The following is an 84,437-nucleotide window of genomic DNA, read 5'->3' as shown; positions in this document are numbered from 1 at the left end:
GGCTCATCCCTCCTCGCCAAAGGCCACGATAGGAGGTGCCGTCGGACGGAGGCAACCGGCAGGGCGGAGTCCGCCTGCAGACCTGTGTCCCGTTTGGCCGCGCTTGTGTAGGAAATGCCCGCGCCTGTGTCCCGAATGCCCGCGCTTCGTCCTCTAGCCATCGGATGGCGCCGCTCCGCGGGCGTCGGGTGGACCGGAACCGTGCGAATCGCGCGACGATTCGGCGAAACGCGAGCAAACGGGACAGAGACTCGGGGTCGCGGATTCCCGCCATGGCGCCACGAAGCGCGAGCAAATGGGACAGCCCCGGCGCCGGATGACTCCCAAACGCGAGCATTGGGGACACCGCAAATCCCGTGATGCGGCCAGCCGAACCGCGAAGCGCGGGCAAATGGGACATATCCGGCCGGCGAGGCTGGCCGGCGGCCGTCTTCCACGAAACAGTCCGCAGTCCGGACCGCAGACCATGGCCTCAAACCGCGGGCAAGTGGGACAGCCCGTGGCGGCGCGGACAGCGCCGGTCGCCGGCAAAGCGCGGGCAAACGGGATCGAATCCGATTCGCAGGCCAAGCGCGACCAAAGGGGACATATCCGCGACCAAGGACGACACAGGCGCGGGCCGATGGGACACAACCGCGGGCGAAGGGGACACAACCGAATCGGTCCCTTTTGCCCGCGATTCGACGGCTGCCGCAGCCGGCGGAATCCTTCGCGCAAGTTCGCCGGCCCCATCCATGCCGGCCCCAAAGCCTCGCGGAGTTTTCCCCATGCCCACACCAACGCTTTCCGCATCAGCGGCAAATCCCCCCGACACCAGACGGTGGGGACGGATTCCCGCCTGGTGGCTGGACCATCCCGGCCTGGACGCCGACGGCTTCGCGGTCCTGGCGGCGCTCGCCACCTTTGCCGACGAGGACGGCCTGTGCTGGCCGTCGCAATCGACGCTGGCCGCCAAGCTGAAGCGCTCGCGCCCCACCATCAACCGCATCATCCAGGGCCTGAGCGACATCGGGCTGGTCGGCGTCGAGCACCGCCGCGGCCGCGACGGCGCCCGCCTGTCCTGCCTCTACCGCCTGCGCTTCACCCCGGTCGATGCCGCCCTGGAGTCCGACGTGGGATCCGACCGGGAGTCCGTCTCCGCTCGCCCTGTCCAGCCTGCCGACAGGGATGACTCGGACATGCACAGCCCCTGTCCGCCGGCGAGTCAGGAACAGGTCCATTCCAAACAGATTCCAGACTCGCTCGCTTCGGGCGGGCACGGTCAGGCGCAGACGGTTCCGGAGGACTGGATGCCGACTGCCGACGACCTTGCCTGGGCCAAGGCCCGTCACGCCGAAATCGACCTCGGCCGCCATGTCGAGGGGTTCATCCTGCGCTGCCGGGCCCATGGCTACCGCTACCGCGACGTCTCCTCCGCCTGGCGGGCCTGGCTGGCGCAGGATGCCGCGGCGGGGAAGGCCCCGGTCGTCCGCAACCGACCGTCTGCGGCAGTGAGCGCCCCAACCACCCGTCCGTCCGCTGCCGCCGAACAGCGGCTGGGCGCCTGGGCCGCCGCCGCCGCGGAACTGCGCCAGCGCACAGCCACCCCCTCCTGGTCGTAAAAGGGGAGACCGATGACCACCCCCAAGAGAAGCACCACCGCCACCATCACCGCCCTGCCGCGCTCCCCATCCTCGACGGTCCCATCCTCGCTGGCCACCGCCTTCGATCCGGCACTGCCGGCGCCCAATCGGCAGGCCTGCCTGACCGCCGCGCTGCCGCCCGTGCTTCGGCAGCGTCTGGCCCAGGGCCGGACCGACCGCCGCCCGCGCTTCGGCGACGATGGCTTCGACGGCATGATCGAGCTTTGGTCGCCGCCGGACGGCATCACCGCCGCCGAGGCTGCGCTCGCCCGCCGGAGCCTCGAGGAGTTGTACGCCACCGTGCTGGCCCCGGCCGACAGCGACCATCTGCTCGGCCGCGTGCTGACACTGCTCAGCCATTTCCCGGCCAAGGGGCTGTCGCCCGAGGTGGAGCGGATGATGGCGCTCGACTGGGCCGAGGATCTGGGCGAATACCCGGCCTGGGTCATCGATGCCGCCGCCCGCAACTGGCGCCGCACCCGGAAATGGCGTCCGTCCATCGCCGAGATGCGGGCTCTGTGCCAGGAGCTGTGCGCACCCGAACGGGCACTGGCCGACCGGCTGGGCGCGCTCGCCGCGGCCGCCCCGCGGGATGCCAGCGGCACGGGCCTGCAGGCGGTCGCTACCGGGGCGCTGCGCCGGATGGGCGGGATGGGGTGAGCCCGCCGGTCCCTGCGGTGAATGGCCCCGGTGGACGGTGCTTGCCGGCGGTCCATATCAAGTGGCCCGTCCGCTTCACGTTGCCGACCGATGCCCGACAGCTCTCCGATTACGTCCTCCTCCGCCCCCCGCTTCGGCTGGTGCTGCCAGTATGTGCCGCCCGATGGCGACGCGGGACTTGCCAAGCGCATGAATCCCGGCACCGTCACCATCGCGACGCTGAGCAAGCTGGGTCCGGCCCGTGCCGAGGAAAAGCTGACGGAGGTGCTGCGCCGCAACCTGCTGGCCCTGCATCTGCAGCTGGACGAGGTCGCCCGGCATCCGGCCTACCGCCGCCTGCTGCGCGTCAACAGCGGGCTGCTGCCGGCCTACACGCACGAGATCGGACGGCCGCTCTACTGCCAGCCCGGCGTCCAGGCACTGGTGCGGAGCGGGCTGGAGCATGCCGGCCGCAAGGCGATGGAGGCGGGAATCCGCATCGGGCTGCATCCGGACCAGTATTGCGTGCTGAACAGCGCCAACCCGTCCACCCTCGACAATTCGGTGGCGGAGCTGGAATACCATGCCGACATCCTGCGGATGATGGGGCTGGCCGGCGGCTGGCACCCGCGGGGCGCGCATGTCAACATCCATGGCGGCGGGCGCGGGGAGGGGATCGCCGGTTTCCGCCGCGGCCTTGCCCTGCTGTCGGAGGATGCCCGCAACCTGCTGACCGTCGAGAACGACGAGATGTCCTTCGGCCTGGACGACCTGCTGCCGCTGGCCGACGCCGTGCCGATCGTTCTCGACCTCCACCATCATTGGGTCCGCACGCAAGGGGAGTATCTGCGTCCCGACGATCCGCGCATCGCCGTTGTCATCGGCTCCTGGCGTGGGGTGCGTCCCGTCGCCCATATCAGCGTGTCGCGCGAGGATCTGCTGGCGGACTGGCCGGCGGACAGCCTGCCGGATTATGCCGCGCTGGCGGCGCGCGGGCTGACGACGAAGGATCTGCGGGCCCATTCGCAACGCATGTGGAACCGTGCCGTCAACCGGCTGGTGGCCGACCATCTCTCCTGGGCCGATTTCGAGGTGGAGGCGAAGGCCAAGAACCTCGCGGTCGACGATCTGGAACTGGACGCCCTCGGCAGCGGGGCCGTGGCCGCCTCGCCCAATCGACAGCCTTGACCGACGGTTGTACTCAACTACTCTGTTGGCGGAGACGGATGACAGCCGATTGATTTCATGTGAGGGTTTTGACGTGGCCGACGACATCCGGGATGAAAACCTGGACGCGCTTTCGCAGTTGCAGGCGATGCTGGACACCGTGCCCGATGGGATCGTCATCATCGACGACCGGGGCCGGATCAAGACCTTCAACCCTGCTTGCGAGCGCCTGTTCGGCTGGACCGCCGCCGAGGTGATCGGCCGCAACGTCAAGATGCTGATGCCGCCGCCCTATCGGGAAGAGCATGACGGCTATCTGGAACGCTACCACCGGACGGGGGAGCGGCGGATCATCGGCATCGGGCGCGAGGTGACCGGCCTGCGCAAGGACGGCTCCCGCTTCCCCATGGATCTGTCGATCGGTGAGGCGAGCCAGGACGGCGCCCCCGTCTATATCGGCATCATCCGCGACCTGACCGCGGCCAAGCAGGCGGAGGCGGCGCTGAGGGAGCGCGAGGCCCGCCTGACCTCCATCCTGGAAACGGTGCCGGAAGCCATCATCGTCATCGACGAGAAGGGGCTGATCGAATCCTTCAGCCCGGCGGCCGAACGGCTGTTCGGCTATGCGGCGGCGGAGGTGATCGGCCGCAACATCAGCATGCTGATGCCCTCGCCCTACCGCGAGCAGCATGACGGCTATCTGGAGCGCTACGGGCGGACCGGGGAGCGCCGCATCATCGGCATCGGCCGCATCGTCTCCGGCCAGCGGCGCGACGGGTCGGTCTTCCCGATGGAACTGGCGGTGGGCGAGGTGCTGCTGGCCGGCCAGCGCCGCTTCACCGGTTTCGTCCGCGACCTGACCGAACGCCAAGCCACCGAACGGCGCCTGCAGGAGCTCCAGTCGGAACTGCTGCATGTGAGCCGGGTCAGCGCCATGGGCCAAATGGCCTCGACGCTGGCGCACGAGCTGAACCAGCCGCTGACCGCGGTCATCAACTACGCCAAGGCGGCCAAGCGGCTGATGGAACGGCCGGAAACGGTGGCCAAGGCGATGGACATGGTCGACAAGGCGAGCGCCCAGGCGACCCGCGCCGGCCAGATCATCCGCCACCTGCGCAGCTTCATCGAAAAGGGCAAGACCCACCGCTCCGTCGAGCCGCTCAACAAGGTGGTGGAGGAGGCGAGCGCGCTCGCACTCGTCGGCGCCAAGGAGCGGGAGCTTCATGTGCGCTTCGACTTCGACGCCGCCGACCCGCTCGTCCTCATCGACAAGGTCCAGGTCCAGCAGGTGATCCTCAACCTCGTCCGCAATGCGATCGAGGCGATGGCGCAGGGAACCCCGGCAGGAGCGCAGCGGGTGCTGACCGTCCACACCGGCTCGGAACCGGGCGAGCCCGCCTTCCGCCGCGTCGCCGTCAGCGACAGCGGTCCCGGCGTGCCGGAGACGGTGCGTGCCCAGCTGTTCCAGCCCTTCGTCACCACCAAGAGCAGCGGCATGGGGCTGGGCCTGTCGATCTGCCGCTCCATCATCGAGGCCCATGGCGGGCGCCTGTGGCTAGAGCCGATGGCGACGCCGCCCGCATCGGGCGCCAGCTTCGCCTTCACCGTTCCACTGTCCGCATCGGATTCCGGTGGGGATGCCGGCCCGGATGCTGTCCCGGAGGCCGGCGATGCCCGCTGACGCCATGCCCACTGCGGACTCCGACCTCACCGTCTTCATCCTCGACGACGACGACGCCATCCGCGATTCCCTGGAAGTCCTGCTGGAGTGCGCCGGATTCCGGGTGGAAAGCTTCTCCACCCCGCTGGGATTCCTGGAGTCCGGCGCGCCGGCGCGCCCCGGCTGCCTTCTGGTCGATGTGCGGATGCCGCAGATGAGCGGCCTGGACGTGCAGGAACGGCTGACCCGCGGCGGCCACGCCATGCCGGTGGTGGTGATGACCGGCCATGGCGACGTTCCGCTCGCCGTGCGCGCCATGAAGGCGGGAGCGGTCGATTTCGTCGAGAAGCCGTTCGAGGAGGAGGCGCTGCTCGCCGCCGTGCGTTCCGCCCTTGCCCTTGCCCGCGCGTCGGAAAGCCGGACCGCGGATGCCGCATCGCCGGCCGCGGTCGCGGAACAGCCGGCACCGCCGCCCGCCGTTTCGGCCTCGCCGGAGGTTCTGGACCGCCTTGCCGCCCTGACACCGCGGGAAATGGACGTGCTGCGCTGGCTGGTGGCCGGCAAGTCGAACAAGATCATCGCCTTCGAACTGTCGATCAGCCCGCGCACCGTGGAAATCCACCGCGCACGCGTGATGGAGAAGATGCGGGCCGACAGCCTGCCGACCCTGGTGCGGATGGCGATCGCCGCCGGCGTGGTCCCCGGCGGCGCGTGATCTGCATCAAAAGCGCACCGCATACGCAATGGTCCGTATATCGGCGCCCTCCACAGCCTTTTATCTTCCATGACGCGCCGCACCGTCGGCGTCGTCTTGTCTGCATGGAAGTTCGGAGGCTGTCATGGATCACCTGGGCAACAAGCCGGGCAACGGACCGGGCGGAATGCCGGGTGCCGGAATCGTCCACATCGTCGACGACGATGAGCCGGTCCGCGACTCCCTGAAGGCCCTGCTTGAAGCCTTCTCCTTCGACGTGCGGGACTTCTCGTCATGCCGGGAATTCCTCGACACAATCGACGGCAATCCGCAGGGCTGCCTGGTTCTCGACCTGCACATGCCGGTGATGAGCGGGCTGGAGTTCCTGGAGCGCCATGGCGGCGATCTGCACGGCATGCCGGTGATCATGGTGTCCGGGCGCGGCGATCCCGCGACCTTCGCCCGTGCCAAGGAAGCCGGCGTGGTGGCCGTGCTGGAGAAGCCGTTCGACGAGGACCAATTGATCGACATGCTGAACGGCCTGCTGCCTTCGGCCGCCGCCGCCTGATCCCGTACGGTCCGCTACGTAGGTACACTTACGTACGCAAACTTCCTTAGGTACATCACCGAACTGCACAGGACGGCAGCGGATCGATAGCTTCGGGCCATCAGATGCACCCCGGAACGAACCGGAGCGCACCGCACCGAAAAGGTCGAGGCCACCATGTCCACGCACGCCGCCATTGCCGCCCACGCCAACCGCGCCGTTCCTGGTTATCTGGTCTCCGCCCTGGCGATTTCCCCCGCCTCCGGCATGGGCGCCGCCATCCAGCCGCGCAACCCCGCCGACCCGCTCGCCAGCCTGGGCCACTCCAAGGTCTACGAGCGCGAGACCACGGTGTTCAGCGAAGGCGATGCGGCCGGCTCGGTGTTCCGGGTGATGAGCGGCATGGTCCGCCTCTACAAGATGCTCCCCGACGGCCGGCGCCAGATCATCGGCTTCCTGCAGGCCGGCGACATGATGGGGCTGGCCTTCGCCGCCCAGTATCTCTACACCGCCGAAACCGTCACGGCGACCACGATCCAGCGCATTCCGCGGCTGGAACTGGACGCCCTGATGGACGCGCAGCCGGCCTTCGCCCGCAAGCTTCTGTCGGCGACCACCTCGGAACTGATCGCGGCGCAGGACCAGATGGTGCTGCTGGGCCGCAAGTCGGCCGCCGAGAAGGTCGCCACCTTCCTGCTGCGCCTCAGCGACCGCAAGGGTGGCGAGCAGACCATCGACCTGCCGATGGGCCGCAGCGACATCGCCGACCATCTGGGCCTGACCACCGAGACCGTGTCGCGCACCCTGACCAAGCTGAAGTCGACCCGCCTGATCCGCATCCTCGTCGGCGGCAAGCTGGACCTGCTGGACCGCGACGCCCTGGCCGACCTCGCCGGCGGCTTCTGACCCCTACCGCCTGATCTTCAAAAGTTTCGAAGAACCGGCCGTGCACCGGGCGCCCCAGATGTTCGCTGGGCGTCCGGGATCGCAGCGGTGTGCCTGAACGGTGCATCCCACGGCCTTTCCGCACCCATCACCGCGACGGCGTCACGGCGTTCTTCGCGGACAGCAAGTGGATGATGACCATGACCGTCACGACCCTCTCCGACCTGAACGCCCTGATTTCCCGCGTGAAGGCGGCGCAAGCGCGCTTTGCCGAGTATCCGCAGGAGAAGGTTGACCTGATCTTCCGCAGTGCGGCCCTGGCCGCCGCCGACGCCCGCATCCCGCTCGCCAAGATGGCGGTGGCGGAGACCGGCATGGGCGTGATGGAGGACAAGGTCATCAAGAACCACTTCGCCGCCGAGTACATCTACAACAAGTACAAGGACGACAAGACCTGCGGCGTCCTCTCCGAAGACCATGACGCCGGCATCCTCACCATCGCCGAGCCGGTCGGCCTGATCTGCGGCATCGTCCCCACCACAAACCCGACCTCCACCGCCATCTTCAAGGCGCTGATCGCGCTGAAGACCCGCAACGGACTGGTCCTCTCCCCCCATCCCCGCGCCCGCAAATCGACCTGCGAAGCCGCCCGCCTGGTGCTCGCCGCCGCGGTCGAGGCTGGCGCCCCCGACGACATCATCGGCTGGATCGACGAGCCCTCGCTGGAGCTCTCCAACGCCGTCATGCACCATCCCGACATCAACCTGATCCTCGCCACCGGCGGGCCGGGCATGGTCAAGGCGGCCTACTCGTCGGGCAAGCCCGCCATCGGCGTCGGCGCCGGCAACACCCCGGCGGTCATCGACGAGTTCGCCGACATCAAGCGCGCGGTGGCCTCCATCCTGATGTCCAAGACCTTCGACAACGGCGTGGTCTGCGCGTCCGAACAGTCGGCGGTGGTGGTCGATGCCGTCTATGATGCCGTGCGCGACCGCTTCGCCCACCATGGCGGCTACATCCTGTCGGCCCGCGAGGCCGACGCCGTGCGCAAGGTTCTGCTGGTCGACGGCCATCTGAACGCCGACATCGTCGGCCAGCCCGCCCACGCCATCGCCGCCATGGCCGGCCTCACCGTGCCGCACGCCACCAAGGTGTTGATCGCCGAGGTCACCGACGTCGACGAGGCCGAGCCCTTCGCCCACGAGAAGCTCTCCCCCACCCTGGCGCTCTACCGCGCCAAGGACTTCCGGGAGGCCTGCGACAAGGCCGCCGCGCTGGTGGCGCTGGGCGGCATCGGCCACACCTCCGCCCTCTACACCGACCAGGACCAGCAGGCCGAGCGCATCCGCCATTTCGGCGACAAGATGAAGACCGCCCGCATCCTGATCAACACGCCGTCGTCCCATGGCGGCATCGGCGACCTCTACAACTTCCGCCTTGCCCCGTCGCTGACGCTGGGCTGCGGGTCGTGGGGCGGCAACTCGATCTCCGAGAATGTCGGGCCGCAGCACCTGATCAACAAGAAGACGGTGGCGAAGAGGGCGGAGAACATGCTGTGGCACAAGCTGCCCAAGTCGATCTACTTCCGCCGCGGCTGCCTGCCGTTTGCGCTTGAGGAGCTGCGCGGCAAGAAGCGCTGCCTGATCGTCACCGACCGCTTCCTGTTCGAGAACGGCCATGTCGCCGAGAGCGTCCGCGTTCTGAAGTCGCTGGGTCTGGAGGTGGAGACCTTCTTCGAGGTCAGCGCCGACCCGACGCTTGCGGTGGTGCGCAAGGGCGTGGCCCTGGCGAACGCCTTCCAGCCCGACGTGATCCTGGCGCTGGGCGGCGGCTCGCCGATGGACGCGGCCAAGATCATCTGGGTGATGTACGAGGCGCCGGAGGTTGCCTTCGAGGATCTGGCCCTGCGCTTCATGGACATCCGCAAGCGCATCTACACCTTCCCCAAGCTCGGCGTGAAGGCGCAGCTGGTGGCGGTGCCGACCACCTCGGGCACCGGATCGGAGGTCACGCCGTTTGCGGTGGTGACCGACGAGCGCACGGGCACGAAGTACCCGATCGCCGACTATGAGCTGACGCCGACGCTGGCGATCATCGACGCCAACCTCGTCATGGACATGCCCAAGGGCCTGACCGCGGCGGGCGGCATCGACGCGGTGACCCACGCGCTGGAGGCCTATGTCTCGGTGGTGGCGAACGAGTATTCGGACGGTCAGGCCCTGCAGGCGCTGAAGCTTCTGAAGGAGAACCTGCCGTCCGCCTACCGCAACGGGTCGAAGGACCCCAAGGCGCGGGAGCTGGTTCACAACGCGGCGACGCTGGCCGGCATCGCCTTTGCCAACGCCTTCCTCGGCGTCTGCCATTCGATGGCGCACAAGCTGGGGGCGGAGTTCCACCTGCCGCACGGCATCGCCAACGCCCTGCTGATCGCCAACGTGATCCGCTACAACGCGGCGGACATCCCGACCAAGCAGACGGCGTTCAGCCAGTATGACCGGCCCAAGGGCGTGGCGCGCTATGCGCAGATCGCCCGGCATCTGGAACTGGGTGGCAGCCGCGACCATGAGCGGGTGGAGAAGCTGATCGGCTGGGTCGAGGAGATGAAGCAGGCCTTGGAGATCCCGGCCTCGATCCAGGCGGCGGGGGTGCCGGAGGCGGCGTTCCTGGCGCGGGTCGATGCGATCGCCGAAGCGGCCTTCGACGACCAGTGCACCGGCGCCAACCCGCGCTATCCGCTGGTCGCCGAGATCAAGCAGCTGCTGCTCGACAGCTACTACGGTCGCGCCTATGCCGAGCCGGAGAGCGACCGGAGCCCGGCGATGCTGAGCGTGGTCGGCCAGACGAAGACGGCTGCCGAGTAAACCGCAAACGCAATCCTACGTAACCGTGGGGGCCATCGGGCCGGGGTGACAACCCCGCGCCCGGTGGCCCCCGACTGCGTTCCGGCCCGGAGTCCGGCAAGTTGCCGGACGCAACAGGTTGCCGCCCCGGCCCGTTGATGGAGGAAGGACTATGTCCAACTCCATCGAGCAGGAGCCGCCATGACCAAGCGCTATTTCCCGCCGAGCCACGAGATCAACGAAGGGGCCGACATTCCCGGTGCGGCAGGGAAGGGCGGCACTCCGGGCGCGTCCGCCCGGCGGACCACCGTGCCTGATGCCGACGACGGATTGAGCGGCGGAAGCGACGAAGGCAACACCGGCGCCGGCCATGCCGGCGGCGATGTCGAAAGCGGCGGCGTCACCCGCACGCCTGACAAGCCGGCGAAGCGGCGCCGGTAGCCGGCAGCTCAGACGCCTTCGCCCTGCTGCCCCTGCTGGGTCAGGGTGGCGATGAAGCGCTGGGTGCGCTCGCGCTCCGGGTGGGTGAACAGCTTGCGCGAGGGGCCGGTCTCCACCACCTCGCCGCCGTCGAGGAACACCACCTCATGGGCGATGCGCGAGGCGAGGCGCAGGTCGTGGGTCGCCATCACCATGGTGGTGCCCTCCGCCGCCAGCGTGCCCAGCACCTCCACCACCTCGCCCGACAGTTCGGGGTCCAGCGCGGAGGTCGGCTCGTCGCACAGCAGAACGCGCGGCGACGGGGCCAGCGCGCGGGCGATGGCGACGCGCTGCTGCTGGCCGCCCGACAGGGTCGCCGGCCACGCATCGGCCTTGTGGGCCATGCCGACCTTCTGCAGCAGGGCCATCGCGCGCTCCCGCGCCTTTTCCGCCGGCCATTTCAGCACGGTCACCAGCCCTTCCATCACATTCTCCACCGCCGTGCGGTGGGGAAAGAGCTGGAAGTTCTGGAACACCATGCCGGTCTGGCCGCGCAGCCGCTGGATGTCCTTCCAAGCCGGCTTGCCGCCGGGCTGGAATGCCAACTCCTCCTCGCCGATGCGCACGGTTCCGGAGGTCGGGATTTCCAGCAGGTTGATGCAGCGCAGAAGCGTGCTCTTGCCGCCGCCGGACGGGCCGATCAGGGCGGTGACACGCCCTTCCGCCACCGTCACGGACACGCCCTTCAGCACGGTCAGGTCGCCGAAGCGCTTTTCGATGTTCGACAGCCGGATCACGACTTGGCCTCCAGGAAACCGCCATACTGGCCGAACCGGCGTTCCAGCCGGACCTGCAGCGCAGACAGGATGGAGCTCAGCGCCAGATAGATCAGCGCCGCTTCCACATACAGGATCAGCGGTTCGTAGCTGGTGGCGACGATGCGCTGGGCGGCCTGGAACAGCTCCGGCACCGTGATGGCGGCGGCGAGCGAGGTGTCCTTGACCAGCGAGATGAAGGTGTTGGACAGGGGCGGCACCGCGACGCGGGCGGCCTGCGGCAGGATGGTGCGGCGCATCGCCTGCGACCAGTTCATGCCGATGGAATAGGCGGCCTCCCACTGCCCCTTCGGCACCGATCCGATGACGGCGCGGATGATCTCCGAGGTGTAGGCGCCGACATTCAGCGTGAAGCCGATCAGCGCCGCCGGGAAGGCGTCCAGAACGATGCCGACGCTGGGCAGGCCGTAGAAGATCAGGAACAGCTGCACCAGCAGCGGCGTGCCGCGGATGATCCAGACATAGAAGCGGACGATGGCGGCGAGCGGCGCCGGCCCGAACAGACGGACCACCGCCGCCACCAGCCCGACCGTCAGGCCCAGCGCGAAGGAGGCCAGCGTCAGCGGCACGGTGAAGACCAGTGCCGCCCACAGCAGCGACGGAAGCGAGTCCGCCATCAGGGTAAGCCAGTGCAGCAAGGGGGAAGGTGCCTCTCGTGGTGAAGGAACGACAATGCCCCCGGCCCGGATGGGGCAGGGGGCATTGGGAACGGTTTACCGCTCGATCCGGCGGTTACTTGGAAACGTCGGCGCCGAAATACTTCTGCGAGATCGTACCGTAGGTGCCGTCGGCCTTCATGGCGGCCAAAGCCTCGTTGATGGCGGCGACCAGTTTCGCCTCGCCCTTGCGGACGATGATGCCGGACTGGTCGGCATTGTCCTGGGTCGCGGCGATCTTCACGTTCGCGTTCGGCTTCTGCTTCTTGAAGTCCAGGAAGGACAGGCTGTCGTTGACCGTCGCGTCGGCCCGGCCGTTCAGGACCAGCTGGATCGACTGGTCGAAGCCGTCGGTGCCAACCAGCTGCGCGCCCGACGCCTCGGCCAGCTTGCCGAAGTTGCTGGTCAGCGACTGCGCCGATTTCTTGCCCTTCAGGTCGTTGAAGCTCTTGATGGCGTCATTGTCGCCCCGCACGATCAGCACCGCGCGGCTGGTGATGTAGGGATCGGAAAAGTCGTATTTGGCCTTGCGCGCCTCGGTGATGCCGACCTGATTGATCACGGCGTCGTAGCGGCGGGCGTCGAGGCCGGCGATCAGGCCGTCCCACTTGCCTTCCAGGAACTCCGCCTTCACGCCGATGCGCTTGGCGACCTCGCGCCCGATCTCGACGTCGAAGCCGACGAGCGCGCCGGAGGCGTCGTGATAGGTGAAGGGGGCATAGGTGCCCTCGGTCCCGATCTTCATCACGCCGTCCGCCTTGATGCGGTCGAGGTCGCTCTGGGCCTGGGCGGCGGAGACGGCGGCGACCTGCAGAAGGCCGGCGACGAGAAGCGATTTCAGCCAATTCATCGGTTGATGCCCGGTGTTTGGGGATTGGATCTTGGGTTGGTCCGCCACCTTGGGCGCATTTTTGCGCTGGACGGTTACCGTCACGCTACAGGAAAGAATATTCCCTAACAAGGGAATCCAATACCTATTTAGCACATATCAACTGTGCTTTGTGTGTACCGCAAACGGATCGGGCTGGAAAATCACGGACCTGTCCGGCTTTCACCGCCATCGGCGTAAACACCTCGGAACCGGAATTAATGCGGGTTAATGAACCCCGCCTTGTCATTGATAATGACTATCATAATCATCTGGGGAACGTCACCGGCGCGGCGCCGCGCCAGCCCTCTCCAGGATTTTCACCGATGCCCGACACCTCCCTGCCTTCCATTGAGGCGCCCACCGTCACCGACACCGCGACCGGCCATCTGCGGCTGGAGGTGGACTGGCCGGCGGTGCTGCCGCGCCTGGACGTCCTCGGTCCGGTCCGGGTTGTCACCGCCAACCACGCCATCACCCATGGGAAGGTCGGCCGCTTCGGCAATGTGTCCGGCAACGGCCACGCCATCATCGTGCTGAACCGCGAGGTCGATCTGCGGATCTTCCCCCGTCACTGGTGCCGGACCGCTTACGATCCGGCCGCCGGCGCCATCCTGATCCGCAATGCTGCCGGGCAACCGGTCCATGCCATCCATCGCACGGCCGATACCGATGCCGCGGCCTGGGACGCCTTCCTGGACGAGAACCGGGCGGATGGCGACTTGGCCGACGAGGTCGAAAGCGGCGAACCGCCGGTCCAGACGGTCGCCACCGTCCCGGCCGACATCGACGTCGCCGGCCTGCGTGCCGCCTGGGCGGCGATGGCCGATGTCCATGAATTCCACGGGATGCTGAAGCGGTTCGGCGTGGCCCGCCTCGACGCCATGCGTCTGGCCGGCGGCGAGTTCGCCCGCGAAATTCCGCTGACGGCGGTGACCGGACTTCTGGAATCCGCCCGCGACGGCCGGATGGAGATCATGATCTTCGTCGGCAATGCCGGCTGCATCCAGATCCACACCGGTCCGATCTCGACGCTGCGAACGGACGGGACCGTGCTGGGCATCGACGATCCCGGCTTCCGCCTGCACTGCGACACGGCGCGCCTGTCCAGCGCCTGGGTGGTGTTCAAGCCGACCGACAAGGGCGGCATCACCACCGTCGAACTCTACAACGCGGAAGGGGAGAACTGCGCGATCCTCTGCGGCCAGCGCGACGAGGACAAGCCGGAACGGATGGAATGGCGCACGCTGGCCCGGTCGATGCCCGACCTGCCCGGCGTCGCCTGAGGTGTGGGAGCCCATGATGATGCGCGCATTCTCCCGCCGACTGCCGGGCCGCCGCCTTTTCGCCGTCCTCGCCATTGGCTTTGCCGCCGGCTTGACGGCGCCGGCCGCCGGGGCGGCAGAGGGGACGGCGAAGATGCGCCTCGTCACCATCGGGGCGCCGGTGACCGAGTTGGCCTTCGCGCTGGGGGCCGGCGATGCGGTGGTCGGGCGCGACACGGTCAGCCGCCAGCCGGCCGCGGCGGCGGCGAAGCCCGATGTCGGCTACATGCGCACCCTGTCGGCGGAGGGGCTGATGTCGCTCGCCCCCACCCATGTGCTGGCCGTCGAGGGGGCCGGGCCGCAGACCGCCTTCGACCAGCTTCGCGCCATGGGCGTTACGGTGGAGATGGTGCCGGAGGTCTCCAACCCGGCCGGGCTGACCGCCAAGATCGCCGCCGTTGCCCGCGCCCTGGGCCGGGAGGAGGAGGGCAGGCGTCTCGCCGCCGATGTGGCCCGCCGGCTGTCCGCCCTGTCGGCCGAGGCACAGCAGGCCGCCGGTTCCGGCAAGGCGGGAGCCCGCATCCTCTGTCTGGTCGGCGGCGGTCCTGGCGGCATGATGGCGGCCGGGCGCGGCACCGTGCCGGATGCCCTGATCGCGCTTTCCGGCGGACGCAACGCCATCGACAGCGACCGCGACTTCCCGCCGCTGTCGGCCGAATCCGCCCTGGCCGCCGAGCCGCAGATCCTGCTGGTCAGCCGCGCGCTGGTGGAGCGGTCCGGCGGGCTCGGCGCCCTGCTCTCCCTGCCGCAACTGGCGATGACCCCGGCGGCGCGCGACCGCCGCGTCGTCCAGATCGACGGCGCGCTTCTGGTCGGGCTGGGTCCGCGTACGCCGGAAGCGGTCGAGGCGCTGCTGCGCGCGCAAACCGGGAAGGCAGGGCCATGAGCGGCAGCGCCAGCCTGTCCATCGCCGGTGCGCCGGCCGCCCGCCGGCCTCGCCTCGGTCCCGCCCTGGGGCTGCTGGGCGTTGCGCTCGCGCTTGCGGTCCTGATCGCCCTGTCGACCGGCAGCATCCCGCTGCCGCTGAACCGGGTGCTGTCGCATCTGGCGCAGGTGGTCGGGTTGCCGGGCGAAGCGCTGGGCACCCGCGATGCCGCAGTCCTCTATACCCTGCGCCTGCCGCGCATCGTTCTGGCGGCGGCGGTCGGCGTGACGCTGGGCGTCGCCGGGGCCTCGCTCCAGGCGATCTTCCGCAACCCGCTGGCAGATCCCGGGCTGGTCGGCGTGTCGAGCGGGGCGGCGTTCGCCGGGTCGGTCACCATGATGCTGGGGGTTGCCGGGCTGGGGCTGTCGCGCAGCGGCCTGTCGCTGTCCACCCTGCTGCCGGCGACGGCCTTCCTGGGTGCGCTGGCCGCGACGATCCTGATCCTGGCGCTGGCGCGGCGCGACGGGCGCTGCTCCGCCACCGACATGCTGCTGGCCGGCATCGCCGTCAACGCGCTGGGCGCCGCCGGCATCGGACTGTGCAGCTATCTCGGCGACGATCAGGCGCTGCGGCAGATGACCTTCTGGATGATGGGCGGCTTCGGCGGCGCCGCCTGGACCCACATCGGCCCGGCGCTGGTGCTGATGCTGGCGGCGACCGCCGGACTGCTCGCCAACGCCCGGCGGCTCGACCTCTATGCGCTGGGCGAGCGAGACGCCTTCCTTCTCGGCCTGGAGCCGCACCGCTTCGCCGTCCGCACCGTTCTGCTGGTGGCGCTGGGGGTTGGGGCGGCGGTCGCCGTCTCCGGCCTGATCGGCTTCGTAGGATTGGTGGTGCCGCACATGGTCCGGCTGTGGCTGGGGCCGGCGCACCGCAGGCTCCTGCCGGCGACGGCCCTGGCGGCGGCGACCCTGCTGATCCTGGCCGATACCGCCGCCCGCAGCATCGCCGCCCCGGCCGACGTGCCGGTCGGGCTGCTGCTGGGCGCCGTCGGCGCGCCCGTCTTCCTGTGGCTGCTGCGCGCCCGCGGCGGACGCTCGTTCGGTTGAGGAGCTTTCATCTTGCTGCAAGCCGAGCATGTTTCCTTCGCCGTGGGCGGCCGCCGGCTGGTCGACGGCGTGACCGTCCATCTGGTCCCCGGCCGGCTGCTGGCGATCCTCGGTCCCAACGGCGCCGGCAAATCGACCCTGCTGGCCCTGCTGTCGGGCGAGCGCCGCCCGACCGGCGGTGCCGTGCGACTCGACGGGCGCGACCTGCGCAGCCTGCCGGCGCGGCTGCTTGCCCGACGCCGGGCACTGGTCGGCCAGCATCCCTCCGCCGGCTTCGCCTTTTCGGTGGATGAGGCGATCATGCTGGCGGTCGAAACCGCGCCCTGCAGCGCGGCGGACCGGCGGCGGCTGATCGCCGAAAGCCTGCGGGCCGCCGATGCCGAGGGCTTGCGCGACCGCCTGCTGCCCCAGCTGTCGGGCGGTGAAAGCCAGCGCGTCGCCTTCGCACGCGCGCTCGCCCAGCTTGCGGCCGGAGCGCTCCACCGCGACGGACCGGACGGATCCCCCTGCCTGCTGCTGGACGAGCCGACCGCCAGCCTGGATCCGGCGCACCAGCATCACCTGCTGCGGGCGGCGCGAACCTGGATGGAGCGGACCGGCGGCGCCTGCGCCGTGGTGCTGCACGACATAACGCTGGCCGCCCGCTATTGCGACGACGCGCTGGTGCTGGCGGACGGGCGCGAGGCCTGGAGCGGTCCGATGCCCGCCCTGCCGGTACCGGTTCTGGAACGGGTCTTCGCCACCCGCTTCGTCCGGATGCCGGCGCCGGACGGGCAGGGGGCCGTCTTCGCCACCACTGGCCAGCCGCCCTCCAACCAGCCGTTAGGAGGATCGCGCATGGATTTTTCTGCTGACAAAAGCCCCTCTCCCCCTGTGGGAGAGGGGTTGGGGTGAGGGGTAGCAAGCCAGATTTCCACCGACCTTCGGTCGGCCGCCCCCTCAACCCAACCCGCGGGTCGGCAAAACGCCGTTGGCGTTTGGCCGATCCCGCCCCGCAAGGGGAGAAGGGCTTCTCACCCTGGCCCAGTCGCTGTACAAGGCTGGACGGCGTAAACGCGACTGATTATTAATATCACTTCTTGTGAAGGGAGGAGGCGTTGCGCGTTCTGGTCGTCGAGGACGATGCGGCCGTCAGCTATTGGATCGGGGCCAAGCTCAATGGCTCCGGCCACTCCTGCCGCTTCTCCGGCGACGGCGAGGAGGCGCTGCGCCTGCTTGCGGAAGAGGCGTTCGACGTCGTGGTGCTCGACCGCATGCTGCCGAAGCTCGACGGCATGGAGGTGCTGAAGCGGCTGAACGGCATGCGGCATCCGCCGGTGCTGGTGCTGTCGGCGTTGGACGAGACCTCCGACCGGGTCGCCGGGCTGCGCGCCGGGGCCGACGATTACCTGGGCAAGCCCTTCGACTTCGCGGAATTGCTGGTGCGGCTGGAGCATCTGTCCCGCCGCCACGGGCAGGCGATGGCCGCTCCCGGCGACCTGCTGACGGTCGGCGATCTGGTGATGGACGTTGCCCAGCGGCGGGTGACGCGGCGGGGTGTGCCGATCGAGCTGACCGACAAGGAATTCCGCCTGCTGCACATCCTGATGAGCAATCCAGGCCAGACGGTGACCCGGACCATGCTGCTGGAAAAGGCCTGGGGCTACGGCTTCAACCCGCCGACCAATCTGGTGGAGGTGCATGTCTTCAAGCTGCGCAGCAAGATCGACAAGGATTTCGATCCACCGCTTCTGCGCACGGTGCGGGCGATCGGCTATGCGCTTGGTTGAGCGGCTTCCCGCCCGCATCCGCCCGCTGCTCGACACCCGCAGCTTCCGCCAGACCATGACCATCGGTGCCGTCTTCGTCGTCGTCACCTCCGGCGCGGTGCTGTGGAGCCGCAGCCTGCTGACCGATCTGGTCAAGGACCATGTGGTCGAGCTGCTGGAACGCGACACCGCGACCCAGCGCCAGCTCGGCCGCTTCGGCGACGCCCTCGATCTGGCCGCCGACCTGCGCCGCCGCGCCCAATTCGAAACGGAGACGGCGCGCAAGCGGCTGGTGCTGGATGCATCGGGACGGCTGCTCTACGGCGACGACGCGACGGCGGCGCGGCTGCTGGACGTGCTGTCCTGCGACCCGGCCCGTCTCGCCTCCTGCCCGACGGGGCTGGTTGAACGACGGGGCAAGGACGCCACCGACGGGTGGAAGATGCAGGCGATGGTGGTGGCGCTGCCCGACGGCGGACGCTTCATCAACGCCTACGACATCCAGCCGATGCTGAGCCAGATGCGGGCGGTGCCGCTGGCGGCCGGGGTCGGTGTGCTGCTGTTCCTGCTGACCAGCCTGACCTTCGGCGTCTATTTCAGTTCCGGCACGCTGCGCCGGGTCGGCGCGATGAGCGAGGCGCTCGCCGCCTATGCCGGGGGCGACCGCAACCGCCGGATCGACGTCGGCCGGACCGACGACGAGTTCGCCGGCCTCGGCCGCGAGATCAACCGCACGCTCGACCGTGTCAACCGGCTGGTGGAGGAGGTGTCTAGTGTGTCCAGCAGCATTGCGCACGAGCTGCGCACGCCGCTGACCCACCTGCACAACCGGCTGGCGGGCATCGCCGAGGACTGTGCCGACCCCGAAATCCGTCGCGCGCTGGAGGATGGCATCGAGGAGACCCGGCGCATCCAGCAGCTGTTCCGCGCCATCATGCGTCTGGGGGAGATCGAGACCGCCCGCTGCAGCCTGAGCATGGAGCCGCTGGAGGCGGTGCCGCTGCTGGAGGAGATCCGCGAATCCTATCTGCCGCTGGCGGAGGAGGCGGGGGTCGCGCTGTCCGTCTCGGCCGAGCCGGGGCTGCGCATCCGCGGCGATCGCAGCCTGCTGTTCCAGGCCGTCGCCAACCTCGTCGACAACGCCCTGAAATATGCGCCTCAAGGCCGGGAGATCCGGCTGTCGGCCGGCATTCGCGACGGCTGGGAGGAGATGTGCGTCGCCGACCGCGGGCCGGGCCTTGTCCCTGGCCAGCGGGCGCTGGCGGTCCAGCGTTTCTTCCGGCTCAACCCGCAGGATGGGGTGCCGGGCTATGGGCTCGGCCTGTCCATCGTCGGCGCCATCGCCACGCTGCATGGCGGCGGGCTGCTGCTGGACGACAACGCGCCGGGGCTCCGCGTCACCATCCGGCTGGGCCGCCATGCCCAGATGGAGTGATCGGATGGAGTGACGAGACCGGCCACATTAAGCGGCGTTAAGGGAAGCACGGTTGAGCTTAAACGCGACTGCGAATTATTCTCATAAATGTCACCGGACAGTCGCTTGTCCCCTCCCGTCCTGCCCATTCGGATCCCGCCATGACCGCACAGAACACCCCCGCCGCCAGCCGGGATGCCGCCTTGGACTCCCTGCGCGCCCGGCTTCTTGCCGAACCCGGCGGGGTGCTGGAGGCGGTGGCGGCGGAGACCGGCGTCAGCCTGCGCGACGTCGTCGACTGCCTGCCGGCGGCCATGCGCAGCTTCGTCCCCGGTTCGGCGGCGGAGGCGGCGATGACCGACATCGCCGGCTGGGGACCGATCACCTTCCTGGTGCACAGCGCCGATCTGGTCCTGGAATGCAAGGGACCGCTGCCGCGCGGCCAGTTCGGGCGCGGCTTCTACAATCTGGCCGGCGGCAGCCCGATCGGCGGCCATATCCGGCTGGACCGCTGTGCCGATCTCGCCTTCGTCCGCCGTCCCTTCATGGGCAGCGGCGACAGCTGCGCCGTGATCTTCTTCAACGGCGACGGCGAGGCGATGTTCAAGATCTTCGTCGGCCGCGACGAGAAGCGCCAGCTTCTGGCCGATCAGGTGGACCGCTTCCTGGTCTTGCGCGACCGGCTCTGCTCGCCGTTTGAGGGTTGAACCGTTCCGCATCCGATCAGACCATGGGCCTCCCTCGGTCGTCCTCCCCGCGAAGGCGCTACGGCGTGCACATATCTCGCATCGGCGAAGAAAAGGCTGCATCCGGTGGCGAGTGGCCCTTCTCCCCTTGCGGGGCGGGATCGGCCAAACGCCAACGGCGTTTTGCCGACCCGCGGGTTGGGATGAGGGGTGCGGCTGGCCGAAGGCCAGGGAAATTTCTTTTGCGCCCCCTCACCCCAACCCCTCTCCCGCGAGGGGAGAGGGGCATTCTTCGATGCCAAGCTGCACGCTTTTCCGCAGGTGCGAGATCTGTGCATCCCGTAGCGCGAAGGCGGGGATCCAGGGTTTCCTGTGCAAGGGCGGGCAACAAGTCTGGATTGCCGCCTTCGCGGGAATGACGGCCGAAAAAGCAACGTTGCCCGTTCTGCGCTCAATGAATGCGAATAATAATCAATAGCAAGTCTGACGTCACCGTGCCGGCCGGGTCCGGCGTGACCCCAAAAAAGAGCGAGGAGAGACAGAGATGACCGGAACCCCGAGCATTCCGCAGCGGATTGCAGGGACTGGACGGCTGCGCCGGGCGCTGTGGCTGTCGGTATCGGCGCTGACCCTGGCCGGCGCCGGCGCGGCGCTCGCCCAAACGGCGGTCCAGACGGCAACGCAGACGGCGGCCGCCCCGCAGGCGGGCCAGCCGGCGACCGTGCTCGATGCCGTGACCGTCTATGGCGAGCGCGGGGAACGGCGGCTGGACGAGGCGACCTCCACCATCTCCGTGATCGGTGAGGAGCAGATCGAGACGCGCGGCCTGCACCGCCTGCAGGATCTGACGCGCTACGAGCCTGGGGTGACGGTCAGCAACTCGCCGGCCCGCGCCGGGGCCGGCGGCTTCGCCATCCGCGGCATCACCGACAACCGCGTGCTGATGCTGATCGACGGCACCCGCCTGCCTGAAACGCCCAAATCCGCCGGTCCGTCCGCCGGCTACAGCCGCGACGCGGTGGACCTCGATTCCCTCAAGCAGGTGGAGATCGTGCGCGGTCCGTCCTCCGCGCTTTACGGGTCGGACGCGCTGGGCGGCGTCGTCGGCTACGTCACCAAGGATCCGGCCGATTACCTCTATCCCGGCAAGGACTTCTACGCCTCGCTGAAGGGGGCCTACGACAGCGTCGACAGCTCCTTCTCCGAAACCGGCACCGCGGCGATGCGTGCGGGCGAGTTCTCGCTCCTCGGCCTCTTCACCCGCCGCGACGGCGAGGAGTACAAGTCCAAGGACAAGAGCTTCCGCAACCCGCAGGACTATCAGGTCAACAATGGCCTGGCCAAGCTGGTGTGGGAGCGCGGCCCCGACAAGGTGACGCTGACCGGCGAGTATTTCCACCGCGATACCGACACCACCCTGCGCAACGACGTCGGCGCCGCCGCCAGCTACATCTTCTCGATGGCCCCGCCGCGGACCACCCGCGGCACCGTCGCCAATTCGGTCAGCGACGACGAGGCGACGCGCTGGCGCATCGGGCTGGAGCATTCCCACGACGCCCCCATCGGCTTCATCGACCATCTCGACTGGCGGCTCTACGCCACCGGCTACGACCATCAGGAAAACCGCACCCGCACCGCCGGCGTCGCCACCTCCACCAACACGCTGTTCCCGGCCCGCTCCACCCTGCGCGAAGAGACCAACAACGAATCCGAACAGCGCATCTTCGGCGGCGCGGTCAACATGCGCACCGACACCAGCTGGTTCGGGCTGCCCAACCGCCTTTCCTACGGCTTCAGCGTCGATCACATCCGCACCGAGCGCATGCGCGACGTGACGCTGACAAACACGGCGACAGGCGCCACCGCCAAGAGCTACAACGGCGACACCTATCCCAGCCGCACCTTCCCCAACACCAGCACGCTGATGCTGGGCGGCTATCTGCAGGACGAGATCACCATCGACCGGCTGCGTCTGGTGCCGGCGCTGCGCCTCGACTATTACCGGATGAACCCGGAGTTGGACGCCGCCTATCTCGCCTCCAACCCGTCCTCCACCCCGTCGAAGCTGGACAAGCTGGCGCTGTCGCCGAAATTCGGCGTCACCTACGACCTGACCCGCGAATATTCGCTGTTCGGCCAGTATGCCCACGGCTTCCGGGCGCCGCCCTATGACGACGCCAACCTCGGCTTCTCCAACCCGGCCTTCGGCTACGAGGTTCTGCCCAACGCCAGCCTGAAGCCGGAAACCAGCAATGGGGTCGAGGCGGGCTTCCGCGCCAAATACGCCGACGGCTCCAGCTTCCAGGTCTCCAGCTACTACAACCGCTACAGCAACTTCATCGCCCAGCGTGCGGTCGGCCGCAGCAGCGCCGGCCTGCTGCGCTACCAGTCGCAGAACATCTCGAAGGTCGAGATCTTCGGCGTCGAGGGCAAGGGCGAATGGCGCTTCCGGCCGGGCTGGTCGCTGTTCGGCGCGGCGGCCTTCGCCCGCGGCTTCGATCTCGACGCCAAGACCGCGATCGACGAGGTGGCGCCGCTGACCGTGAACGCCGGCCTGTCCTACACCGCGCCGGACAATTTCTGGGGCGCGGAGGTCGTCACCACCCACGCCTTCGCCAAGAAGGCGGACGACGTCAGCAGCTCCACCTACCTGAAGGCGCCGGCCTACACCACCGTCGACCTGTCGGCCTATCTGAACCCGACCGAGCACCTGTCGCTCGGCGCCTCCGTCAAGAACCTGTTCAACCAGGAATACTACAACTACATCAACGTGGTGAGCGTGGCGGAGACCTCCACCGATCGCCGCCGCTACCTGGAGGCCGGACGCTCCTTCCTCGTCCACGCCACCGCCAAATGGTGATCTGACCCAGAGGCAGGCGAACGGCCGGCGCGCTTCCTTCGTCGCTGCTGGCCCAAGCGGGGCTACACCATGGTTCAGCAGGTCATTTCACGGATCATCGCGTAGGGTCGCTCGGAAGGAACCTTCCATGGAGCGTCCCGGATGACCGATGCCGCCACGCCGACCCGGGGATCGGACCAGCAGCCGTCCCCACCCCCGCCTCCACCACCGGCCGCACCGCCGCCGGTGGCCTGGAGCCCGTGGGTGGTGCGGCTGTCGGTACTGGGGCTGGCCGTTCTGCTGGTGGTGGTCTTCGCCACGCGCTGGGACCGCTGGGTCGGATCGGCGGTCAGCCAGTCCACCAACGACGCCTACCTCCAGTCCGACATCACGCCGCTGTCGGCCCAGGTGTCGGGCATCGTCCGCGAGATGCCGGTGGGCGACTTCCAGCGGGTGCGGATCGGCGATCCGGTGGCGGTCATCGTCGACGACGATTACCGCGCACGGGTGGAGCAGGCGGAGGCGGCGCTGGCCGCCGCCGACGCCGCCATCGCCCAGTTCGACATCCAGAAGCGGACCCAGCGCGCCCTGGTCGATCAGGCCGAGGCCAACGTCCATGGGCTGGAGGCCGATGCATGGCGGGCGCGGCTGGAGGAATCGCGCCAGCATTCCCTGACCGAACAGGGGCTGGCCGGTACGCTGCAGGCGCTGCAGCAGGCCCAGGCGACATCCCGCCGCGCCCAGGCGGCACTCGAGGCGGGCCAAGCACTGGTCGACCAGCAGAAGGCGGCGCTCGACGGCATCGACGTGCAGGTCCGTCAGGCCCAGGCCACCCGGCTGCAGCGGCAGGCCGACCTCGATCTCGCCCGCATCACGCTGGACCGCACGACGATCCGCGCGCCGGCCGACGGCATGGTCGGCCAGCGGCAGGTCCGTCCCGGCCAGTATGTCGCGCAGGGCAGCCAGATCATCACCCTGGTGCCGCTGCCATCGGTCTGGGTGATCGCCAACTACAAGGAAACCCAGATGACCCGCATCCGGCCCGGCCAAACGGCGACGGTGCGGGTCGACAGCTTCCCCGACACGCCGCTGACCGGCCGGGTGGCCGGCGAATCCCCGGCCAGCGGCAGCCAGTTCGCCCTGTTGCCGCCCGACAACGCCACCGGCAACTTCACCAAGATCGTCCAGCGCATCCCGGTGAAGATCGTGCTGGACGATCCCAACCCGCTGCGCAACCGGCTGCGGCCGGGCATGTCGGTGGTGGTGACCATCGATACCGAGGGCGACACGGAAGGCAGCGCCGAAGGGGATCCCGCGAAATGAGCGCCGACCTCGCCGGAGCACGGCCGCCGGGCCGCTTTCCGCTGCCGTTCCTGCGGCGGGAGGCGGCGCCGGCCATCACCCACCATCCCGTCATCGGGCTGCTGGGCGTGTTGCTGGGCGCGCTGATCTCCACCCTGACCGCGCGCGTCACCGCCTTCGGGCTTGCCGACATCCGTGGAGCCATCGGCGCCGGCTTCGACGAAGGGTCGTGGATCCCCACAGCCTACACGGTGGCGCAGATGCTGGTGGCGCCGGCCGCCGCGTTCCTGGGGGTGGTGTTCGGACCGCGGCGGGTTCTGCTGGTCTCCTCCGTCACCTACGGGCTGGCGACGCTGGCCCTGCCGCTGACCGGCACGCTGACCGGAGTGCTGACCTTCCAGGTGCTGGCCGGCCTGTCGTCGGGCACCTTCATCCCGCTGACCATCGGCTTCATCGTCCGCAACCTGCCGCCGCGCTATCTGGTCTACGGCATCGCCGTCTACGCGATGAACGTGGAACTGTCGCTGAACTTCTCCGCCTCCATCGAAGGCTGGGTGATCGAGAACCTCGACTGGCGCTGGCTGTTCTGGGACACGGCGTTGCTGGCGCCGCTGATGGCGCTCTGCGTCCATTTCGGCATGCCGGCCGAACCGGTGCGCCGCGACCTGCTGAAGGACGGCGACTGGTGGGGCATCGCCTATGCCAGCCTCGGCTTCGCCCTGCTCTATGCCGGGCTGGACCAGGGCAACCGGCTGGACTGGTTCAATTCCGGCCTGATCACCGGGCTGTTCCTGGGCGGCGGACTGCTGGTCGTCGCCTTCATCGTGCAGGAGCTGACCTGTCCCAAGCCCTGGATCACCTTCAGCGCGCTGTTCCGCGGCAACATCCCGCTTCTGTGCCTGCTGCTGGTGCTGCTGCGGCTGGTGATGCTGTCGACCGCCTTCCTCGTCCCGCAATTCCTGATCACGGTGAACAATTACCGGGCGCTGGAGGTGGGGGACACGCTGCTGCTGATCGCGCTGCCGCAATTCCTGCTGGCGCCGCTGGTCGGCACGTTGCTGCGCCACGCCGATCCGCGCGTGGTGATGGCGGCCGGCTTCGCCGCAGTCGGCCTCGCCTGCTGGCTGGCCTCGCACCTGACTGCCGACTGGATCGGCGCCGATTTCCTGCCGTCGCAGATGCTGCAGGCCTTCGGCCAATCCTTTGCCATGACCTCGCTGATCTATTTCAACATCAAGAATCTGAATCCGGCTTACATCCTGGCGCTGGGCGCGCTGCTGCAGACGTCGCGCCTGCTCGGCGGCGAACTGGGCGCGGCCTTCATGCAGACCTTCGTCCGCATGCGCGAGCAGTTCCACAGCTTCCGCCTCGTCTCCGACGTGGTGGCGGGGGATCCCGACACCGTCCGCCGTGTGGCGGGCACCGCCGCCGGCATCGCCGCGCGTTCCGCCGGAAACGAGGAGGCGACGCACCGTGCCCTCTCGCTGCTGTCGTCGGCGGTGCGCAAGCAGGCCTATGTGCTGGCGTACATCGACGGCTTCATCGTGATCGGCTGGTTCATCGTCGGCGGGCTGCTGCTGATCGCGCTGCTGCGCCCAACACCCAAACAGTGACGCCCCGCGCGTCGGGCACGGGGCGTCACATATCCGCTCGGAAAGCGGAGGATCAGACGGCGGCGGTGACCACCACTTCGATCTTGATCTCCGGCGCGCCGAGGTCGGCGACGCCGATGGTGGCGCGGGCGGGAAGGTCGTTGCCGTCCAGCCAGGACAGCCAGGCGTCGTTCATCTCGTTCTTCAGGCTCATGTCGGTGATGAACAGCTGGGCGGACAGCAGCTTGGTCTTGTCGCTGCCGGCCATCGCCAGAACCTGGTCGAGCTTGCCGCAGATCTGCGTGACCTGGCCGCCCATGCCGACGTTGACGTCGTCGGCGATGATGCCGCCGAGATAGGCCGTGCCGTTGTTGACGACGACGCGGTGCATGATCTTGGTCTTCTCGATGCGCTTGATCACTGGAAACTGCTCCTTGGCTTGAAAAGAACTCAGGGGGTGATGGAGAAATCGACGTAGCGGGCGGCTATGCGCGCCAGCGTGCCGTCCTGCACGACCGCGCGGATCGCCTCGTCGAAGGACTGCTTCAGGCTCTCGTCCTCCTTGCGCAGGCCGACGCCGATGCCGGGGCCGAAAACCTCGGCGTCGATCACCGGCTGGCCGACCAGTTTGACCGACTTGCCGCCGTCGCCCTTGACCCAGTCCGACGCGGTGGCGCCGGTGGTGATGGCGGCGTCGATGCGCCCGGCCTTCAGGTCGGCCAGCAGGTTGGACGCGGTGTCGTAGGTCTTCAGCGTCGCCTCGCTGCCGAGATGCTTCTCGACATAGCGGGAATGGGTGGTGGAGACCTGGGCGCCGATGGTCTTTCCGCGCAGGCTGGCGGGCGAACCGTCGATGGCGGACTTGGCCGGCGCCACGAAATAGGCCGGCACCACCATGTAGGGGGTGGAGAAGCCGATCGCCTTCGCCCGTTCCGGCGTGATGTTCATCGTCGCCATGATGGCGTCGTACTTCTTCGCCAGCAGCCCCGGAATGATGCCGTCCCATTCCTGCGCCACGACGGTGCAGGGCCGCTTCATCCGCTCGCACAGCGCGTTGGCGAGGTCGACCTCCAGCCCCGCCACCTTGCCGTCGGGCTGGGTGAAGTTGAAGGGCGGGTAGGCGCCCTCGGTCGCGATGCGGATCTCCTGCGCCGCGGCGATGCCGCCGGACGCAAGCAACAAAAGGGCGGCAACGCCCGAGGTGAGGCGCTTCATGGCAGGCTCCGACAGGTGGAAAGGGATCAGCGCGCCGCGACGACGACGATCTCGACCAGGATCGACGGGTCGGCCAGCTTGGCCTCCACCGTCGCGCGGGCCGGCGGGTTGGCCTTGTCGACCCAGGCGTCCCAGGCGGCGTTCATCTCCGGGAAGGTGGCGATGTCGGCGAGATAGACCGTGGCGGTCAGGATGCCGCTCTTGGACGTGCCGGCTTCGGCCAGCAGGGCGTCGATCTGGCGCAGCACGTCGCGGGTCTGCGCCTCCACCGTGGTAGAGCCGTCATCGACGATCTGGCCGGCGAGATAGACGGTGTCCTTGTGGATCACCATGTCGCAGAGGCGCGGGGTCGGGTGGAAGCGCTGGATCGTCACGGGATGATGCTCCAAGGGTCAGGCGGCGAAGCGGCCGATGCGGAAGGGGGCGATGGGCAGGTCGGTGGACCCGGCCGTGATGAGATCGGCGGTGATGCGCCCGACAATGGGGCCGAGCTGGAAGCCGTGCGCCGAGAAGCCGAAGGAATGGTAGAGGTCCGGTTCGGTGCCGCTGGGGCCGATCACCGGGATCTGGTCCGGCATCCGCGCCTCGATCCCCGCCCAGGAACGGACGATGGTGGCGCCGCGCATGGACGGGAACAGGTCCCACACCGTGCGGGCGTTCACCGAGACCTGCGAGAAGTCCAGCTCCGTCCGGTTCTCGTCGCGCACCGCCCGGCCCAGCAGGCCGCCGCCGATCAGCACGGTGCCGTTGGGGAACTGCTTGAAGGACAGGGTGCGGCCGGTGGCGCCGACCACCGGCTTGATGAATGGGGCGACGCGGGCGGTGATCATCAGCATGGGCGCGATGACCTCCAACGGCACCGGCTCCCCCACCTGCGCGGCGATCCGATCGGCCCAGGCGCCGGCGGCGTTGACCACGATCGGCGCCTCGAAGCGGTTGCCGTCGGCGGTCTCGACCGTCCACAGGCCCCCCTGGCGGGCCAGCCGGGTCACCGCCCCGCCCTCCTGGAATCGGGCGCCCAGCGCGATGGCCTTGCGGCGGAAGGCGAAGGTGGTGCGGAAAGGGATGGCGGCGCCGTCACCGCGCGACACCAGGGCGCCGACGCAATGATCGGCGATGGCCGGCACCAGCGACCGCAGTTCCTCCTGTCCGACCACCTCCTCGTGGGTGAAGCCCAGCGCGTTGAGTTCGGCGACGCGGGCGCGCGCCGTCTCAAGCTCCGCCTCGGTCTCCGCCACCTTGATCTGGCCGTGGCTTTCGAAGCCGCAATCGTCGTCCACCAGATCCCGGATGCCGTGCCACAGCGCCATCGAGGCGACGGACAGCGGCACCTCCGCGACATGGCGGCCGAGCTGGCGCACGCCGCCCGCATTGACGCCGGAGGCGTGGCGGGCGACATGGTCCTTCTCCAAGACCAGCACGCGCACGCCGCGCATCGACAGGTGCAGCGCGGCGGAGCAGCCGTGCAGGCCGCCGCCGATGACGATGACGTCCGGACGGGGGGAGGCGGTGGCGGTCATTGCACAGCTCCGCCTCAGTGCTTGAAGACGGCGTCGATGTCGGCGTCGGTCTTCGGCAGGGCGGCCAACTCGGCCAGCGTGATCGGCTTCACCGGCGGGCGCAGGCGGTAATAGCCGACCTCCGCCGGGGAGACGCCGCGCTCTGCCGCGATGACCTCGGTCACCGTCGGGCCGCAGAGCCGGCCCTGGCACGGACCCATGCCGCAGCGCAGGAAGCTCTTGGCCTGATTGGGGCCGGAACAGCCCAACCGCACCGCCTCGCGCACCGCACCGGCGGTGATCTCCTCGCAGCGGCAGACGATGGTGTCGTCGGCCGGCACGCGGAAGGCTTCCGCCGGGGTGTAGAGCGTGTCGAGGAAGGCGCGGCCGGTCAACGCGCGGTCCAGCGCGGCGCGGAAGGGGGCGGCGGACTGGTCGCGCTGCTCCCGTCCGATGCGGCCCAGCCGGTGCAGCGCGTCGAGCGCGGTCAGACGGCCCGCTTCTTCCGCCGCGCGGGCGCCGCCGATGCCGGCGCCGTCGCCGGCCAGCGACACGCCTTCGACCGAGGTCGCGCCCCACTCGTCGGTGGTCGGGCGCCAGCAGCGCTGTTGCTCGTCCCAGCGCTGGGCGCAGCCGGTGGCGTTGGCAAGGTTCAGGTTGGGGATAACGCCGTGATGCAGCAGGAGCGTGTCGGCGGGCAGCCGGTGTTCGGTGCCGTTGCGGGTGTAGACGACGCTCTTCAGCACGCCTTCACCGGCAAGGCCACCCTCGGCGCGCAGAGCCGTGACATTGCCGATGACGGTCAGCTTGCGCCGCACCTCCAGCATCAGCTTCATGCCCTTGCCGAGATAGGGCGAGCGCAGGAAGCCCGGCAGCAGCGGCAGGGCGGCGCGCCAGTTCTCCTTCGGCGTGGTGTCTAGGATGGCGTCGACCCGCGCGCCGGCCTGCAGATACTGCCAGGCGAGCAGCCACAGCAGCGGGCCGCTGCCCGCCATCACCGTGGCGCCCGACGGCACGAGGCCGGAGGTCTTCAGCAGAACCTGCGCCGCACCGGCACCCAGAACGCCGGGCAGGGTCCATCCGGGGATCGGGAAGGGCCGCTCAAGCGCACCGGTCGCCAGGATGACGTAACGCACGGTCAGCAGCGACGCCGCGCCGTTGCGCGACAGGCCGATCTGGATGCGGCGCTGCCCGTCCGGTCCATCCTCGCGCGGGCGGGCGACGCTCCACACCGTGCTGCCCGGCCAGTGGGCGGCGCCGCTGTCGCGCAGCGGACCCAGCAGTTCGGCGCCATGCCAATAGTCGGGGCCGAGCACCTTGCGGTCGCGCACCGGCGTTTCGGTGACGGCGCGGTAGATCTGGCCGCCGGGCTCCGCCTGCTCGTCGAGCAGGACGACCGACGCGCCCTTGGACGCTGCGAGTGCCGCGGCTGCGAGGCCGGCCGGACCGGCGCCGACGACCGCGATGTCGAAGTCAAATGCGCTCATCGCTCCACCTCGCGCTTGCCGTTCTGGGTTTCCACCGCCATGCCCGGCGCCACGCGCACCTGACAGCCCTGGCGGTTCCCGGTCCCGTCGATGGTGACGAGGCAGTCGAAGCAGACGCCCATCATGCAGTAGGGACCGCGCGCCGCACCGCTGACCGGCGTGTTGCGGCAGGCGGTGACGCCGTTGGCCAGCAGGGCGGCGGCGACGCTGTCGCCGGCCCGCGCGCTGGCCGGACGGCCGTCGATGGTGAAGGAAACCTTCTCAGCCGCGGTCTCGATCTCAGGCAGCCTGCGGAACATGGAACCTCCGGGCGCTGAAGGGCGCAAAACGGTCGCCGAGGCCGCCGGCCGCGATCAGCGGCGCCAGCGTCAGCGCATGGTTGGCGGCAAGGGTCACGCCGCTGTGGCAGGTGGCGACGAAGGCGCCGGGGGCCGTCTTCGACTCCTCGTAGATCGGGAAGCCGTCCGGTGTCAGCACGCGCAGCGCCGCCCAGCTCCGCACCACGTTCAGCTTGCCCAGCAGCGGGAAGAAGCGGATGGCGCGCTGGGCGATCGCCGACGACACGCCCGGCTGCAGCGTGGTGTCGAAGCCGGTCTCCTCGAAGCTGTCGCCGATCATCACCCCACCCTCGTCGGTCTGGCGGACATAGACGGTGGGATGATGCAGGAAGGGCGCGGTCTTTTCGGTGACGATGACATGGCCGCGCTGCGGGCGGACGGGGGCCGACAGCCCGACCATCGGTGCCAGCCGCGCACTGTCATGACCGGCGGCCAGCACGATCTTGCCGGCGCGGACTTCACCCCCGGCGGTGCTCATGCGGAAGCCGCCGTCGCGATGCTCGATCCGCTCGACCCGGTGGTTGGGCCGGTAATCGACGCCCAGCATGCCGATGCCCTTGTGCAGGGTGCGCAGCAGCCGCAGCGAGTTGCAGTGGCCGTCCAGCGGGCAATAGGTGCCGCCGACCACGTCCGGCCCGATGAAGGGCAGCTCCTTGCGCAGCGTCTCGCGGTCCATCACCTCGTAGGGGTACGGGATCATGTCGGGCTGGTTGTGCAGCCGCATCATGGTGTTGGCGCGGGCCTGCAGCTCCTCTTCCGACAGCATCGGCATGAAGCCGCCGGGGCGCCGGTAGGCGACGTCCAGCCCGGTCTGCTCGCGCAGCAGGTCGGCGAAACCGCTCCAGTCGTCGGAGGACTGCTTGGTCCAGCCGGCATATTCCGCCATGCCCAGGCCCTTGCCCTGCACCCAGACCAGGGCGAAGTTGCCACGCGACGGACGGACGGCGATGTCGCCCTCGTCCAGCATCGCGACCTTCTGCCCCGACCGCGCGAGGCCCCAGGCCAGCGCCGATCCGACCAGCCCGCCACCGATCACGGCGACGTCGTACTCTCCGCCCCGACTGGGCTGCGTCATCGTCTCCACTCCCGCCGGCGCCGACACCGTGCGCACCGGCCGCCGCCGTTATCGTGATGCGCGCATCTGCCGGTCCGGCTCCCGCATGCGGTGCCGAATACTTCGCGATGCATCGCGTAATCTTCCGCAAAGCCCGGACCGTGCCGGCTTTGCGCATGGATGGCTTGCGAACTGCAGGGTTTTCACGGGCTGAGCGCCGCGGGATGCTTCCCGGCGACGCATGGCCGCTCCTTGATCCTTGCGACAGCATCGGCAGCCAACTTATAACTGTCAAATCAGATTGAAGGGGTGTTTCATGACCGAATGTTATGTACCCGCCACGGGAGCGGGCCGGGCGCCATGATCAATCCGCGCCAGATCGAAGCCTTCCGCGCCGTGATGCTGACCGGCGGCATCACAGCGGCGGCGGAGCTGCTGAACATCTCGCAGCCCGCGGTCAGCCGCCTGATCAGCGACCTGCAATATGCGCTGAAGCTGACTCTGTTCGAACGGCGCGGTCCCCGCATCGCTCCCACCAGCGAGGCCATCTCGCTGTATCAGGTGGTCGACCGTGCCTTCGTCGGGCTGGAACTGATCGAGCAGACTGCGCGCGACTTGACCGCGCGGCGCAGCGGGGCGTTGCGGGTGGCGGCGATGCCGGCGCTGGGCGTCGGCTTCCTGCCGCGCTACGTCGCGCGCTTCCTCAGCGAACGGCCGCGGGTGGACATCGCGCTGCGCGGCAGCACCTCGCCCATCATCCTGGACTGGGTGGCGACGGGCCAGTGCGAGCTTGGGTTCGCACACACCCCCATCGATCATGCGGCGGTGCTGACCGAGAAGATTCACGGGATTCCCGCCGTCGCCATCCTGCCGCCCGGCCATCCCTTGGCCGACAAGGACGTCCTGACGCCGAAGGACTTCGAGGGGGAGAGTTTCATCTCCACCAGCCCGCCGGCCTTGCTGCGCTCCCGCATCGACACCGTGTTCGCCGACCATGACGTGTCGCGGGCGATGCGGGTGGAAACCCAGCTGACGATGAACGCCTGCGCCATGGTGGCGGCCGGTTACGGCGTGTCGATCGTCGATCCCTTCACCGCCCAGGATTATGTCCCGCACGGGCTGGTCGTCCGCCCGTTCGAACCGAGCATCGGCTTCGACATCGCCATCCTGAGATCCGCCCAGGTGCCGCTGTCGATGATCGCGGAGGATTTCCTTGCCGGCTTCATGGAGGAGGCGACCCGCTTCCGTGACGGCTTCCTCGGATCGGGCGGCGGTACCGAAGCCGGCCCTCAACTGGTTCGGAACACGGAATTATAACATTACCGGATGAATGATGGCGGTTATTCGATTTGACGGTTATGTGACCACACCAGCACCCTTGGTCCGCGTCCTGACCGCGACCTTTCCGAAAAACAGCCCGCAGACAACGGCGGCGGCAAGGTGAGGAACGGTAAAACGGCGATCCGGGTCCGTGTCGCGATGCGGTCCGAAGATCAGGCCCGGATGAACCCCCGAGAACAGCGGACAGCGACCGTAAACAGGGACCAAGGCTCAAGAGGAGAATGACGATGCGCTCCGTGATGTGCGGGTTGATGGCGACGGCGGCCCTGTGGTGCGGCATGGCCGCGGTCCAGACGGCCCAGGCCCAAACGGCGGCCCAGGACAAGACGCTCTTTGTCGCCGCCTATGGCGGGTCCTTCGAGCAGACCATGCGCAAGGACATCATCCCGGCCTTCGAGAAGGCGATGGGCGTGAAGGTCGAGTATGTCGCCGGCAACTCCACCGACAACCTCGCCAAGCTGCAGGCCCAGAAGGGCAACCAGCAGATCGACGTCGTCATCCTCGACGACGGCCCGATGTATCAGGCGGTGGCGCTGAACTTCTGCGCCGACCTGGAGAAGGCGCCGGTCTACGACCAGCTCTACGACCTGGCGAAGATGCCGTCGGGCAAGGCGATCAACTTCGGCGCCGTCGGCACCGGCATCCTCTACAACAAGGCCTATTTCGACGAGAACAAGATCCCGGCTCCGACCTCGTGGAAGGACATCGAGGACCCGCGCTACAAGAAGAAGCTGGTCGTTCCGCCGATCAACAACAGCTACGGCCTGCACGCGCTGGTGATGATGGCCCGCCTGAACGGCGGCGGCGAGACCAACATCGAGCCGGGCTTCAAGGAATTCAAGGACAAGATCAACCCGAACGTGCTCGCCTACGAGCCGTCGCCGGGCAAGATGACCGAGCTGTTCCAGAGCAACCAGGCCGTCATCGCCGTCTGGGGTTCGGGCCGGGCCAAGGCGCTGGCCGACACCGGCTTCCCCGCCACCTTCGTCTATCCGAAGGAAGGCGGCATCGTTCTCGGCTCCGCCGCCTGTCAAGTCGCCGGCAGCAAGAATGCGGCCGAGGCGCAGAAGTTCATCCAGCACATGCTGGGCGTCGAGGCGCAGACCGCGCTGGCCGTCAGCGCCGGCTTCGGCCCGGTGAACAAGACGGTGGAACTGCCCGCCGACAAGCAGGCCGGCATCCCCTATGGCCCGGAACAGGTCGGCAAGCTGCTGGTGGTGGACTGGGACACCATCAACAAGAACCGCGAGCAGTGGAACAAGCGCTGGACCCGCGAGATCGAGCGCTGAGGATGTGAGAAGCAGCGCCCTTCTCCCCCTGCGGGAGAAGGGTTGGGGTGAGGGGGCGCAAACTCACGGTTTCACCGGCCTTCGGCCGGCTCCACCCCTCATCCCAACCCGCGGGTCGGCAAAACGCCGTTGGCGTTTGGCCGATCCCGCCCCGCAGGGGGAGAAGGGCCATCACGCCCACGACGATTGCAGCCATTCGCAAGCGCTATGGTGTGGATGCTTCAGGGGCGAAGGGAGAGGGAGACGACGGCATGACTTATCTGGTACTCGACCAACTGACCAAGCGCTTCGCCAACTGGACGGCGGTCGACCGCGTCTCGCTGACCGTCGAGAAGGGCGAGTTGATTTCGCTGCTGGGGCCGTCGGGCTGCGGCAAGACCACCACCCTGCAGATGATCGCCGGCTTCCTCGACGCCGACGGTGGGCGGGTGATGCTGGACGGCCAGGACCTGCTGGCGAAGAAGCCGAACGAGCGCGGGCTGGGCATCGTCTTCCAGAGCTATGCCCTGTTCCCGCACATGACCGCCGCGGAAAACGTCGCTTTCGGACTGGAGATGCGCAAGATCAACCGCGCCGACCGTGACCGCATGGTGGCCGAGGCGCTGAAGCTGGTCGGGCTGGAGCAGTACGGCGACCGCCACCCCCGCCGCATGTCCGGCGGCCAGCAGCAGCGCGTGGCGCTCGCCCGCGCGCTGGTGATCAAGCCGAGCCTCCTGCTTCTCGACGAGCCGCTGTCCAATCTCGACGCCAAGATGCGCGAGGAGATGCAGATCGAGCTGCGCCGCATCCAGCGCACCGTCGGCACCACCATGATCCTCGTCACCCACGACCAGTCGGAGGCGATGGCCCTGTCCGACCGTGTCGTGGTGATGAACAAGGGGCGCGTCCAGCAGGTCGCCTCCCCGCAGGAGGCCTACGACCGCCCGGCCAACGCCTTCGTCGCCAACTTCCTCGGCCGCACCAACCTGTTGCCGGGCATGGTCGGCGGCGGTTCGGCGGGAAGCACCGTCATCACCGTGGCGGATTCGGTCTGGCCGGTGTCGCAGCCGGTGCCCGTGGGACCGGGCGCGCTGGCCGTCCGGCCGGAGAAGATCGGCTTCGTCGATGCCGGGGGCTTGAGCGGCACCGTGCTGGCCCGCGTCTTCCAGGGCACGCAGTGGCTGTTCGAGATCGAGACCGCCGCCGGCCGCGTGATGGTGATCCGCCAGCATGACGGCTCCCCCCTGCCGGCGGAGCGCGAGCGGGTGATGATCGGATGGCGTCCGCAGGACATGGCGGTGATGCCGGCCGATCCGGAGGCGGACCTGTCCGCCCGGGAGGCGGCATGAGCATGGCGGCCTCCATCGATTCCCAAGTCCAGGCGTCCGCTGCGAACCCGGCCACTCCCCAGGGCGCCCACGCACCTCCGCCGCGCCGTCGGCGCCGCTGGCCCTGGGCGCCCTATCTGCTGAGCGCCCCCGGCCTTGCCCTGTTCGCGGTGCTGCTGCTGGTGCCGCTGGTGATGACCTTCCTGCTGTCGCTGAACAGCTTCAGCTTCTACGGCGGCATCGAGAATGTCTGGCAGCTCGGCAACTATGCCGACATCATCGCCGACAGCTATTTCCACGAGGTCTTCCTGCGCACCTTCCGCATCGCCGCGGTGGTGACGATCCTCTGCGCGGTGTTCGGCGCGCCGGAGGCCTACATCCTGCGCCGCATGAAATCGCCCTGGCGCGGGCTTTGCCTGCTGATCGTGCTGGGACCGCTGCTGATCTCGGTGGTGTCGCGCACGCTGGGCTGGGCGCTGCTGTTCGGCTCCACCGGGCTGGTCAACCAGGGGCTGATGGCGCTGGGGCTGATCGCGACGCCGATCGAGTTCATGTACACGGAAACCGGTGTCATCATCGCGCTGACCCATGTGCTGGTGCCCTTCATGGTGCTGTCGGTCTGGGCCTCTCTCCAGCGGCTCGACCCGCAGGTGGAGAATGCGGCGCTGTCGCTGGGCGCCGGGCCGCTGACGGTGATGCGCCGGGTGGTGCTGCCGCAGATCGTGCCGGGCATCCTGTCGGGCTCCATCATCGTCTTCGCGCTGGCGGCCAGTGCCTTTGCCACCCCGGCGATCATCGGCGGGCGGCGGCTGAAGGTGGCGGCGACTCTCGCCTATGACGAGTTCCTGAACACGCTGAACTGGCCGTTGGGCGCCACGGTGGCGGTGCTGCTGCTGATCGCCAACGTCGTCATCATCGTCGGCTGCAACCGGCTGGTCGAACGTCGCTACAAACAGGTGTTCGAATGAACCGCAACGGCCCGATCGCGCTGATCTTCCACGTCCTGTTCCTGGGCTTCCTGCTGGCGCCGATCCTGATCGTCTGCGCCGTCGCCTTCACCTCGCAGGGCTACCTGTCGCTGCCGACCGAGGGGCTGTCGCTGCGCTGGTTCCGCGCCATCGGCGACAATCCGGAATTCATCCGCGCCTTCAAGGACAGCCTGCTGCTGGGGGCGGTGTCGTCGACCCTGGCGATCCTGGTGGCGGTTCCGGCCGCACTCGCCATCGCGCGCTACCAGTTCTTCGGGCGCGAGGCGATCCAGGCGCTGTTCCTGTCGCCGCTGATGGTGCCGCACATCGTGCTCGGCATCGCCTTCCTGCGCTTCTTCACCATGATCGGGCTGGGCGGCACCTTCGTCGGGCTGGTGCTGAGCCACGTCATCATCATCCTGCCCTTCGCGCTGCGCCTGATCCTGGCGGCGTCCACCGGCATGGACCGGGCGGTGGAGAACGCGGCATCCTCGCTCGGCGCCTCCTCCTGGACCTGCTTCCGCCGGGTGACGCTGCCGCTGATCCTGCCGGGTGTCGCCAGCGGCTGGGTGCTGGCCTTCATCAACAGCTTCGACGAGGTGACGATGACCGTCTTCATCGCCTCGCCGGAGACGACGACCTTGCCGGTGCGCCTGTTCCTCTACATCCAGGACAACATCGACCCGCTGGTCGCCGCGGTGTCGGCGGTGCTGATCTTCCTGACGGTCGCCGCCATGCTGGTGCTCGACCGCGTCTATGGGCTGGAACGGCTGCTGGTCGGCAAGGGCCGCGACTGAGCCGCCCGCGGCGGAGCACCGGCATTCGTCAAACGGATGATCGTGCAGAACACGACGCCCGCGGCGAGGCTGGTGTGGCCGCTGAGCATGACGAGGCCGAGCCCCCAGCCCTGCCAGTTCACCAGCACCCCCAGTGCCAGCAGCAGGGTGCTGGTTCCCGGGACGCGCAAGGCGCGCGTCACGGCGGGTTCCAGCCGGCGTCCGAACAGGTCGTGTTGCTGGCGCTCCATCGCCAGGGCCAGCGACCCGAAGCCGGCAAGGCACAGCGCGAAAGACAGCAGGTGCATCATCATCGTCCCTCCTCAACTGCGCCGCCGATGACGCCACCCCGTTCCTTCGCGGGGGCGGCGCGCAGTTTCGGCCGGTGGCGGGCGGTGCGCAGCGCCAGCACCACGTGGAGTGCGGCCAGCGCCCAGCACATCAGATCCGTGCCGATGAACACCCAATCGCCCTGACCCAGGCTGTGCCACAGCGGCCGGTCGGTCGTGACGGCGTTCAGCACCGGCAGCAGCGCCAGCAGCGCCGCCGCCGCCCACAATTGCTCGATCCAGGCCGCCTTGGCCGGACGCAGCACGGCATGGACCAGCGTCAGCGCCCAGATCGCGAAGAACAGGTGGATCTCCCAGGCCGCGCGCTCCGCCATGCCCGCCGGCAGCAGGCGGTTGCCCCACAGATAGGCCGTCATGGCGACCGACAGCCCGGCGATGCTGGCGATGTTCAGCCGCTCCACGATGCGGAAGCCGATGTGGGGCCGTTCGGGATCGGCCAGCTTCTGCCGGCGCTTCACCGTCCACATCACCAGCCCGGTGCCGACCATCGCCGTGCCCATCAGGCTGACGAGGAAATAGAGCCAGCGTGTCACGCCGTCGCTGAACCGTCCCAGATGCAGGGCATAGAGCACGCCGCGCGTCTCCGCTGCCGCGCCGACGCTCTCGTGGGTTTCCAGCAGCCTGCCGGTCGTGCCCTCGAACAGCATGTATTGCGGGCTCATGGAGACGCGGCCGGACTCGCCGCGCGCCACCGCCACGCGGGCGGTGGAATCGCCGGGATTGGTGGCGGTGACGCGGCCGACATTGTCATGGCCCCAGCGCTCCTGTGCATGGCGCACCATCTCCGCGACGGAGGCGAGCGGCACCGCCTGCCCGCTGGGCTTGCCCGGCTGGATGAAGGCGTTCAGCTCCGCGGTCATCTGCTGGCGCTCGGCCTGCGTCCTGATCGCCATCTGCTCGCCCCAGGGCATGTAGAGCGCCATCAGCGTGACCAGCCCGGTGTAGGTGATCATGAAGTGGAAGGGCAGGCCGAACACCGACAGCGCATTGTGCGCGTCGAGCCACGACCGCTGTCCCTTGCCGCCGCGGAAGGTGAAGAAATCGACGAAGATCTTCTTGTGGGTGATGACGCCGCTGACGATGGCGACCAGCATGAACATGGCCGCCGCCCCGGCGATCCAGCGCCCCCAAAGCGCCGGCATGTAGTGGAACTGGAAATGGAAGCGGTAGAAGAAGTCGCCGCCCAGCGTGTCGCGCGCGGTGACCTTGCCCCCGGTGGCGGGATCGAAATTCGCCTCCCCGAAGGCGCGCCGGCCCCCCTCCGCTCCCGCTCCGCCCGGCGCCGTGCGCCAGAAGGCGTAGACGCTGTTGGTGCGCGCGTCCGGCAGGCGCATGCTCCATTGCGGGCTGCCGGGCACGCTGGCGACCAGTTCGTCGGCGATGCGCTGGGCCACCAGGGCCGGGTCGGGCAGTTCCGCCTGATGCGCCAGTTCCGGCCGCATCCATTGCGACAGCTCGTCCTTGAAGTAGGACACCGTCCCGGTCAGGAACATGGCGTACAGGATCCAGCCCATCAGCAGGCCGGCCCAGATGTGCAGGTCCGACATGCTCTGGCGGATGCCGCGGCCGGCGGGACGCCGTGCCTTGTCCCGCATTACGTTGTCCGTCTTCACGGCCCTACTCCCCCTCACCAGACCGACCACGCCGCCGCTGCCAGCGGCACCGCCGCCGCCAGCAGGCCGGCCCAGGCCCGCAGCGCATTGCGCGCCGCAAAGACCCAGACCACCGCGCCCGCATAGATGGCGAAGCTCGCCAGCATGCCGGTGAGCACGGCCTGCGGCTTGCTCATCGGCAGGGCCAGCGCCGCCACGCTGCCGAGCGCCGCCAGCGCATAGCCGCCGAACAATGCGGCGACGATGCGCGAGGCGACCGGCGCCGCGCGGCGGACGCGGTCGATCAGCGGGGTCATTGGTGCGGCGCTGCCGCCGGACCGGCGGGAAGCGGCGCCAGACCGTCGCCATGGACGTAGGTCACCGTGGTGGCGTAGCTCACGGCGTCATAGCGCTCAGTGCCGCTGGCGCCCGGACGCTCGCCGGGGGTGGGGTCGGTGAGGCTGACCTCCGCCACATAGGTGCCCTTCCACGGCAGGTCGAAGCTGACGAGCCCCTGCTCGTCGGTATAGGCCTCCTTGGCCCAGCCGGACTGGGTCACCAGCGACACCTTGGTCTTCGCCTTGGGCTGGTCCTTGAAGAACAGCTTGAAGCTGCCGGGCTGGCCGGCGGGCACCAGGTCCAGGGCCAGCTTCGGCTTCTGTTCCTTGAAGCCGGTGATCAGGCGCGCTGACGGGTGGTACCAGTTGGCGGTCTCCTTCCCGTTCTCCTTGCCGGGATAGAGCGGATAGAGCGGGTCGTCGGCGACGATGCTCTCGCCCTCGCCGGCCTTGAAGGGCAGGGTGAAGCCGGTGGCGGTCTTGGCCGCTTCCGACGCCCGTTCCCCCTTGGCGGAGACCAGCGTGCCGGCCGGCTTGACGAACTTGTCGAGCAGGCCGGGCGACGCCTCGCGCAGGTTCTCGCCGAACTCGCCGAAGCGGATCACCGCGTTCTGGCCCTCGGGCTGTTCGATCCAGATCTGGTGGGCGTTGGCGGGCACCGCGAGCCCCAGCAGGGCGACGATGGCGATGGACAGTCTGTTCATGGCTAATCCAACTAGATCGGGGAGAGGGAGGTCAGAAATCGGCGGAGGCGGACAGCAGCACCGTGCGCGGCGCCCCGACGGTCACGTAGGTGCCGGTGGTCAGCCAGTAGTCCTTGTCGAACAGGTTCTCGACATTGGCGCGGAAGGTGACCGGCGTGCCGACGATGGTGGTGGCATAGCGCGCGCCGATGTCGAAGCGGGTCCAGCCGTCGAAGCGCAGGGTGTTGGCGTCGGTCAGGTAGGAGCCGGAGGTGTAGATCACCCGCCCGTTGAGGGCGAGGCCCTGGACCCACGGGGTTTCCCAATCCAGCCCGGCCGAGAACGTCTTGTCCGGCACGCCGGCGGCGTCGTTGCCCTGCACCGCGGCGTTGGCGGTGCGCGTCAGCTGCGGATCCATGAAGGAGGCGCTGGCCATGCCGCGCAGGCCGGGCAGGATCTCGCCATAGGCAGACAGCTCCAGGCCGCGGTTGCGCTGCTCGCCGTCATAGGCAAGCTCGTTGGCGGCATTGCGGATCGAGTTCGGCCGGGTCAGCTGGAACACCGCCGCCGTGGTGGTGATCGAACCCCAATCGACCTTGACCCCGGCCTCGTACTGCTTGGACTTGAAGGGGGCCAGCACCGCACCGGTGTTGGCATAGCCGGCGCCGACCACCGTGCCGCGCGTCAGGCCCTCGGCATAGTTGGCGTAGAGCGAGACATTGGACAGCGGCTTGACCACCAGGCCGGCCAGCGGGGAGGTCGCGCTGGCATCGTAGGTGCCGGTCTGCAGGCCGGTCGCGGTGCTGAAGCTGTCGACATGCACCTTCTGCCGGCGGGCGCCCAGCGTCAGCATCACCCGGTCGTCCAGCACCGACAGGGTGTCGGCCACGGCGAAGCTGGTCAGCGTGGTTTCCGCCGACTTGCGCGCCGAGGTGCGCGCAGCGGTGACGGCCGGCAGCGGCACCGGGTTGTAGATGTTGGACAGGGCGGAGCCGGCCGACTGGATGTAGGCGTTGCCCTCGTCGCGCTTGAAGCCGCTGTAGCCGACATTCAGCGAGTGATGGACCGGGCCGGTCTCGAAGCGCCAGCGGACGCCCGCGGTGCCGCTGACCGTGCGGGAATAGGAATCGTAATAGGCGTTGCGGACCGTGAAGTTGCCCAGCGCGTTCACCGCGGTGGTCGTGCCCGGGAAGGTCTGGTCGTTCTCGCCCTTGCGGTAACCGATGCCGGCATAGGCGGTCAGGCTGTCGGTCACGTCCACCTCGATGTTCGAGGCGACGGTGACGTCCTTCTGCACCAGGGTCGTGCCGGGGAACCAGTTGCTGCGCGCGTCGGGCGGGGAGGGGATGGCGGTGGTGGTGGGAAGGATGCTGATCTGCGGACGGAAATTGTCGGTGTCGTCGCGCTGGGTGATGGCATCCATCGACCAGCGCAGCCGCTCGCCGCGGTAATCGACCGCCAGGGCGCCCAGGCCGGAACGCAGGTTGCCGCCGTCGACCGACGCCTCGCCGTTGCGCATCAGGCCGTTGAAGCGGACGCCCCATTCCTTGTTCTCGCCGAAGCGGCGGCCGACATCCAGATGCGCGGCGAGATTGGCGTCGCTGGTGTAGGTGGTGGTGACGCGGGTGAGCGGCTCGTCGCCGGCGCGCTTGGCCAGGATGTTGATGCCGCCGCCGGTACTGCCGTTGGGGGCGATGCCGTTGACCAGGGCGCCGGGACCCTTCAGCAGCTCGATCCGCTCGATGATCTGTGCCGGCACGCGGTTGGACGACACCAGCCCGAACATGCCGTTGAAGCCGACATCGCCGGCTCCCACCGCATAGCCGCGGATCTGGAAGGTGTCGTCGAAGCCGTTGCTGCCGGTGGTGAGCCGAACGGAAGCGTCGTTGATCAGCGTGTCGGCCGCGGTGCGCGCCTGCTGGTTCTCGATCAGCTCCGACGTGTAGTTGACCGTGCTGAAGGGCGTGTCCATGACGTCGCGGCTGCCCAGCAGGCCGACCGATCCGCCCCGCGCCACCTGCCCGCCGGCATAGGGCTGCGCCAATCCGCCGGGCATCATCCCGTTGGCGGTCACCTGCAGGGCCGGCAGGGTCGTGCTGTCAGGGGATGCCGTCGGGGTGGCGGCTTGGTTGGTCGCCGGGGCAGCCGCACTCTGCGCGACCAGGGCATAACCCGATCCCGCGCGGGCGATCCCATAGCCGCTGCCCGCCAGCAGCCGGCGGAAGCCGTCTTCCACCGTGGTTGCGCCCTTCAGGCCGGGCGAGCTCTTGCCCCGGATCGCCGCAGGGTCCGCCTGGACCGTGACGCCCGCCTGCGCGGCGAAGCGGCTCAGCGCCTCGCCCAGCGGGCCGGCGGGAATGTCGGCGTTGACGGTGGCCGCCGTCGCCTGGGCATGGGCCGCGGGCGCGAGGAACGCACCGCCCGCCAGGACCGCAGCGGCCAGCCCGGCCGCGACGGCGGCGGGACGCAGGCCGGATTTGCGGGTATCAGGCGCGGCTGAACGGTCGCCACACGGATGGGCGGTGTGGCGGACGGCGGCCTTGCCGCGAACTCGTTTCATGCTGTCGGCTCCCCTGCCAAACGATGCCTTCCGCACGACATCGGCGGCCGGCGCGGTTCCCCCCAGGCCGGTCGGACGACGGTGCTAAATTAGCGAATGCGTGTTACTCGCATCGATAATGCGAATCGTTCGCACTATAAGCACCGATTCTTGCTGGGCGCAACAGATGTCTGGCTTCGTTGGATTTTTTCCGCAAATGCCGTGGGCGGAACCAGTGGAACTCGAAAAACGAGCGCCGCCGGTCCGAAGTCCGGCGGCGCTCGTCTCAATCGGCGAACAGGTGGGGGGCGTGTCAGGCCGGCGTTTCGCGGTGGATCTTGAACGGCGACCAGGACTGGCTGACCGGCATGATCTCCACGCTGTTGATGTTGACGTGGGGCGGCAGCGACACCACCCAGCGCACCGTCTCGGCGATGTCCTCCGGCTGCAGCGGGTTGGCGCCGGCATAGAGCGCATCATAGGCCGCCTTGTCGCCGCCGGTGCGCACCAGGGTGAATTCGCTCTCCGACAGGCCCGGCTCGATGGAGGTGACGCGCACGCCCTGCGCCGACAGGTCGCAGCGCAGGCCGAGCGAGAACTGCTTCACGAAGGCCTTGGTGCCGCCATAGACGTTGCCGCCGGGATAGGGCCAGCTGGAGGCGACGGAGGCGAGGTTGACGATCAGCCCGCGCTGCGCGATCAACCGGTCCAGCAGCAGCCGGGTGATGGTGACCAGCCCGGTGACGTTGGTGTCGATCATCGTGCGCCACTGCTCCAGGTCGCAGTCCTGCGCGGCCCCGGTGCCCAGCGCTAGCCCGGCATTGTTGACTAGGACGGAGATGTCGGCGAACTCCGCCGGCAGGGATTCCAGGGCGGTGCGCGTCGCCGCCTCGTCCCGGATGTCGAAGCACAGCGGATGCACGACCGCCGGTCCGCCCAGCGCCTCGACCAGGGCGTCCAGCCGGTCCTGCCGCCGGCCGGTGGCGACGATCCGCCAGCCTTCCGCCACCAGCCGCCGGGCGATGGCATCGCCGAATCCCGACGTGGCGCCGGTGACCATCGCCGTCTTCGGGTTGGTGGCGGTGTTCGGGGCGATGTTCGACATTGTGCGATCTTTCCTCATGACGTTGGAGGCTTCTGGCCGAAGCGCCACAGTATCATAGCTCCGGGAAGATCTCCCTCTCCCCCCGGGGAGAGGAAACTGTCCGCAACTCCGCGACCGTCCGGCAGCCCAGCAGGGCCATGGTGCGGTCGAGTTCGTCTTGCAGGATCGCCAGCGCGTGTTGCGCCCCCGCCTGTCCGCCGGCCGCCAGCCCGAACAGGGGCGCCCGGCCGAGCAGCACTGCCGCGGCGCCGGCCGCCAGCAGTTTCGCGGCGTCGCTGCCGCGCCGCACGCCGCTGTCGGCCAGCACCGTCATCCGGTCGCCGACCGCGTCCATGATCCGCGGAAGAACCGCAAGCGGCGAAGGCGCGCAATCGAGGTTGCGCCCGCCATGGTTCGACACCACGACCGCCTCGACCCCGGACTCGGCCGCGCGCAGCGCATCTCCCGGCGCCAGCAGGCCCTTGAGGATGATCCGCCCCGGCCAGCGGCGGCGCAGCTCCGCCACATCGTCCCAGCTGACCCGGTCGCACAGCCGGATCGGATCGTGGGCCGTGGCGTCGGTGATGCGGGTGCGGAACTGCGGCGGGTAATGGGCGTATCCCGGCCAGCCGCCATCGGCCAGCAGGCGCAGCAGCACGCCGCCCGCCCAGGCCGGGTGGCGCGCCACGTCCAGGGCGCCGCGCAGGGACGGCGTGACCGGCACGGTGAAGCCGTTGTGTCGGTTATACTCGCGTTTCGGCGAAACAGCGGTGTCCACCGTCAGGATCAGCGTGTCCACGCCGCAGGCGGCGACCCGGTCCAGCAGGGCATGGGTCAGGCTGCGGTCGCGCCAGACATAAAGCTGGAACCACAGCTCCGCCCCGGCCTCGGCGATGGCCTCAATGCTGGTGATCGACTGGGTGGAGACGCAGAAGGGGATGCCGGCCGCGCGGGCCGCCCGCGCCAGCAGCACCTCCCCGTCGTAACGGACCAGACCGGCGGCGGCGGTGGGCGCGATGACGAAGGGCAGGGCGCGCTCGCGGCCGAACAACGTCACGCCGCTGTGGCGCTCGCCGCAATCGACCAGCACCCGCGGCGTCAGTTCGGCCTGCTCGAAGCTGTCGCGCAGCCGGCGCAGGGCCGCTTCATCCTCGGTGCCGCGGTCGATGTATTCGAACAGGCCGCGCGGCAGGAAGCGGCGGGCGCGCTGGCGCAACTCGTCGATGTTCAGGCATGCCTTATGGGCCGCCATGGGATCACCGCCTCCCGCGGGGTGGCGCGCTATCGGGAATAGCTGCCGAATTTGTGGACGGAGATGGAGGCTGCGGCCACCTGCACATGCCGGGCGAGTTCCTGTTCGACCTGCTCCGGCGTCCAGCGCGTGGCGGGGACGGAGATGCTGAGGCCGGCCACCGCGCGGCCATGCTCGTCGGTGATGGCGGCGCCGACGGAGATGTCGCCCATCACCGTCTCGTTGACCAGCAGTGCATAGCCCTTCTCCCCCGCCTCGCGCACGCGGGCGCGCAGCCGGTCGGGATCGCAGACGGTGAAGGGGGTCAGCGGGCGCAGGTCGGTGCGGGCCAGGATCTCCTCCCGCTCCTCCTCCGACAAACGCGACAGGATGGCGGTGCCGGACGCCGTGTAGTAGGCGGGCAGGCGGCTGCCGACCATGAACTCGATGTTGACCAGATGCTTGCCGGGGAAGCGGGCGACGAAGACGATCTCGGCGCCGTCCAGCTCCTGCAGGTTGGTGGTCTCGCCGACGCTTCGGCTGATGTCGAGAAGATAGGGAAAGGCCTTCTCGATCAGCTCGTTGGCGCGCAGGTAGTTGTAGGAGAACTGCAGCAGCTTCGGCGTCAGCGCATAGTTGCGCGTGCCGTGGACGCGGCGCAGATAGCCCAGAACCTCCAGCGTGTAGACCAGCCGCTGCGCGGCGCTGCGGTCCAGGTTGGCGGCCTTGGCGATCTCCGACAGCGGCATCTGCCGGTGCGGCCCGTCGAAGGCGTGCAGGATCTGGAAGGTCTTCTCGGTCGAGCCGACGAACAGCGAGGACTCGCGCGGGTCGGCCTTCCTGCCGTCCGGCGCCGAGGCCGGTTCCGCAGCCGCCGCAGCCGGGCCGGTTTCCGTCACGGCTCCTTCCGCCTTCGGTGTCCGTCCTGCTGTCCGCGTCATCGGCAATCCCCCAAGGCAGTCTTCATCCGGCCGGGCCGTCGCCCGGCGCCTCCGCGCCAACGCATAGCATCCGGCGAACCGAATGCCACGCGTCGTGCGATGCAACCCATCATACCGGCTGGGCGGCCGGCATTCCCTCGTAAGTGACGAGCAGGCGCGACAGCTCGCGCCGCAGCGACCGCTTCAGCGGTTCCGCCGGTTCACGCAGCGGCGCCAGCATCGCCGGGGCGTCGACGCCGATCAGGTCCATCACCGCCTTCATCGGGCCGGGATTGGTCTCGGCGAAGGCCATGTTCATCATCGGGATCAGCGTGCGGTGGATCTCCAGCGCCTTGTCCAGCTTGCCGGTGGAGGCGAGGTCGTGGATCAGCCGCCACGCCCGCGGCAGCAGGTTGGCCGTCACCACGATGCCGCCCTTGGCTCCCGCCGCGACCTGCAGCGGGAACAGCGTGTCCTCGCCGCTCAGCACCGCGAAGGATGGATCGACCCCCGCCACCGTGCGCAGGAAATGGTACATGTCGGTGTTGCAGGCCTTCATGCCGACGATCCGCTCGTGCCGCGACAGCTCGTGCAGGATCTCCGGATCGATGGCGATGCGGGTGCGGTAGGGGATCTCGTAGATCAGGATCGGCACCGGCGATTCGTCGGCATAGCGCAGGAAATAGTCGCGGATGCCGGCCTGGGTCGGGTTGGTGTAGTAGGGCGTCAGCACCAGCAGCCCGTCCACGCCCGCCGCGGCGAAATCGCGGCCGGCGGACAGTGCGTCGTAATAGCCGGTGTCGAGCACGCCGGCGATCACCGGGCCGCGCTTCTCGCCTGCGCCCGCCATCGCCTCCACCGACAGCTCGGCGAAGCGGATGCGCTGGTCTTTCGCCAGCGCGCCGTATTCGCCGGTGCCGCCGAGCGGGACCAGCCCGTCGATCCCCTGGCGGAACAGCCAGGAGAACAGCGCCTTGGAGGCCGCCACGTCGATGGTGCCGTCGGCTGTCACCGGCGTCGGGGTGGCGGGCAGAATGCCGCGAAGCTTCGTGGCGTCAAGCATGTCTTGTCCTTGGAAGAAGCGGGTGGTGAAAGGCGGTTGCGGAGCCGGTCTCAGCTGGCGAGGCTGCGCCGGCGCAGCCGGTCGGCGACGTAGATCAGGGTGGCGACGAACAGCAGCAGCCCGGTCGACACCGCCGCGATGACGGGGGAGACCTGCAGCGTCACCTCGTCCCAGAACTGCTTGGGCAGCGTGGCGCTCAGCCCGCCCGAGGAGAACAGCGAGATGGTCAGCTCGTCGAAGGAGGTGGCGAAGGCGAACAGGAAGGAGGACAGCATGCCCGCCCCCAGGATCGGGAAGGTGACGTGCCGCAGCGCCGCCAGCGGACGGGCGCCCAGGCTCTGCGCCGCAAGGTCGAGGCGGGTGTCGTAGTTGCGCAGCACCGCCATCATCGTCATGACCACATAGGGCACGGCGACCACCGTGTGGCCGATGACCAGCCCCAGCACGGTGCCGACCAGACCCATCTGGGCAAAGACATAGAACATGCCGACGGCGATGATCATGCGTGGCACGACGATGGGCGACAGGATGAAGGCCAGCATGGCGCCCTTGCCCCGCATCTGGCCGCGCACCATCAGGAAGGCGGCGGGAACGCCGATCGCCATCGACAGCAGGCCGGTGCCGAAGGCCACCACGATGGAGCGCCACAGCGCCTGCATCCAGATCGGCGAGTCCAGCAGCTGCTGATACCATTGCAGCGTGAAGCCCGACGGCGGCCAGGCGAGACCGCCCTTGCCGAAGGACAGCGGGATCATCAGGAAGGCGGGCAGGCTGATCAGCGCCAGCAGCAGCCAGACGAAAACGGTCAGCGCCAGCGGACGCTCGGCGCGGCCGCGGATGGGGTGGCGGCGCGGCAGCAGCCCGATCAGCGCATCGCTGGCCGAGCCGAGAGCGGCCAGCACGCGCCCGCCAAGCCGCCGCATGGCGGTGTCGCGGTTGCGCACCACGGCGCTCTCACCGGTCAGCGACGCGAAGCCGAAGACGCGGTCGTACAGCACGAAGACCACCAGCACGACGGTCAGAAGCAGGACCGAAATGGCGCCGGCCAAGCCCCAGTTCAGCGTCTGCTGCACCTGATCGATGATCAGCTGGGTGATCATCGTCTCCTTCCGGCCGCCCAGCAGGGCGGGCACGATGAAGAAGCCGATGGCCGACACGAAGACCATGATCGCCGATGCGGCCACGCCCGGCAGCGACAGCGGGAAATAGACGGTCCAGAAGGCGGTGCCGGGGCGGGCGCCCAGCGTGCCGGCGGCGCGCGGCAGGGTGCGGTCGATGTTCTCCATCACCGCCAGCATGGTCATCACCGCCAGCGGCAGCATGGCGTGCACCATGCCGACCAGCACGGCGCCGAAGCCGTAGAGCAGGTCGGCCGGGGTGTCGATGATGCCCAGCGACATCAGCGTGCTGTTGATCACGCCGTTGCGGCCGAGGATGACCACCCAGGCGAAGGCGCGCACCAGGAAGCTGGTCCAGAAGGACAGCAGCACCCAGAAGATCAGGCGGCTCTTCGCCGGCCCCTTGGCGATGGAGATCAGGTAGGCGATGGGATAGGCGGCGACCACGGAGACCAGCGTCGTCGCCAGCGAGATCTTCAGCGTGATCCACAGGACGGTGACGTAGAGGCTGGAGGCGAACAGCTGCGCATAGGGCGCCAGCGTGAAGCCCTGCCCGTTGTAGACGCTGAGCGCCAGCAGCTGCCCGACCGGGAAGACCAGGAAGGCGACGAGCAGCAGGACGAGCGGGGCGCCCATCAGCACCGGCTTGCGCCAGGCGGGAGGGGGCGAATGGCGTTTGGCGCCTGCGGCGTGGGTCATGGTCATGGACTGTCCGCTCATCTCACGCCGTCCCGGCCGCACGAGCGGCATCGGCGATCACGTCGGCGATCACCACGGCGTCGCGGCCGCTCCAGGACAGCGTCAGCACGTCGTCGATGCGCACCGCGTCGGCCTCGTTGCGGGTGGGGAAGGCGGCGACCAGCGGCGGCAGGTCGCGGTCGAGCGGCTCCATATAGACCTTGGTCAGGCTGCCGGTGACCATCACCTCCGACACCCGGCCCTGCAGGCTGTCGGGAGCGTTTCCGGCGTTGCGGGCGACCGTCAGGTTCTGCGGCCGCACCATCACCCGCACCTCGGCACCCGGCGGCAGGTCGTTGCCGTTGGCCAGCGCCCGGCCGGAAACGCCCAGCGTGCCCAGCCTGACTTCCACCTCGTCGCCGCTGCGGTTGCGCAGGGCGGCGGGCAGGATGTTGGATTCGCCCAGGAAATCGGCGACGAACAGCGAGCGGGGACGGAAATACAGATCGGCCGGCGTGCCCAGCTGTTCGATCCGCCCGGCATTCATCAGGCAGATGCGGTCGGACATCGTCATCGCCTCTTCCTGGTCGTGGGTGACGTAGACGACCGTCGTTCCCAACTCGCGGTGCAGGCGCTTGATCTCCAGCTGCATATGCTCGCGCAGCTTCTTGTCGAGCGCGCCCAGCGGCTCGTCCATCAGGATGATCGAAGGCTTGTAGACCATGCAGCGGGCAAGGGCGACGCGCTGCTGCTGGCCGCCCGACAGCTCGCGCGGGTAGCGCCCGGCGATGTGCGGCAGGTGCACCATCTCCAGCGCCTCGCGCGCGCGCCGCTTGGCCTCGGCCGCCGCCACCTTCCGCATCTTCAGCGGGAAGGCGATGTTCTCCTCGACCGTCATGTGGGGGAACAGCGCGTAGTTCTGGAACACCACGCCGATGTCGCGCTCATAAGGCGGGGCGTAGGTGACGTCCTGCGAGCCGATGCGCACGCTTCCCTCGTCGGGCGGCACCAGCCCGGCCAGCAGGCTGAGCAGCGTCGTCTTGCCGGAGCCCGACGGGCCGAGCAGCGTCAGGAATTCGCCGTCGGCGACGACAAGATCCGTCGGGGCGAGCGCCACGAAGTCGCCGTAGCGCTTGGCAAGGCCCTGGACGGAAAGGCTGGAAGAAGACATGCGCGCCTCCTCGCAAAGGGGGTGGGGCCGAAGGGGGAGTGGAATGGGGTGGGGGTAGAGCCTATTGCCCCCTCCCTAGCCCTCCCCCGCTCTCGGCCGGCCGTAGGCCGGTCCGATCGCGGGAGAGGGAACTCCGCCGCTCTGCAACGTACTCCCTCTCCCGACTAGGGCGGGGGAGGGTCGGGGAGGGGGCAAAACGGAGGCTTCGCCTCAGCTCAGCAGCCAGGCATTGTAGCGCTCCAGCCCCTTCTGCTGGTTCTTCAGCCAGTAGTCGGCGTTGATCTGCACGCCGCGCTCGATGTTGGCCGGGAAGGTCGGGCAGTCTGCGGCGACCTTCGCATCGATGTGCTTGAAGGCGTCGGGCTGGGTCACGCCGGCCGGGAAATACTTCACCAGTTCGGCCTGCCGCTTGGGGTCGGAGGCGAACTTGATGAACTGGCGGCAGGCGTCGGCATTGGGGGTGCCGGCCAGGATCGCCCAGCTGTCGAGGCCCCAGATGTTCTGGTCCCAGACGATGCCGACCGGCGCGCCGGCGGCGATGGCCGCCTGCGGACGCGACACCCAGGTCGGGACCATGTCGACTTCACCGGACAGCAGCATCTGTTCGACCTGCGCGCCGCTGGTCCAGAACACCGAGACGTCCTTCTTGATGCGGTCCAGCGCCTTGAAGGCGCGGTCGAGGTCGCAGGGATAGACCTGCCCCGCCGGCACGCCATCGGCCATCAGCGCCTGTTCGATGGTGTCGAACGGGTGCTTGCGCAGGGCGCGGCGGCCGGGGAAGTTGGCGACGTCGTAGAAGTCCTTCCACGAGGCCGGCGCCTTGCGGTCCTTGAAGGCGTCGGTGCGGTAGGCCAGCACCGTGGTGTAGACGTTGGTGCCGACGCCGTATTCCGACATGTACTGCTTGGGGATCGAGGCGACGGCCGGATCGGCCTCCAGCCCGTGCTTCTCCAGCAGCGGCTTGTCGCTGCCGGTCAGCATCAGGATGGCCGGCTGGCTGATCTTGGCCATGTCCCAGGTGTAGGACTTGGCTTCCACCATCGAGCGGATCTGCGCCGTCGGTTCCGCATTCGCCTGGACGCCGACCACTTCGATGCCGGTCGCCGCGGTGAAGGGCTTGTAGAACACCTCGCCATAGGCCTTGGTGTAGATGCCGCCGTCGTCGCGCACGACGATCCGCTTGTTCTGCGCGCGCGCCGGGCTCCAGATCGCCGGCATGGCAAGGGCGGAAGCGCCGACGGCGCCGGCTTTCAGCAGGGTGCGGCGGGACCAGCCTGATTGGCGGATGCTCATGTCGGAACTCCTCTTGGTGGGCCGGATCGGCGGAAGAATGGAAGGCAAGGGGGGCTCAGCCCGGCGGCAGCAGGCGGCCGGGGTTGAAGAGGTTCTGCGGGTCCAGCGCCTGCTTCACCGCGCGCATCAGCGCCAGTTCGGCGGCGGGCTTGTAGCGTGCCATCTCGCCCAGCTGGACGCGGCCGACGCCGTGCTCGGCGCTGAAGGTGCCGTTCAGCCGGGCGGCCTCGTCGTTCACCGCGTGGCGGATGGCGGCGGCCAGCGCCTCGCGGTCGGGGATGGCGTTCCAGGCGTCGAAGGTGAAGAAGGGGATGAAGTGGACGTTGCCGTCGCCGAGATGGGCGACGACGATCGCCGGCAGGTCGGGCACCAGCGCCTGCACCGCGGCGGTGGCGCCATCGATGAAGGCTGGCACAGCCGACAGCGGCACGGCGCAATCGGTGGTCAGCCCGACGCCGGCCTTCTTGTTCGCCTCCGACACGCTGTGACGCACCTCCCACAGGGCGTGGCGCTGGGCATCGCTGGCGGCGAGCGCCGCGTCGGTCAGCAGCCCGTCGGCGAAGGCGTCCTCCAGGATCGCCTGAAGTTCGGCGTCCAGCGCGTCGCCGTCGCTGTTGTCGGACAGCTCGATCAGCACATGCCAGTCGGCCGGCGTCTCGATCGGGCTTCGGCGGCCCGGAACCTGCTCCACCACCAGATCGAGCTGGAGGCGGTTGATCATCTCGAAGGCCGACAGCCGGGCGCCGCAGCGCTGCTGCACACGAGTCAGCAGGGTCAGTGCGTCGGCAGGATTGGCCATCCCGACCCAGGCGACCGCATGGCGCGTCGGCAGCGGGTGCAGCTTCAGCGTCGCCGCGGTGATGATGCCGAGCGTGCCCTCCGACCCGATGAACAGGTGCTTCAGGTCGTAGCCGGTGTTGTTCTTGCGCAGGCCGTACAGCCCGGACCAGATCGTGCCGTCGGCCAGCACCACCTCCAGCCCCAGCACATTGTCGCGCGTGTTGCCGTAGCGCAGGACCGAGGTGCCGCCGGCATTGGTCGCGATGGTCCCGCCGATCTGGCAGGAGCCTTCCGCGCCCAGGCTGACCGGATAGAGCCGTCCCGCCGCCGCCGCCGCTTCCTGCACGGTGGCGAGCACGCAGCCGGCCTCGACCTCCATCGTGCTGTTGACCGGGTCGATGCCGCGGATCGCACGCATGCGCGCCAGATTGAGGATGACCGGGGCCGGGCCCGTCTCCGATGGGGTGGCGCCGCCGCACAGGCTGGTGTTGCCGCCCTGCGGCAGCAGCGGAATCCCGTGCCGGGCGCAGCAGCGAACCACCGCGGCGACCTGCTCGGCATTCGCCGGCCGGACGAGGCAGAGTGCCGGCCCGCGGTAACGCCCGCGCCAGTCTTCCGTCGCGCCCTCAAGGTCGATTTTGGATGTCAGAACGGCGTCGGCGCCGATGAGGCCCGACAGCTCAGCGATCACGTCCACACGCGATCTCCTTGATCTGCATGGTGTCTGTCTTTGTAATCGCTATTCGATTACATCAACTGAAATATGATACCTCGTGATTGGTGCGCCAACAATCCACTTTTTGCATAGAGACCGAATTTTTGGTTAGGCACCGAAATATCAGGGGCGGGAGTGATGGATGGCCGGATCGGACGGATCGCCGGCACTGCGACGGCAGGGACTCTCGACCTGCGGTGGCGGACCTGCCTATAGTCCGGGAATGTGAGTCGTGGCAGGGCTGTCCTGCCCCCGGGGCGAGAGTTCATGAGCCGTTTGATCGATGCAGTGCTTGGCCGTCCGTCGGCGGTGGGGAAACCCGTCCGGACGCAATCATCCGCCCGCCGCTTCGTCGTCATCGATTGCGAGACCACCGGGCTGTCGCCGGCCGGCGGCGACCGCATGGTCAGCTTCGCCGCGATCGAACTGGCGGAGGCGGCGCCGACCGGCCGCTGTCTCAGCCTCATCTTCAATCCGGGGCGCAAATCGAACCCGCATGCGCTGAAGGTGCATGGGCTGCCGGATCACCTCCTGCGCCACCAGGACCCGTTCCACAGCGTCGCCCAGGACATCCGCGGCTTCCTGGACGGCGCGGTGCTGGTCGGCCACAATGTCGGCTTCGACATCGAGTTCCTGCGGCATGAATTCCAGCTCTGCGGCATTCCCTGGGTGCCGCCCCAATCGGTTTGCACGATGCACCACGCCCGGGGGCAGGTGGCGGGACGCGCATCGCTCGACGCGGTAGCGACGCTGTTCGGCATCGATGTCGGCATCCGCGCGCGCTTCCATGGCGCCTTCGTCGATGCCGAGATCACCAGCCGCCTGTTCCAGAAGATGATCCTCGGCAGCGCCGAGATGCTGGCGGTTCCCCATCTGGCGCCGACCAACCAGATCGACCCGCCGCCGGTGGTCCGGCCGCCGGCCGCGCCGATCACGCACGGCATCAATGGTTATGCCTTCGCCGTCACCGGCGAACTGACCGGCCTGCCGCGCGAAGCCGTGATGGCCCGCATCCTGGCGCTGGGCGGAAGCTGGCATCACAGCGTCCGCAAGGACACCGACTATCTCGTCGTCGGCCATGCTCCCGGCGCCACCAAGCTGGACACCGCCGCCGCCCGGCGCGCCAAATACGGCAAGCCCGACACCATCGACGAGGCGCAGTTCTTCGCCATGGTCGCGGCCTCCGGCGCCGGGAGGCGCGGCTGAGGGCGGAGGGTGCTTGACATGAGAATGAGAATCGTTATCATTCAGACATTCGAACGCACCTACAGCGGAAGCCAGCCGTCAGCCTCCCAAGCCTGAACGTCAGCCACCGTCTTTTTTCCGCTCCGGCAGCGTGTCGAAGCCCCATCAGACAGACGGCGCCACGGATGCCCGTGACGCCAGCCTGACCGTCAAACTTTCAACACCATCGCCGGGCGGCGATCACCCCGCGGTGGATGCGCCGGAAGCCTGCCCCAGGCGGGCGGCCACGGCCTCCCAATCGACGAGCTGTTCCAGGAACGCCGCGAGATAGTCGGGACGGCGGTTGCGGTAATCGACGTAATAGGCGTGCTCCCAGACATCGCAGCCCAGCAGCGCGTGCCGGCCGTGCGCCAGCGGGTTCTCGCCGTTCGGGGTGCGCATCAGGGCCAGCCGCCCGTCGGCTTCCTCGGTCAGCCAGACCCAGCCGGATCCGAACTGCGCGACACCCTCCTTGACGAAACCGTCCCGGAACGCGTCGACGGACCCGAAGCTGTCGACGAGGCGGCGCTCCAGCGCACCGGGAACGGCCCCGCCACCGCCGGGCTTCATCCAGGTCCAGAAATGGATGTGATTCCAGTGCTGGCCGGCGTTGTTGAAGATGGCCTGGGCCGTGGGATCGGCAAAGGACTGGCGCACCACCTCTTCGAGCGGCAAGCCGGCGAAGGCCGATCCGGGAACCAGCTCGTTCAGCTTGGCCACATAGGCGGCGTGGTGCTTGCCGTGATGGAGCGTCATGGTTTCCAGCGACATCGCCGGCCCAAGCGCATCGGGAGCATAAGGCAGATCGGGCAGAACGAACGCAGCAGTCATTGGTTCCTCCTTCGCCATGGCCGCCCGGCCGTTGCGTTGGCAGTGCCGAGCGGCTAAATTCAAAGTGCGAACTTGGTTTATTGGGTGGCAGGGAATATGTCAAGCCGCGGCTTGGAAAATCATGCGTGGTCGCCGAGGACCGTGACCGACAAGCTGTTGGCGTTCTTGAAGACGCACGGCCCTCAAACCACGGCGGAGCTGGGGCAGGCGCTCGGCACGACGGCGGAGAACATTCGCCAGCAGCTGAGTAGGCTGGGGGCGGAAGGGCTGGTCGAGGCCCGGTCCCGTCCACGCGGGGTGGGCCGGCCGGCCCAGGTCTGGCAGCTGACGGCGGCCGGTCATGCCCGTTTTCCCGATGCCCACGCGGATTTGGCCGTGCAACTGATCCGGAGCATCGGCGAAAATCTGGGGCCGGGCGCTTTCGATACGCTGATCGCGGCGCGCCGTGCCGACACCGAGGCCAACTACATGGCCGAGCTGAAGGATGTGGTCGGTGTGAAGGACCGTGTGGCGCGCGTGGCGGCGATCCGCAACCGGGAAGGCTACATGGCCGATTGGTGGGAGGAAGCGGACGGCTCGCTCCTCCTCGTCGAGAATCACTGCCCGATCTGTGCCGCCGCCGCGGCCCATGACGGCTTTTGCCGCGCGGAACTGGCCGTCTTCCAGCAGGTGATCGGGCTAGATGCTCCGGTCCGACGCGTCGAGCATATTCTGGCCGACGCCCGCCGTTGCGCCTACCGGATCGAGCAGGCGCCGGTTCAAGGCGATGTCATGCCTCCCGGTCTGCACGGCCGGGGCGATGAAGACGGCCGCTAAGCCTTGGCGATCTAGAAGATCGGATCGTGGACCGTGAAGCGCAGGTCCTGCACCATCGTGTCGAGAACGAGGAGACTGTCTCCACCGCCGAAATCGATCCGCACACCGTCTCCCAGCGCGACGACATGCTCCGCCCGCCATGCCGCCGTGCCGATGGCCGCCTCGAACCCTTTCAGGATGATGACGTCCAGGGACGGGTCGACGGTGGTCAGCACGTCGGCGCCGCTGCCCGGGGCGAAGAAGAACTGGTCGCTTTCGCCATCCCGTTCGGCCAGCAGCACGTCATCTCCCGCACCGCCATCGACGATGTCGCGTCCCGCCCCCGGAACAAGGACGTCCCGGCCGGACATGCCGTACAGACGGTCGGCGCCCTCCGCCCCGTCGATGTGGTCCGCGCCGGCGCCGCCGTTCAGCCGGTCGTCCCCGGCGCCGGCCAGGATCCGGTCGTTGCCGCCCAGGCCGTGAATTCTGTCCGCGCCATCCTGCCCCAACAGCGTGTCGTCGCCTTCTGTACCCTTCCGGATGTCGTCCGGCTCCGCGCCACCCGGCGCCGCGATGACGCCCATCAGCTTGGCCGTGTGGTCCCAGTAATCGGCCCCGCTTCCGGCGGGAAGCTCCGCCAGCACGATGGTGCCGTCCGTCGTGCCGTCGGACAGGAAGAAGCGGTCGATCTTGGCTGAATAGTCGCGGTCGAACCCCAGCACGCCGTCAGCGAACTCCCCGAGCAGCGTGTCGCCGTAGGCTCCCCCGGCCGTCTGCCACAGCTGGCGGGTGCCTTCGGATGTTCCGTCGGTCACCCACAGGCCGGCGGGGCTGGTTCCGCCTTGATCCGTCAGGAAGAAGGCGCGGTCGCCGGTGAGCTCGATGTCCCCATACATCCAATCGTTCTGATGGAGCTGGGAGGTCCCCTGGGGCGTGCCGTCGGTCACCAGCAGCCGTTGGGCCCCCGACCAATAATTCTCGTCCAGGAAAAGCAGCCGGTCGCCGTCTTCACCGGCACTCCCCTGATCGAGCCAGCCGAGCGGCCGGGCGAGGTCCTGTCCCGCCAGGTAACTCACCGTTCCCGTGGCGGCGTCCAGCACGCCGATCCTCGAGGCGGCACCCTGTTCGACCCGGTAGGTGTCCATGTCGCTCGTAAACATCACTTGGCCGTTGCGCAGTCCGGCGACGCTGTCGAGGTCCCAGCCCTGCATCGTCAGGTCGCCAAGATACCGGGTGCCTTGCTGCGTGCCGTCGGTGGCCCAGAAGGTCGAATGACGGACGGCGGTCGGCCACTCCATGCTGCCGGTCCACTCGGTCACGGTCGTGACCGAGGCGACGAGCCCGTCGGGCGTGGCGGCATAGCGGACGGCCCCGCCGCCGTCGGGAACGAGTTCCGTGAAGGCCGTCGCGGTGCCGCCTGCATCGACGAAGGTGAGCTTGGACGGCCAGGATGCCGATCCCTCGTGGAAGGCCAGCCGGCCGTCGGGCATGCCGATCAGCGTGATGCCCTGGGACCATGGGGGGCGCGGCGCCATCTCATGGAAGAGGCGGGTTCCCGCGGCGGTGCCGTCGGAGCTCCAGATGCCATCCTGTGCCCCGCCGTCCGCATGCAGGTAGAGCCGGCCATGAGCGCCCGTCAGCGCCGACGGAGAGGCCCCCTGGGTTCCCGGCATGAGGTCCGCCACCATCCGCGTGCCGGCCGTGGTCCCATCGCTCACCCAAAGCTCGCGGCCATGAATGCCGTCGTCGGCGGTGAAGAACAGCCGATCGCCGACCGCCGTCAGGTCGTCCGGGGTGCTGGATGCGGCGCCGGCCGCGGCATCGAACAGCCGGGTTCCGCCGCCTGTGCCGTCGGTGACCCAGAGCTCGCAGCCATGCACGCCGTCATCCGCGGTGAAGAACAGCTTGCTGCCGGCGACGACGGAATCGCTGGGGGCGCTTCCCTGCTCGCCCGCCCTGATGTCGGCGAGCAGGCGGGTCCCCGATGGCGTGCCGTCGGTGATCCAGGGCTCGGTTCCCGTGTTTTGCAATGTGGCCGTGAAAACAGCGATCTTTGCCTGTGCCATGCCCCCTCCAATCGGATGAAGCATTGCTTGAGGCGGAACAAGTGATGCTGTGATAATTTTTAGACTAGCCAACACATGGCATGTAAAAAAACGAAAAGATACTTTGTCTTTTTGATTTCTTGCTAATTTCGAATGCAAATTTCTGCGGCATCGGTGCATCTTGTCAAGATCAATGCTTCGACAGGATCCGGTTTCGCAAATAGAATTGGAGCGGATAGCAGCCGGCCCGACTCCTTCCGGATGGCTCAGGAAATCCGGACAAGAAAAAGGCCGCTGCCAGGAAGGCGCGGCCTTTAGTTCAGGTTCGGGAGGAAACGATGAACCTGGAGAGACCATAAGGCCCTACAGATTAACGCACTGTGAATGGCCTCACAGGTCTGTGCCTATACTACTTTATTGCAATGGCTTCGAATCGGCTGGCGGTTCTCATCGGCAGGTGCGGAAAGCTGCGGTCAGACAAGCGCCATCTGCCGGAGAACCTCGTTGCTGCCGCGCCAGATCATGTCGAGGGCGACATAGGTGATGATGAGCAGGCCGACCCAGCCGATCCAGCGGTGCTTGTGCAGCGCATGGGCGATCATGTTGGCGGCCGCACCCATCAGCACGACCGACAGCACCAGCCCGATCACCAGGATGGTCGGATGCTCCTTGGCGGCACCGGCCACCGCCAGCACATTGTCCAGCGACATCGACACGTCGGCGACGACGATCTGCCAGATGGCCGCCCCGACCGTGGTGGCGCCGGCCGCCGCGACGGCGGCATTGCCGGCAGAACCGGCGGTCGCGACACCGCCGGCATCGGGCATGCTCATGGCCTCGTCGGGAGCGACCTCGTCCTCGCCATGGCTGCGCAGTTCGCGGAACATCTTCCAGCAGACCCACAGCAGCAGCACGCCGCCGGCCAGCGTCAGGCCGATGATCGCCAGCAGCTGCGTGGTGATGAGGGCGAAGAAGATGCGCAGCACGATGGCCGCGGCGATTCCCCAGAAGATGACTTTGCGGCGCTGGGCCAGCGGCACCGCGGCGGCGGCCATGCCGACGACGATGGCGTTGTCGCCTGCCAGCACGAGGTCGATGGCGATCACCTGAAGCAACGCGGCCAGGGCGTCGGCCGTGAACAGATCGGTCATATGGTGCTTTCCTCTTACATCGGGCAAGAGAGTGGCACCCAAGGGAGCCGATCCGGACATACGGAATGAACGCTGCCGGCAGGCACGGGTCGGGGCCACTCTGAACGTCTTTCCAGTCCGACATCACAGTTCGACGAACTGTCAGAGGGGCCCGGCCTGGCAGGGCCGACCTTTAGACGAACGGTTCGCAAATGACAATTGCGGTTTGGCCGCAACGGCCATGCAGCGGACGGCGTTCGGCGCGGAAAAGCTCCCGGCCGCAAAACGGCGATTTTCATCCCGTGCTTAGCGGCGGCCGCCGGCGGTGGTAGAACCGGGTGAACCCCCTGTGTTTCATCCGCCGGAGGGAAGGCATGGCCCGGTGGCCGCGGTCCACTCGTCCTTCTTCCGAAACAATTGAGCGAAACCGCCGTTTCCGCGGCCTGAACCCGGCGTTGCGCATCCACGCGGCGGGCGGATGGAACAATGAAACAGGTCCGGAAAACCGTTCCACAGCGTTTCAAACGTTCCATCCGGGGCCAGTCCTGATCCCCGCGTCAGGCCGCGCGGACCTCGCCGATGAAGGCCTGGATCCGCTCGCGCAGGCGGTCGGAATCGCGGGACAGGCTGTCGGCGGCGCCCAGAACTTCCCCGGCCGCCTGACCGACCTGCCCGGCGGAGCTGCTGACCGCGGCGATGTTGCCGGTCACCAGCTGGGTTCCCTGTGCGGCCTGCTGGATGTTGCGGCCGATCTCCTGGGTGGCGGCGGTCTGCTGTTCCACCGCGGCGGCAATGGCGCCTGCGATGGAATCGACGTCGTTGATGGTGCGGCCGATGGTCTGGATCGCCGTTACCGTGCCGTCGGTCACCGTCTGGATTTCGGCGATCTGGCTGCCGATCTCCTCGGTCGCCTGGGCGGTCTGGGTGGCGAGCGCCTTCACCTCCTGCGCCACGACGGCGAAGCCCTTGCCGGCCTCTCCGGCGCGCGCCGCCTCGATGGTGGCGTTCAGCGCCAGAAGGTTGGTCTGGCTGGCGATGTTCTGGATCAGGCTGACCACGTCGCCGATCTTCTGGGCCGCATGCACCAGCCGGGCGACCAGCGCGTTGGTCCGCTCGCCTTCCTCGACCGCGTTGCGGGCGATGGCGGCGGCGGCGTTGACCTGCCGGCCGATCTCGCCGATGGAGCTGCCCAGCTGTTCCGACGCCGCGGCGACGGTGGCGACGTTGGCGGAGGATTGCGCAGTGGTGGCGGCGACGGTCGAGGCCTGCTCCGTCGTGTGGGAGGCGATGGCGGTCATGGTCTCGGCATTGCCGCGCAGGTGGCGGGCGGCCGACGCCACCGCCTGCACCACGTCCTGCACGTCGGCGTCGAAGCGGTCGGCCAGCGCCCGCATGGCGGCCTGCCGGTCACGCTCGGCCTGCAGCTTCTGCGCCTCGCGCTCCTCCTGCAGGCTGCGCATGGCAAGGCCGTTGCTCTTGAACACCTGCAGCGCGCGGGCGAGCAGCCCGACCTCGTCCCGGCGCGCCGCGCCCTGGATTTCGACCGCGAGGTTGCCGTCGGCGATGGCCGTCATGTCGGCGACCAGCCGGTGCAGCGGCCGGACGACGAAGGCCACGATGATGGAGCCGAACAGGCCGAAGGCGACCAGAAGACCGACGCCGGCGACCGCATACAGGCGGGTCATGACGCTGGAGGACAGGGCCAATGCCCGCTCCTCGGCGCGCTTGGTCTCTTCCAGGCTGTGGTCCACCCGCTCCGACAGCGCCATGGTCAGCTTCTGCCGGACCGGGCGGCCGACGTCGATCGACACGCGGATCGCGCTGTCGGTGTCGTAGGCCCGCGCCAGATCGACCGCCTTCTGCGACACCCGCTCATACTCGCCGACGATGGACTTGATCCCGGCGATCGCCTCGCGGTCGGCCGGGGCGTCATAGGCGGCGGCGAGGCGGTCGATGGCGGCGGTCGCCTTGCCGATGTTGTCCTTGTAGGTCGCGAAGGCGGCGTCGATGCGCTCGCGCGTGCCGGCGACCAGCGCGTTGGACTCCGCGTCCATCGCGTCGCTCATGGCCGACTGGATCGCCAGCGCCGCCGACAGCCGTCCGGCCACCACATCGGTCACACGGCTGGTGGAAGCGGTCAGGTCGATCAGCGCCGACCGGGCGGTCCAGACCACGCTTCCCATGACGGCAAGCAGCAGGACCGCCGGGATCAGCAGCTTATGGACCAGTTTCCGGTCGGAAAACCAGCGGTGCAGGGCCATGGCGTATCTCTTTCCGAAGATATGAAGTGGGCCGAGTGGGGGCTTTCTGCCCAAGGCAACCGGCGGCAGCGGGAGCAGGAAATCCCCGGCCCGAATAATTGCTATACGATTGCTTTGACTGGAATATGATAGACAATAGTTTGTGTCCGAACAAACAGTTTTTCTTGCCGACCGTGTGGCCCGCACCGGCGGATTGTGTCCGGGGACTACTCCAGCGACGCCATGGTGGTTGCGTTCGGGCAGATGCGGCCATGGTCCTCGCGGGTGCCCCCGGCCAGCAGCCGGCTGCAGGCGCGGGCCTTGCGGCAATGCATGCACACCCGCGCGAGGTCGTTCATGACGTCACCTTGCTCGGCCTCCAGCGTGGCGCCGTCCAGGCCATGCAGGGCGAGCGCGGCCGGCAGCAGGCTTTGCACATGGCCGCCGCGGGCAAGGGCCGGCAGGTCACCCTCGGTCAGCCCGGCGTCCTGCAGCACCGCCTTGCGGTCGAGCGGCTCCAGCGCCGCCAGCGCCTGCATCTGGCGCCCGTTGCGCCAGCGCGCCAGCAGCGACGCGCACCAGCCGCCGCGGGCGATGGTGCGGGCGGGAGCGGCGGCGGATGTGTGAAAGGAGATCGGCATGATCGGCACCCTCTAATTGATCGACCGATTAATAAGGTCGCAACAGGGGGTGGAGATGCCTTGATGCAGATCAGTTTTGCGCGTGACGGGGCGGGCGAGGGGGCCGGAGCCCCCTCAGGGTGCCGGTGCCAGCATGCCGGCGGTGACGAAGCTGGTGATCGCCTTCAGGATCTCCTCCGGATCGTCCAGGTTGACGATGCCGGGCGCCATCTCCTCCAGCCGGTGGGTGTCGGAGAAGGCGTAGAGATAGGCGCCGATCATCAGCGTCATCCGCCAGTACACGTCCTTTTCCGACAGATGCGGCAGGGCGTCGCGCAGCGTCTCGGTGAACAGGCGGGTCGAGGTTTCGTAAGCCTCGTTGCGCAGCTTGTAGGAGATCTCCGGCGGTTCGGTGTGCAGCCGGGCCTGCAGCCGCATGAAGGTGCGGCCGGCCGCGGTGGAGCGCATCGACAGGGCCGGCATCAGGAAGGCGCGGACGATGTCCGCCACCGCCGGGGGCTTGCCGCTGCGGCGCAGCTCCTCCAGCCGCTGCATGCGGTCATCCGCGATCTGCCGGCCGCGGCGCAGGAAGACCTCTTCGAACAGGCCGTATTTGGAGCCGAAGTAATAGTTGATCAGCGCCTGCGTCACCTGGGCGGTCTCGGCGACGTTGCGCAGGCTGGTGCCGGCATAGCCGAGGTTGGCGAACTCGATCTCCGCCGCGTCGAGGATCTCGTCGCGCACGTTGCTGACGCCTTCCGGACGGCCGGGGCCGGCCCGGCGGCGTTGCGCCGGGCGTCCCCTTTTGCCTGCCGATTCCGTCGGCGCCGCCTCCGGTTCCGGGGCCGCCTTGGACTGTGAACTCGCTGATTTCATGGCTTCCGCGGAGGAATCGTCCCTGTCGCGGACACGTATATCATCCTTGGGCAAGGGCGCATCCACTCCTTTCACCCCGTCACAGCGACAGCACACGCTCTGCGGGTACGACGTCGCCGTATTTCTGGGCGATGTCGAACAGGTTGGCCTCGTGCGGGGCAATGGCCCGGTCGCCGACGCAGTCGGACAGCACCACCGGCCGGAAGCCGTGGCACATGGCGTCCACCACGCTGGCCCGCACGCATCCCGACGTGGTGCAGCCGGCGACCAGCAGCGTCTCCACCCCCATCCGCGTCAGCCAGGGGGCGAGGCCGGTGCCGAAGAAGGCGGACGGGTTGGTCTTGCGCACCACCAGCTCGCCCGCGGCCGGCGTCAGCTTCGGGACGATGGCGCTGGCGGGTGCGTTCTCCGTCAGCGTCAGCATGCCCGGCACCTTGATCGAGAAGACCGTGGCGTCCGCTCCGTCGTCGGCATAGACGATGCGGCTGTGGGCGACCGGCCAGCCGCGTTTGCGCGCCTCCTCCAGCACCGTCACCGTGCGGGCGATGGCGGCGGGGATGTTGCCGCCGCCGAACACCGCCGGGTCGGCGAAGCCGTTGACGAAATCGACGATCAGCAGGCCGATCCGCCCCTGGATGCCCAGCGATTGGCCGAAGCCCTGGCGCTCGTAGACCGCTTGTGTCGGCTCGCTCATGCCACGGACTCCCGTTCCAGAAGACGGCCCTCACGGACCACCTCGCGGCCGTCGAGCGCCACGGTGCAGTTGCGCATGGGGATGTCGATGTGGCAGGCGGTGGTGCGCGACCCGCCGCCCTCGTTGTTCGGTCCCATGGAGAACAGGAAGTTGCCGGCGAAGGCGCGTGCGTCCATGCCGATGGTGCCCTCCCGGTCGTACAGGCCCAGCGTCGACCAGCGCGCCCGCTTCTGCAGGCCCCAGCCGACATGGGAGACGGCGTAGGCCTCCGGATCGTCGAAGACCTCCATGTAGTCGTTCAGCAGATCGGCATCCATCCCGCCGGTGATCGAGGTGACATAGCCCTTCTCCACCGTCATCTCGATGCGTTCGGTGACGTAGGACTTCATCGGCAGCAGGATGTCGCCGCGCTCCAGCACGACGCGGCCCTCCGCCTTGCCCTCGTTGGGGAAGGTCAGGCCGAAGCCGCTCGGCCAATGGTCCCAGCGCCCGGGCTCGTCGACGAAGCCGTATTCCTGGATCGCCGGGAACTCGCCCAGCGGCAGCCGCAGGTCGGTGCCGGCGGCCGAGGTGACGGTCATCTCCCGAGCGCCCGACAGCAGGGCGGCGGCCTCGCCCACACGGGCCTTGTCCTCCAGGCTGGGCAGCAGGCGGACCAGCACCTCCGGCGGCTCGACGGCCAGCAGGATGCGGGTGCCGCTCTCCAGGATTTCCGCCTGCTCGGGCGAGAACAGCAGCGTCATCAGGTCGAGAACGATGTCGCTTTCCTTCAGCGCCGCGATGGCGGCGCGGTTCCCGGTCAGCGGCGTGGTGCCGAGATAGGCCAGGCTGTCGCGGCTGTGCGCGAACTCGGCGTTCATCGGCGGCAGGTCGAGCCGGTTCACCACCGCCCCCATCATCCCGGCGGCGATCCGCGCCGTCTGCAGGGTCTGCGGGTGGGTGTTGGCGCTGGTCAGCAGGGTGACCGTGTTGCCGGGCTTCAGGTTGGACAGGGTGAGAACATGGGTCCAGGCGCGGACCATGTCGGCATCGCTGACGGACATCGCGGGGGTCCTTTCGTGTGTGTGGGTCAGACCGGCTTGCCTAGGAAATCGCCGAACGCGCGGTAGAAGCCGTCCTCGTCGTCCCAGGGGATCATGTGGCCTGCGTTCTGCGCGCGGACGACGTCGATGGCCGGGTTGAGGTCGCGGATCGCCGCCTCCTCGTCCGGCAGGATCACGTCGCCGCGGCCGGCGGCGATCAGCAGGGTCGGGCAGCGCACGCGCGGCAGGTCGGCGTGGATGTCGTCGGTCCGGAAGCCCTCATAGGCGGCGACGATGGCCCGCTCGTCGCAGGTGTGCAGCCATTCCGCGCGCAGGCGCAGCTGCTCGTCGGTCCAGGTCGGGCAGAAAGGACGCATCGCCTCCAGATCGGCGCCCTGCGCCATCAGGCGGATGGAGTCCACATACCAGGGAAGCTGCGCCGGATAGGGGCGGCGGCCCGGCCCCGACACCGGCGGATCGACCATGACGAGGCAGCCGGGCTCGGCTCCATGACGGCTGACCGCGCGCAAGCCGATGCGGGCGCCCATGGAATGGCCGACCAGCGCATAGTCCGCCAGCCCCAGCTCCGCCGCGAAGGCCGCCACGTCGGCGGCCATAGCGTCCAGCCCGTAATCGAGCGTGTCCGAGGCTTCCGACAGGCCGCGGCCCCGCACGTCCAGCACATAGGTGTCGAAGTTGCGGCCGAAGCGTTCGGCGACGAAGCCCCATGTCGGCGCCGGGCTGGTGATGCCCGGAACGATCACCACCGGGCGCCCGGCGCCGCCATAACGCAGGTAATGCTGGCGGATGCCGTTGGCGCGGATGTTGGCGCCGTATTGAAAGGTGCTGCTCATGCCGTTCTCCCTCAATAGGCGCCGGACAGCAGCGCACCGGCGCCGGGCACCACCGTCTTCAGGTCCAGCGCCTTCAGCATGGCGTAGGTGGTGGCGACGGCGGCGGTCACCACCGGTTTGCCGGTCATCGCCTCGACCTTCGCGATCACCGGCAGCGACGGCATCTGCACGCAGGCCGACAGCACGATGGCGTCGACGCTGCGGGTGTCCATGCCGGCGACGATCTCCGGCAGGCGTTCCGGGTCATGGCGGCCGACTGCGATGTTGTCGGGGATCTCCAGTGCCCGCCAGTCGGCGACCTCCACCCCCTCATGCTCGACGTAGTCGATGACCAGCTTGGTCAGCGGCTTCATGTAGGGAGCGACCAGCGCGATGCGCTTGGCACCGATGACGGGGAGCGCATCGACCAGGGCGCCGGCGCTGGTGATGACCGGGGCAGGCGCTCCGTTCTCCACCGTGCGGCCCTGCAGCCGCTCCTGCGAGACGCGGTGATAGCCGCGGCCCATGCTCATGATCGCGACGAGGCAGGCATAGCCCAGCACGTCGACGCGGGCGTCGGTGAGTTCCAGCGCGCAACGGTCGGATTCGCCGTCCATCGCCGCCAGTTCCTCCTTCGCGACCGTCTTCATGCGCATGCGGCTGGAATGGAAGGTGAAGCGGGTGCCGTGCGCCAGCGCGTGGGCGGTCAGCATCGCCGGAATCTCCGTCTCCATCGTGGTGTTGGAGCTGGGGACGATCTGGCCGATGCGATAGGTGCGGATGGTCATTGCGGACGTCCTCAGGCGGCGAGTTCGGAGGCGGCAGCGACGCCGGGGCGGAACTTGCGGGCGTCGTATTCGTAGACCCAGTTGGCCTGGATGCCGGTGGCCTGCGGGTTTATCAGGCCGCGCAGCCAATAGACGAAGTCGCGCTTGGCCTGGGCGAAGGGGGAGGGCAGGTGGTAGGTCCGCCCGCGTTCCCGCGCCTCCAGCTGGACCCGGCTGGTGCGGGGCAGCCGCTCGCGCTCATAGTCGCGCAGGGCGGCGGGCACGTCGCGGCCATGGCCGTCCAGCGAAGCCGCCAGCACATAGGCGTCCTCAATCGCCATGGCGGCACCCTGCGACAGGAAGGGCAGCATCGGGTGGGCGGCATCGCCCATTAGCGTCACCCGCCCCTTCGACCAGCTCGTCATCGGATCGCGGTCGAACAGGCCCCATTTGTAGACGGTGTCCACCCGCTGGAAGAGCGTCTCCACATTGCGGTGCCAGCCCTGGAAGGCGCTCAGCAATTCGCTGCGGCTGCTGGGCGCGTTCCAGCTTTCCTCGACCCATTCGCTGGTTTCGGCGACCGCGACGATGTTCACCGCCTTGCCGCCGCGAACATAGTAGGTGACGACGTGGCTCTTCGGGCCGAACCAGAAGGACGCCTCCGGCGCCACGAAATCCACCGGGCCGCCGACCGGCACCACCGCGCGGTAGCACATGTGTCCGGTGAAGCGCGGCGCCTCCGGCCCGAACAGGGCGGTGCGCACGGCGGAGCGCACGCCGTCGGCGCCGACGATCAGGTCGGCCTCGAACTCGCTGCCGTCGTCGAAGGTGGCGACTGCGCCGTTCGGCTCCTGCCGGACACCGGTGCAGCCGACGCCGAAGGTCGCGATGGACTCCGGTACCACCGAGGCGAGGATGGCATGCAGGTCGGCGCGGTGGATGTGGATGAAGGGCGCGTCGTACAGCGTCGGGCAGTCGGTCAGCGGCGTGCGGAAATTCTCCCGCGCCGTGCGCCAATTGCGCCCGACCAGCGCCTGCGGCAGGAATCCCGCCTCCAGCATCTTGTCCAGCAGCCCCAGCGTCTTGATGACCTTGACGGCGTTCGGCGTCATCTGGATGCCGGCACCGATCTCGCCAAATCCCCCGGCGCGCTCGAAAAGACGCACCTCGAAGCCCCGTTGCAGCAGGCAGCCGGCCAGCGCCACGCCGCCGATGCCGCCGCCGACGATTCCAATCCGCGGTTTGCTTCTCACTCTATCCCTCCTTCAGGGAGATGCCGATAATTAATCGGCCGGCTGTTTAATTAGTGTTTGCGCTTGGCGCCAGCGGTTTGATGGGGGGCGATCTGGTGGCGGGCTTGCCCCCTCCCTAACCCTCCCCCGCTCTCGCGGGAGAGGGAACTCCGCCGTTTCGACACCTGACTCCCTCTCCCGCAAAGCGGGGGAGGGTCGGGGAGGGGGCAACCCACGCTCGCCGCTCAGCCGCCGAGATAAGCCTTCAGCAACTCCGGGTCGCCGCGCAGCTCCGCGGCCGGGCGGGCGGCGGCGATGCGGCCGGTCTTCACCACATAGGCGCGGCTGGCGACGGCCAGTGCGTTGTGGATGTTCTGTTCGACCAGCAGAACCGTGACGCCATGGGCGTTGATGGCGCGCACCACGTCGAACACCTCCTCGGCCATGCGTGGGCTGAGGCCCAGGCTGGGCTCGTCCAGCATCAGCAGGCGGGGTTCCGACATCAGCGCGCGGGCAATGGCCAGCATCTGCTGTTCGCCGCCGCTGAGCGTGCCCGCCATTTGCCGCGCCCGTTCGCGCAGGCGCGGGAAGCGGTGGAAGGCCATGCCCATGCGGGTGCGCACCTCGTCCTTCGAGCGGCAGAGATAGGCGCCGAGCGCGATGTTCTCCTCCACCGTCATGCCGGGCCAGACGTGGCGTTCCTCGGGGCAATGGGCGATGCCGGCGGCGACGATCTCCTCCGCCGGGCGGTTGGCGATCGATTTGCCGTTCCAGGCGATGCTTCCCGACCGCGCCTTCAGCAGGCCGGAGATGGCGCGCAGCGTCGTGCTCTTGCCGGCACCGTTGGCGCCGATCAGCGCCACCGTCTCCCCGGCATGGACGTCGAGCGAGATGCCGTGCAGCGCCGCGGTGCTGCCGTAGGAGACATGCAGGTCCCGCACCCGCAGCACCGGTTCCGCTGCGCCCGCGGCCGCGTCCGGGGCGTCCATGGTGATCGTGCTCATGCCGCCGCCTTGCCGAGATAGGCCTCGGCGACCTTGGGGTTGTCCAGGATCGCGCGCGGTTCGCCTTCGGCCAGCATCTGGCCGAAGTTCAGCACGACGATGCGGTCGCACACCCCCATGACCAGCTCCATGTTGTGTTCGACGATCAGCAGCGACTGCACCGCCTTGCCGACCAGCGTCTTCAGCGTCTCGCCGAACTGCATGGCCTCGTGGCTGTTCAGGCCGGCGGCCGGCTCGTCCAGCATCAGCAGGGTCGGCTTGGCCGCCAACGCCACGGCGACCTCCAGCAGGCGAAGCTCGCCGCAGGACAGCAGATGCGCCGGGGCGTTCATGCGGCGGGACAGGCCCATGGTCTCGACGATGGCGGCGGCGCTCTCCCGCGCCTCCCGTTCGGCGCGGCGGACCGTCTTGCCGGGGAAGAAGGTGGCGAGCAGCGACTGGCGGCCTTCCATGTAATGGCCGGTCAGCACATTCTCGAACACCGTCAGCCGCTTCATCACATTGGTCTTCTGGAAGCTGCGGATCAGGCCGAGCCGCGCGATGGCGTGCGGCTTGTGGCTGGTGATGTCGGTGCCCCTGAAGAAGACCCGCCCCTCGGTCGGCGTGTAGAAGCCGGTCAGCATGTTGAAGCAGGTGGTCTTGCCGGCGCCGTTCGGGCCGATCAGCCCGACGATCTCGCCGGGACCGACCGCGAACCCCACCTGTTTCACCGCGGTGATGCCGCCGAAGCGCATCGTAAGGTTTTCGGCCCGCAGAAGCGGCTCGCTGTTGCGGAGGGCGGTCATACGGTGCGCTCCTCGATGGCGGGGGAGAGGGACGGGGTGTCGCCGCGCTGTTCGCGGCGGCGGGCGATGAAGCCCATCAGGCCGTTGGGCAGGAACAGCACGATCGCCATCACGATCAGCCCGAACAGCGACAGGCGCAGCTCCTGCAACTCGCGCAGATATTCCTCCAGCAGGGTGACGATGACCGCACCGACCACCGGGCCCAGCAGCGTGCCCTTGCCGCCCATCAGCACCATGATGATGATCGTCGCCATGAAGGCGAAGCGGAACACCTCCGGCCCGACGAAGGAGATGTAGAAGGCATAGAAACCGCCGGCCAACCCGGCCAGGAAGGCGCCCAGAACGAAGGCCTGCATGGCGGTGCCGAAGGGGTTCACGCCGATCGACTGCGCGACGTAGCGGTTCTCGCGCACCGCCACCGCGGCCCGGCCGGCGTTGGAATAGACGAAGCGGTAGGACAGGTAGAAGGTCAGCGCCGCCAGCCCCAGCACGAAGGCGAGGAAGGCGCTCTTGTCGGCGATGCCGCCCTGGCCGACGCCGGCCAAACCCATCGGACCGTTGGTCACGGCGATCCAGTTGTTGGCGACGATGCGCAGCACCTCGGCGAAGGACAGGGTGACGATGACGAAATAGGGGCCCTGCAGGCGCAGCGTGATGGCGCCGATGGCAAGCCCGAACAGCGCGGCCACCACGCCCGCCGCCGGTATCGCCGCCCACATCGGCCAGCCGGCATTCACCGACAGCAGCGCCGCGGTGTAGGCGCCGGTGCCGAGGAAGGCGGTGTGGCCCAGCGAGAATTCGCCGACATAGCCCACCACCAGGTTAAGGCTGTTGGCGAGGATGGCGTAGAAGATCGCCATGATGGCGAGGTGCAGGATGTACTGGTCGGTGATCGCGAAGGGCAGCAGCGCCGCCAGGACCCCGAGGCCGAGCAGGATGTTGCGTTCGAGCGTCATGTCAGGCCCTCTCCGCCCGGATCGAGAACAGACCCTGCGGCCGCAGCACCAGGATCAGGATGACCAGCAGGAAGCCGATGATGTCGACCATGCCGGTGGCGACATAGCCGCCCCACAGCGCCTCGGCGACGCCCAGCAGCAGGCCGCCGGCGATGGCGCCGGGGAAGCTGCCCATGCCGCCCAGGATCACCACGACGAAGCTCTTCAGGCTGACCAGCCCGCCGACCGACGCCTGCGCCGAATAGATGCTGGCCAGCAGCATGCCCGACAGCGCCGACAGGGTGCAGCCCAGCGCGAAGGTCGCGGCATAGACCTGTTTGGTGCGGATGCCAGCGAGGCTGGCGGCCATCGGGTCCTGGAAGGTGGCGCGCATGGCGCTGCCCAACCGGGTGCGGTGGATGATGGCATGCGCGCCGAAGATCAGGGCGACGCCGATGACCATCGCGAGCAGCCGCATCTTGGTGATGGTGACGGGGCCGAGGAAGATCGGCCCTTCGGTGATGGCGCGGGCGACCTTCAGCGGCGCCGGGCCGATGGCGAGCAGGGTGATGTTGACCAGGAAGATCGACAGCCCGATGGTCAGCAGGATGCCCGGCTCCTCGCCCTGGCCGTGGACGCGCTCGATCAGGAAGCGGTCCACTAGCCAGCCGAAGCTGCCGATCGCCAGCGCCACCAGCACCAGACCTGAGAAGAAATCGAGCCCGAGGTAGGTGGTGACGAACCACCCCACCACGCCGCCCAGCATGTAGAATTCGCCATGGGCGAAGTTGACCACCCGCATCAGACCGAAGATCAGCGTCAGCCCCAGCGCCGACAGCGCATAGAAGACGCCGACCACCAGCCCGTTGGTCAGGAATTGCAGGAACAGATCCATTGCAGTCTCAGCCTCGCTCGTCGCGTGGGGCATGGGGCGTGGGGCCGTGCAGCCTCACTGCGGCGCTTCGACGGGGGAGGAGGCGACGACCTTGGGCGTGCCGCCTTCGATGCGCACCAGCACGGCGTCGAAGCCGTAGGCCTGGCCCTTGGCGGTGAAGCGGTATTCGCCGTTCGGCGCCTTGTAGTCGGTCTTGCCCAGCGCGGTGCGGATGGCCTCGGCGTCGGTGCTGCCGGCCTGCGCGATGGCCAGCGCGGTGATGTTCAGCGCGTTGTAGCCGGCCGCGCCATACTTGCCGGGCTTCACCTTGTACTTGGCCTCATAGGCCTTCACGAAGTCCTGGTTGCGCGGGGTATCGACGCTGGAGACGTAGGGAACGGCGGCATAGATGCCCTCGGCCGCGTCGCCGGTCAGGTTGATGAAGTCGGCGGTCGCCCAGGACCCGACGCCGAACACCTTGCTCTGCACGCCCATTTCCTGAAGCTGCTTGACCAGGATCGAGCCGTCCTGCGTTTCCGCCGCGACGAAGATGCCGTCGGGCTTGGCGGCGCGCAGCTTGGTCAGCAGGGTGAAGAAATCGGTGGAGCCGTGGTCGAAATACTCGGTCAGGGCCGTCTTGACGCCCAGTGCCGACAGGTCTCGGGAGAATTCCTCCACCCCGCCGCGGCCCCAGTCGTCGTTGACGCCGACATAGGCGACCGACTTCAGCTTCAGATCGTTGGCGAGGATCTTGGCGAAGGCCTTGGCCATCAGCGCATCGGTTTCGGCGGCGCGGAAGAACCAGGGATTGTTCTGCTCGGTCAGGGCGGCGCTGGACGACACGCCGGTCACCAGCGGAATCTTGTATTTCGCCGCCACCGGCATGATCGCCGCGGTGGCGGAGCTGCAGAAGGCGCCGACCAGCACGGCCACCTTGTCCTTCTGCACCAGCTTCTCGACCGCGTTGACCGAGTTGGCGGGGGCGCATTGCCCGTCCTCGATCACCAGCTCGACCGGCTTGCCGAGCACGCCGCCCTTGGCGTTGATCTGCTCGACCGCCAGCCTGGCGCCCTCGACCACCGATTTTCCGTTATAGGCGACGGATCCCGTCAGCGGCTCGACGAGGCCGATCTTCACGCTGTCCTGCGCGTTGGCTGAACCCGATGCAGCAACACCGGCCGCAAGCGCGCATCCCAGAACATAGCGGTACATCTCTAACCCTCCTGTCCCTTGGGGAATGTGTGGAATTGGTCGTGATCCCACGCCTGCGCGGATGCCGGGCCAGCCCGAAGGCGCGCGCAGGGGTTGCCCCCGTTCGGGGTGCTTATGCGCCGTATTCCATACGGTTAGACGATTTTATTATTCGCCCAATTAATTCTTATCCCAACGTTAACGAGGGCCGGCGCCCCCTGTCAATCCCGATTCTTGGCCCGGCCGGCGACCGGATCGGAGGATTTCACGCTGCATCGCAAAAGACGGGCCAGAGTGGGCAACCGGCGGAACGCGGCGGTTCCCGCCGCCCGTCGCTAGGATCGTGCGAACAGTCAGCTGTGCCGCAATGCCCAAAATCCGCGCATGGACCTGCATTCCAGGCAGTCCGCCCAAATCCTGGGCGGCTACCGGGTGAAAAGACGGCGGCGCGGGGGAGGGTTCAGCCGGCTGCGGCCATCAGGGCGCGATAAGCCATCTGGTCTTCGTGAAGGCGCAGGAAGATGCTGTATTTGGCGTCGTGGTAGGCGCGCAAAGGCCCTTCGGCCGGCTCGATGCTGCGGCCGGCGCGGGTCATGCCGGCCATGCCGGCTGCGATGTCAGGGAAGGCGCCCGCCGCGACCGCGCCCAGAACGGCGGATCCCAGCAGCACAGCCTCCGGCTCTTCCGGCAGGACCAGGGTGCAGCCGGTGGCGTCGGCATGCGCCTCCAGGAACACCGGATTCTTGGTGCCGCCGCCGCAGGCGAGAATGGTGTCGATGGCATAGCCGGTGTCGTTCATCGCCGCGACGATGTGACGGGTGCCGTAGGCGACGGCCTGTACCGTCGCCAGATAGAGCAGCGCCAAATCCTCCAGCCCGTCGGACAGGCGAAGCCCGCTGACGGCGCCGCGCAGGCTTGCATCCGCGCGAGGCGAGCGGTTGCCATGGAAATCGGGCAGCACATGCAGGTCGCGGGTCAGCATCGCCATCGGCCCCCCGCTGCGTCCGGCCAGCGCGGCCAGTTCGTCGTTCAGCAGTTGGTAGACGGTCGTGCCGCGCCGGCTGGCCTCGGCGGCGAGGTTGGCATGGCGGGGATGGCCCAGCACCACATGGTCGATCAGCGCGCCGGTCGCCGACTGCCCGCCCTCGTTCAGCCAGAGCCCCGGCAGCATGGCGGAGTGGTAGGGACCCCAGACGCCGGGAATGAAGCGCGGGGCGGCCGGGCTCATCACCATGTGGCAGCTCGACGTGCCGCCGATCAGCGCCAGCCGCCGATCATAATCGATGGCGTCACCGGCGGATACAGGGGCGCCGATGACGCCGATCCCGCCGGCATGGGCGTCGATCATGGAGGGGCCGATGGCGATGCCCGGCGTCAGGCCAAGCTCGCGCGCCGCCTCGACGGTCAGGCCGCCGCCGATGGCGCTGCCGACCGCGCCGACATCGGTGCCGATGCGCGCATGCCCCTCATCCACCAGATCGCCCAGCCCGATGGCGCGGAGATAGGAATCGTCCCACCGCCCCTCATGGCCGAGATAGGTCCATTTGCACACCAGCGAGCACAGCGACCGCCGCGTCGCTCCGGTGGCGCGCCAGGTCAGGAAATCCGGCAGGTCGAAGAAATGGGCGGCGCGGCTCCAGCTTTGCGGAAGGTTCTCCTTCAGCCACAGCAGCTTCGGCGTCTGCATTTCCGGCGACAGCCGGCCGCCGACATAGCGCAGAACCTCATGACCGCCGGCATTGATGCGGTCGGTCTGGTCGATGGCGCGGTGGTCCATCCAGACGATGACGTTGCGGGCGTCGTCCCCCTCCGGATCGACCGTCACCGGCCGCCCGGCGGCGTCGAGCACCACCAGCGAACAGGTGGCGTCGAAACCAATGCCGACCACTTCCGGCTTTTCGGCACAAGCCTCCATCGCCTCGCGCACGCAAGCGCAGACCGCGGCCCAGATGTCGTCGGAGGATTGCTCCGCCCATTCCGCTTCCGGCTTCCACATCCGGATCGGGCGCGATGCGGCGGCCAGCCGGTGGCCGGCAAGGTCGAAGATGCCGGCGCGGGCGCTACCGGTCCCCACATCCACCCCGATCACGGCGCGCGTCATGGCATGTCCTCCGTCCGACGCTTGGAGTGCGATCGCTTCAGACGGAATCGTCGGAAGCGTGAATGGCATGGAAAATCAAAAAGCTACAGGCTGGCGCAGAAGGCCTCGAAAGCCTCGCGGCTGGCGTAGGATTTCTGGGTGCCCGGCCGGGTGATGCTGTCGGCGGCATAGCGCACCGCCATGTGCAGCGCCGCGTCCAGGTTGCGGTTCTCCACATAATAGCGCGCGAAGCTGCCGATGAAGGCGTCGCCGGCCCCGGTGGTGTCCACCGGCGTGACCCGCACCGGTTCGATCCGCCGCGTCTGCTCCCCCTTCGTGACCAAGAGCGCGCCGCGCGCGCCCAGCGTGACGATGACGGTGCGGATGCCGCGGTCGATCAGGGAGCGCGCCGCCGTCTCGGCCTCCGTCTCAGAATTCACGGCCAAGCCGGAGATTGTCGCCAGCTCCGTCTGGTTCGGCACCAGGAAGGTGACCTGTTCGATCCGTTCGGGGTCGAGATCGGCGGGTGCCGGGGCCGGATTCAGCAAGGTTTCGATGCCGTGCCGCGCGCCGAATTCGATGGTGTGGTAGATCGTCTCCAGCGGGACTTCCAACTGCATGACGATCAGGTCGCAGCCCTTCAGATCGTCGCCTGCGCGGTCGACGTAGGCCGGCGACAGCAGGGCGTTGGCGCCCTTGATGATCAGGATGCTGTTCTCGCCCGACGGCTCGACGAAGATCGGGGCGACGCCGCTGGAGGTGCCGGGAACCCGCTCGACATAGCGGGTGTCGATCCCCGACGCTTCGAAGTTGCGGATGGTGTTGTCGGCGAAGATGTCGTCGCCGACCTTGGTGACCATCATCACCTGGGCCCCCAGCCGGGCGGCGGCGATGGCCTGGTTGGCGCCCTTGCCGCCACAGCCCATCTCGAAGCGCGGCGCCTCGATGGTCTCGCCGGGGCCGGGCATGCGGGCGGTGTAGGTGATCAGGTCGACCATGTTGCTGCCGACCACGGCGATCTTACCCATCTTCGTGTCTCCTCTCACAGCGCCCTAAAATCACAACGCCCGGATGGCGCATTCCTCTGCTTCGGCTTCGTCGGCGGTCAGGTAGCCCAGGCGGACGGCGAAGCGTCGCGTCTCGCCGCCCGCCAGTTTCTGGACATTGCCCTTCATCGCCTCCGCATTGTAGCCCTCCGGTTCGCAGGTGGAGGGCAGGGCGAAGGCGCAGACCTTCTGGTCGCTGTTGACCAGCACCCAGCGCACCGTCTTGGGGAACTCCCGCGTGCTGTAGGCGATGTGGAAGGCGTCGCCCTCGCGCCGCCGCATCATCACGGCGGTGCCGCCATCCTCGTCGGTGCGCAGGCCACGGATGTAGAAGACCTGCTCCGGGTCGTAGCGCTCGGGCTCGTCCAGCACCTCCATCACCGCGGGATCGCGGGCGAGGTCGGACAGCAGCGCGTCGTAGGCGGGGCTGCGCGGAACATGGGCGGGCACCACAGTGCGCACAGCCGTCGCCTCCGGCGTGAAGGGGGCCGGCTGGACGATGCGCGCACCCTCGGCGAAGGCGAAATTGACGTGGCACATGTACATCAGGTCCATGGCTGCGCCCGACAGGTTCTCCACCTCCATCCCGATGTCGAACAGGGCGGAGCCGGGACGCAGAACCACACGCGGACGGGCGACATAATGGGCGCCGAAGCCCATCACATATTCGCGCCGGCCCGTCACCGCCATGTAGGGGCCTTCGTCATCCTCCCCCACCTCCAGCCCGGCGGCATCCATCGGCGCGCAGGGCATCTCGCCATGCAGAAGGTGGCTGTCCTGCGGACCGGGGCAGCCGTTGCGCAGCAGCCCGGAATGGAAGGCGAAGCAGCCATAGGTGCCGACGATCTCGTTGGCCGGACGCGGCATGTCGAACATGTTCGCCATCGTCAGGTCGACGCCGTCGAACACGGCATCCCACACCATCTGCCCGTAATAGGGCAGCACCACCAGATGGCCGCGGCGGTTGGACAGACGCACCGCCTCGATCCCGCTGTCGTAGCGGAACAGGCTGGCGGTCATGCCGTGCGCCTCGGCGATCGGGCGCTCCGCCTCGCCGAAGAAGCTCTTGCGGAAATGGATCGCGGTCCGGACGCTCATGGAAAGTCCCCCCGAAGAAGCATGCTAGCGGGTGCGGTTCTTGTAGGCGTTGATCACGATGACCAGCAGCAGGAACGCGCCCCAGATGAAGTCGATCAGGTGGTTGGAAAAGCGCAGGATCTGGAAGCCGCTCGACAGCAGCATCAGCGCCACCACGGCGATGGTGATGCCCAGAACCGTGCCGCGCCCGCCGGCCGGGTTGGTGCCGCCCAGCACGGCGATCAGCACCGCCTGCAGCAGATAGGAGTTGCCGTAGTCCGACTTCGCCGCATTCGTTCGCCCCGACAGGATGATCCCGGCGACCGACGCCAGCACGCCGGTCAGCATGTAGCTGTACAGCACCATGCGCTCCCGCTTCAGCCCGGCGAACAGCGCCGCCTTCGGGTTGGTGCCGATCAGCATCAGGTTGATGCCCAGCGCGGTGCGGGTCAGCATGAAGGCGATCAGGGCGGCGATGGCGGCGAACAGCACGAAGGGCGTCGCCAGCCCCAGGATCTTGCCGTTGCCGAGGAAGGCCCAGGCGGTGGGGAAGCCGACGATGGCCGGCCCGCCGGTCAGCACGATGGCAAGTCCGGTGAAGACCTGCCCCGTTCCCAGCGTTGCCAGGATCGGCGTGATGCCCATCCGGGTGATCAGCAGCCCGTTCACCGTCCCCGCCACCAGCCCGGTGCCGAGTGCGATGACCCCGCCGAGCAGGACGGTCAGGATGCCGGTGTCGGCGATGCCGGCTGCCCCCGCCAGCTTGTGGAACAGCACGCCGGCCAGGATGCCCGACAGGTTGGCGACGCCGACCACCGACAGGTCGATGCCGCCGGTCAGCATGGCGATCATCATGGCGATGGAGAGCAGTCCCAGTTCGGGGAAGATGTAGGTGATGGACTCGAAATTGTAGTAGCGCAGGAACTTGTCGGGGCTGAGCGCCGTCATCACGGCGAAGATCAGCACCGTCATCACCAGAAGCTGGACGATGTTGTTGTCGCGGTTGACCAGACTGCGGATGTTCATCTGTGCCTTCATGGTCCGCCTCCTCACGCCATCCGGCGACGGTCGCGCCAGGCCGACAGGGCGGTCGCGACGATGACGATCAGACCCACGGCGACGAGCTGCCAGGTGGTGTCCACTTTCATGATGATCAGGCTGTTCTTGACCATCACCAGCATGAAGACGCCGAGCATGGTGCCGAGGACGCTGCCCCGCCCGCCGAAGATCGATGCCCCGCCCAGCACCACCGCGGCGATGACGTCCAGCTCCAGCCCGACGAAGTCGCGCGGGTTGGCCAGCCAGATCATGCCGCTGTGCAGAAGCCCGGCGAAGCCGGCCAACGCGCCGGCGACGCAGTAGATGAAGAAGATCGTCTTGCGCAGGTCGAAGCCGGCGCGCCGCGCCGCCTCCGGATCGCCGCCCAGCGCATAGGCGCTGCGGCCGATCATGGTGTAGCGCAGCACCAGATGCATGGCGACGGCCAGCCCCAGATAGATCAGCACCATCGCCGTCAAGCCGTAGGTGGTGCCGTCGGCCTTGGTCACGCTGATCACGTCGGTGCGGGCGAAGTCGATCAGCGCGGTCGGCATCTTGTTGATGTTGATCATGCTGGTGCCGACGACGCCCAGCAGGAAACCGCGCACCATGGCGCTGGTGCCCAGCGTCACGATCAGCGGGATCATGCGGAATTTGTAGACGAAGAAGCCGTTCACCGCGCCAAGCAGCAGACCCATGAGCGTGGCCGCCAGCAGAGGCAGCACGACGCCGTTGTATCCCAGCGCCAGCATGCCCTTGATCGTCAGGTACATGGCGGCGACGGCGAAGGCCGGGAAGGACACGTCGATGCCGCCGGAGATCAGAACCAGCAGCACGCCCAAGGCCATGATGCCGATGATGACGTTGCTGCGCATCAGGCTGAACAGGTTGTCGAGCTGCCAGAAGGCAGGGTTGATCGTGCCGATGAGGACCATGGCGAGCAGCAGGATGCCCGCGATGACCGTTTCCGACCGGCGGAGCAGGGCCATCGGTTCCTCCCCTAGGTAAAGGTCTTGAGCCGGTCGCTGACCGTCTCTTCGGTGACGTCGGCGGCGGGCAGATCCTCGATGAAGCGCCCGCGATGCATCAGCACGATGCGGTTGCAGTTCTGCACCAGTTCCAGCACGTCGTCGGAGATCATCAGGACGGCAAGGCCGTGATGCTGCGCCAGCTCCCGGATCTTGGCGTGGATCTCGGCCTTCGATCCGACATCGACGCCGACGGTCGGGCCGTTGAGGATCAGCACGCGGGCGTCGGTCAGCAGCCAGCGGGCCAGAACCACGCGCTGCTGGTTGCCGCCCGACAGCTGCATCACCGGCTTCTCGGCGGTGGGGGTGGCGATCTGCATGGCGCGGACCATGCCCTGCGTCATCTCCTCCGCGCGCTCGCGGTCGATCACCAGCTTGGGCGCCAGCCGGTCGTAGGAGGTGGCGAGCATGTTGCGCTTGATGCTCTGCGGCAGGAACAGCCCTTCGGTCAGCCGGTCCTCCGGCACATAGGCGATGCCGGCGCCGATCGCCTCCTGGGTCGAGCGCAGCCGCACCGGCGCGCCGTCGATCAGGATTTCGCCCTCATAGCGCGGGACCATGCCGAACAGCGCCAGCGCCAGATCGGTGCGGCCGGAGCCCAGCAGGCCGGACAGCCCGACGATCTCGCCCGGCCGGATGGCGAGGCTCAACCCCTCGCATTTGCCGGGCACGGTCAGGCTGCGGATCTCCAGCCGCGGCGGCACCGGAGTGCCGGCGGGCGGGGTCCAGACATAGGGTTCGCTCAGGATGTCGCTGCCGGTCATGTGGCGGGTGATCAGCGCCTCGTCGAAGTCGCCGGTCGGCCCCTCCGCCACCTTGCGGCCGTTGCGGATGACGGTGATGCGCTCGCTGATCTCCAGCATCTCGCGCATCTTGTGGCTGACGAACAGGATGGCGATGCCGCGCGCCTGGATGTCGCGGACGATGCGGAACAGCGTCTCGACCTCCTTGCGGGTCAGGGCCGTGGTCGGCTCGTCCATGATGATCAGGCGGGCATCGGACATCAGCGCGCGGGCAATGGCGACCAGCTGCTTGCCGGCGGTCGGCAGCGACGCGACTTCCGCATCCAAATCCAGTTCCACACCCAGCCGGTCGACCGCCTCGCGGGCGATGGCGCGGGTGCGCCGCCAGTTCATCAGGCGCCGCTTCTCGCCCAGATGGACGTTCATCGCCAGATTCTCGGCGACGGTCAGGTTCCCGAACAGGGAGAAGTCCTGGTAGATGACCTGGACGCCGTGGGCGATGGCGCCGATCGGCGTCATGCCCGGCACCGGCTTGCCGTCGATCAGGATTTCGCCGCCGTCCGGCTGGTAGACGCCGGACATGATCTTGATGACGGTGGATTTGCCCGACCCGTTCTCTCCGGCCAGGCAATGGATCTCGCCGGGCTTGATGACCAGGGACATGGCGTCCAGCGCGACGACGCCGGAAAACACCTTCCGGATGTTCCGGAGTGCGATGAAACCGTCTGACATGTCTTCCGCCCGGCGGTTCGAGGAAAGGATGAAGACGGGGGCGCCGGCAGCCGTCCTCCGGCCATCGGCGCCCGCCTTCAGGTCATCAGAAGTCGTAGGCGTCCATGTTTTCCTTGGTCACGCCGACCCAGCCCTGGCCGTACAGCAGGTTGGCCTTGGCGCCCTGCGGCGTGGTCAGGTTGGTGTAGCCGGGCAGGCCCAGGTTCAGGCCGGCCTTGATCTGGTCCTTCTTCCCATCCAGCGCCATCACCGCCATCATGTTCATGGCATAGCCGGCGACCGCGGGATCCCAGAACTGGATGTACTGGATGTCGCCCTGGGCCAGATACTGGCCGGCGACCGACACCAGGCCGGTGCCGGAGAAGAACAGCTTGTTCTTCAGGCCGCGCTCGGCCACCAGACGCCCGGCGCCGGCCGAGGTCGGCATCGGGCCGCCGATGATGCCCTTCAGGTCCGGATAGGTGGTCAGGACTTCCTTCAGCTTGTTGTAGTCGGTGTTGGCGTCGTCATAGGTCTCCAGACGGTTGGTCACCATCTGCATCTTGGGGAAGTTCTGCTTCTGGTAGGCGATGGCGCCGTCGATCCATTCGTTCTGCGACTTGGAGGTCAGGCTGCCGACGGTGCAGACATACTTGCCCTCGCCGCCCATCGCCTTGCCCAGCACTTCCATCAGCTTGGCGCCATAGGCGAAGTTGTCGAAGGCCTCCAGCACAAAGTCGGCGTTCTGGATGTTCGACGCCTCATGCGCGATCACCACGATGCCGCGGTCGCGCGCCTTCTTCAGCACCGGCTCCACCGCCTCGACCGAGAACGGGACGATGGCGATGGCGTCCACGCCCTGGGCGATCAGGTTTTCGACCAGCTGGACTTGCGCGGCCGCGTCGGCCTGGCTCGGTCCGACCATCCAGGTGTCGTGGCCGGTGTCGCCGGCGAACTGCTTCACGCCGTCGCGCATGCGGTCGAACCAGGCGATGCCGTCGACCTTCACCACGGTGGCGATGGAGTATTTCTTCTTGGTGGCGTCGGACTTCAGCGTCTTGACGGCATCCGGGGTCGGAACCGGATCGGCGGCCATCGCCGGCCCGGCGACCAGCGACGCGGCGACGATGAGCGAAGACAGCAACTTCTTCATGTTGGCGTGACTCCCATGGCAGGCGATGTGCGCCGCAAGGTGGAGGGTGGAAAGCCACACCCCACCGGCGGTGCCGGGGTGTTTGCCACCCCCTTCCGCGTTCCGTTTTTGATGATGCCGTGCCGGCTGGGACGGACGGAACACCCGCCCGACCGGCACGCTGTGCGGCGAGGGCCCGCGGCGTCAGCCGCCGACGATCGCCACGCTGGCGCTGGCGCCGATGCGCGAGGCACCGGCCGCGATCATGCGGCGGGCATCCTCGGTCGTCCGCACGCCGCCCGACGCCTTTACGCCCATCTCCTCGCCGACGGTGCGGCGCATCAGCGCCACATCCTCGACGGTGGCGCCGCCCCCGGCGAAGCCCGTGGAGGTCTTGACGAAATCGGCCCCGGCCTCCTGCGACAGGCGGCAGGCCAGAACCTTCTCGTCGTCGGTGAGCAGGCAGGTCTCGATGATGACCTTCAGCAGGGCGTCGCCGCAGGCGCGCTTGACCGCTGCGATGTCGTCGCGGACTTCCGAAGTCCTGCTGGCCTTCAGCAGGCCGATGGGGATCACCATGTCGACCTCGCGGGCGCCGTGGCGGACCACCCATTCGGCCTCGTCGGCCTTGATGGCCGTGGGATCGGCGCCGAAGGGGAAGCAGATCACGGCGCAGGGCGCCACCGGCGATCCGGCCAGCCGCTCCGTCACCAGCGGGATGAAGACCGGGTTGACGCAGACCGCCTTGAAGGCATGCACGCGCGCCTCGTCGCACAGCCGCTCGACATCGGCGGGCTGGGCGTCCGGGCGCAGGATGGTGTGGTCGATGAACGGAGCCAGACCGGCCGCCTCCGTCGGGACGCTGTGAACGGGCATCTTGGTCCTCCCGGGGAGGCCCTTTTCGCCGGGCCTCTCCTCGATTGTCGCCGGGATGCCAACATCTCGCGTATCGATGTTAACATCCTAACATTTTCTGAAAGGATAGTTTCACGCTGCCGCGCAGTGTGTCAAGATCAATGCATGCGATTGTGAGTTTGGCTACGGCCATGCCGTTCCAGGCATCGCGCCATTGGGATTAACCCGTTTGGATTGTAGGGTGCGGCCGAGCCTTGGCCGGGTGGAAGCGCTACGGGATGCGGATATGTCGATGAGAAGGGCCGATCGCCTTGACCGGTTACAGACCGCGCTGGATGCCGGCGGCTATCTTCGGCTGAAGGACGCCGCCCGGCTGCTGGGCGTCTCCGAGATGACGGTGCGCCGCGACATCGCGTCCTGCGGCGGACGCTTCGCCTATCTCGGCGGCTACATCGCCGGCGGGCTGGAGAGCAGCGGCGGCATGGGCTACATGCTGGACCGGGAGCGCGACGCCCATATCGACATGAAACGGGCGGCCTGCGAGGCGGCGGCGACCCTGCTGAAGCCTGGGGAGACGGTCTTCATCGACTGCGGCACCACCACCACCCACCTCGCCAGCCGCATCCCGGCCGACAGCCAGATCACGGTGGTCTGCTACGCCATGAACATCGCGGAGATCGTTTGCCGCAAGCCGGGCGTGCGGGTGGTCATGCTGGGCGGCCTCTACCACGCCTCCTCGGCGTCCTTCTCCAGTCCTGAGTCGCTGGAGATGCTGCGCGGCATCGGCATCAACACCGCCTTCATCTCGGCCGGCGGCGTGCACGAGTCGCTGGGGATCAGCTGCTCCAACTTCCACGAGGTGGAGATCAAGCAGACCGCCATCGCCAACGCCGTGACCAAGGCGCTGGTGATCGACACCAGCAAGTTCGATCAGGTGAAGCCGGCTTTCTTCGCCAAGCTCGACAGCTTCGACATCCTGTGCTGCGACCGCGGCCTCGACGACGAGCGGGCAGGGCGGCTCGCCACGGCGGGTGTGCGGATCGTGCCGGCCTGAGCCGCCGGACGACTCTGATCAGCCCGATTTGGCGTCGCCCGCCGCCTTGCCCAGCGCGCTGCCGGCCGACGCACACATGATGCAGGCGATGGCCGCCCACTGCACCCAGTTCAGCCGCTCGCCCAGCATCAGGAAGCCGATCAGCGCCGCCACGGCCGGCGACGCGCTGACGGCGAGGCCGAACACGGGGCTGGGCAGGCGGCGGAGCGCCATCATCTCCAGCGTGTAGGGCAGCATGCTGGACAGCGCCGCCACTGCGAAGCCGACCGCCAGCACGGACGGGACCAGCAATCCGCCGCCGGCATGGGCGACCCCCAGCGGAACCGTGAAGCTGGCGGCGACCAGCATGCCCCAGGCCACCGCCTGCCCGCCGGGCAGGGAAGAGGCGCGCTTGCCGAACACGATGTAGAGCGCCCAGCACAGCGCCGCCGCCGCCGCATAGGCGACGCCGAGCGGATCGAGCGCGGTCGCCGCCTGTTGCAGGGGCAGCAGCAGGGCGAGCCCGGCCGCGGCGCAGGCGATCCACAGGAAGTCCTTCAGCCGGCGGGAGCCGAGCAGCGCCACCGCCAGCGGCCCGGTCACCTCGATGGCGATGGCGATGCCGATGGGGATCAGCTCCATCGCCCGGTAGATCGACAGGTTCATCGCCCCCAGCGTCGTGCCGTAGACCAGCAGGTTGCGCAAATCCCCGCGGCCGGGACGGCTGCGCCAGGGCCGCAGGATCGCCGCCAGCATCAGCGCCGACAGCCCGACCCGCAACGCCGTCACGCCCTCCGCCCCCACCAGCGGGAACAGCGACTTGGCCGATGCGGCGCCGACATATTGCGACAGCAGCGAGGCCAGCAGGAGCAGCAGAGGAAGCGCCGCGGGCTCCGTCCTGCCGGCGGTCGTCGGGTCGGTGGAGGCGTTCGCCACGCTCGGAGGCTCCGGATCAGGGCTGGGTCTGGACAAAAAGATACTGTGACGTCGCGGCGCTGAGCGCTTAAGTTTCGCCCCATCGACGCATCGTTATTTCGCAAGAGCCCCCATGCGCTCAACAACCGCTCGACCGCCGGACCAGCTCGACGACCAGGACCGCGCGATCCTGCGCATCCTCCAGCGCGACAACAAGACCTCGCAGCGGGCCATCGGGGAGGCGGTCAACCTCTCCGCCCCGGCCGTGCAGCGCCGCATCGCCCGGATGGAGGCGGCCGGGATCATCCGCCGCAACGTCGCAGTGATCGACCCGGCCAGCGTCGGCCAGGGCGTGACCGTGGTGGTGGAGGTCCAGACGGTCAACGACCGCTCTCCCGTGATCGCCGCCGCCAAGCGCCTGTTCCGCGAGGCGCCGGAGGTGCAGCAGTGCTATCTGGTCACCGGCAAGGCCAGCTTCGTCCTGATCCTGCTGGTCCCGGACATGGCGAGCTACGAGCTGCTGTCGCGCCGCCTGTTCGCCGACAACGAGCTGGTACAGTCTTTCCAGACCCTGGTGGTGCTCGACCCGGTGAAGGTCACGCTGGAGGTGGACGTTTAGAGCGTTTGCGCCGTTTGGCCGCTCAGTCGTCCCAGTCCTCATAACCCCAATCCTCGGCATCCGGGTCGGCGGTGCCGAGCGGGGCCACGGTCGCGCCGGCGTCCAGCGCCGCGGCAAGCCAGGGCTCCACGCTGGTGACGGGGGACAGCCGGCACCAGCGCCGGCGACGGCCATCCCACCGGCACTGGCCCTGCCGCTTCATCTCCTCCCGCAACTCCCAGGATGGAATGGAGGGGAAGCGCAGTTCCAGGCCGCGGTCGTTCTGGGCGATCTCCACCAGCTCCCCGGACAACGTCGTGTGGGTCAGCCCATTTTCCAGCACCCGGCGCAACTGGCTGGCGCGCTCGTCGCGGAGGCGGGCCTCGGCATCCCGCTGGCGGCGGCGTTCCGCCATGGCGTCGGCGATCCAGTCGGGCGGCTCCTCCAGCACGCGATAGCCGGCACCGCCGCGGGGCCCCGGCGCCTCTTCGATCAGCCCTTCCTGCACGAGATCGGCAAGCATGGCCTTCAGCCGGT

77 protein-coding genes (1 of these 77 cut by a window edge) are annotated in these 84,437 nt (G+C 68.3%); 28 read left to right on the top strand and 49 right to left on the bottom strand.

What is annotated here, in order from left to right:
• The first annotated feature begins 767 nt into the window (after window positions 1-767).
• The 9 genes from ACWPKK_RS21560 (at window position 768) to ACWPKK_RS21520 (ending at window position 10,495) form a co-directional block, all read left to right on the top strand.
• Window positions 768-1,601, top strand: coding sequence for a helix-turn-helix domain-containing protein (locus ACWPKK_RS21560; RefSeq protein WP_452008168.1), 834 nt, complete (start codon window positions 768-770; stop codon window positions 1,599-1,601).
• A gap of 12 nt (window positions 1,602-1,613) precedes the next feature.
• The gene (locus tag ACWPKK_RS21555) at window positions 1,614-2,282 is read left to right on the top strand and encodes a hypothetical protein (protein WP_452008165.1); all 669 of its coding nucleotides are present in this window, start codon (window positions 1,614-1,616) and stop codon (window positions 2,280-2,282) included.
• Window positions 2,283-2,372: 90 nt separating this feature from the next.
• The gene (locus tag ACWPKK_RS21550; RefSeq protein ID WP_452008162.1) at window positions 2,373-3,449 is read left to right on the top strand and encodes a UV damage endonuclease UvsE; all 1,077 of its coding nucleotides are present in this window, start codon (window positions 2,373-2,375) and stop codon (window positions 3,447-3,449) included.
• Between the two features lie 127 nt (window positions 3,450-3,576).
• Window positions 3,577-5,109: a PAS domain-containing sensor histidine kinase gene (locus ACWPKK_RS21545; protein WP_452008262.1), complete on the top strand. Its 1,533-nt coding sequence runs from the start codon at window positions 3,577-3,579 to the stop codon at window positions 5,107-5,109.
• Window positions 5,099-5,803, top strand: coding sequence for a response regulator transcription factor (locus ACWPKK_RS21540; RefSeq protein ID WP_452008159.1), 705 nt, complete (start codon window positions 5,099-5,101; stop codon window positions 5,801-5,803). Before ACWPKK_RS21545 ends, ACWPKK_RS21540 begins: the two co-directional genes overlap by 11 nt.
• Before the next feature lie 124 nt (window positions 5,804-5,927).
• The gene (locus tag ACWPKK_RS21535; RefSeq protein WP_452008156.1) at window positions 5,928-6,350 is read left to right on the top strand and encodes a response regulator transcription factor; all 423 of its coding nucleotides are present in this window, start codon (window positions 5,928-5,930) and stop codon (window positions 6,348-6,350) included.
• 156 nt (window positions 6,351-6,506) lie between these two features.
• On the top strand, window positions 6,507-7,235 hold the full coding sequence (locus ACWPKK_RS21530) for a helix-turn-helix domain-containing protein (RefSeq protein ID WP_452008153.1): 729 nt from the start codon (window positions 6,507-6,509) through the stop codon (window positions 7,233-7,235).
• Window positions 7,236-7,324: 89 nt separating this feature from the next.
• Window positions 7,325-10,075: a bifunctional acetaldehyde-CoA/alcohol dehydrogenase gene (gene adhE / locus ACWPKK_RS21525; protein ID WP_452008150.1), complete on the top strand. Its 2,751-nt coding sequence runs from the start codon at window positions 7,325-7,327 to the stop codon at window positions 10,073-10,075.
• A gap of 180 nt (window positions 10,076-10,255) precedes the next feature.
• Complete coding sequence (locus ACWPKK_RS21520; RefSeq protein ID WP_452008147.1) at window positions 10,256-10,495, top strand: hypothetical protein; 240 nt, start codon at window positions 10,256-10,258, stop codon at window positions 10,493-10,495.
• 8 nt (window positions 10,496-10,503) lie between these two features.
• Here the strand turns inward: ACWPKK_RS21520 and ACWPKK_RS21515 are convergent, their stop codons facing one another.
• From ACWPKK_RS21515 to ACWPKK_RS21505, 3 genes are all read right to left on the bottom strand, one after another.
• Window positions 10,504-11,271 (bottom strand): amino acid ABC transporter ATP-binding protein, encoded by a 768-nt coding sequence (locus ACWPKK_RS21515; RefSeq protein WP_452008145.1) that lies wholly within the window; start codon window positions 11,269-11,271, stop codon window positions 10,504-10,506.
• The gene (locus ACWPKK_RS21510; RefSeq protein WP_452008142.1) at window positions 11,268-11,948 is read right to left on the bottom strand and encodes an amino acid ABC transporter permease; all 681 of its coding nucleotides are present in this window, start codon (window positions 11,946-11,948) and stop codon (window positions 11,268-11,270) included. The genes ACWPKK_RS21515 and ACWPKK_RS21510 overlap by 4 nt, the downstream gene beginning before the upstream one ends.
• Window positions 11,949-12,042: 94 nt before the next feature.
• On the bottom strand, window positions 12,043-12,816 hold the full coding sequence (locus ACWPKK_RS21505; RefSeq protein WP_324869342.1) for an amino acid ABC transporter substrate-binding protein: 774 nt from the start codon (window positions 12,814-12,816) through the stop codon (window positions 12,043-12,045).
• A 344-nt stretch (window positions 12,817-13,160) separates the two neighbouring features.
• Between ACWPKK_RS21505 and ACWPKK_RS21500 the strand changes: the two genes are divergently transcribed.
• The 10 genes from ACWPKK_RS21500 (at window position 13,161) to ACWPKK_RS21455 (ending at window position 25,735) form a co-directional block, all read left to right on the top strand.
• Window positions 13,161-14,120, top strand: a complete 960-nt coding sequence (locus tag ACWPKK_RS21500) for a ChuX/HutX family heme-like substrate-binding protein (RefSeq protein WP_452008139.1) — start codon at window positions 13,161-13,163, stop codon at window positions 14,118-14,120.
• 13 nt (window positions 14,121-14,133) lie between these two features.
• Entirely contained in the window at window positions 14,134-15,045 is a 912-nt protein-coding gene (locus ACWPKK_RS21495) for a heme/hemin ABC transporter substrate-binding protein (RefSeq protein ID WP_452008136.1), read from the top strand.
• Window positions 15,042-16,133: a FecCD family ABC transporter permease gene (locus ACWPKK_RS21490; protein WP_452008133.1), complete on the top strand. Its 1,092-nt coding sequence runs from the start codon at window positions 15,042-15,044 to the stop codon at window positions 16,131-16,133. The genes ACWPKK_RS21495 and ACWPKK_RS21490 overlap by 4 nt, the downstream gene beginning before the upstream one ends.
• Window positions 16,134-16,145: 12 nt before the next feature.
• Window positions 16,146-17,027 (top strand): ATP-binding cassette domain-containing protein, encoded by an 882-nt coding sequence (locus ACWPKK_RS21485; protein WP_452008130.1) that lies wholly within the window; start codon window positions 16,146-16,148, stop codon window positions 17,025-17,027.
• 203 nt (window positions 17,028-17,230) lie between these two features.
• Window positions 17,231-17,902, top strand: a complete 672-nt coding sequence (locus tag ACWPKK_RS21480; RefSeq protein WP_452008127.1) for a response regulator transcription factor — start codon at window positions 17,231-17,233, stop codon at window positions 17,900-17,902.
• On the top strand, window positions 17,889-19,316 hold the full coding sequence (locus tag ACWPKK_RS21475) for a sensor histidine kinase (protein WP_452008124.1): 1,428 nt from the start codon (window positions 17,889-17,891) through the stop codon (window positions 19,314-19,316). The genes ACWPKK_RS21480 and ACWPKK_RS21475 overlap by 14 nt, the downstream gene beginning before the upstream one ends.
• 140 nt (window positions 19,317-19,456) lie before the next feature.
• Window positions 19,457-20,002, top strand: coding sequence for a heme utilization cystosolic carrier protein HutX (hutX, locus tag ACWPKK_RS21470; RefSeq protein ID WP_452008121.1), 546 nt, complete (start codon window positions 19,457-19,459; stop codon window positions 20,000-20,002).
• Window positions 20,003-20,525: 523 nt separating this feature from the next.
• Window positions 20,526-22,841 carry a TonB-dependent hemoglobin/transferrin/lactoferrin family receptor gene (locus ACWPKK_RS21465; RefSeq protein WP_452008118.1) on the top strand — a complete coding sequence of 772 codons (2,316 nt, stop codon included), beginning with the start codon at window positions 20,526-20,528 and terminating at the stop codon, window positions 22,839-22,841.
• A 141-nt stretch (window positions 22,842-22,982) separates the two neighbouring features.
• Window positions 22,983-24,143 carry an HlyD family secretion protein gene (locus ACWPKK_RS21460; protein ID WP_452008115.1) on the top strand — a complete coding sequence of 387 codons (1,161 nt, stop codon included), beginning with the start codon at window positions 22,983-22,985 and terminating at the stop codon, window positions 24,141-24,143.
• On the top strand, window positions 24,140-25,735 hold the full coding sequence (locus ACWPKK_RS21455) for an MFS transporter (RefSeq protein WP_452008112.1): 1,596 nt from the start codon (window positions 24,140-24,142) through the stop codon (window positions 25,733-25,735). Before ACWPKK_RS21460 ends, ACWPKK_RS21455 begins: the two co-directional genes overlap by 4 nt.
• A gap of 52 nt (window positions 25,736-25,787) precedes the next feature.
• On the opposite strand, the gene ACWPKK_RS21450 is transcribed toward ACWPKK_RS21455, so the two are convergent.
• The 7 genes from ACWPKK_RS21450 to ACWPKK_RS21420 are packed head-to-tail and all read right to left on the bottom strand — an operon-like array spanning window position 25,788 to window position 31,328.
• Window positions 25,788-26,135 carry a RidA family protein gene (locus tag ACWPKK_RS21450; protein WP_452008109.1) on the bottom strand — a complete coding sequence of 116 codons (348 nt, stop codon included), beginning with the start codon at window positions 26,133-26,135 and terminating at the stop codon, window positions 25,788-25,790.
• A 29-nt stretch (window positions 26,136-26,164) separates the two neighbouring features.
• Complete coding sequence (locus tag ACWPKK_RS21445) at window positions 26,165-26,929, bottom strand: transporter substrate-binding domain-containing protein (RefSeq protein WP_452008106.1); 765 nt, start codon at window positions 26,927-26,929, stop codon at window positions 26,165-26,167.
• Window positions 26,930-26,955: 26 nt separating this feature from the next.
• Window positions 26,956-27,303 (bottom strand): RidA family protein, encoded by a 348-nt coding sequence (locus ACWPKK_RS21440; protein ID WP_324869355.1) that lies wholly within the window; start codon window positions 27,301-27,303, stop codon window positions 26,956-26,958.
• An 18-nt stretch (window positions 27,304-27,321) separates the two neighbouring features.
• A complete protein-coding gene (locus tag ACWPKK_RS21435; RefSeq protein WP_452008103.1) occupies window positions 27,322-28,449 on the bottom strand; it encodes an NAD(P)/FAD-dependent oxidoreductase in 1,128 nt (375 codons plus the stop codon).
• A 14-nt stretch (window positions 28,450-28,463) separates the two neighbouring features.
• Window positions 28,464-29,915, bottom strand: coding sequence for an FAD-dependent oxidoreductase (locus tag ACWPKK_RS21430; protein ID WP_452008100.1), 1,452 nt, complete (start codon window positions 29,913-29,915; stop codon window positions 28,464-28,466).
• Window positions 29,912-30,214, bottom strand: coding sequence for a (2Fe-2S)-binding protein (locus ACWPKK_RS21425; protein ID WP_452008097.1), 303 nt, complete (start codon window positions 30,212-30,214; stop codon window positions 29,912-29,914). Before ACWPKK_RS21425 ends, ACWPKK_RS21430 begins: the two co-directional genes overlap by 4 nt.
• Window positions 30,195-31,328 carry an NAD(P)/FAD-dependent oxidoreductase gene (locus tag ACWPKK_RS21420; RefSeq protein ID WP_452008094.1) on the bottom strand — a complete coding sequence of 378 codons (1,134 nt, stop codon included), beginning with the start codon at window positions 31,326-31,328 and terminating at the stop codon, window positions 30,195-30,197. Before ACWPKK_RS21420 ends, ACWPKK_RS21425 begins: the two co-directional genes overlap by 20 nt.
• A gap of 339 nt (window positions 31,329-31,667) precedes the next feature.
• Here ACWPKK_RS21420 and ACWPKK_RS21415 point away from each other — a divergent pair, with 339 nt between their 5' ends.
• The 5 genes from ACWPKK_RS21415 to ACWPKK_RS21395 all read left to right on the top strand — a co-directional run bounded on the left by ACWPKK_RS21415 (window position 31,668) and on the right by ACWPKK_RS21395 (window position 37,009).
• Window positions 31,668-32,624, top strand: a complete 957-nt coding sequence (locus tag ACWPKK_RS21415) for a LysR substrate-binding domain-containing protein (RefSeq protein WP_452008091.1) — start codon at window positions 31,668-31,670, stop codon at window positions 32,622-32,624.
• Between the two features lie 251 nt (window positions 32,625-32,875).
• Window positions 32,876-33,937 (top strand): ABC transporter substrate-binding protein, encoded by a 1,062-nt coding sequence (locus ACWPKK_RS21410; RefSeq protein WP_324869361.1) that lies wholly within the window; start codon window positions 32,876-32,878, stop codon window positions 33,935-33,937.
• Window positions 33,938-34,188: 251 nt separating this feature from the next.
• Window positions 34,189-35,265 carry an ABC transporter ATP-binding protein gene (locus ACWPKK_RS21405; protein ID WP_452008088.1) on the top strand — a complete coding sequence of 359 codons (1,077 nt, stop codon included), beginning with the start codon at window positions 34,189-34,191 and terminating at the stop codon, window positions 35,263-35,265.
• Window positions 35,262-36,212 carry an ABC transporter permease gene (locus ACWPKK_RS21400; RefSeq protein WP_452008085.1) on the top strand — a complete coding sequence of 317 codons (951 nt, stop codon included), beginning with the start codon at window positions 35,262-35,264 and terminating at the stop codon, window positions 36,210-36,212. Before ACWPKK_RS21405 ends, ACWPKK_RS21400 begins: the two co-directional genes overlap by 4 nt.
• A complete protein-coding gene (locus ACWPKK_RS21395) occupies window positions 36,209-37,009 on the top strand; it encodes an ABC transporter permease (protein WP_452008082.1) in 801 nt (266 codons plus the stop codon). Before ACWPKK_RS21400 ends, ACWPKK_RS21395 begins: the two co-directional genes overlap by 4 nt.
• Here ACWPKK_RS21395 and ACWPKK_RS21390 read toward each other — a convergent pair.
• The 13 genes from ACWPKK_RS21390 to ACWPKK_RS21330 form a co-directional block, all read right to left on the bottom strand.
• Window positions 36,967-37,302, bottom strand: a complete 336-nt coding sequence (locus ACWPKK_RS21390) for a DUF3325 domain-containing protein (protein WP_452008079.1) — start codon at window positions 37,300-37,302, stop codon at window positions 36,967-36,969. The two genes, ACWPKK_RS21395 and ACWPKK_RS21390, sit on opposite strands and share 43 nt — an antisense overlap.
• Entirely contained in the window at window positions 37,299-38,933 is a 1,635-nt protein-coding gene (locus ACWPKK_RS21385) for a PepSY-associated TM helix domain-containing protein (RefSeq protein ID WP_452008260.1), read from the bottom strand. Before ACWPKK_RS21385 ends, ACWPKK_RS21390 begins: the two co-directional genes overlap by 4 nt.
• Window positions 38,934-38,965: 32 nt before the next feature.
• Complete coding sequence (locus ACWPKK_RS21380; RefSeq protein WP_452008076.1) at window positions 38,966-39,247, bottom strand: DUF3649 domain-containing protein; 282 nt, start codon at window positions 39,245-39,247, stop codon at window positions 38,966-38,968.
• On the bottom strand, window positions 39,244-39,972 hold the full coding sequence (locus ACWPKK_RS21375) for a cobalt ABC transporter substrate-binding protein (protein ID WP_452008074.1): 729 nt from the start codon (window positions 39,970-39,972) through the stop codon (window positions 39,244-39,246). Before ACWPKK_RS21375 ends, ACWPKK_RS21380 begins: the two co-directional genes overlap by 4 nt.
• Before the next feature lie 31 nt (window positions 39,973-40,003).
• Window positions 40,004-42,511 (bottom strand): TonB-dependent siderophore receptor, encoded by a 2,508-nt coding sequence (locus tag ACWPKK_RS21370; RefSeq protein ID WP_452008071.1) that lies wholly within the window; start codon window positions 42,509-42,511, stop codon window positions 40,004-40,006.
• Window positions 42,512-42,803: 292 nt separating this feature from the next.
• On the bottom strand, window positions 42,804-43,595 hold the full coding sequence (locus ACWPKK_RS21365) for an SDR family NAD(P)-dependent oxidoreductase (RefSeq protein WP_452008068.1): 792 nt from the start codon (window positions 43,593-43,595) through the stop codon (window positions 42,804-42,806).
• A 52-nt stretch (window positions 43,596-43,647) separates the two neighbouring features.
• Complete coding sequence (locus ACWPKK_RS21360; protein ID WP_452008065.1) at window positions 43,648-44,826, bottom strand: alpha-hydroxy acid oxidase; 1,179 nt, start codon at window positions 44,824-44,826, stop codon at window positions 43,648-43,650.
• A gap of 29 nt (window positions 44,827-44,855) precedes the next feature.
• A complete protein-coding gene (locus tag ACWPKK_RS21355) occupies window positions 44,856-45,746 on the bottom strand; it encodes an IclR family transcriptional regulator (protein ID WP_452008062.1) in 891 nt (296 codons plus the stop codon).
• Window positions 45,747-45,855: 109 nt separating this feature from the next.
• Window positions 45,856-46,788: a dihydrodipicolinate synthase family protein gene (locus ACWPKK_RS21350; RefSeq protein WP_452008059.1), complete on the bottom strand. Its 933-nt coding sequence runs from the start codon at window positions 46,786-46,788 to the stop codon at window positions 45,856-45,858.
• A 50-nt stretch (window positions 46,789-46,838) separates the two neighbouring features.
• Window positions 46,839-48,626, bottom strand: a complete 1,788-nt coding sequence (locus tag ACWPKK_RS21345) for an ABC transporter permease subunit (RefSeq protein ID WP_452008056.1) — start codon at window positions 48,624-48,626, stop codon at window positions 46,839-46,841.
• Window position 48,627: 1 nt separating this feature from the next.
• Complete coding sequence (locus ACWPKK_RS21340) at window positions 48,628-49,755, bottom strand: ABC transporter ATP-binding protein (protein ID WP_452008053.1); 1,128 nt, start codon at window positions 49,753-49,755, stop codon at window positions 48,628-48,630.
• A gap of 210 nt (window positions 49,756-49,965) precedes the next feature.
• Window positions 49,966-51,048 (bottom strand): ABC transporter substrate-binding protein, encoded by a 1,083-nt coding sequence (locus tag ACWPKK_RS21335; RefSeq protein ID WP_452008050.1) that lies wholly within the window; start codon window positions 51,046-51,048, stop codon window positions 49,966-49,968.
• 55 nt (window positions 51,049-51,103) lie between these two features.
• Complete coding sequence (locus ACWPKK_RS21330) at window positions 51,104-52,525, bottom strand: FAD-binding oxidoreductase (RefSeq protein ID WP_452008047.1); 1,422 nt, start codon at window positions 52,523-52,525, stop codon at window positions 51,104-51,106.
• 285 nt (window positions 52,526-52,810) lie between these two features.
• On the opposite strand from ACWPKK_RS21330, the gene ACWPKK_RS21325 reads away from it, so the two are divergent.
• Entirely contained in the window at window positions 52,811-53,749 is a 939-nt protein-coding gene (locus ACWPKK_RS21325; RefSeq protein ID WP_452008044.1) for an exonuclease domain-containing protein, read from the top strand.
• Window positions 53,750-53,968: 219 nt separating this feature from the next.
• Here the strand turns inward: ACWPKK_RS21325 and ACWPKK_RS21320 are convergent, their stop codons facing one another.
• Window positions 53,969-54,598 carry a superoxide dismutase gene (locus ACWPKK_RS21320; protein ID WP_452008041.1) on the bottom strand — a complete coding sequence of 210 codons (630 nt, stop codon included), beginning with the start codon at window positions 54,596-54,598 and terminating at the stop codon, window positions 53,969-53,971.
• A 96-nt stretch (window positions 54,599-54,694) separates the two neighbouring features.
• Here ACWPKK_RS21320 and ACWPKK_RS21315 point away from each other — a divergent pair, with 96 nt between their 5' ends.
• Window positions 54,695-55,414, top strand: coding sequence for a helix-turn-helix transcriptional regulator (locus ACWPKK_RS21315; protein WP_452008038.1), 720 nt, complete (start codon window positions 54,695-54,697; stop codon window positions 55,412-55,414).
• Window positions 55,415-55,425: 11 nt separating this feature from the next.
• Here ACWPKK_RS21315 and ACWPKK_RS21310 read toward each other — a convergent pair whose 3' ends face one another.
• The 23 genes from ACWPKK_RS21310 to deoC form a co-directional block, all read right to left on the bottom strand.
• Window positions 55,426-57,462 carry an ELWxxDGT repeat protein gene (locus ACWPKK_RS21310; protein ID WP_452008035.1) on the bottom strand — a complete coding sequence of 679 codons (2,037 nt, stop codon included), beginning with the start codon at window positions 57,460-57,462 and terminating at the stop codon, window positions 55,426-55,428.
• A 452-nt stretch (window positions 57,463-57,914) separates the two neighbouring features.
• Window positions 57,915-58,592 (bottom strand): TerC family protein, encoded by a 678-nt coding sequence (locus ACWPKK_RS21305; RefSeq protein ID WP_324870062.1) that lies wholly within the window; start codon window positions 58,590-58,592, stop codon window positions 57,915-57,917.
• A 536-nt stretch (window positions 58,593-59,128) separates the two neighbouring features.
• On the bottom strand, window positions 59,129-60,832 hold the full coding sequence (locus tag ACWPKK_RS21300) for a methyl-accepting chemotaxis protein (RefSeq protein WP_452008032.1): 1,704 nt from the start codon (window positions 60,830-60,832) through the stop codon (window positions 59,129-59,131).
• 206 nt (window positions 60,833-61,038) lie between these two features.
• Entirely contained in the window at window positions 61,039-61,452 is a 414-nt protein-coding gene (locus ACWPKK_RS21295) for a hypothetical protein (protein WP_452008029.1), read from the bottom strand.
• 114 nt (window positions 61,453-61,566) lie between these two features.
• Entirely contained in the window at window positions 61,567-62,307 is a 741-nt protein-coding gene (locus ACWPKK_RS21290) for a TetR/AcrR family transcriptional regulator (RefSeq protein WP_452008026.1), read from the bottom strand.
• 79 nt (window positions 62,308-62,386) lie between these two features.
• Window positions 62,387-63,001, bottom strand: coding sequence for an isochorismatase family protein (locus ACWPKK_RS21285; RefSeq protein ID WP_452008023.1), 615 nt, complete (start codon window positions 62,999-63,001; stop codon window positions 62,387-62,389).
• On the bottom strand, window positions 62,998-64,044 hold the full coding sequence (locus ACWPKK_RS21280; protein ID WP_452008020.1) for a 2,5-dihydroxypyridine 5,6-dioxygenase: 1,047 nt from the start codon (window positions 64,042-64,044) through the stop codon (window positions 62,998-63,000). The genes ACWPKK_RS21285 and ACWPKK_RS21280 overlap by 4 nt, the downstream gene beginning before the upstream one ends.
• A 26-nt stretch (window positions 64,045-64,070) precedes the next feature.
• The gene (locus tag ACWPKK_RS21275) at window positions 64,071-64,877 is read right to left on the bottom strand and encodes an alpha/beta fold hydrolase (RefSeq protein ID WP_452008017.1); all 807 of its coding nucleotides are present in this window, start codon (window positions 64,875-64,877) and stop codon (window positions 64,071-64,073) included.
• 11 nt (window positions 64,878-64,888) lie between these two features.
• Window positions 64,889-65,644: a maleate cis-trans isomerase family protein gene (locus ACWPKK_RS21270; protein ID WP_452008014.1), complete on the bottom strand. Its 756-nt coding sequence runs from the start codon at window positions 65,642-65,644 to the stop codon at window positions 64,889-64,891.
• A gap of 11 nt (window positions 65,645-65,655) precedes the next feature.
• Window positions 65,656-66,876, bottom strand: a complete 1,221-nt coding sequence (locus tag ACWPKK_RS21265; RefSeq protein WP_452008012.1) for an FAD-dependent monooxygenase — start codon at window positions 66,874-66,876, stop codon at window positions 65,656-65,658.
• A gap of 224 nt (window positions 66,877-67,100) precedes the next feature.
• Complete coding sequence (locus ACWPKK_RS21260; RefSeq protein ID WP_452008009.1) at window positions 67,101-67,859, bottom strand: ABC transporter ATP-binding protein; 759 nt, start codon at window positions 67,857-67,859, stop codon at window positions 67,101-67,103.
• The gene (locus ACWPKK_RS21255; protein ID WP_452008007.1) at window positions 67,856-68,644 is read right to left on the bottom strand and encodes an ABC transporter ATP-binding protein; all 789 of its coding nucleotides are present in this window, start codon (window positions 68,642-68,644) and stop codon (window positions 67,856-67,858) included. Before ACWPKK_RS21255 ends, ACWPKK_RS21260 begins: the two co-directional genes overlap by 4 nt.
• A complete protein-coding gene (locus ACWPKK_RS21250) occupies window positions 68,641-69,600 on the bottom strand; it encodes a branched-chain amino acid ABC transporter permease (protein WP_452008004.1) in 960 nt (319 codons plus the stop codon). The genes ACWPKK_RS21255 and ACWPKK_RS21250 overlap by 4 nt, the downstream gene beginning before the upstream one ends.
• 1 nt (window position 69,601) lies before the next feature.
• Window positions 69,602-70,474, bottom strand: a complete 873-nt coding sequence (locus tag ACWPKK_RS21245) for a branched-chain amino acid ABC transporter permease (RefSeq protein ID WP_452008001.1) — start codon at window positions 70,472-70,474, stop codon at window positions 69,602-69,604.
• A 54-nt stretch (window positions 70,475-70,528) separates the two neighbouring features.
• On the bottom strand, window positions 70,529-71,665 hold the full coding sequence (locus ACWPKK_RS21240) for an ABC transporter substrate-binding protein (RefSeq protein ID WP_452007999.1): 1,137 nt from the start codon (window positions 71,663-71,665) through the stop codon (window positions 70,529-70,531).
• Window positions 71,666-72,104: 439 nt separating this feature from the next.
• Window positions 72,105-73,745: an FGGY-family carbohydrate kinase gene (locus ACWPKK_RS21235; protein WP_452007996.1), complete on the bottom strand. Its 1,641-nt coding sequence runs from the start codon at window positions 73,743-73,745 to the stop codon at window positions 72,105-72,107.
• An 83-nt stretch (window positions 73,746-73,828) separates the two neighbouring features.
• The gene (gene rbsK / locus ACWPKK_RS21230) at window positions 73,829-74,752 is read right to left on the bottom strand and encodes a ribokinase (protein ID WP_452007993.1); all 924 of its coding nucleotides are present in this window, start codon (window positions 74,750-74,752) and stop codon (window positions 73,829-73,831) included.
• Window positions 74,753-74,782: 30 nt separating this feature from the next.
• Window positions 74,783-75,868 (bottom strand): aldose 1-epimerase family protein, encoded by a 1,086-nt coding sequence (locus ACWPKK_RS21225; protein WP_452007991.1) that lies wholly within the window; start codon window positions 75,866-75,868, stop codon window positions 74,783-74,785.
• A 24-nt stretch (window positions 75,869-75,892) separates the two neighbouring features.
• Window positions 75,893-76,885, bottom strand: a complete 993-nt coding sequence (locus ACWPKK_RS21220) for an ABC transporter permease (RefSeq protein ID WP_310115659.1) — start codon at window positions 76,883-76,885, stop codon at window positions 75,893-75,895.
• Window positions 76,886-76,896: 11 nt separating this feature from the next.
• Window positions 76,897-77,874, bottom strand: coding sequence for an ABC transporter permease (locus ACWPKK_RS21215; RefSeq protein WP_324870078.1), 978 nt, complete (start codon window positions 77,872-77,874; stop codon window positions 76,897-76,899).
• Window positions 77,875-77,885: 11 nt separating this feature from the next.
• Complete coding sequence (locus tag ACWPKK_RS21210; protein ID WP_452007987.1) at window positions 77,886-79,388, bottom strand: sugar ABC transporter ATP-binding protein; 1,503 nt, start codon at window positions 79,386-79,388, stop codon at window positions 77,886-77,888.
• Between the two features lie 85 nt (window positions 79,389-79,473).
• On the bottom strand, window positions 79,474-80,520 hold the full coding sequence (locus tag ACWPKK_RS21205; RefSeq protein WP_452007984.1) for a substrate-binding domain-containing protein: 1,047 nt from the start codon (window positions 80,518-80,520) through the stop codon (window positions 79,474-79,476).
• 183 nt (window positions 80,521-80,703) lie between these two features.
• On the bottom strand, window positions 80,704-81,375 hold the full coding sequence (gene deoC, locus ACWPKK_RS21200) for a deoxyribose-phosphate aldolase (RefSeq protein WP_452007982.1): 672 nt from the start codon (window positions 81,373-81,375) through the stop codon (window positions 80,704-80,706).
• 265 nt (window positions 81,376-81,640) lie between these two features.
• On the opposite strand from deoC, the gene ACWPKK_RS21195 reads away from it, so the two are divergent.
• Window positions 81,641-82,408: a DeoR/GlpR family DNA-binding transcription regulator gene (locus ACWPKK_RS21195; protein ID WP_452007980.1), complete on the top strand. Its 768-nt coding sequence runs from the start codon at window positions 81,641-81,643 to the stop codon at window positions 82,406-82,408.
• 18 nt (window positions 82,409-82,426) lie between these two features.
• Here the strand turns inward: ACWPKK_RS21195 and ACWPKK_RS21190 are convergent, their stop codons facing one another.
• Window positions 82,427-83,323 (bottom strand): EamA family transporter, encoded by an 897-nt coding sequence (locus ACWPKK_RS21190; RefSeq protein WP_452007978.1) that lies wholly within the window; start codon window positions 83,321-83,323, stop codon window positions 82,427-82,429.
• Between the two features lie 112 nt (window positions 83,324-83,435).
• Here ACWPKK_RS21190 and ACWPKK_RS21185 point away from each other — a divergent pair, with 112 nt between their 5' ends.
• The gene (locus tag ACWPKK_RS21185) at window positions 83,436-83,921 is read left to right on the top strand and encodes an Lrp/AsnC family transcriptional regulator (protein WP_452007976.1); all 486 of its coding nucleotides are present in this window, start codon (window positions 83,436-83,438) and stop codon (window positions 83,919-83,921) included.
• 22 nt (window positions 83,922-83,943) lie between these two features.
• On the opposite strand, the gene ACWPKK_RS21180 is transcribed toward ACWPKK_RS21185, so the two are convergent.
• Window positions 83,944-84,437, bottom strand: partial view of a hypothetical protein gene (locus ACWPKK_RS21180; protein ID WP_452007973.1) — the final stretch only. The gene runs 640 nt beyond the window's last position; only the last 494 of its 1,134 coding nucleotides appear in the window; its start codon lies off the right edge, out of view — the gene reads right to left on this strand; the stop codon is at window positions 83,944-83,946.

The sequence above is a fragment of the Azospirillum largimobile genome, assembly GCF_977007025.2.
The sequence above is the reverse complement of the archived record's forward strand: the minus strand, read 5'-3'. Positions and strand labels throughout refer to the sequence as shown.

Excerpts from the sequence above, each read along its gene's own strand:
- ACWPKK_RS21560 (WP_452008168.1), top strand. The coding sequence starts at position 768 with ATGCCCACACCAACGCTTTCCGCATCAGCGGCAAATCCCCCCGACACC.
- ACWPKK_RS21555 (WP_452008165.1), top strand. The coding sequence starts at position 1,614 with ATGACCACCCCCAAGAGAAGCACCACCGCCACCATCACCGCCCTGCCG.
- ACWPKK_RS21550 (WP_452008162.1), top strand. The coding sequence starts at position 2,373 with ATGCCCGACAGCTCTCCGATTACGTCCTCCTCCGCCCCCCGCTTCGGC.
- ACWPKK_RS21545 (WP_452008262.1), top strand. The coding sequence starts at position 3,577 with ATGCTGGACACCGTGCCCGATGGGATCGTCATCATCGACGACCGGGGC.
- ACWPKK_RS21540 (WP_452008159.1), top strand. The coding sequence starts at position 5,099 with ATGCCCGCTGACGCCATGCCCACTGCGGACTCCGACCTCACCGTCTTC.
- ACWPKK_RS21535 (WP_452008156.1), top strand. The coding sequence starts at position 5,928 with ATGGATCACCTGGGCAACAAGCCGGGCAACGGACCGGGCGGAATGCCG.
- ACWPKK_RS21530 (WP_452008153.1), top strand. The coding sequence starts at position 6,507 with ATGTCCACGCACGCCGCCATTGCCGCCCACGCCAACCGCGCCGTTCCT.
- ACWPKK_RS21520 (WP_452008147.1), top strand. The coding sequence starts at position 10,256 with ATGACCAAGCGCTATTTCCCGCCGAGCCACGAGATCAACGAAGGGGCC.
- ACWPKK_RS21505 (WP_324869342.1), bottom strand. The coding sequence starts at position 12,816 with ATGAATTGGCTGAAATCGCTTCTCGTCGCCGGCCTTCTGCAGGTCGCC.
- ACWPKK_RS21500 (WP_452008139.1), top strand. The coding sequence starts at position 13,161 with ATGCCCGACACCTCCCTGCCTTCCATTGAGGCGCCCACCGTCACCGAC.
- ACWPKK_RS21495 (WP_452008136.1), top strand. The coding sequence starts at position 14,134 with ATGATGATGCGCGCATTCTCCCGCCGACTGCCGGGCCGCCGCCTTTTC.
- ACWPKK_RS21490 (WP_452008133.1), top strand. The coding sequence starts at position 15,042 with ATGAGCGGCAGCGCCAGCCTGTCCATCGCCGGTGCGCCGGCCGCCCGC.
- ACWPKK_RS21475 (WP_452008124.1), top strand. The coding sequence starts at position 17,889 with ATGCGCTTGGTTGAGCGGCTTCCCGCCCGCATCCGCCCGCTGCTCGAC.
- hutX (WP_452008121.1), top strand. The coding sequence starts at position 19,457 with ATGACCGCACAGAACACCCCCGCCGCCAGCCGGGATGCCGCCTTGGAC.
- ACWPKK_RS21465 (WP_452008118.1), top strand. The coding sequence starts at position 20,526 with ATGACCGGAACCCCGAGCATTCCGCAGCGGATTGCAGGGACTGGACGG.
- ACWPKK_RS21460 (WP_452008115.1), top strand. The coding sequence starts at position 22,983 with ATGACCGATGCCGCCACGCCGACCCGGGGATCGGACCAGCAGCCGTCC.
- ACWPKK_RS21455 (WP_452008112.1), top strand. The coding sequence starts at position 24,140 with ATGAGCGCCGACCTCGCCGGAGCACGGCCGCCGGGCCGCTTTCCGCTG.
- ACWPKK_RS21445 (WP_452008106.1), bottom strand. The coding sequence starts at position 26,929 with ATGAAGCGCCTCACCTCGGGCGTTGCCGCCCTTTTGTTGCTTGCGTCC.
- ACWPKK_RS21435 (WP_452008103.1), bottom strand. The coding sequence starts at position 28,449 with ATGACCGCCACCGCCTCCCCCCGTCCGGACGTCATCGTCATCGGCGGC.
- ACWPKK_RS21430 (WP_452008100.1), bottom strand. The coding sequence starts at position 29,915 with ATGAGCGCATTTGACTTCGACATCGCGGTCGTCGGCGCCGGTCCGGCC.
- ACWPKK_RS21425 (WP_452008097.1), bottom strand. The coding sequence starts at position 30,214 with ATGTTCCGCAGGCTGCCTGAGATCGAGACCGCGGCTGAGAAGGTTTCC.
- ACWPKK_RS21420 (WP_452008094.1), bottom strand. The coding sequence starts at position 31,328 with ATGACGCAGCCCAGTCGGGGCGGAGAGTACGACGTCGCCGTGATCGGT.
- ACWPKK_RS21415 (WP_452008091.1), top strand. The coding sequence starts at position 31,668 with ATGATCAATCCGCGCCAGATCGAAGCCTTCCGCGCCGTGATGCTGACC.
- ACWPKK_RS21410 (WP_324869361.1), top strand. The coding sequence starts at position 32,876 with ATGCGCTCCGTGATGTGCGGGTTGATGGCGACGGCGGCCCTGTGGTGC.
- ACWPKK_RS21405 (WP_452008088.1), top strand. The coding sequence starts at position 34,189 with ATGACTTATCTGGTACTCGACCAACTGACCAAGCGCTTCGCCAACTGG.
- ACWPKK_RS21400 (WP_452008085.1), top strand. The coding sequence starts at position 35,262 with ATGAGCATGGCGGCCTCCATCGATTCCCAAGTCCAGGCGTCCGCTGCG.
- ACWPKK_RS21395 (WP_452008082.1), top strand. The coding sequence starts at position 36,209 with ATGAACCGCAACGGCCCGATCGCGCTGATCTTCCACGTCCTGTTCCTG.
- ACWPKK_RS21390 (WP_452008079.1), bottom strand. The coding sequence starts at position 37,302 with ATGATGATGCACCTGCTGTCTTTCGCGCTGTGCCTTGCCGGCTTCGGG.
- ACWPKK_RS21385 (WP_452008260.1), bottom strand. The coding sequence starts at position 38,933 with ATGCGGGACAAGGCACGGCGTCCCGCCGGCCGCGGCATCCGCCAGAGC.
- ACWPKK_RS21380 (WP_452008076.1), bottom strand. The coding sequence starts at position 39,247 with ATGACCCCGCTGATCGACCGCGTCCGCCGCGCGGCGCCGGTCGCCTCG.
- ACWPKK_RS21375 (WP_452008074.1), bottom strand. The coding sequence starts at position 39,972 with ATGAACAGACTGTCCATCGCCATCGTCGCCCTGCTGGGGCTCGCGGTG.
- ACWPKK_RS21370 (WP_452008071.1), bottom strand. The coding sequence starts at position 42,511 with ATGAAACGAGTTCGCGGCAAGGCCGCCGTCCGCCACACCGCCCATCCG.
- ACWPKK_RS21365 (WP_452008068.1), bottom strand. The coding sequence starts at position 43,595 with ATGTCGAACATCGCCCCGAACACCGCCACCAACCCGAAGACGGCGATG.
- ACWPKK_RS21360 (WP_452008065.1), bottom strand. The coding sequence starts at position 44,826 with ATGGCGGCCCATAAGGCATGCCTGAACATCGACGAGTTGCGCCAGCGC.
- ACWPKK_RS21355 (WP_452008062.1), bottom strand. The coding sequence starts at position 45,746 with ATGACGCGGACAGCAGGACGGACACCGAAGGCGGAAGGAGCCGTGACG.
- ACWPKK_RS21350 (WP_452008059.1), bottom strand. The coding sequence starts at position 46,788 with ATGCTTGACGCCACGAAGCTTCGCGGCATTCTGCCCGCCACCCCGACG.
- ACWPKK_RS21345 (WP_452008056.1), bottom strand. The coding sequence starts at position 48,626 with ATGAGCGGACAGTCCATGACCATGACCCACGCCGCAGGCGCCAAACGC.
- ACWPKK_RS21340 (WP_452008053.1), bottom strand. The coding sequence starts at position 49,755 with ATGTCTTCTTCCAGCCTTTCCGTCCAGGGCCTTGCCAAGCGCTACGGC.
- ACWPKK_RS21335 (WP_452008050.1), bottom strand. The coding sequence starts at position 51,048 with ATGAGCATCCGCCAATCAGGCTGGTCCCGCCGCACCCTGCTGAAAGCC.
- ACWPKK_RS21325 (WP_452008044.1), top strand. The coding sequence starts at position 52,811 with ATGAGCCGTTTGATCGATGCAGTGCTTGGCCGTCCGTCGGCGGTGGGG.
- ACWPKK_RS21320 (WP_452008041.1), bottom strand. The coding sequence starts at position 54,598 with ATGACTGCTGCGTTCGTTCTGCCCGATCTGCCTTATGCTCCCGATGCG.
- ACWPKK_RS21315 (WP_452008038.1), top strand. The coding sequence starts at position 54,695 with ATGTCAAGCCGCGGCTTGGAAAATCATGCGTGGTCGCCGAGGACCGTG.
- ACWPKK_RS21310 (WP_452008035.1), bottom strand. The coding sequence starts at position 57,462 with ATGGCACAGGCAAAGATCGCTGTTTTCACGGCCACATTGCAAAACACG.
- ACWPKK_RS21305 (WP_324870062.1), bottom strand. The coding sequence starts at position 58,592 with ATGACCGATCTGTTCACGGCCGACGCCCTGGCCGCGTTGCTTCAGGTG.
- ACWPKK_RS21300 (WP_452008032.1), bottom strand. The coding sequence starts at position 60,832 with ATGGCCCTGCACCGCTGGTTTTCCGACCGGAAACTGGTCCATAAGCTG.
- ACWPKK_RS21295 (WP_452008029.1), bottom strand. The coding sequence starts at position 61,452 with ATGCCGATCTCCTTTCACACATCCGCCGCCGCTCCCGCCCGCACCATC.
- ACWPKK_RS21290 (WP_452008026.1), bottom strand. The coding sequence starts at position 62,307 with ATGAAATCAGCGAGTTCACAGTCCAAGGCGGCCCCGGAACCGGAGGCG.
- ACWPKK_RS21285 (WP_452008023.1), bottom strand. The coding sequence starts at position 63,001 with ATGAGCGAGCCGACACAAGCGGTCTACGAGCGCCAGGGCTTCGGCCAA.
- ACWPKK_RS21280 (WP_452008020.1), bottom strand. The coding sequence starts at position 64,044 with ATGTCCGTCAGCGATGCCGACATGGTCCGCGCCTGGACCCATGTTCTC.
- ACWPKK_RS21275 (WP_452008017.1), bottom strand. The coding sequence starts at position 64,877 with ATGAGCAGCACCTTTCAATACGGCGCCAACATCCGCGCCAACGGCATC.
- ACWPKK_RS21270 (WP_452008014.1), bottom strand. The coding sequence starts at position 65,644 with ATGACCATCCGCACCTATCGCATCGGCCAGATCGTCCCCAGCTCCAAC.
- ACWPKK_RS21260 (WP_452008009.1), bottom strand. The coding sequence starts at position 67,859 with ATGAGCACGATCACCATGGACGCCCCGGACGCGGCCGCGGGCGCAGCG.
- ACWPKK_RS21255 (WP_452008007.1), bottom strand. The coding sequence starts at position 68,644 with ATGACCGCCCTCCGCAACAGCGAGCCGCTTCTGCGGGCCGAAAACCTT.
- ACWPKK_RS21250 (WP_452008004.1), bottom strand. The coding sequence starts at position 69,600 with ATGACGCTCGAACGCAACATCCTGCTCGGCCTCGGGGTCCTGGCGGCG.
- ACWPKK_RS21245 (WP_452008001.1), bottom strand. The coding sequence starts at position 70,474 with ATGGATCTGTTCCTGCAATTCCTGACCAACGGGCTGGTGGTCGGCGTC.
- ACWPKK_RS21240 (WP_452007999.1), bottom strand. The coding sequence starts at position 71,665 with ATGTACCGCTATGTTCTGGGATGCGCGCTTGCGGCCGGTGTTGCTGCA.
- ACWPKK_RS21235 (WP_452007996.1), bottom strand. The coding sequence starts at position 73,745 with ATGACGCGCGCCGTGATCGGGGTGGATGTGGGGACCGGTAGCGCCCGC.
- rbsK (WP_452007993.1), bottom strand. The coding sequence starts at position 74,752 with ATGGGTAAGATCGCCGTGGTCGGCAGCAACATGGTCGACCTGATCACC.
- ACWPKK_RS21225 (WP_452007991.1), bottom strand. The coding sequence starts at position 75,868 with ATGAGCGTCCGGACCGCGATCCATTTCCGCAAGAGCTTCTTCGGCGAG.
- ACWPKK_RS21220 (WP_310115659.1), bottom strand. The coding sequence starts at position 76,885 with ATGAAGGCACAGATGAACATCCGCAGTCTGGTCAACCGCGACAACAAC.
- ACWPKK_RS21215 (WP_324870078.1), bottom strand. The coding sequence starts at position 77,874 with ATGGCCCTGCTCCGCCGGTCGGAAACGGTCATCGCGGGCATCCTGCTG.
- ACWPKK_RS21210 (WP_452007987.1), bottom strand. The coding sequence starts at position 79,388 with ATGTCAGACGGTTTCATCGCACTCCGGAACATCCGGAAGGTGTTTTCC.
- ACWPKK_RS21205 (WP_452007984.1), bottom strand. The coding sequence starts at position 80,520 with ATGAAGAAGTTGCTGTCTTCGCTCATCGTCGCCGCGTCGCTGGTCGCC.
- deoC (WP_452007982.1), bottom strand. The coding sequence starts at position 81,375 with ATGCCCGTTCACAGCGTCCCGACGGAGGCGGCCGGTCTGGCTCCGTTC.
- ACWPKK_RS21195 (WP_452007980.1), top strand. The coding sequence starts at position 81,641 with ATGTCGATGAGAAGGGCCGATCGCCTTGACCGGTTACAGACCGCGCTG.
- ACWPKK_RS21185 (WP_452007976.1), top strand. The coding sequence starts at position 83,436 with ATGCGCTCAACAACCGCTCGACCGCCGGACCAGCTCGACGACCAGGAC.